The following is a 115343-nucleotide window of genomic DNA, read 5'->3' as shown; positions in this document are numbered from 1 at the left end:
CTGCGTGGCCAAGCCGGTGTCGCGGACGAGCTCGACGATGCTGGGCACGCGCTCGAAGGCGCGCACCATGGCCGAGGCGCCGAGGTCTTCGCCTAACTGAAGCGCGTTGCCGCGGTCGAACCACATCACGATGTCGTCGGTGTTCACGCCGCCGGCGCGCGACTGGAAGGCCGCGTCAGCGGCGCGGCGAATGAGCTCGTCGGCGATCGCGTGTCCGCCGACCAATTCGCCCTCGTATTCGAGCTCCATCTTGCCGGTGATGGCCGGGAGCGCGGCGTAGATATCGGTGATGCGCGGCACCACCTCGCACTCGCCCATCTCGATGGCGCGCCGTTCTGCGTTAGACACCGCGTTCTCGAGCACGGTGATCGGCATGCGCTGCGAGACGCCCGAGCGCTTGTCGATGCGCTTGTCGCTGCGCGCCTCGAACGCAACGCGCTCGATCACCTCGGCCACGAAGTCGGGGACGCGCACCGCGAGGCCACCGCGCTTGGTCCATGCTTCCTGCTTCGTGATCGCCATGCCCAGCTCGACGTCCTCGGGATAGTGCGTGAGGATCTCGCTGCCGATGCGGTCCTTGAGCGGCGTGATGATCTTGCCCCGCGCCGTGTAGTCCTCGGGGTTGGCGGTGAAGCACAACAGCACATCGAGCTGGAGGCGGACCGGATATCCTTTGATCTGGACGTCGCCTTCCTGCATGATGTTGAACAGACCGACCTGAATTTTCCCTGCGAGATCGGGCAACTCGTTGAGCGCGAAAATTCCGCGGTTGGCGCGGGGGAGCATGCCGTAGTGGATCGTGAGCTCGTCGGACAGCACGTGGCCGCCGCGCGCCGCTTTGATGGGATCGACATCGCCGATGATGTCGGCGATGGTCACGTCCGGCGTCGCGAGCTTCTCGACGAAGCGTTCGTCGCGTCCGACCCACGCGATCGGCGTGTCATCGCCCTGCTCGGCGATGAGCGCGCGCGCGTACTTGGAGATGGGCGCGAACGGATTGTCGTTCACCTCGCTGCCGGCGACGATCGGCATTTCGTCATCGAGCAAGGTGGCGAGCGACCGGAGTATGCGGGACTTCGCCTGACCGCGCAGTCCGAGCAAAATGAAGTTGTGTCGTGAGAGCAGCGCGTTGACGATTTGGGGCACGACGGTTTCGTCGTAGCCGAGTACGCCAGTGAAGATGGGTGCGTGCGATGTCAGGCGGTGGAGCAAGTTGTCGCGCACTTCTTCCTTGACGGAGCGCGCGACGGGGTGGGACGATGCATAAGTGGAGCGCTTGAGTGCGCCCAGCGTTTTGGGATGAGACGACACGACCTTCTCCATGCCTTCGGGAACGAGCGACGAGAGCGGCGCCGTGGAAGGCGGCGCTGCCATCGTGCAGCGTACACGCCGAACAGCCCCTGCCGCCAGGGGTGGGGCGTCGCGAACGTGTCAATCCGCCGGGGTCACCTCGACGAGGTTATCGTAAAACACAGGACCGTGGCCGAGGTCGGTCTCGCGCTGCGACGTCGTGTGGTTCGCGTTGCGTCCGTCGGCGGCGAACTTGCCCCACCAGATCGACGGCGCCCAGACGGCGCCTTCGCGCACGCTGTCTTCGACGCGCGCGACGGCGAGAAATTCGCCGCGATCGTTGTGCACGAGGACGCGCGAGCCGGGCACGATGGCGCGCGGCGCGGCGTCGGCGGGGTGGATGACTAACTCGGGCTCGCGCGCGGCGCGGCGCAACACGTCGATGTTCACGAACGTGCTGTTGAGGAACTGGTGCGCGGGCGACGAGATGAGCGTGAGTGGGTAGCGCCCGGCGAGCTCCGGCGCACGCTCGACGGATTCGTACGGCGGGGTGTAGGTCGGCAGCGGGTCGAGGCCCATCTCGGCGAGGCGCTCGGAGTAGAACTCGCACCGGCCGCTCGGCGTGGGGAAGCCGCCCTGCGCGAACGGCAGATACGGGCGCGGCACCGAGAGGCGCATCCATCCGCGCTCGACTAACGCATCGAAGGTCACGCCCTCGAGGTTGCGCCCGCCGCCGTCGAGCGCCTGGCGGATGAGCGTCTGGTCGTCGTCGCGAAGGACGGGATGGTCGAGTCCCATGCGCGCGGCGATGCGGCGGAAGATCTCGCTGTTAGGCTTTGCCTCTCCGACCGGCGCGATGGACGGCCGATTCAGCGCGACGTAGTGATGGCCGTACGCGAGGTGCAGGTCCCAGTGCTCGAGCTGCGTGGTGGCCGGCAGCACGATGTCGGCCCAATCCGCCGTATCGGTCTGGAAGTGCTCGAGCACGACCGTAAAGAGATCGCGTCGCGCGAGACCTTCGAGCACGGCGCTGCGATCGGGCGCCACCGCGGCCGGATTCGAGTTGTACACGACGAGGGCGCGCACGGGCGGCCCGCCCACGCCGGCATCGGGGCGCGTCAGCGCTTCGCCTAACCGGATCATGTTGATGGTGCGCACCGGCGGCGAGAGATCCGGGCGCTCGACGGCCGCGCGGTCGAACGTGAAGTTGGCGCTGGTCGAGAGCTGCACGCCGCCGCCGGGCCGGCGCCAGTGCCCGGTGATTGCCGGTAGGCACGCGATGGTGCGCACGGCCATGCCGCCGCCGCCGTGGCGCTGCAACCCGTAGTTGACGCGGATGAACGCTGCGCGCGCGCGTCCGTACCGTTGGGCGAGATCGACGATCGACGACTGCGGGATGCGCGTGATGCGCGCGACGCGATCCGGCGGGTACTCGGCGGCGCGCGCGCGGAGTTGGGCTTCGCCGAGGGTATATCGCTCCATGTAGTCGCGATCGACGCGCTCCTCGGCGAACAGCACGTGCATCATGCCGAGCGCGAGCGCCGCATCGGTGCCCGGTCGAATGGGAATCCATTCGTCGCACTGCTGGGCCGTTCGGGTGCGCAACGGATCGATGGCGATGATCGGTGTACCGTGCTGCCGCGCCTCGAGCACGAACGGCCACAGATGCGGATTCGAGGTGAGTGTGTTCGTGCCCCAGAGCAGCACCAGGTCACTTTCGGGAATCCCTTCGGCATCCGCGCCGATGTTTGCGCCGACGGTCATGCGCATGCCGACCGTTCCCGCCATGGAGCAGATCGTGCGATCCAGTTTCGACGCGCCCAGCAGATGGAAGAACCGGCGATCCATGGAGGCGCCTTGGACGAGACCCATCGTGCCGGCGTACGAGTAGGGCAGGATCGACTGCGGTCCATCGGTGGACCGCGCGATTTCCGTTAGGCGGGCGGCTATTTCGTCGAGCGCGTCATCCCACGTGATCGGCTCGAACTGTCCGCGTCCTTTCGGGCCGACCCGACGCAGCGGCTGCGTAAGGCGGTCGGGGTGATACGTACGCTCCACGTATCGGTTGACCTTGGCGCAGAGAAATCCTTGCGTGAAGGGATGTGTGGGGTCGCCGGCGACGCGCACGGCGCGTCCGTGTTCAACGGTGACGAGCATTGCGCACGTGTCCGGACAATCGTGCGGGCACGCGCCGCGCACGACGTGCGCGTCGGAAGGCAGTGTGATGGGAGCGGTCACGACATCACGCGTGGATGGTGCGCGGGTGGAATACTCTGCAACATGTCGATTGCCTGCGTCGGGAGCCAGCGTCCGGGGCGAATTGCCGTGCGCGAGACCGCGTGCCGGTCACGACGCGGGCAAGCGTTTGAGATGCTTAATGTTAAATCGGTAACGAATCGGCGCCGTGGCCCACGACGTGCAGCGATTAAGCGCCCAGTCGAGTGGCGTATCCCGCGGCTCGGCCGCGTGCGCGAAATGGGGGCGCTACGCACGCTGGACGCGGGGTGCGTCACTCGGCTAACCTTGACAGGCCGATCGCATGGAGTAGAATAACTGCCGCTCGTTCCTTGCATTGCAGCGCGCGTGCACGGACGAAGGTTGATCAGCCACTGGCCCCCACAAGGAGACTGTAAATGAAGCGCCTTGCCGTCCTCGCTGCTGCTGCGCTCGTGCTTGCAGCGTGCAAAGCGAAGGAAAACGCGCCCGCTACGTCGTCGGATACCACCGCAGCTCCTGCGATGGCACCGGCGCCAGCTCCTGCCGCGACGGATACCGGCATGAAGCATGACACGGGCTCGATGAAGATGGACACGACCAAGAAGGACACGACGAAGCACTAAGGAACGCGCGCTCGCAACGTGCGAGGATGCGCAACGAAAGCGGGGACGCGACTCATGGTCGCGTCCCCGCTTTTGCATTGCGCACGGCATCATCAATCGAGCGGGAACGGCAGCGCGAACAATTCGGCCTGCACTTCGGCGTGCGGGTCTGGAGACGCGGGCGGCGGCGACTGCACTCGCAGCGTGGCGCCCGGAGCGACTTCGCGGCGCACCATTGCTAACGCAATGGCGCCGAGCCGCGGCGACAGGGCGCTGGTGCGCACATCGCCCACTTGTTTGCCCGCCTCGTCGAGCAGCGCGGCGTGTTCGGGCGGCGGCTCGTGGTGTCCACATCGAATGCCGCGCAAGTGCCGGTTGACGTGGCCGCGAAAGTGTACGCGGGCGACGACTTCCTGCCCAACGTAGCATCCCTTGGTGTACGAGATGGCGTGGAGCTCGTCGAGGTTTGCTTCCTGCGGAATCGTGGATTCGTCGATGTCGAGGCCCCATTCGGGGCGTCCGGCCTCGACGCGCGCGATTTCCCATGCGAGCAATCCCGCGGGGATAGCGCCGGCGACCAGGGCGCGCTGCCAGAGTCCGGCGTACGCGCTTTGCGGCACGAACACCTCGTAGCCTTCGAGCTCGAGGTCCGGCACGCGCGCGACGTCGACGGACGTCTCGGCGTCGAGGAGCGCTCGCGCGTGCGCGTACGGCCCGAGCGACGCGAGGACGTCTCCCGTTAGGCCGGTGATTTCCGAGACGATGCGCCGCGATTGCAGGCCGAACACGCCGAGGTCGCGGATCCCGCTCGATTCGTCGCGGTAGGGCGCGAGGCGCGGATTGACGTACTTGCGCACGAGCGCCAACCAGCCGGCATGCGCGCGAGGCGGCGTATCGATGAGCAGGTGCTCATCGAAGCGGAAGATCCGGACGTCGGCGACGATTTTGCCTTTCGGGTTGAGCGCGGCCGCGTACTGTCCGTGGCCGGGCTGCAGCGCGATGACATCGTTCGTCACGAGCCCGGTGACGAGCTCCGGCGCTTTGTCGCCCGCGATGCGCACGCGTCCGCGCGCACTCCGGTCGACGAGCATGGCCGATGTGCGGAGAGCGGCATATTCGCCGGCGATGTGTCCGTAGTGCATGACTACGGAGTGGCCGCCGACGTCGCCGACGGAAGGGAACGTCCCTGTGACGATGGATCCTGCGGTCATGCGACGAGAACGAGTCCGCGTAGGTGGAGCGCCGTCTGCGGCGACCCGGCTCTGCGGATCCAAGCACCGGACGTGCGGGGTCCGACCTGCAACATATTGCTAACCTAACGGTCCGCCGCCGCCGCGCCATGGGCGGCGGCGTAGGATGTGTCGAGGAGCTCGACGGGGTGGACGGTGCGCGCCGGGATACCCGCGCGCATCAACCCGGCGCCGATGTGCATGATACAGCCAGGGTTGCCGGTTGCGACGAGTGACGCGTTAGTGTGTGCGATTTCCGCGAGCTTGGGCGCGAGCACGTCCTGCGCGAGCTGCGGTTGCACGAGACTGTAAATGCCGGCGCTGCCGCAGCATTGGTCGGCATTGGGGAGCGGTAAGACCTCGAGGCCAGGCACCGCGGCGAGCACGGCGAGCGGTTCGCGGGCAAGGTGTTGTCCGTGGAGCGAATGACACGGTGCATCGTAGGCGACGCGTCGCGGCAGCGCGGCGCCCGGTGCGGGGCCCGCGGCAGCGAGCAGCTCGCTCACGTCGCGAGCGCGGGCGGCAACGGCGGCGGCACGGGCGGACCATTCGCCGTCTCCGGCGAGCAGGTGACCGTACTCTTTGATCATCAGGCCGCATCCCGATGCGTTGACGGCGATGTATGCAGCGCCGGTCTGCTCGAAGGCGGCGATGTTGCGGCGGGCGAGGGTGCGCGCGCCGGCGAGGTCGCCGGCGTGCGCGTGGAGCGCGCCGCAGCATCGCTGCGCGGGAGCGGAGACGATGCGGTATCCGTTGGTCTCGAGCACGCGCGCGGTGGCGCGGTTCACGTGCGCGAAGAGGCCGCGCATGACGCAGCCTTCGAGGAGTGCGACCGTGCCACGTTCGGGCGTGGGTGGCGGGCTGTACGCTCGGCTTGGGAGCGGCGGCGTGCTGGCGGCGAGCATGGCGAAGGCGAAACCGGCGCGGCCGGGGAGGCGCGCGAGGAGCGCGGCGATTCCCGTTAGGCGGAGCGCACGGGCGCCGGCGAGCGCGGCGGCGAGCAGGCGCGGCCGGGCGAAGACGGCGAGCACGAAGCGGGCGATGGGAGGCGGCGGCTCGATGGCGTTGAGCGTCGCGCGCGCGGCCTCGAGGATGTGACCGTAGGGCACGCCGGATGGGCATGCGGTTTCGCAGCCGCGACAACCGAGGCAGCGGTCGAGGTGGGTGCGGACGTCGGGGTCGTCGAGCGGCAGGGTGCCTTCGGCGAGCGAGCGCGCGAGCAGGATGCGGCCGCGCGGGGAGTCGTTTTCGTCGCCTAACGCCAGGTACGTGGGACAGGCCTGCAGGCAGAAGCCGCAGTGGACGCAGGTCATGATGCCGGGGACGGCGGCGGCGAGGGGCGTGCCGTCGCAGGGAAGCGGCCGGGCGGCGGGCGCGGGTGCCGCGATGGTCGCACCCGGTCGGGTGGGGGCCTGATCAGGCATCGGGGGCGGCGAGGCCGGCATTGAGAATTCCCGCGGGGTCGAACGCGGCGCGGACGCGGGCCGCGAGCTCTTCGTTAGGCATCGGCGCGAGTTCGCCGGTCCACAGCGGTGCGGGCGCGCGCTCGGCGATCAGCGTGCAGCGGCCGGCGGCGGCACGGGCGATGGCTTCGGCATCGGCGGCGGGCGGCAGGATGACACGCACGATGCCGCGCGAGGGCGTGGCGTGGCGCCAGGCATCTGGCATCGAGGCGGCGCGCCAGGTTTCGCCGATGCGGTCGGGGAGGTGCGAGAGGCGGAGCACGGTGCTGCCGGGCGGTTCGACGGTGCGGAGGCGGTGCCAGATGTCGTCCGGCGCCGGGGCGGCGGCGCCGAGCGTGCGCAGCGCGTCGCGCTGCGCGCGCATCGCCGCCGCCGCGCCGGCGAGGCGCACGAGCAGGACTGCTCGTGCGCCTAACCCAAGCGCGGAGGCCAACGGGCCGTCCAGGAGCTCGAGCGCGATCGGCGCCAGCGCCGCGGTGCGCGCCGCCCGACAGGCGGCGTCGACGGCGCGATCGTCGGCGAGCGGCGCCAGCCAGGTCTCGTCGTGCTCCGGCCGCGCCCTGAGCCTCACGGTGACCTCGGTGATCACGCCGAGGGTGCCCCACGAGCCGGTAAAGAGGCGGGTGAGGTCGAAGCCGGCCACGTTCTTCACGACGCGGCCGCCGGTGCGCACGACCGCGCCGTCGCCGGTGACGACCTCCAGGCCTAACGCAGCGTCGCGCGGCGTGCCGAAGGCGTGGGCGAGCGGGCCCGCGGAGGCGGTGGCGATCGTGGCGCCGATGGTGCCGTCCTCCGTGCCGAAGGGATCGAGGGCCAACCACTGGCCGTGCTCGCCGGCGACGGCCGCGACGTCGGCCAGCGTCGTTCCGGCGCGCGCGGTGAGCGTGAGGTCGCCCGGCGTGTAGGCGACGATGCCGGCGAGCGCGTCTAACGCAAGCGGCGTCGCGGAGCGAGCCGGGGGGCCGGCATCGAGCCAGTGTCCGCGCCCAACGATGCGGAGCGGCGTCGCGCGCGCGGCGGCCTCCGTGACGGCAGCCGCGACGTCCTGCGTCGTCTGCGCACGCACGGCCTGGGCAGCCGGCGTCATACGCGCCCGCGGGCCGCCGGCGCCGCCAGCCATTCGCGACACGCGTGCACGGGCACGACCTTGCCCGGGTTCGCGCGCCGCTCGGGATCGAACACCGTGCGCAGACGACACTGCGCGTCCAGTGATGCGGGCGAGAAGATGAGCGGCATGTACTCGAGCTTGTCGAGTCCAACGCCGTGTTCGCCGGTGATCGTACCGCCGGCGTCGACGCAGGCGCGCATGATCTCGCGCATTGCGTGGTGGACGCGGTCCGTCGCGTCGGCGTCGTTCGGATCGAATGCGATGTTCGGGTGAAGGTTGCCGTCGCCGGCGTGAAAGACGTTGCACACCCGGATATTCCATCGCGCGGCGATCTCGTGGACGGTGCGCAGCACATCGGGCAGTCGCGTGCGCGGAATGACCGCGTCCTGCACGACGAGCGCCGGTGCGACGCGTCCCATTGCGCCGAAGGCTTTCTTGCGGCCCTGCCAGAGACGCGCGCGTTCGGCCTCGTCGCGTGCAATGCGTACGGTGCGCGCGCCGGCGTCCGTACACATTGCTTTCACGCGGTGGACTTCATCATCGATGCCTGCCTCGAGACCATCGAGCTCGATGAGCAGCACGGCTTCGGCGTCGGCGGGATAGCCGGCGGCGTAAATGGAGTCTTCGACGGCGCGAATCGTCGGGCCGTCCATCATTTCAATGGCGGCGGGAAGAATGCCGCTGGCGATCACGGCGGAGGTCGCGCGGGCGCCCGCTTCGATCGACATGAAGTCAGCGAGCATGGTGCGTACGGCTTGCGGGTCAGGCACGAGGCGCACGGTGACATCGAGCGCGATGCCGAAGCATCCCTCCGAGCCGACGAACGCGCCGAGGAGGTCGTAGCCGGGCGTCTCGCCCTCGGCGCTGCCTAACGTGGTGATGTCGCCGTTGGGCAGCAGCACGGTGACGGCGACGACGTGGTTCAGCGTGACGCCGTATTTGAGGCAGTGCGGACCGCCGGAGTTCTCGGCGACGTTGCCGCCGATCGTGCACGCCGACTGGCTGGACGGGTCCGGCGCGTAGTGCAGGCCGTGCGGCGCGGCGGCGCGCGTGAGCGACACGTTGACGGCGCCGGGCTCGACTACGGCGAGACGATTGACCGGGTCGACCGAGATGATGCGTGTGAGGCGATTGAGGCCAATGATCACCGCATCGTGCTGGGCGAGCGCTCCCGCGGAGAGGCCGGTGCCCGCGCCGCGCGGCACGAACGCGACCTGCTCGCGCGCGAGCAATCGCACGACATCGATGACCTGCTGCCGGGTCGACGGGAGAACGGCCAGCGACGGCGGCAAACGATACGTCGGCAGGCCGTCGGCGCTGAACGGGAGCAACTCGGACGCGCGGGAGAGCACGCCGCGCGGCCCGACGATGGCGCGGAGCGCGTCGGTGAGCTCGGCGCGCGTCATGACAGGGCGCGGACGCGGCGGGCGAAGCGCATGTGTAGACCAGCGGCGTGTCCGGAGGGCCGGGCAGTGCCGGGGCAGGTCACGATCGGCAGCGGGAGCAACGGCAGGATGCGCTCGTCCACAGGGAGAATGTAGGACGCGCGGGGGGTGAAAACCAGACGGCGCGGCCCGTGGTGGGCCGCGCCGCGTTCCGTTAGGCGGTGGTTGCGGGTGTGCTCAGGCGGCGTTCCAAAATCCCGCGAGCGCGGCGCCATCGGGCGATTCGCGGAGCTTTTCGAACGCGCGCTCGCGGATCTGGCGGATGCGCTCCCGGGTGACTCCCATGAGCGCGCCGATCTTCTCGAGCGTCATGGCTTCGGAGCCTTCCTCGAGGCCGTAGTAGAGATAGAGAATCTTCCGCTCGCGCGGCGTGAGGTATTTGCGGAACGCGCGGTCGATGAACTCGCGCATCAACTTGAAGTCGGTGGTGTCTTCGATCTCGATGCCGTCCACGCCGACGAAGCGTTCGCCTAACGTTGCTGCCTCGCGGTCGCTGCGGTCGATGGGCGCATCGAGCGACACTTCCGTGGCCGACATCTGTCGCGCGGCGCGGACCGTCTCGGGCGTCTCCTCGATCAAACGGCTGATCTCGTCGTCGGTGGGGTCGCGCTTGAGGACCTGCGCGAGCACCGTTTCGGCGCGAGCGAGCTTGATGAGCTGCGAGTTTTGATTGAGGGGAATGCGGACGGAGCGGGTTTGCTCGGCGAGGGCTTTGAGGACGGCTTGTCGGACCCACCAGACGGCGTACGAAATGAATTTCACGCCCTGGTCCGGGTCGAACTTCTTGACGGCTTTGAGCAGCCCTTCGTTGCCGATCGCCACCAGCTCGCTGAGATCCAGACCGTGCCCCTGGTATTTCTTGACGTACGAAATGACGAATCGAAGGTTGGCGGTCACGAGGCGTTCGGCGGCGTGCTCATCACCTTTTTGAGCGCGTCGTGCGAGGCGTCGTTCTTCTTCGGGTTCGGTTATGAGGGGTAGCTTCTGGATGTCCTGTAGATACTGATCGAATGCGGTGGAGGGAGAAGAGCGGAAGAACCCTTTGGACCTGCTCTCGGCCACATGCTCCATACTCGCCCCGTTCCTTTCGTAAAAGGGTGGACGAACCGGACAGCCTTGCGCGCTCGAAATCGCCAGGGGAGCGCACGATAATGTGAGCCCCCGGTTAGGTCAACAGTCACGAAAATCGCAGCGAGAGAGGTCGTTGTGTCTTTATGGGCTAATTGCATTGGGGCACAACGATTTGCGACTCCCATGCGTTTTTGCGCGACCGCGGGGACCCGATGGAACAGCGAACCTCGCGCGATGCATCGGGCCAGCGGCGCGTCACGGGTTGTCGATTCGCTGGCGGCGGGCACGTCGCCAGATCGACAATGCGGCGCGAACGACGACGAGGGCGACCGCGATGGCGATCCACAGCGGCGGGACATCGAGGAGGTACGCGGCGAAGGCGAGACCGACGATGCAAACGACGACGGCGAGCACGAAAATGCGCGGTGCCACGCTGTGACTCCTCGATCGAGGTCAGTGCGATGCGGTGCGGAGGACAGCGAGCACGTCGTCGTCGCGGACGCGCACGCCCCACTGCGTCTCGGCGCCGGCCATGGTGCCGATGGTGAGGGGGAGCGCGTATTCGACGGCGCCGCCTCGCGCTTTCTTATCCGTACGAGTGAGCGCGAGGAGACGTTCCGGCGACAGGGCGGGCGGGGGTGCGGTCGGGAGCCCTGCGCGCGCCACGACGTCGCGGATGCGCGGCGCGGTCCCGGCGGAGGCGATCCCGATCATTTCGGCGAGTGCGGCCTCGAGCACCATGCCGATGGCGATTGCTTCGCCGTGGAGCAGGCGATAGTCGCTCGCGGTCTCGATCGCGTGGCCGAGGGTGTGGCCGAAGTTGAGGATCTTGCGCATGCCGCGCTCGCGCTCGTCGCCTAACACAACGCCGGCCTTGATGGTGATGCTGCCGATGATGAGCTCGTGCATCGCGTCGCCGGCGGGGTCGTGGAGCAGCGCGGGGAGCGCGGCGGCGACGCGGTCGAAGTACGCGGCGTCGGTGATGACGCCGTGCTTGATGGCTTCGGCGGCGCCGGCGCGCCGCTGCTCCAAGGGCAGCGTTGCGAGGGCCTGCGGGTCGGCGATGACGGCGGACGGTTGATGGAAGGCGCCGACGAGGTTTTTCCCGGCGGGCGCGTCGACGCCGGTCTTGCCGCCTAACGATGCGTCGATCATCGCGAGCAGCGTCGTCGGCACCTGCACGACGGGGATGCCGCGCATGAACGTGGCGGCGACGAATCCCGCGAGATCGCCGACGACGCCGCCGCCGAGCGCGACGACGGTGGTGTCGCGGCCGCAGCCGGCGTCGAGCATCTCGTCGGTGAGACTGGCCCAGGTGGCGCGTGTCTTGTGCGCTTCGCCCGGCGGGACGCGCAGCAGCAGGGGCGACGGACCGTGGAACGAGTCGACGACGCGCGCGCCGTAGTGTCCGGCGACGGTATCGTCGGCGATGATCACGTACCGGTGCGCCGGCGCCGCCCGGGCGGCGATGGCGCCGACGTTGCCTAACAGACCGGGCTCGACGAGGATCTCGCAGTCGAGGAGGCGGAGCGCGGCGGCAGCGCGCTCGCGCGGTGCTACCACGTCACCTCCGCGGCCCCGGCGCGCCGGTTGGCGACGCGGGCAAGGACGAACAGGAGGTCGGAGAGGCGATTGAGATACACGAGCACGATGGGCGGAAGCGCCACGTCGTGGCCGAGCGAGATCACGCGCCGTTCGGCGCGCCGGCACACGGTGCGCGCCACGTGCAGCGCGGCGGACTTGGGTGTTCCGCCGGGAAGAATGAACGCGGTGAGCGGCGCGAGCTCGGCTTCGCCGTCGTCGATCGCGCGCTCGAGCGTCGCAATGCGAGCGTCGTCGATGCGTGCTTTCTCGAGCTGCTCGCGGACTTTCTCCGGGTGCGGCGTCGCGAGGAGCGCGCCCAGGCTGAACAGGTCGCGTTGAATCGGCGCGAGCACTTCATCGATGCGCGGCATCATCTCGATGGACCGCGCGAGGCCGATGACGGCGTTGAGCTCGTCGACCTCACCGTAGGCCTGGACGCGAGGATCATCCTTCGAGACGCGTCCGCCGCCGAACAATCCGGTGTCGCCTTTGTCACCTGTGCGCGTGTAGATCCGCATGCGGCAGAATCTAACGCTCGCGGGGCGCGTTGGTGAGCGCGCGACTCAGACGCGCATGCCGTGGAGCAGTCGGCCGAACCAGCCGCGCTGGTGCTCGCCGTTGCGGCGCAAGCCGCGCTTGAAATTGGAGAAGCGCGTGATTTCGCCGCCGGCGGCGCTCGGCTGATACGTGGTGGGAAACAGCGCGGCGAGATGTTCTTGCAACCGATCGGGCGTGGCGACGACCGACTGCGCCTCGCACCAGCGGTCGAGCGCTTTGCCGAACGTAGCCGCAGTCGGTCGGTGCGCCGGGTCGCGATCGAGTGCTGCCATCAATGCTTCTTCGATGGCTTTCGGAACGGCGGGCACTTTCTCGCGAATGTTGGGCAGCGGACGCCACGTCACTTCGTCGATCAACAAGTCCGTGGCATCTTCGTAGAACAGCGGCTCGAGCGTGAGCAGCTCGTAGAGCACGACGCCGATCGCAAAGACATCGCTTCGGCCGTCGACATCGAGTCCGAGGATCTGCTCGGGGCTCATGTAGTGCTTCTTGCCCATCATGAGCATCGGCGATTCGTCCATCGGATCCGCGGACGTCTTGGCTTTCGCGATGCCGAAGTCAGCCAGTTTGATGTGGCCATCCCAGGTGGACATGATGTTGTTAGGCGAGACATCGCGGTGCACGATGTCGAGGCGGCGGCCGTCCGGTCCGGCGAACGTGTGGGCGAAGTCGAGCGCGCGGCAGACGCGGCTCGTGACGTAGGCAGCGACGTGCACGGGGATGAGTCGGTCGAGCTCGCGGTGGCGCTCGATCATGTTGCGCAGCGTCGGACCCTTGATGTATTCCATCGAGATGTAGTACTGCCCTTCGACTTCGCCGAGCTGGTAGATCTGGACGATGTTGCCGTGGACGAGGTTCGCCGAGAGCTTCGCCTCGTCGATGAACAGCTGGAGCCAGGTTTTTTCCTTGGCGTAGTGCGGATGGATGACCTTGAGTGCGATGCGCTTGGCAAAGCCGGCGGGGCCTAAATGCTCGGCCTCGTAGACGGTAGCCATGCCGCCCTGCGCGATCTTGCGTACGAGGCGGAAGGAGCCGGCGTATTCCAGTATGTGCTCGTCAGAGTGCATTATTACAGACTCGCAAGCCACGGCGGTGCCGCGCCGTGATCATCAGTCATCCGACTCCATGGCGCACGACATTCGAGACATCACGATCATCGGCGGGGGGCCGACGGGCCTCTTCGCGTCCTTTTATACCGGCATGCGCAAGGCGACGGCGCGCATCGTGGACGCCTTACCGGAGCTGGGCGGCCAACTGCTCGCGCTGTATCCGGAGAAATACATCTTCGACGTCGCGGGCATTCCGCAGATTCTCGCCAAGGATCTCGTGCGCGACCTGGTACAGCAGGCCAGCCGGTTTTCGCCTTCGATCCACCTGAATCAGCGGGTGGTCTCACTGGAAGAGGACGGTGGGTGCTTCACGCTGGTCACCGAGACGGACCGCTTCCCCTCTCGGGCGATCGTGGTCGCGGCTGGGATCGGCGCATTCTCGCCGCGGCGGCTGCCGCAGGCGTCGGCGCAGGAGTGGTATGGGCGGGGGATCTACGATCGTGTGTCGGACCCCGAGCGGTTTCGTGGCCAACGGGTGCTAATCGTGGGCGGCGGCGACTCGGCGTTCGACTGGGCGCAGCAGTTGTTGGATCGGGCGGCGGAGCTGACGCTCGTCCACCGCAGCGATCGATTTCGGGCGCACGGCGCGACAGTGGCGGACGTTACCGCAGCGGCGGCGGCGGGTCGGGCGCGAGTGCTGACGTTTCACGAGCTGCATGAAGTGCGGGGCAATGGCGGTGGCGTGCGCGCGGTGACGCTCAAGGACGTGAAGGCGAAATCGCAGTTCGATCTCGAGGTCGACGTGATTCTCCCGATGCTTGGCTTCGTGAGCGACATCGGTCCGCTGGCGCAGTGGGGTTTGCGCGTGGAGAGCGACGAGATCGTCGTGAACAGCACGATGGAGACGGGCCGCACGGGGGTGTGGGCGGCGGGGGACGTGACGACCTACCCAGGCAAGCTCAAACTCATCGCGACGGGATTCAGCGAGGCGGCGATTGCGGTGAATCAGGCAGTGCACTGGATCTATCCGGACAAGAAGGTCGCTCCAGGGCATTCGTCGAACATGGGAATCTTCGGTCAGAGCGATGACTGAAGTGCGTGGGGAGCACTGGTGATATTGTTGAAGATATATAGATACGTCACCTATACCTACAACAATATCATTCGGCTGGCGCCGCCCGGCAATGCTATATATTATGCTTTATGGATGTCAGCTACACATATAGCATACACTATATCCCATGCCGATCCGCGGAAGTATCGACTTCCGGGCGTTGACGGCCGGCCTCGCCGCGAAGCGCAAAGCAAGTCGACTCTCTCAGCAACGCGTGGCGAGGATGGCGGGTGCAACGCAGGCCGCACTCTCCCGCATCGAGCGCGGGATCGCTGATCCGAGCCTCAGCACCGTGCTCGAAATCGCTCACGCGTTAGGCCTGGAGCTGCGTCTTGTGCCCAGGCAAATGGTTCCCGCGATCGACATTTTACTGCGGCCGCCGAAAAGTGGCAGCGCGGAGCCGCAGGACGAGGTGCCGCTGTATGCGCCAGAGCGGGAGGACGAGGTGTCGTGAGGGGCGATGCCCCGCAGATCTCGTCCTTGCGCATGTTGCTCTACGGCGCGCCCATTGGCGTGCTCGCACAGCTGCCAGGTGAGCAGATCGTAACGGCGTTCGATCTCGACTACGAGAACGATGTGGGCCGGGCGACACTGAGTCTGAGTCTCAAGACGGCGTCGGGCGCTTTGCGCACACCGGCCCGCACTCGTGTTCGGCTACCCCCATTCTTTTCGAATCTCCTGCCAGAAGGGCACCTTCGGCAGTATCTGGCGGCTCGTGGCGGGGTGAAACCCATTCGCGAGTTTCCCCTCATCGGTCTGCTCGGCCGGGATCTGCCGGGAGCGATCGACCTTCGCGCGACATCCGACAGGTGGACTGTCGACTCATCAGACGGGCCGTCGCAGTCGCCTAACGGCGCGGCCCAGACTCCTCTTCGGTTTTCACTGGCGGGTGTGCAACTCAAATTCTCGGCACTTGCCAAGACAGGCGGAGGTCTGACGATTCCCGTCTCGGGCGCGGGCGGCGACTGGATCGTCAAGCTTCCATCGACGCGCTTTCAATCGGTACCCGAGCACGAGCACGCGATGCTTGGACTTGCGAGAGCGGTGGGTATCAGTGTTCCGGAGAACAAGCTGCTACCGCTCAGCGCGATCGATGGTCTTCCACGCGATCTTGGGCCGCTGGATGGTCACGCGCTGGGGGTCAAGCGTTTTGATCGCGCTCCGGACGGCGCTCGCGTGCACATCGAGGATTTCGCGCAGGTGTTCAATGTCTATCCCGAGCGAAAGTACGGAACGGCGAGCAGCGAGGACATCGCGCGGGTCATATGGGCCGAGTCAGGCCTCGACGACAGTCTGGAGTTCGTGCGCCGGCTCGTGTTCACCGTCTTGACCGGAAACGCCGACATGCATCTCAAGAACTGGTCGGTGCGCTACGCGGAGCGCACCGCCGCACGCTTGGCGCCGGCGTACGATCTCGTTGGCACGATAGCATTCCTGCCTAACGCAGATCTCGCGTTGGCACTGAGCGGGCAGTCGCAGATGCATTCCGTGACGATGGATTCGTTTAGGAGGCTCGCCGCCAAGGTCGGGCTCCCGACGGCCGCGGTCGAGCAAACCGTTGAACAAACGGTTCGGAGCTTTCAAGAGGCGTGGCGCGACGACCCCGCCGTAAGGGGCCTGCCGTCCCGCCATCGATCGACGATCGCGCAACACGCGCAGGGCTTACCGTTGTGGCGCTTGGTGTCGAAGGGTACGTCCGTCACCGGCCGAATTCCACGCGGGGATCCACGGCGGCGTACGCGCCGTCGGCGATGATGTTCACAATGACGAACACGACGCTGAGGAACAGGATGCTTCCTTGAATGGCGGGCAGATCGCGTTTGCCGATCGCGTTGACCACGTAGCGGCCGAGTCCGGGCCAGCTGAAGACGGTTTCGGTGAGGATGCTGCCGGTGAGGTAGGAACCGAAGTCGAGGCCGATCACCGTGACGACGGGGATGAGCGCATTGCGCAGCGCGTGTCGGCCGAGCACGGCGAGGCGCGGAAGGCCTTTTGCGCGGGCGGTGCGGATGTAGTCGCTGCCGAGGACTTCGAGCATCGACGAGCGCGTCATGCGGGCCTGGAAGGCGATCGAGCGCGTGCCTAACGCAAAGGCCGGGAGGACGAGGAACGCGAGCCCGCCGGTGCCGGACGGCGGGAGCCAGCGGAGGATCATCGCGAACACGAGGATGAGGATCAGCCCCACCCAGTAGACGGGGAAAGAAATCCCAAGATAGGTGAAGGCGAGCGTGAGGCGATCGAGCCAGCCGCCGGGGTAGGCGGCGGTGAGGACGCCCACGGAGATGCCTAACACGACGGCGAGAAGCATTGCCGCGCACGCCAGCTCCAAGGTCTTGGGGAAGCGTTCGGCGATGTCGCGGGCGATCGGACGTCCCGTGATGAACGACGTGCCGAGGTCGCCGCGAAGCACGCCGGTCGCGTAGGCGGCGAATTGTTTGGGGCGCGGCTCGTCGAGGTGGAGCTGGCGGCGCAGTTGGGCAATGGTGGCGGAATCAGCGCGCTCGCCGACCATTTCCATCACCGGATCGCCGGGCGCAATGTAGAGCAGCGCGAACACGACCACGAGGACGCCGGCCAGCGTCGGAATCGCGAGCAGCAGGCGGCGCAGCAGGAAGGTGCCCACGGTCAGTGCGCCGCTCGTGTCACGCGAACGTCAGCGATGCGGCGCGGTGGTGTCGCGCGCGACGCTGTCGCGGGTTGGGCTCGCGATTTCGCCGGGGCCGACGATCGAGACATCGAGAAACCGTTGGCCGTTGAAGATGGCGGGCGCCTTGAATCCGCGGATCCACGGTTGCACCGCGTACAGCTCGTTGTAAAAGAAGAGATAGATCATCGGCGCGTCGCCGAAGGCAACGGAGTCCGCGCGCTGATAGAGCGCGGCGCGCTTGGCATTGTCGGCCGTGGTGCGGGCGCGCGAGACGAGTTGGTCGACGGTTGGATTCTCGTAGAACGACACGTTGCCGCCGACGCCCTTGTTCGCGCCGACGAGCAGCGGGTCGAGAAAGTCCTCGGCGTCCGGGTAGTCGGCGTACCAATCTTTGATGAAGAGGTCGGCGTCGCCGTGGCGCGACGCTTCGCGGGCCGCGGAATTGTCGCGTTGGACGAGCGCGACCCGGACGCCGACGGCGGCCAGATACGCCTGGATGGATTGCGCGATTCGCTGAAACGTCTCGTCCTGCCCAACCCACAGTTGGACGGCGAATCCCTTCGCGTAGCCCGCGGCGGCGAGCAGGGCGCGGGCTTTTGCGGGGTCGTATCCATAGGGTCGTCTCGCGGTGTCGGCGCCGTCGAGCGACGGCGGGATGACGCCGGCGGCGAGGGTGCCGCGTCCGCCGACGAGGCGCTGCAGCATGGTGCGCACATCGACGGCATAGTTGAGCGCTTGCCTAACGCGAGGATCCTTGAGCGGACCGCGGGTGCAATTGATGGCGACGTACCAGAGGCGCAGCGCGGGCGCCGACACGAGAAACGCGCTCTTCTCGTCCGTATGCTCCCAGCGTTCGGTCTCCGCCTCGGGGACGTAGAGGAGGTCGACGTTGCCGGCCTGGAACTCCGCCACCGCCGTGCTGGGTTCCGGCACGATGCGGATCTCGAGCGAGTCGATGCGAGGGGCGCCGCCCCAGTACGACGGATTCTTCGCGAGCAGGACGTAGTCGTCGTGCTTCCACTGGACGAAGCGCCACGGTCCTGTGCCGACGGGATGCTCCGCGAAATTCGCCGTGTCGCTGTCCGGTACGATGGACGCGACGGGCATCGCGAGTAACTTTGGGAAGATCGCGAGGGCCGTGTCGAGTGTGATGCGGATGGTGCTGTCGTCGGGAGCGGAGAGGCCGCTGATGGTGGACGTGCTGCCCGCGGCGAACGCGCGTGCGCCGGAGATCGGGTAGAGCGGCCAGCCTCGACCGCCTTTCGTGCGCGGATCGAGGACGCGCTCGAAGCTGTGCACGACGTCTCGTGCCAGGAGAGTGCGTCCGTCGTGAAACGTGGTGTGCGGCCGCAGGTGGAAGGTGTAGGTGCGGCCGTCGGGTGAGAGGTCCCAGCGTGCGGCGAGGGCGGGAGCGAGGTGTGCGTCGACGGTGAACTGGGTGAGGCCGTCGAACAGGTACGAGACGGCGCGCCCGGTTGGCACGTCGGTAGAGAGGGCGGGATCGAGGGAGCGCGGATCGTAGCGATCGCGCGAGTCGATGAACGTTTTGCGTTGCGGAGTGGAGCCGGCGCCACGGCAGGCGCACACGAGCGAAACTGAAGCGACGGCGAGAAGAACCGCGAGGGAGAAGCGAATCGTGCGCAGACGGCGCCTCGTTGACTTCGAGTGTGAAACGAGTGAACTTACCGGGCCTCAAGTAAAGCGTCAATCGTGAGTTACGTCCTGTGCGTCGACGATCACGAGGACATGCGCCTCATGGTGCGCGAGATCCTCGCTTCGGCGGGGCACGACGTGCATCTCGCGCCTGACGGCGCGTCGGCGCTGGCCGCGATTCAAGCGCGCGAGCCGGAGTTGATGGTGCTCGATCTCGTGATGCCGGGGATGTCGGGGATCGAGGTGTGCCGCGCAGTGAAGTTGAATCCGTTCACGGCGCGGATTCCCGTGCTGATGCTCACGGCGCGCGGCGATGTCGAACACAAAGTGGAAGCATTCGAGGCGGGCGCCGATGACTACCTGGCGAAGCCGTTCGATCCGCGCGAGCTGCGAGCGCGGATCGTGGCGTTGTTGCGGTTGGTGCGGCGCGAGGGCGATCGCAATCCGACGAGCGGACTCCCGGGTGGTCAAGCGATCGAGGATGAGATAGCGCGGCGGGCGAAGCTGCGCGAACGATTCGCGATCTGCTACATCGATCTCGACAACTTCAAGCCGTTTGCGGACACGTTCGGCTTCACGATCGCGGACGTGGTGATTCGGGACATGGGTCATGCGATTCGCAACGCGGTGGACGTGGTGGGGAGCCACGAGGATTTCGTGGGGCACATCGGTGGCGACGATTTCATCGTCGTGACGACGGAACAGCACGCCGAGGCGGTCGCGCGCGAGTGTGCGGTTCGGTTCGTCGAGGTGGCGGGTCGTGCGGTGGGCGAGGAGGCGCTCCGGCGCGGGCACTTCATGGGCATCGATCGCGAAGGACGCGCGAGAGAATTTCCAATCGCGCGGTTGTCGACGGCGATTCTCTTTGTGGATCCGGACCGGTGGATCTCGGTGAGCCACATCGGATCGCTGGCTGCCGAGATGAAGCGGCGGGCGAAGCAGCGCGGGCCGGGCACGATTCTCGTGCAGGCGGTGTAGTGAAAGCGGATCGTAAGGCAACGAGAGCGAACATGCGAGCAACGCGCGTCGGCCGCCGATCACGGCGGGCCGTTGTCGTTCAGTCGATTTTTGTCGTCGGGGCGTCTCACGCCTGATGCGGCGGCTCGTACTCGCGCTCGCGCTCGTCGTGCTCGCGCGACCACTGCCTGCGCAAGACCTCTCGTGTAGCGGCGCCGGTCCCGGGAATCTGCAGATTCGAAGCTTGTCGTTCGAAGGGAACGACCACTTCTCCGACAGCCAGCTGAGCAACGCCATCGTCACGACGCCGTCGAGCTGGTTTCGGCGGGTGCTGCACATTCCGATTGGCGCCGAGCATTGTCTGGACACGCTCGAGGTGGCGCGCGACGGGCTCCGGCTGCGGCTGCTGTACCGCCAGCACGGCTACTACCACACGCAGGCGACGCCGCACATCTCGCCTAACGGCACGAGCGCGGTGTCGGTGATGTTTCAGATCGTCGAAGGGCCGCCGGTGCTCATCGATTCGCTGACGGTGGCCGGTCTCGACTCGGTGCCCTCCCGGCTGCGCGAGCGCCTCATCCGGCCACTCGACCATCTGCGCGGGGGCATTTACGATCGCGACACGCTGCTGGCGGTGATCGACACCACCGTCACGCGGCTGCTGAACAACGGCTACGCGCACGCGACCGATCCACTGCGCGACATCGAGGTGGACGAAGCCGCCAACCGGGCGGTGGTCAATCTGACGTTCCTCCCCGGCAAAATCGCGCACATCGGGAGGATCGACATCCAGGCCGAGGCCAACAAACAAGGAGAGAAGCCAGCGATCGACACGGAGACCGTGCACGATCTGCTGTCGATCAACACGGGCGACCTCTTCCGCCAGCGCGACCTGCTGCGGTCGCAGCGCGATCTTTACGCGCTGGAGACGTACAACCACGTGGACGTCGAGCTGCTGCCGGACAGCCTGCAGCCTAACGACACGTCGCTCACGGTGCGCGTGTTCGTGGCCGAAGGACTGATGAAGACGATGCGGCTGGGCATCGGATGGGCGTCGCTCGACTGCGCGCGCACACAAGGCCGGCTCACCGACCGCAATTTCTTCGGCGGGGCGCAGTGGCTGGAGCTCAACGCCCGGCTCTCGCACATCGCGCTGTGTCCGTCGAGCGTGCGGCAGGACACGGCGTTCAGCAATCTCGTCAACTATTACGCCGGCGCGACGCTGCGGCTGCCCTCGCTGTTTGGTCCCAGAAACATTCCATCGCTCACGGTCTTCAGCGAACGGACGTCCGAGTTTCGGACGTACGTGCGATACACGCCCATCGGTGCGCTCGCGCAAGTGACGCGCGATCTGCAGCCACGCGATCTGCGGGCGGGTCTGCCGCTCACGCTCGGGTATCAGCTGGAGTACGGGCGAACGAAAGCTGACCCGGCGGTGTTCTGTCAGATCTTCAACCGGTGCAGTCTGGCCGACATCGATCGGTTGCAGCAGAACAGCAGCTTGCAGGTGTTGAGCGCGACGCTCGTGCGCGACCGGACGAACAACGTGCTCGATCCATCGCGCGGATCGATGTTGCAGCTCGTGCTGAGGAGCGGGACGACGAGTCTGGACACGGCGGGGGCGTCGCGTTTCACGCGCGCCGAGGGCGACGCGTCGTTTTACAAGAGTCTCGGCGGGAAGACGGTGCTGGCGGCGCGGGTCGAGCTGGCCGGCGTGTTCAGCGGTTTTTCGACGAACGCGGCGACGGACTTCGTGCCGCCGGAGGAGCGGCTGTATGCGGGCGGTCCGAACTCGGTGCGCGGCTACAGCCAGAACTTGTTAGGCCCGCTGGTGTACATCGTAGACTCGACGAGCGTGCGGGACACGGTGTTGGCGGGGCGGCACGTGTACACGGCCAACGACTCGGCGAGAATTCTGCAATTCTCGCCGACGGGCGGCAACACGATGTTGGTGGGCAATCTGGAGCTGCGGACGCCGTCGCCGTTCTTGCGCGACCTCGTGCAGCTGGCGGGGTTCGTGGATGCGGGCCTGGTCTGGAACCGGCCGACGGACCACGTGAGCCTGGGTGGTGTGCGCCTAACGCCAGGGATCGGGGTGCGCGTCAATTCGTTCGTCGGGCCGTTCCGGGTGGACGTGGCGTACAATCCGTATCAGTCGTCGCTGGGCTCGGTGTATTTCGTGGACCAGTCGAGCGACGCGCTGCGGTGCGTGAGTCCGCACAATCCATTCGATCGCGGCGTGGTGGTGCCCGGCGTGGACTGCCCGTCGACGTTCCGTCCGGTGCAAACCGGTTCGTTCTTCAGCCGGCTGACGTTCAACTTCAGCATCGGTCAGGCGTTCTAGCATGACGCGCCGCCGGCTGGTCGCGATCGCGAGCGCGGGTTTGCTGCTGTTCGTCGGGGTGGTGATCGCCGGCGTGCTGCTCGCGCTCACGCAGACCGACATGGGCCGCGCGTGGGTGCGCACCTACGTGCAGCAGACGCTGGCGACGGCGCTGCACGGCAACGGCTCGATGTACATCGGCCGGTTAGGCGGGAATCTCCTGAGTGGATTCACGATCGACTCGTTGTCCATCCGCGATGCCGAGGATTCGTCGTTCGTGACGTCGGGGCCGGTCAAGCTGCACTACGACCTGCGCGATCTGGTGGACAAGCGGATCCGGTTGTCGTCCGTGTATCTCGAGCGGCCCGTGATCAATCTGCGGCGGCACGCAGATCACTCCTGGAACTTCCAGCACATCTTTCCGGGCGGGCCGCCGCCCAAGCCTGGCGCGCGGCGGGTGCCCCGGCCGCAAGAGCTGCGGTTCGGCGATTACATCACGATGTCGTCGGTGACGATCCACGACGGGACGGTGATCCTCACCGAGCCGTGGGATGCGCCGGACTCGTTGCACGGCGCGCGGCGCGACAGCGCGACCCGCGTGGCGCTGCGCGATACGTCGCGCATCATCCGGCGCACGAGCGAGGGCGTCAAGCAAACGCGCCTGTTCACGCATCTCGAGTTGTCGGCGCCTAACGTGCGCCTTGCGGACCCGGACAGCAGCGGGCGGTACGTGCAGGTGGCGTCGCTCGACGTCGACATCAATGATCCGCCGTTCCGTGTGCGTCATGCGACGGGGCCGGTGACGATTCGCGGCGACTCGGTGTGGCTGTCGATGCGCCACTTCGACCTGCCCGGGTCCACGGGATCGGCCACCGCCAAAGTGTGGTGGGGCGGCGACATACCAACGCGATACGACGTGCACGTGACGGCCGATTCCGTCTCGCTGGCGGACGTGGCGTGGGTGTATCCGACGCTGCCGCACACGGGGGGCGGGCACTTGCGCCTAACGATTCACAACGAGCTCAACTTGCACGTGCTGGATTACGTGCTGAGCGACATGGACGTGCACACCACGCGGTCGCGGCTCCAGGGCACGATGACGTTTGCGGTGGGCGGGCCTGTGTTGGGAGTGAAGGACCTGGCGGTCACCGTGTCGCCGCTCGACTTCGATCTCCTGCGCCAATTCAACGGCGGCCCGTTTCCGGTGGATTGGCAGGGGCAGTTCACGGGGGCGGTGCGCGCGCGCGGCGGTCCGCTCACCCGGTTCGACGTGGACGACGCGCATCTCGAATTTCACGACGCGCACGTTCCCGGCGCGGTGACGACGCTGGATGCATCCGGCGGCGCGCTGGACATTCTCAAGCCGTCGCAGGCGACGTTTCTCGGCTTGCACGTGACGCTGGCATCGCTCGATCTGCGCACCATCCATTATCTCTTTCCGTCGTTTGCGAAGTTAGGCGGCACGATCAGCGGGACGGCGACGCTGGATTCGGTGTGGACCGACGTGCGGTTCAGCGACGCGGATCTCACGCAGCACGACGGTCCGGCGCCGCCGACACACGTGACGGGACGCGGGCGCGTCACGTACGGCACGACGACGGCGTTCGACGTCGACCTCATGGCCTCGCCGCTTTCGTTCACGACGCTCGCGCGCTCGTATCCAGGACTCAAATTCCGCGACACGTACTCGGGTCCGCTCGTGGCGCGCGGCACGACCTCGGACCTCGAGTTGCATACGGAGCTCGTCGGGCCGGCCGGCGCATTCGGCGCGGATGGGGTGTTCAACCTGGAGCCGCCGACGTACGGCGCCAAAGCCACGTTCACGGCGCACGATCTCGACGTGCCGATGCTGCTCGCGGACACCACGCTCATGCCGGCGCGCATTACCGGGACGATGACGGCCGACGTGCACGGCGATTCGGTGGCGAACCTCGTCGGCACGGCATCGGTGATGCTCGATTCGTCGCGCGTCGACTCGATCGATGTGCGACGTTCGACGGCGTCGCTCGCGTTCGGCGACGGGCGGATGCGCGTGGATTCGATGGCGGTCGCGACCGATCTGCTGCGCGCGACGGCCAAGGGCGCGATCGGGTTGCGGCCGCAGACGCCGGACTCGCTGTCGTACGTCGTGGACGTCGATTCGTTAGGCGCGCTGGCGCCGCTGCTCGGCATCTCCGTGGCCGCGACCACCGGCGATGGCCAGCCCGATACGACGGCCGATTCCACGGCGATCGAGGACGTGCTGAGCGGTACGCTGCACGGGGTGGGCGTGCTCACCGGATCCATCGACACGCTCGAAACGCACGGCACCGTGACGGGCCAGAGCATCGCCTACGGTGACAACGAGATTCATCACGTGAGCGGCTCGTACGCGGTTCACGGCCTGCCGCACGCGCCGGCGGGGATGATGGCCGGCGCCATGGACAGCGTGATGATCGCGAACATTCGGCTGGACAGCATTTTCGGCTCGGTGGTACTGGCGGATCGGTCTTCGGGATCGATCGGACTCGTGGTGGTGGCGGACTCCGAGCGCGGCGCGTATCGCGCGGGGGCGCGGGTTGCGTTCGCGCGCGATTCGAGCGCGCTCCATCTCACGGTCGACACGGCCGGCGCCACGCTCAAGGATCACGCCTGGCACCTCGAGCGGCCGGCGCACATCGTCGAGGACAGCGGCGGCCTGGCGATCGACACGGCGGTGATGCGGAGCACGGCGGGCGGCGTACTCCGCGTGCGGGGGACGATCCCGGCGCATGAAGCCATCGACGCCGAGGTGACGGGGGACAGCCTGGCGCTGGCCGACGTGGGCACGCTGCTTCAGACGACACGTCCGTTAGGCGGCACGACGACGTTCGATTTCACGATGAGCGGCGCGCGCGAGCATCCGGTGATGCACGGGACGAGCCGGTTCACCGACGCCCAGCTGGGCGACGTGCACGTGCCCTACGCGACCCTGGCCGGCGACTACGCATCGCGCAAGTTAGGCGCGAAGCTCGAGCTGTACCGCAAGGACACGGTGGTGCTCACCGCGACGGCGACTGTGCCGGTGGACCTGGCGCTCGAGCGCGTGAACCAGCGCCTGCTGCACGACTCGTTGAGCGGGCAGATCCGCGCCGACAGCGTGGACCTGTCGCTGCTCAACGCCATCTCGCCCGACTTCGCCAACGGCGCCGGGACCGCGTCGACGCTGCTCAACATCGGCGGCACGATTCTGCATCCCACCGTGGAAGGCGCGATGCGCGTCAACGCCGGATCGGTGGGACTGCCGCGCATCGGCGTGCAGCTGACCGGCATCCGCGCGAAGGTCGCGTTCACCGCCGACAGCGTTCGCGTCGACACGTTCACGGCGGAGAGTCCGGGCATCGGCGGCAGCCGCGTGAGCCTCACCGGCGGTTTCGCGGTGCCGAACTGGCGCGACGTGCAAACGCTCGGCTTCGGGTTGACGCTGAGTGCGCGGAGCTTTCAGGCGATCGACAAGCGCGGCTTTGCGCAACTGCAGGTGACGGGCGCGATGCAGCTCACGGGCACCTTCGAGCAACCTGTGCTGCAGGGCGACATGACCGTCGACAAGGGCAACCTGTACATCTCGGACATCTATCGCAAACAGGTCGTCAATCTGAACGACCCGGAAGCGTACACGATCGTCGACACCAACCTCGTGCAGAATCGGAGTCTGCTCGAGGCCAATCCGCTGCTCGATAGTTTGGTGACACGTCTCAGCATCCCGAGCTTTGCCGTGCGCGTGGGCGACGACGTCTGGCTCCGTTCCGAGGAAGCCAACATCAAGTTGTTAGGCAGCATGACGCTGGCCAAGGCGGGCACGCAGCGCTACGAGAGCGGCGTGCTGCGCGTAAGCCGCGGCACCTACCGCCTCGACCTCGGCGTCGTGCAGCGCACGTTCCAGGTGGACAGCGGATCGGTGACGTTCTACGGCGATCCGCACATTCCGCCGGAGCTGAGCATCTGGGCCACGTATACCGTTCGTCAGCCGAGCCGGCAGGTGGCGGACGACGTGAAGCTCATCGCGCACATCAGCGGCACGCCGACGAATCCGCAGCTCGACCTGACCAGCAACTCGCGATTCCAATTGTCCAACACGGAGATCCTGAGCTATCTCGTGTTCGGCCAACCATCGTTCTCGACCAACCCCGACCAGACGACGAATCCCGTATTGCAGCAAGTCGCCGCGGCGCTGCTGCCGAGCGTCGGTGCGGTGCTCGAGCGTGCGCTTGCGGATCAAATCGGATTCATCGACTACGTGCAGGTGCAGACCGGCAGCACGAACGATCCGACCACGGGCGCGACGACGGGCTTTCTTTCCGGAACGCGCATCGGCGTGGGCAAGCAGTTGGGCAACAAGACGTTCGTGACCGTGAACGCCGGCTTGTGCGGGCTCTCGGGTCAGCAGTCGGGAATCTCGTTCGGTCAGTCGTTGGGCCTGACCGTCGAACAGCGTCTCGCGGATGGGTACTCGCTGCAAGCGAGCATCGAGCCATCGTCGGCGGCGCTGCTGTGTCACCCGGGACTGACATCGATCGGCAGTCGGCCGCCACAGTACGGCATCGATCTCTTCCGCGAGTGGAGCTTCTGAGCGGAGGCTCGTTCCTCCTCATCGTGAATCCGGCCGCGCGGCGCGCCGCGCGCATTGTGTCGATCGCGCGCGGCGTGCTGCAATCGGCCGGCATTGCAGTCGAAGAAGTCTGGACGGAGCGTTCGGGTCATGCTGCAGAGATCGCCAGCGCTCGCGCGGACAGTGTGGACCGGGTGGTTGTGTTGGGCGGAGACGGGACACTCAAAGAAGTGGCGGGGGCGCTGGCGCATTCTGGACGACCCGTGGGCATTCTGCCCGGAGGAACGGGGAATCTCGTCGCCCGTTCGTTAGGGATTCCAATGGATGCGAGGGGCGCGGCGCGCGTCGTTCTCGACGGCGTGCCGACCGCAACTGACCTGGGATGTGTGCGGGGTCATGGAGCGTCGCCTCACTGGTTCGCGTTTTCGGTGAGCGTCGGCGTGGACGTCCGCATGCTCGCACGCACGTGGCCGCGTGCCAAGCGGTGGTTCGGACCGCTCGCCTATGCGGTGACGGCCTTTGGCGAGGCGATGGACTTCACGACGTTCCGGGCGCGTGTACGCGTCGACAATGAGCCGTTGGAGCGTGACGCAGCGGAGGTGATGATCGCCAATATCGGGAGCGTGTTGAGTGACACGCTCGTGCTCGGTCCCGGGATTCGCGCGAACGACGGCCGGCTCGATCTGTGTCTCTACTCACCAGCCAACACTCGAGAGGCCATTGGGGTGCTGTGGCGCATGGCACGGAAGCATTTCGATGCGCCGGACCGATTGCTGTTTCGGGCCGGATGTAGCTTTCATGTGGCGTGTGATCCGCCGCAAGATGTTCAAGCCGATGGCGAGTTGGTGGGGGCGACGCCATTCGACGTCGAGATCGATGCAGGTGCGGCGCTGTTTCTGGTTCCCACGCGGACGTGATTGACCCCGCCGCAACCCGGGCTCACATTCGTCGGAGTCGTGGAGTCCCAGGTCGCTCTCAGCTGACGGCCGTCGTATGACTAACGTTGCCGAAGGGTTCGAGCCAGCGAGGCTTTCGGGCACAGACGAGTCGCTGCTGCTCGCCGGCCTGCCGCCGGACAAAGCGGAGGCGGTGCGCGAGCTGCTCCGAGAGCGGAGCTACCTGAGCGAGCAGTCTCGCCGCGTGATCGAGACGGCGAGCGATGCGATCCTCATCACCGATCCCGAGCGGCGGATCGCGTTCGCGAACTCGGCTGCGCATCAGTTGTTCGGGTACCCGCGCGACGCGCTCATCGGCATGCGCGTCGCGGACACGCTGCCGCCGGAGATGCGCGAATCCGTGTCGGCGTTCGAAGCGGCTGCGTTGGGCGGAACGCCGCAGCGATACGAGACGGTGGTGCTGCGGAGCACGGGCGAGCTCCGCACCGTGTCGGTGAGCACGTCGCCGCTGCGCGAAGGCAATCAGGTGACGGGCGTCGTCGCGTCGCTGCGCGATGTGACGGACGAGCGTCGCGCGCGCGACGCGGTGGCGCGTTCCGAGGCGCGCTACCGCAACCTCGTCGAGACCGCGACGGACGCGATTTTCACGATGGATGCCGACGGCAGCTTCACGTCGGTGAATCGGGCCGCGTGTGAGATCGCGGGCTACGCGCGCGAAGAGCTGCTCGGGCGGCGCGCGCGATGGCTGTTGGACCCCGACGAGTTCGCGGACGTCGACCGGCATTTCCAGCATGCGTTGGACGGGCGCGCGCGCCGCTACGAGTGTCATCTCTATCGCAAAGATGGCGATCGCCGGCTGCTGTCGATGACGAACACGCCGATCTTCCAGGGCACAACGGCGATCGGGGTGCTCGGGATTGCGCGCGACATCACTGCGGATCGCGAGCGCGAGGAAGCGCTGCTGCGGTCGGAGGCGCGCTATGAGCACCTCGTAGAAACGGCGCCGGACGCGATTTTCACGCTCGACGTCGACGGGCGATTCACGTCGGTGAACCGGAGCTTCGAGCGGACCTGCGGCCGGCCGCGCGCCGAGTTGTTAGGCGTACGCTTCAGCACCATTCTCGAAGGGCGACAGGCCGAGTCGGCCGAGGCGCTCTTCCAGGCGACGCTCGCGGGACGACGCCAGCGATCCGAGCTCCGGTATCGCGACGTGGACGGCACGGTGCGCACGGGTTCGATCATCACGGCGCCGGTTTTGGAAGACGGACGCATCGCGGGCGTGCTCGGCCTGGTGCGCGACGTGACCGAGGAGAAGCTGCTGTCGGCGCAGCTGCTGCAGCGGGAGAAGCTGGCGGCCGTCGGGCAGTTGGTGAGCGGCGTCGCGCACGAGCTCAACAATCCGTTGGCCGGCATCATGGCGTTCGCACAGCTGCTCGAGAACTCGACTGCCGTCGCACCCGACGACCGTGATGCGATCGAGACCATCCACATGGAAGCGAAGCGTGCGGCGAAGATCGTGTCGAACCTGCTGCTGTTTGCGCGGCAGCGCGATCCCGAGCGGGCGAGCACGGATCTCAATCGAGTGATCCTCGACACGCTCGAGCTGCGGCGGTACGTGCTGCGCACGCAGCAGGTCGAAGTGGTGACGGAGCTCGATCCGGATCTGCCGCTCGTGTGGGCGGACTCGTTCCAGCTGCAGCAAGTGGTGCTCAACCTGTTGACGAATGCCGAGCATGCGTTGCGCAGCGTGGATGGCAATCGCCGCATCACGCTGACGACGCGCCGCGTGGAGAGCCGCGTGGTGGCGAGCGTGACGGACACGGGGGACGGCATTCCGCACGATGCGCTGGATCACATCTTCAATCCGTTCTTCACGACGAAGGCGATCGGCGAGGGGACCGGGTTAGGCCTGTCGATTTCGGATGGCATCGTGCGGCAGCACGGCGGACACATCACGGTGAAGAGCACTCCTGGACACGGCGCAACGTTTGCGATCGAGCTGCCGATCACGACGCCGCCGACCGGCGACGGCCTCGCGACCGCGGAGGAAGCATTGTCGCGGGCGGCGCCGCGGCTGCTGCTCATCGTGGACGACGAATCGTCGATCCGCCGTGCGCTGACGCGCTATCTCGAGCGCGAAGGACACACGGTGGACGCGGTGGCGACGGGAACCGAAGCACTGCAGCTGGTTCGCGACCGTCGCTATGACGGCATCCTGCTCGACCTGCGCATGCCGGATCAGTCCGGCGACGAAGTGTACGCGACGCTCCTCGAGCGCGATCCGGAGCTCGCCGAGCGCGTCGTGTTCGCGACGGGCGATGTGGAGAGCGATGCCGCGCGCGAATTCTTACAGACGGCGAAGCGGCCGTACGTGAGTAAGCCATTCGTGCTGCCCACGGTGGCGCATCTGTTGTGCAGCGTGGGGAGACGCTGATGGCGACGATACTCATCATCGATGACGATCCCGGTGTCTCGGCGGTGCTGGGCGCCTTCTTCGAGCGGCGGTCGCATCACGTGGTGCGCGCGGGCAGTTGCGAGGACGGCGTGGACACGTTCATGCGCGTCAGGCCCGATCTGGTGCTGCTCGATCTCCGTCTGCCCGACGGCACGGGGTTCGATGTGCTGACGAGGCTGGCGGGCGAGGAAGCGGTGATCATCATGATCACGGGGCACGCCGACGTTCCGTTAGCCGTGCAGGCGATGCAGGCGGGGGCGGAGCATTTCCTGCAGAAGCCGGTGGACCCGGCGCACCTGGAAGCGGCGGTGGACCGCGCGCTCGAGAAGGCGCGGCTGCGCCAGCTGGCGCAGTTGGCGCGGGAACGCCGCGGCGGCGGACGCGTGAGTGCTCTGTTAGGCACTTCGGCGGCGATGCGCGAGCTGGCGCACCAGGTGGAGCTGCTCGCGGCGACCGACCGCACCACGGTGCTGCTGGTCGGCGAGACCGGCACGGGCAAGGGCCGGCTGGCCGAGATGATCCACGCGACGAGTCCGCGCGCGGAAGCGCCGTTCCTCGATGTGAGCTGCGTCGGGATGCCGTCCGATGCGCTCGAAGAAGAATTGTTCGGCAGCGAAGTGGAGGACCGGCCGCGGCGGCGTCGTGCGGCGCTGGTGGAGATCGCCGAGCACGGGACGTTGTTCCTCGACGAAGTCGTCGGGCTCGATCCCGTGCTGCAGCCGCGCTTACTGAAGCTGCTCGAAGCGCGCACCTACCGCCGCGCCGGCGGCGTTCGCGAGACGAGTGCCGACGTGCGGGTCATTGCGTCGACGTGCCGCGATCTGGTCGAAGAAGTGAATGCAGGGCGATTGCGCGAGGAGCTGTACTATCGATTGAGCGTGATGCCGGTGCATCTGCCGCCGCTGCGCGCCCGCGCGCGCGAGGACGTGGTGGATCTCATCGAGCGGCTGATGCACGAGCTGCAGATTCAGGTGCGGTCGGCGCCGTCGGAGATCGCCGATGGCGCGTGGGAGGTACTGCTGCGGTATCCGTGGCCGGGCAACTTGCGCGAGCTGCGCAACGTGCTCGAGCGCGCATTGATCGTCGCGCGCGGCGCGCGCCGGGTGGGGGCGGAGCATCTGCCGTCGGAAGTGCGTCGCGCGAGCGGCGCGGGGTTGTCGCGGCACGTGCCGCGTTCGTTGGACGAAGTGGAACGGGCGCACATCGAGCGCACGCTGCGCGCGCACAACGGCAACCGGACGCGAGCGTCGCGCGAGCTGGGCATCTCGCGCGCGACGCTGATCAACAAGATCAAGCAGTTCAACCTGGGCGAGATGGTGATGGCGACGGAGCCGCGCGTGGCGGGCGGGGCGGGGTAGGTCCACGGGACGCAGGCGGCATGGTGCGCGTCTTCACCGAAGGACGTCTTCTCTTACATTCGACAGCATGGCCGATACGTCAGGATTGCCGACGCCGCAGGAACACGATGGAATGATGTGCCGTGCGTGCGGCCGTGAGGAGCGTGCATCGGAAGGGTATCCGTGCGCGGATTGCGGCACGTTCATCTGCCTGGTGTGCAGTTTTCGCGGCGTGCTGCGGTGTCGCGACTGCGAGGCGAAGCACGCGGCGCAGGCGGGCGGGCGCGGGTCGTGAGCGACGTGGTGGTGGTGCGCCGGCGGGTGCAGTTAGGCGAGCGCGCGTTCTCGGTGCTGGGCGACACGGCGTTCGACCGGCGCACCGGCGAATGGAGCGCGCGGTTGTTGTTCGTGCCGCTGGACCGGTCGTTGCCGCGGACTGTCGCATCGACGCCGATCAAGCGCGGGGCGAAGCGCGACGAGGTGGTGCGCAGTCTGAGCGATGTGAGCGACGCCGAGCTCGCGCGCGCATCGCGGTCGATCGAGCCGGCGTCGCGGCGCAAGCGTTAGGACGCGTCGGCGTGGGCGGGTACGTCGTGCGGGTGTCGGTGGCGCCGGTGAACGGCGAGCCGCGCGCGGGGAGCGAGCAGGTCTCGCAGGCGCTGTGGGGGCATCCGGTGGAGCGGTTGGACTCGGGTGGGCGCGAGCCATGGTTCGAGGTGCGGCTCCGCGATGGCTACCGGGGGTGGATGCACCGCGGCTACCTGTCGGAATCAGACAGGGCGGTGCCGCCTAACGGAGAGCCGGCGGGGCGCGTCTCGCTCGGCTGCGTGGTGCGCGACGCGTCCGGCGTGCGCCGCGCGCTGCCGCTCGGTGCCTGGCTCGATGCCGGGGCGGCCGTGGAGAGCGGCGAGGCCGTCGAGCGCGTCGAGGTGGTGCGGCGATTCCCTGTGAGCGCGGCGGCCGCGGCTCGCACCGCGTGCGAGCTGTTCGAGGGGACGCCGTACGAATGGGGTGGGCTCACGCCGTGGGGCGCCGACTGCTCGGGGCTCGTGCAGACCGTGTTCGGGCTCCACGGCATCGCGATGCCGCGCGATGCGCGCGACCAGGCCGAGCGGGGTCAGGCCGTGGACGCCGGCGACGTGTTGGGCGCGCTCGCGCCCGGCGATCTCGCGTTCTTTTCCGACCGCGGCGATGGCCGCATCACGCACGTCGCCATCGCGCTCGGCGATGCGAGACTGGTGCACCTGGGGTTGGGGCGCGGCGGATACGCGATCGAGACGCTCGCGGCGCCCGATGCGTACGGGCGCGCGTTGCTCTCGCGGTTCCGTTGGGCGCGGCGCGTCAGCTGACCATCTTGCCAGCGGGCACGACCGCGGTGCGCACGTGCAGCCGTACTTCGCCGTGCACCGAACCATCGATGGCGATTCGCATCGCGTAGGTGCCTGCCGCGTCGAGCGGCAGATCGACGGCGGCGATGAGCGGGAAATCGATGTCGGCGACTTCCGCGGGCGGCGTGGCGACGTTGAGCTCTCCATTGGATGACCACAGCTCCGCGCCAGACGGATTCACCCACTGCAAGGCGATGACGTGCGCGCCGGCGTCGGCGGCCGTGCCCTTGAGTCGCACGACGATGTGCGCGCGCGGGTGGACGGTGGGCAGTCCGGCCACCTGCACGGCGTCGAAGACGCCGAGGATGTTGAGTTTGCCTTCGACGGACAGGTTGGCGGCGTCGGCGAACAACGCGAAGGAGAGGTGCATGGCGGGGAAGCTACGGGCAGCGCCGACGCGGAGGAAGGCGCTGTCGCGTGCCAACGGCGTCGCCTAGCTTTGGAGCATGACCACGGTGCTCGACACGGCGATAGCGCCCGATCGCGCGGAACCAGCCGCGCGGTCGGGCGTTTCGCTCACGGATCTCTGGCTGCTGCTGACGACCACGATCTGGGGCGCGAACTACGCGGTGGTCAAGTACGGCACCGACCACATGGATGCGCTCGCGTTCAACGGCGCGCGGATCCTGATGGCGACGCTGGCGTTCGGGATGCTGGCGGTGCTGCAGCGGCGGCGGCCGGGAGCGCGGCCGATCGCGCGGCGGGATGTGCTCGCGCTGCTTGCGTTAGGCGTGCTGGGCAATTGCGTGTATCAGACGCTGTTCGCCGAGGGTGTGGCGCACACCAAAGCGGGAAATGCGGCGCTGGTGCTCGCGGCGTCGCCGGCGCTGATCGCGCTCATCGGGCGATGGCTGGGCATCGAACACGTTGGGGCGCGCGCGTACGGCGGGGTGGGGCTCTCCATGGCCGGGATCGCGCTGGTGGTGCTCGGCGGATCGATGCACGAGTCTTCGGGCGCGACGCTCACGGGAGACGCGGTCGTCGTCGCGGCAGCCGTGTGTTGGGCGTGGTACACGGTTCTGCTCAAGCCGCTCACGCATCGCGTGTCGCTCGTCGACATCTCGGCGCTGACGCTGGTGGGCGGCATGATTCCGCTGCTCTTCGTGTCGGCGCCGGCATTCGCGGCCACGGCGTGGACGAGCGTGAGCGTGCGAGTGTGGGGCGCGATGACGTTCGCCGGCATCGGCTCGCTGGTGATCGGGTATCTCGGCTGGTATCGCGGCGTGCGCGTCCTCGGCCCGACGCGCACGGCCATCTACTCGAATCTGCAACCGTTGATCGCCCTCGGAGTGGCGTGGGCAATGCTGCCGGGTGAGACGCCCACGGCGTGGCAGGTCGCCGGCGCGGTTGCGATCATCGCCGGCGTGGTGCTCACGCGCGCATGAAGCTGATCCTGTTCGACATCGACGGCACGATTTTGTGGAGCGACGGCGCGGGCCGCCGCGCGATGACGGCCGCGTTGACGCAGGTGTTCGGCGGCTCCGGCCCAACGGAGTATCACTACGACGGCAAGACGGATCCGCAGATCGTGCGCGATCTGATGCGCGCAGAAGGGCACAGCGATGCAGCGATCGACGCGCGGATGGATGACCTCGCGGCGAGGTATCTGGCGCTGCTGGAGCAGGAATTGGCGACGGGGCGGCGCGGCGTGCACGTGTTCGACGGCGTGGCGGAGCTCATTTCGGCGCTCGAGGCGCGGTCCGATGCGGTGGTCGGGCTGCTGACCGGGAATTTTTGCGATGGCGCGATGCTCAAATTGTCGGCGGCCGGTTTGGACGTGACGCGGTTTCGCGTCGGCGCGTACGGGTCAGACCACGCGCATCGTCCGGAGCTGCCGGCTGTGGCGCTGCGGCGCGCGCGGGAAGCGTTGGGCATCGACGTGCGCGGCGAGGATGTCGTCGTGATCGGCGATACGCCGGCCGACATCGAATGCGCGCGCAGCGTGGGAGCTCGCGCGGTGGCGGTGGCGACGGGGCGATTCACGGTCGAGGAGCTCTCGGCGCACGTGCCGGCGGCGGTGTTCCCGACGCTGGCCGTCACCGCCGCCGTGCTCGAGGCGATCTTCGATGCGTGAGGTGGAGCTGAAAGCAGTGCTCGACGATTGGGGGCGCCGCGCCGCACGCCTAACGCAGGCCGGCGCCGTGCTCACGTTCGCCGGGCGTCTCGAGGACCGGCGCTACGACACGCCGCGCCGCGATCTCGCGCGCCGCGACGAAGTGCTGCGGCTGCGCGTGTACCGCGATGGGTCGGGCGCCCGCGCGGAACTGGGTTGGAAGGGACCGACGGGCTACGACGCCGGCTACAAGGTGCGGGACGAGCTGCAGTGCAGGGCAGACGCTCCCGACGTTCTGGCCACGATGCTCGCCCGGTTAGGCTACGAAGTCACGCGCGCGATCGATCGGGAGATCGCGCAGTACGATCTGCAGGGCACGGCGGTGCGATTCGAGCGCTACCCGCGGATGGACGACCTGGTGGAAGTGGAAGGCGCGCCGGCCGGCATCGAGCACGCGATTGCTGCGTTAGGCATCGAGCGGTCGGCGTTCTGCACCGACCGGCTGCCGCAATTCGTGACGCGGTGGCAGCAGCGGACGGGGCAACAGCCGGCGTTGTGCGACGACGAGCTGGCCGGGCGCGTGCGCTACGCGCTCGAGGACGCCTGAGGTGGCCGACGACGCGGTGACGGTGACGGTGAGCGGCCTGCTGCGCGGCACCGATGTGGCCGGCCACGCCGTGGCGACGCTCGACGATGAGGCGCTTCGTCTCGAGCGGTCCGGCGGCGCGGTGCGTCTGCCGTACGATCGCCTCGACGGCTCGCGCTATGCGGTGGGCACGCTCGAGCTGTTCCTGACGCGCGGCGACATGATCACGTTAGGCGGGTCGCCGGGGCTGGCCGTCCTCGCCGCCGACCTCGACCGGCGCGCGATGGCCGTGCCCGAGCTCACGCGATCCCTGCGCGCCCTCGGCTCGCCGCGCGCGTCGCAGGGCGCCGACCACGATCGATACTTCGGGCCGCTGCTCGCGGCGCGCCGCGAAGCCGAGACGGCCACAAGCCCCGATCGCGCGCGCGCGGCGTTCGATGCGCCCTCGCTCCGCGCGGCGATGCTGCAGCGCATCCACGAGCTGGCCGCCGAGCGTCATCCATCCGAACCGCCGGAGCGGCGCGCGCTGGACGCCGAGCTGACGGAGGCGGCCGAGCCGCTGGTCAGTGCGTTAGGCGCGCTCGAGCGCGCGCAGGATGGCCTGGCGTCGAGCGATGATGGCGAGCGGTATGCGGGGTGGCGTCGGTGGGCCAAGGCACTGCAGCTGGTCTTTGAGATGGCTGACGACGTGTGGTTGTCACTCGTGCGCGTGCTGGCCGCCGACGTCCCGGGACGACGCGGACGCCGGCGCCGCTGGCTCGGGCGCGCCCCACGGGAGGATGTGTGATCGTAGGCGTCGGACTCGATCTGGTGGACGTGGCGCGTGTGAAGCGGCTGATTGCGTCGAAAGAGGCGCGCGCGCTCCAGCGGCTGTTCACGGCCGGCGAGGTCACCTACGCAATGGGCCGGCAGGAGCCGTACGTGCACCTTGCCGCGCGCATTGCAGCCAAGGAAGCGGCGTACAAAGCGCTCTCGGGATCGCCGGGCGCGCGCGGGATCGGGTGGCGCGAGATGGAGGTCGTGTCGGTCGACGGTGGTCTGCCGTCGCTCGTGCTGCACGGCGCCGCCGAAATCCGCTGCGCCGAGCTGCGCGTGCGCCGAGTGTGGTTGACGCTGTCGCACAGTCAAATGACCGCCGGGGCGGTGGTGGTGCTCGAGGGTCCTCAGACGACGTCGGACGGAGAGACGCAGCAGGCCGGCTAGTGCGCGACGGTGCACCGCGAGAGTGGTGCCGCGCAGATAAATCCGATAAATTCTATCGTAAATGCGATTTCGTTTCCGTTCAGTCTGCTTGACCGCATGGGCGGTGGCTGCGCTCGCCGCGCCGGCGAATGCGCAGGAGAGCCCGGCAAAGCGTCTCGGCAACATCGTCGCGGTGGCCGTCGAAGAGTATGCCAAGGGCGTCGACGCGCGCGGACGGTTGAGCGCCGTCGATGAGTATCAGGAAACGGTCGACTTTCTGGTGGATGCGCGTGTGACAGCGGCCCAGCTGAACGGGAGCAACGCGGCGGCGATTCGCGCGCGGCTCGATTCGCTGACGGCGGCGGTGCGGGACACGGTGCCGCCGGCGCGGCTCGCGGCGCTCCACCGGCAGTTCGTTGTTGCGTTAGGCGATGCCGCGTCGCTCGACCTGCCGGCGGAGCCGCTGAACCTGGCCGAGGGACGCGCCGTGTATGCGGCGCGCTGCGCATCCTGCCATGGCGACCGCGGGTTAGGCGACGGGCCCGCTGCCGCGGGGATGCGGCCGCCGCCGCCGGCGATCGGCGATTCGGCCGCGATGCGCGGCGTGTCAGCCGAAATGCTCTATCGAATCATCTCGGCGGGCGTGTCGGGCACGGCGATGCCGGCGTGGGGCGGGACGCTGACGTCGCAGCAGCGGTGGAACGTGATCGGGTACGTGCAGTCGCTGCAGGGTGTGCATCCCCGGTGCCCGAGCTGCGCGGTGCCTGTCGTGACGGTGGTGGCCGCGTCGCTCGACTCGTCGCTGGCGGCGGCGCGGGCTGGCGATCTCGGGGGGGCGCGTGCGCGCGCCGTGGATGCGTATCTGGCGTTCGAACCCTTCGAGGCTGCGGCGCGCGTGAAGAGTGCCGGTGCCGTGTCGGCCATGGAGCGCCGCTTCGCCGAGTTCCGGGCGCACATCGCGGCCGGCGACCTGGCTCGGGCGGCGCGGGCGCGCGACGCGATCGTGGCGACGCTTCCGTCGGTCGTCGCGTTGGGCAGCCGGACGTCGGGCGCGTGGGAGAGCTTCGTCCAATCGTTCGTCATCATCGTGCGCGAAGGGTTCGAGGCGATTCTGGTGATCGGCGCGATCGTCGCGTTCCTGATCAAGACCGGGCACCGCGATCAGCTGCGCAGCGTGTGGTTAGGCGCCGGCGCGGGGATCGCGGCGAGTGCGGCCACGGCGGTGGCTCTCGAGACGGTGCTGTCGGCGGTGCCGGCAAGCCAGGACCTCATCGAAGGCGTGAGCATGCTGGTGGCGATGGTGGTGCTGTTCTGGGTGAGCTATTGGCTCATTTCGAAAGTGGAAGCGGCGCACTGGCAGCGGTTCATCCGGGAGAAGGTCACCGCGGCGCTCGCATCCGGCGGCGCGACGGCGCTGGCGTTCGTGGCGTTCCTTGCCGTTTATCGCGAAGGCGCCGAGACGGCGTTGTTCTTTCAGGCGCTGCTCGGCGAGGCCGGCAGGCCGGCGGGCGCGATTGCGTTAGGAATCGCGGCCGGCGCGGTGGTGCTCGTGGCGATCTTCACCGTGTTCCATCGATACGGCGTCAAGATTCCCCTGCGGCCGTTCTTCACGCTGACGAGCGGGCTGCTCTACGCGATGGCGTTCGTGTTCGCCGGACGCGGCGTGGCGGAGCTCCAGGAAGTGAGCGCCGTTCCGATCACGCCCGTGCGCGGGATGCCGAGGATCGATGCGTTAGGCATCTATCCGACGGCCGAGAGCCTGGGGCTGCAGGCGCTGCTGGTGGCGCTGCTCGCGGCGGCGCTCGTCGTGACCTTCAGGCCGCGCCGCGTTCGGGCGTCATCCGCTTCAGCAATTTCTCCAGACGATGCACGTACTCGTCGTACTGGACGTAGAAGGCGTGGCGCTGCGACGAGAGATACCTGATGCCGCCACTCACGTCCGGCCGCGGGCCGGTGCGCTGACGGTCGAACCACGCGGCGCGTTCGGATCCGTTCCGTTGGGCGACGAGGTACGACGCGACCAGCGCCGCCTGCTTGCTCACCACCGGAAACAGTGAGCCGTCGGTCTCGAACAGGCCGATGACGTAGAGTGCGGGCTGCTCGGGAAACACGTTCAGGTAGAACTGGCGTCCGCCGCGCTCGGCCGAGAACACCTCGGCGTCGAGGCACGGAATCGCCGATCGAAAGCCCGTGGCGAAGATGATGACATCGACGTCGGCGGATGAGCCGTCGACGAACGTGACGCGGTTTCCGTCGAGCTCGCGCACATCCGGTACCGCGCGGACGTCACCGTGCGAGAGATAATGCAGGAGCTGCGAGTTCACGATCGGATGGCTTTCGAGAACCTTGTGGTCGGGTCTGGGCAGCTTGTAGCGGCGCAGGTCGCCGACGAGCACGCGGAGGAGCAGCGTGAGGAGCGGTTGCGCCAGCCGGGCCGGCAGGTGCGGTCCGCTGCGGAAGAACGCATCGGTGGGCACGCCGAACAAATGCTTTGGCAGAAAGTGATAGCCGCGGCGAAAGCTGATGAGCGTTTCGCGGGCGATTGGTGCTGCATCGCACGCGATATCGCAGCCGGAGTTGCCACCGCCGACGATGAGCAGGCGCCTGCCGGCCAGCGAGGCGGCGTACTTGTAGCGGCTCGAGTGGTACATCTCGCCGTCGAAGTGGCCGGGATACGTTGGGTCGACGGGGTGCCAGTTGTTACCGACCGCGCACACGACGCCGCGGAATTGGCGATGCTCGCCTGACGCAAATTCGACGTCCCACCCGCCGTCAACGGGCGATGCGCGTTTCACCACCGTATTGAACGCGATATGTGCGCGAATGCCATCGTGCTCCGCATATGCGCGCAGGTACTCGAGGATGCGGGCGCGCGACGGATAATCCGCGTACTCGTTGGGCATCGGGAAATCGTCGAACGCCGACTGCGTGCGTGAGGAGATGAAGTGCGCGCTGTCGTACATCGGCGTGCCGGGATTGTCCATGTCCCAGATACCGCCAACATCGCCATGCCGTTCGAACACATCGAAGGCGATGCCGGCGCGCTTGAACTCGTGCGCGGTTGCGAGGCCGGATGGGCCGGCGCCGATGATACAATAGCGGTCTTGAATGGTCGGCACGATTGGCGACGGGGATCTGGCGGATCGGGAGAATCTAGCGATCCGCGCGGCCCGCGCGAGCGCGACGCGGTCGGAGGCACAGGCCGCCAGGCGACCGCCGTTCGACGCGCAACCCGTGCGGTCGCGGCGAAATTCACACAGTGACGGCGGTCGCGGCATGCCTCCTGCCTTCATTCATGCCGTGATGCGAAGATGGCACAGCCGCAACTGCTCGTCCCGGGCATCGAGTCTCGATGATCGGCATGGGGCGCGCCGGATGGCAGCCGGCCCAGGCGGCCTCGTGTTAGGCGATGACCGCCGGCCATGCCGGATCTGACGATCGCGCATTCCGTCCAGCGGCTGGTGGTGGTGGTGCTGGATGGACTGCGTCCGGATGCGATCGAGGCGTTGCGGCTGTCGAACGTGGCGCGGCTTGCCGCGGGCGGCGCGTCGACGCTGCGCGGGACGACCGTCGCGCCGAGCGTCACGGCGGCATGCATGGCATCGCTCCTAACGGGCGTGGCGCCGGACACACACGGCGTGCGGAGCACGCGCTTTCATCTGCCGCGGAGCCGCGGGCGGATGCATCCCTTGCCGCGCGTGTTGGGCGAGGCCGGCTATCCGTCGTCTGCGTTCATGTGTCGCGTGCCGTGGCTGATGCGCGGCATCGCGCGGCGCATCGCGGGCTGGCTGGGTGTCGGCTCGGCGACGTTTCACGGCACCTGCGCGAGGGACGTGCTCGCCTGCGCGACGGATGCGCTCGCGGCGCAGGACCGCGGACTCATCCTCATGCACTGGCCGGATTGCGATGACGCGGGGCACGACCACGGGTGGATGTCCGATCCGTACCAACGGGCGGCCTACGCGTTGGACGCGTCGCTCGGCCAACTCGTCGAGCGCATCGATCTCCGGCCGTCGAGCAAGACGCTGCTGATCGCCATAGCGGATCACGGCGGCGGCGGCCAGGTGCCGACGGATCACGACAGCCCGCATCCGTTAGACCGGACCATACCGATCGTTCTTGCCGGCGGCGGGGTGTCGGGCGGCTCGCTGCGCGAGGGGGCGCAGCTACTCGACGTGCCGCCGACCGTGCTCAGTGCGCTGGGTGTGGCGGTTCCGACGAGCTACGAGGGTCGCTCGCTGGTCGACGCCGGCGAACGGGCGGCGCTGGCGGGTTGAACGCGATTTCGTTAGGCGGCTAGATGCGGATGCGGTAGCCCGCTTTCCGGACCGTGAGGATGAAGTCGGGCGCGGCCGGATTGCGCTCCAGCTTGCGGCGCAACTCGGCGATGTGCGTGTCGACCGTGCGGCTCACGACTTCCGAGGCGTAGCCCCAGACATCCTGCAGCAGCTCATCGCGCGACGCGAGCCGTCCGCGGCGGCGCAGCAGCGCGACGAGCAGCTCGTATTCCTTGGGTCGGAGCGGCACCGGCTCGCCGGCGCGAGAGACCGTGCGCGTGGTGGTGTCGATCTCGATGTCACCGAGTTGCTCGCGGGGCGCGAGCGCGCCGCGGGCGGCGCGGGCGCCGTTCGCTGCGCGGCGCAGCAGCGCGTCGACGCGCGCCAGGAGCTCCAGCAGTCCAAACGGCTTGGTGACGTAGTCGTCCGCGCCTAACCGAAAGCCCAGCACCTTGTCCGTTTCTTCGCCGCGGGCGCTGAGGATGAGCACCGGCGTCTCGCAGCCGTCGGCGCGCAGGGCGCGCAGGACGCGATAGCCATCGAGGCCGGGCAGCATGAGATCGAGGATGATCACGTCGGGCGCGCCGGCGCGCGCGCGCTCGAGGCCCGTGTTGCCGTCGCCCGCGAGCTCCACCTGGTAGCCCTCGATCTCGAGGTTGTTGCGCAGCCCCATGGCGAGGTTGCGATTGTCCTCGATCACGAGAATGCGTGTCATGGGCGAGCCGTGCCGACAGCCTCGGCGCTCGGCGTTAGGTGCTCGGGCGCGTCGACGAGCGGGAACGAGACGCCGAAGCATGCGCCGCCGGACGTGGCGTCTTCGACCCACACGTCGCCGTGTTGCATCGCGGCGAGCTCGCGCACCACGTAGAGGCCGATGCCGCTCCCGGCGGCCGCGGAGCGCACGTCGCGCTCGAGGCGCTGGAACGGCTGCCAGACGCGGTCCCGCTCGCCTAACGGGACGCCGGGCCCCTGGTCGTGCACCATGAGCCGCGCGCGGCTGCCCTGCCGGTCGACGGTGATGGTGACGGTCTGGCCCGCCGGTCCGTACTTGATGGCGTTGTCGAGCAGGTTGAGCAGCATCTGGCGCACCGCGCTCCGGTCGAGCAGCGCCACGACGTGCGCATCGAGGCGGGTGCACAGCGTGACGTCGGCCGCCACGGCGAGCGGGCGCCAGGTTTCCACGGTTTCCCGGACGCACGGAGCGAGCGCCGTCGGCTCGGGACGCAGCCGCGTCATGCGGCGCTCGCTGCGCGAGAACAGCAGCACGTTCTCGACGAGCTGCATGAGGCGCCGCGCTTCATGGACGATGACGTCGGTGGCGCCGGCGCGCTCGGCCGCGCTCCGCACGCGGCCCAACCGGAGCGTTTCGGCGAAGAGCAGGATCTGGGCGAGCGGCGTGCGCAGCTCGTGGGAGACGCTCGAGATGAAATCGGAGCGGAGCCGCCCGAGCTCCTGCTCGCGGCGGAGTTGGAGCACCGCCAACACCATCATCCCGGCCGTGAGGGCGAGGAGGCCGAGGAGAAGCGAAACCTTGGACTGCGGGATCGCGCCTAACGCGAGCCGCTCGACGGCCAGCGGCCGCAGCGTGGCGCGCGCCGTGAGGCCGCCGAACGTCTCCTGTGAGGCGTCGGCGGTGAACGGCGTGAGGCTGCGCCGGCCCGAGTCCCAGATCGTGTCGCCCGTCGGGCCGAGCACGGTGACCGAGACCAGCGAGTCGTTGGGCTCGTGCATTGCGAGCGTTCGCGGCAGCAGCGGGTGCCGGCTCATCACGCCCGCGAACACCGGAGCGCCCAGCGCATCGGCGCACGTGGAGAATCCGAAGGCTGCGATCGGCGCACCGTGCACCGCGTACTTCACCGCGTACGCGACGGCGCGCTCGGCGGAGCCCCGTCCCACGAGCAGCGTCGCATACGACCAATCGGGACGATAGACGGTGCGCGCTTGTTGGTCGACCGCCGCACGGACCAAGGAGCGTTCCTCTGCGAGTGGCGTGGCGCCGACGGTCGCGAATGAGCCGTCGCGGAAATCGAGACGGAAGTACCAGCGCGCGGCGTCGTCTCGTTGATTTGCGCAGCGGAGCGCCGCGCCGCCGGACGCGGCGAGCACGGCGGGGCCGGGGAGCGCGTCATACGGCGTCGCGGCGATGCCTGCCGTGACGGGCGCCAACGCCGCGGACAGCGTTGGGCCGACCGTGTCGGTGGCGTTGGCGAGCAGTTCCCATGCGGCGAAGGTTGCGTAATCCCGGAGCGCGCGCTCCGCGGTCACGCGGTGCGATCGCGCGGCATCGTGCGCTTCGTACGCGAGGACCGCGGCGAGAACGAACGTGAGGCCGAGCAGCGCGACGAGCAGCGATGCCCGCGAGCGCCAAATGGCTGGCTGGCGGTCGACTCCGGACTGTCGCCGAGCGAACGACAACGGCATTGGCTCCTCGCAGACGGCGCCCGATGTGAGCGCGACACGAACCAATTGCAGGATGTACGGTGCGCGGGGGTGCGGGAAGGGGAGCTCTGACTGAACTCTGACAGACGCGCTGACGCGGTGCTGACGCCCCAGACGCGGCCATGACGGGGCGGCCGCGGCGCGTCGTCATCTTCGCGCACGGCACGACCTGGGTCTGCTGCCTTCCCCTCGCGCGAGGTCATCCGACGATGAGTCTCCTGTCCAAGAAGCCGCTGTCCGACTTGATGGTCGAAGCGGAGTCGGGCACGCTCCGGCGTTCGTTAGGCGCCTTCAGTCTCACCACGCTCGGCATCGGGGCGGTGATCGGGGCCGGCATCTTCGTGATCACCGGAACCGCCGCGGCGCAGTTCGCCGGACCGGCGCTCGTGATCTCGATGCTCATCGCCGGCGTGGGCTGCGCGTTCGCGGGGCTGTGCTACGCCGAGTTCGCGAGCATGATTCCGGTGGCCGGGAGCGCGTACACGTACGCCTACGCGACGTTAGGCGAGATCTTCGCCTGGATCATCGGCTGGGACCTCATTCTCGAGTACGCGCTGGGCGCGTCGACGATCGCCGTGGGGTGGGCGGGCAACGTCCAGAGCTTTCTGCAGGACGTCGGGTTGGGCATTCCCGCGCAGTGGGCCGGGCCGCCGGGATCGGTGGTGGCGCTGTCGGGCGGCGCGACGGTGCATGGAATCTTCAATGTGCCGGCGGCGCTGGTCGTCCTGGCGATCTCCGTGCTGCTGATCATCGGCATTCGCGAATCGGCCGGACTCAACACGCTGATCGTGGTGATCAAGGTGGCCGTGCTGCTCCTGTTCATCGCGTTCGGCGCCGCGTACATCAACCGTGCGAACTGGCATCCGTTCATCCCGCCCAACGCAGGCCACTTCGGCGTGTACGGGTGGAGCGGGGTGCTGCGCGGCGCCGGCGTGATCTTCTTCGCGTTCATCGGCTTCGATGCCGTGTCGACGGCAGCGCAGGAAGCGCGGAATCCGCAGCGCGACATGCCGATCGGGATCATGGCCTCGCTCGTCATTTGTACGGTGATGTACGTGGCGGTGGCGCTGGTCCTCACCGGCATCGTCAAGTACACGCAGCTCAACGTGCCGGCGCCGATCGCGTTAGGCATCGATGCGACGGGGATCGGGTGGCTCAAGCCGATCGTCAAGCTCGGCGCGATCATGGGGCTCACCAGCACGATGCTGGTGATGCTGCTCGGGCAGCCGCGCATCTTCTATTCGATGAGCCGCGACGGGCTCCTGCCGCCGTTGTTAGGCAAAATCCATCCGCGCTTCCGCACGCCGTACGTCACCACCGCCATCACCGGCGTCGTGGTCGCGCTCGTCGCCGGCCTGTTCCCGATCGCGGTGCTCACGCAGCTCACGGCGATGGGCACGCTGCTGGCGTTCGTGATGGTGTGCATGGGTGTGCTCGTGTTGCGGCGTCGCGAACCGCATCTGCACCGGCCGTTCAAGACCCCGGGCATGCCGTGGGTTCCGATCCTCGGCGCGCTGATCTGCTTCGCACAGATGATCGGATTGCCGCTCGAGACGTGGGCGCGGCTGGTGATCTGGCTGGTGGTGGGTCTCGCGATCTATTTCTGGTACGGCCGGTACCACGCGCAGCGTATTCGCGAGGCGGGCCCAACTGCGGCAATCGCGGCCGACTGAGGCCACAAACCAATTCCGGATTGGCGCTGTCGAAGTTCGATGGCCGGCCCAGCGCCGGACATTTCAACGGTGCCAATCCGGAGGCTTGCATGCGTCGCTGCCTGTCTGCTGTTGCCGCGATGATCGCGTTCGTGTGGGCGGCGCCCGCCGTCCATGCCCAGCACCACGAGCGTAACTGGCTCGAGCGCTGCCGCGAGGCGGACACGGACCGTCCCCGCTATTGCGAGGAGCGCACGATGGGCGCGCATGCGTCCGGCGGGACGATCACCGTGGATGGCGGAGAGAACGGCGGAGCGCGCGTGGCCGGTTGGGATCGCGACAGCATCGACGTCATCGCGCACATCCAAACGCAGGCGCGCAGCGACGATGAGGCGCAGGCGATGGCCAAGCAGATCTCGATCGACATGTCGAACGGCCACATCCACGCCAACGGGCCGCGCACGCACGATGGCGCGTCCTGGTCGGTGTCGTTCGACGTGCTGGTGCCGCGCGCGTCCGACCTCTCCCTCACCGCGACCAACGGACCGGTGGCGATCCAGTCGGTGCACGGCAAGATCGAGCTGAGCGCGGTGAACGGACCGTTGGACATCGACGACGCGGGCGGCGACGTGCACGGCCGCACGACGAATGGGCCGCTCTCGGTGCGTCTCACCGGCAAAACGTGGGTTGGACGGGGGCTCGATGCGGAGACGACCAACGGTCCGGCGACCATCAGCATTCCCGACGCGTACTCGGCGCATCTCGAGACGGGGACGTCGAACGGGCCGATGTCGATCGGGATCCCTATTACGGTTCAGGGACAGATCCTGCGCCACCTCGAGACCGACCTCGGGTCCGGCGGTCCGACGGTCCGCGCCGTGACGACCAACGGTCCGTTAGTCATCGAGCGCGCCGACTGACCGCGCGTCAGCGGACAGCCGACGACGTGCCGAGCGCTTCCTGGATCTTGCCGAGCAGGGCGGCCGTGTCGAAGGGTTTCTGGAGGAGCCAGGTGTGCCGCGCGGTCACGCCGCGGCGGAGGAGCGCATCGTCGGCATAGCCCGACAGATAGAGCACGTGGATGCCCGGCCGCGCCTCGGACAGTCTATCGGCCAGCTCGCGGCCGTTCCAGCCGGGCATCACGACGTCGGTGACGAGGAGATGAATGTCACCGGCGTGTGCCGCAGCTGCGGCCAACGCTTCCTTTGCGTCGGCGGCCGCGATGACGTGATAGCCGTGTGCTTCGAGCACCCGCACGACGAGCGTTCGCACAGCGGGATCGTCCTCGACGAACAGGATCGTCTCGTGTCCGCTGGACGGAACGACCGGCGTGGAAGACGTCTCCGGCTCGTTCTCACGCTCCTTGACGCGCGGCAGGTAGACCGTGAAGGTGCTCCCGCCGCCTTCCGTGCTCGTGACCACGATATGTCCGGCGCTCTGCGACACGATGCCGTACACGGTCGAGAGCCCGAGGCCCGTGCCGCGACCCTTTTCCTTGGTGGTAAAGAACGGCTCGTACAAGTGTGCGAGCACGGCGTCGGACATGCCGTGGCCGCTATCGGTGACGCGCAGGGTGGCATAGTCGCCGGGCGGGACGACGCCGTGCGCATGGGCCAGCGGCGTCTCGAGCGTCGCGCCGCCCGTGGCCAGCGTGAGCTCGCCGCCGGATGGCATGGCGTCGCGTGCGTTGACGGCGAGGTTCATCACCACCTGGCCTAACTGCCCGGGGTCGGCGCGGACGGTTTGCGGTTCGGCGTCGTGTTTGATCGTCAGCTGAATGTCCTCGCCGATCATGCGCGCGAGCAGGCGCTGCATGTCGTCGACCACGAAGTTGAGATCGAGAATGCGCGGTTGCAGCACCTGGCGCCGGCTGAAGGCGAGGAGCTGGCCGGTGAGCGCCGCGGCGCGGCGCGCGGCTTTCTTGATCTCGAGCACATCGGTGCGGCGGTCATCGGCTTCCTCGAAGGCGCCGAGGAGGATCTCGCTGTAGCAGGTGATGGCGGTGAGCACGTTGTTGAAGTCGTGCGCGACGCCGCCGGCGAGCCGGCCGATGGCATCCATCTTCCGCGACTGATGCAGCTCCTCCTCGAGGCGCCGTTGGGCGGTGAGATCGCGCACGCAGTACGCCACCATGCCCGGCACGAAGGCGGCCGACCGGAGGTCGAGCACCTGGGTCGCGCTCTGCTGTTTGACGCGGTACTCCCCGTTAGGCAGCGTCCGGCGCGCGCGGCCGCGGCTCGATCCCGCGTCGACATCGGGAAGGCCGAGCGCTTCCTGCACGGTGAGCCCCCGCATTTCGTCTGCCGAACGTCCGGCGAGCCGGCAGGCGGCGGGATTGGCGTCGACGATCGCGCCGTCCTCCGAGGCGATGAGCAGCGCGTCGCCGACGTGCTCGAAGATCCGGCGCAGCCGCTCCTGACTCTCGTGCATGGCCGCCTCGGCGCTCTTGCGGCGCCAGCGCTCGGCGGCGCGATCGACGCTCTGCAGCAGAAACTCCGGCTGCACCGGCTTCACCAGATAGTCGTAGCTCTGTTCGCGCAGCGCACGCACGGCGCTGTCGAGCGACGCGTTGCCGGTGAGGATCACGACCTCGGTGAGCTGCGACACCAGCCGCAGATGCCCAACGAGCTCGAAGCCATCCATGTCGGGAAGCCGGAGATCGACTAACGCAACGGCCGGCGGCAGGTCCATGTGCGACGCGACTTCCAGGCCCTTGAGCGCCGTGGCCGCGCCGAAGGAACGATATCCGCGGAGCGTCAGCAGGTCGCCGATGGTCCGCAGCATCGCGTCGTCGTCGTCGACGACGAGGACGGCAAGCGAGTCAGCCAGCGAAGATCTCATCGAGCAGCTCAAACACCCGATCGGGAGGGAAGGGCTTCTGAAGAATGGCGCGAATGAACTTAGGCGGCAGACTACCGGTGGTTTGCTCGAGCGCGGCTGGATGTCCGCTGTACAAAATGAGTGCGACTGCCGGACTCACGCTCTTGATAGCCAATACGTTCTCGCGCGGCTCGAGGCCGTCCAGTCGAAGGTCCAGCATCACCGCGCCGGGCAGCTGCGCCTGGAGCAGCGCGAGCGCCTCGTCCAATGTGCCCGCCTGCAGCGTTCCGTAGCCGCGCGCAGCGACCAGATCGGCGAGCGTCCGCAGAAAGTCCGCATCATCATCGACGATGAGCACCGAGCGGGCATCGGTGATCACGGCCTCCAGCATCTCCATCAAACGTTCGAGCGCGACGGGTTTCGGAAAGACGTGCAGCGCTCCGTCGCGTTCGGCCTGGGCGAGGAGCTCGTTGGCCGCGTACGCGGTCATGAGGATGACGCGGAGATCGGGCCGCAAGGCACGCATTTCATGGAGCGCCTCGACGCCGGTCATGCCGGACATACGCACGTCCATCAAGACGACCGCGTATTCGTTGACGCGCACCGCGGCCACGGCTTCTTCGCCGCTGTGCACGCCGTCCGTTTCCCAACCTCGCAGGCCGAGGATGTCACGCAGGGTGCGCACCATCAGGCGGTCGTCGTCCACGATGAGGATGCGGCGCTTGGTCATGGGTGCGCTCCGACGATCGGCACGCGCACGGTGAACGTGCTGCCGCGGCCCTTCTCGCTTTCTACGGCCAGCTCACCGCCGTTGACGACGACCAGCGACCGCGCGACCGACAGGCCTAACCCGAGGCCGCGCGCCTTGGTCGTGAACAACGGCTCGAAAATGTGCGGCAGGTTCTCGGGCCCGATGCCGCTGCCGGTATCCTGCACCTCGAGCGTCGCCATGCGATCGCCGTTGGCCCGCGCGCGCAGCGTGAGCGTGCCCTTGCTCTCGCCGATGGCCTGCGTGCCGTTGCTGATCAGGTTGAGCAGCACCTGGCCTAACTGAATGCGGTCGACGTAGAGCGGCGGGACGTCGGCGGGCACGTCCACGTCCACGGTAATGCCCGGATGAATCGCGATGCGCTTGAGCTGGTCGCTGAACAGGTCGCGCGCGGCCACCGCCTCGCGCTGCGGCGCTTTCACGCGCGCCGAGTCCAGCAGGTCGCCCACGATGCGCTCGGCGAGGCCGATCTGCGTGCGCAGGATGCCGAGATACTCGACGACGGTTGCCGGCGCATTCTCTAGCACCAGACCAAGATAGTGTACCGCGTTGGTCATCACGCCGAGCGGGTTGCGCAGCTCGTGGCCCACGCCGCCGGCCAACTGGCCGAGGAACGCCAGCTTTTCGCTCCGCACGACCTCCTGTTGGGCAAGGTTGAGCCGCTCCAATGCGCCGCGCAGCTCGGTGGTGCGCTCGGCGACGCGCTGCTCGAGATCGCGCCGCCCATCGTCGATCTGTGCCGCCATCGAATTGAACGACGCGGCGAGTCTGCCCAACTCGTTGTCGTGCAGCACGGGAACGCGCCGCGAATAATCCCCGGCCGCGATGCCCTCCGATGCCTGGGTCAGCTCGCCCAACGGCTTGGTGACGCGGCGACTCGCCAACCAGGCAACGCCGGCGCCGATCAGGAGTATGATCGCGGCCGTCACGACGAGCTTCCCCAACAGGATGTGCACGGGCGCGAGCACCGACGCCATCGGCAACCCCACCCACACGACCCATGGCGCCGCGCGCATGCGCATGATCGCGCCGATCCTGCCGCCGCCTACGGTGTCGCGGATCAACGCTGTTCTGCCGCGCGGGTCGAAGTGCGGGCCGGCCACCGGCCGCTCGATGTTCGTCCACATCGAGTTGTCCTGGTTGCCGAGCAGAAACACGGCCGTCGGGCCGATCAGGTCTTCGAGCGCCTTCTGCGACTGCGCGGTGCCGAGGCTGGAGTACTGCACGAGCGTGCCCAACGTGTCCGTTGGGCCGGCATGCACCCGGGCGGCGACGTCGATCCAGACCGACGTGCCGGTCCAACGCAGCGCGCTGATCTCGGCCTCGCGGCCGGCCGATGGCACGAGCAGGGCACCGTTGGGCGAAAACCCGGTCGTGCCCAGGACGCGGCGGCCGGCCGCGTCGCGCAGCTCGGCACCCAGCGATTGCGGCGAGCGCGCGGACAACCGCGTGAGCTCGGCCAACGCGGCTGCCTTGTTGGCGTCGTTGGGCGAGCGGAGAAATGCGACCAACGAAGGCGCCGTCGCCTGTTGGCGCGCATCGGCGAGCGTGCGCTGCATCGACGCGTCCAGGAGCGACGCCAATTGTTGGGCGACCGCTTCGGTGCGCGATTCGGCGGCCCGGAGGCTTGCCATGCGCACCGCCTCGTACGTGATCGTCGCGAACACCGCCATGACGAGGAGCAGCAGCGCGCAGATCAGGAGCGGCAACGTCCACTCGATCGAGCGCCACCGCGCATGCGCGGCCGTCTGCGTCGTCGCGAGCGCGCCGGTTGTCGGTTGGGACATGGTCCCCAGTGTGGCGGGTGGTAGGGCATCGGCGACCGGGCTGGGCCCCCGGCCGCCATGAGAGTTTTCCAATGATCCGGCGGTCAGCGCGGGCGCGCCCAGTGTGGTCACGCCGTTAGTCCCGCCAATTCGCGAACGCGCCGTACGCCGCGGCGCGCAGGGTTCGATGCACGCTGCCCAACGGAAGGCCGTGCGCGAGCGTGCTACACTGCGATGACGACTATCGACTCGTCAAGTGGCGGTCGCGTAAATCCCGGGCGCGCGTTCGGTCACGCTGCGGCGCGCGCGCATCCAGATCACGCCGGCTATTACGGCCGCGAGCGCGATCAGTTGGGCCATCGTCAGGGTCCCGAAGAATCGATCGTCCTTCGCGCGCAAGAACTCGATGAGGAAGCGCTCGATGCCCGCGAGCACCATGTACACACCGAACAACCACCCCTCAGCGTGCTTGTGGTCGCGCAGCCGCCAGAGGATGAGGAACATGATGAAGCCGAGCGTGATCTCGAACAGCTGGGTGGGATACACGGAGAGCACGGTGGACGGCGTCACCCCGGGCGGGATGGCCAGATGAAATTGGGCGGCCATGTCGCCGGCGGTGGACGGCGGCGCCCCTTGTGGAAAGGCGACGGCGAACCGCGAGTGCCATGGGCGACCGTAGTCATCTCCCACTGCCCAACAGCCAGTTCGGCCCATCGCATACGCGGCGGCGATCGCGATGCCCGCGACGTCGGCGATCCGTTGGACGCGCAGATGTTTCAGCTTGATCACGAGCAGCACAGCCAGGATGCCGCCAGCCAAACCGCCCCAAAAGACGAACCCGCCGCGGCTGATCAGATCGCGCGGGTCGCCGGTGAGAAAGAAATAGTAGATCTTGGCGCCGGCGAGCCCGCCGAACACGGCGGCGAAGATCAGATCGGCGATCGGTTCGGGATTGTGTCCGCGACGCGCGAGCTCCCGTTGCGAGATGATCTGCGCGATCACGAATGCGAGGAGGACGGCGATGCCGAATCCCGTGAACGAGAACCAGCCGATGGAGTAGGCGAACGGGTGATGAACGATCATGTCTCGATCAATCCAGGTAGAGGCGCGGACGCGGCTGCATCGAGGTCGAGGGGTGACCAGTCGCCGCGTTCGGCGTGGAACAGGCCGGCGCGCGCGATCATGGCCGCGTTGTCGGTGGCGAGTCGCGGGCTAGGAGCATAGATGGCGGCGCCGCGCGGCGCCAGCCGGTCGCGCATCGCCGCCACGAGCGTTCTGTTGCACGCGACACCGCCGCCCAACACGACGCGGGTCCGTTCAAAGGCGGCGACCGCGCGTGAAGCCTTCTCGACAAGCGTATCGATGAGCGCGTCCTGGAATCCGCGAGCGATGTCGGCGCGATCGCGTTCGAGATCGTCGCTCGCGCGCACGGTGGTGAGCACTGCGGTCTTGAGGCCGCTGAACGAGACGTCGTAGTAGTCGGGGTCGCCGGGGCGCTGGTTGGATCGCAGCATGGGCCGTGTGAATCGAAAGCGGTTGGGGACGGTGTCCTGCCCCATTGCGAGTCGTTCGATGTGCGGGCCGCCTGGATACGGAAGGCCGAGGAGTTTGGCCACTTTGTCGAACGCCTCGCCGGCGGCGTCGTCTCGCGTGGCGCCCAGCAGGCGGTAGCGGCCCCAGTCCTCCACATCGAGCAGCATCGTGTGGCCGCCCGAGACGAGCAGCGCCGTGAACGGCGGACGTGCGTCCGGATGCTCGAGCGCGGCGGCGAACAGGTGCCCTTCCATGTGGTGTACCCCGACGGCGCCGATGCGGTTCGCCCAGGCGAGCGCCTTACCGAAGCCGAGGCCGACGAGGAGGGCGCCGACGAGTCCCGGCGCATAGGTGACGGCCACGGCATCGAGGGCGCCGGGCGAGGTGCCTGCGTCCGCCAGGGCGTGCTCGACCACGGGGACGAGCGCGGTGAGGTGCGCGCGCGACGCGATCTCGGGCACGACGCCGCCGAACACCCGGTGCGCGTCCTGCGACAGGATGACTAACGAGCGCAGCGAGACGTCGGATCCGCCACCTTCGACCACGGCCGCGGACGTCTCGTCGCACGACGTCTCGATGCCGAGGACGCGCATCAGTGCGCGCCCGTATGCGCCGCGACGACGTGGATCCGAACCTGCGGCGGCGACACGCGCATGCGTAGTCCGGCGGTGTCCACCGGGACCAGCACGTCGGTGATGGTGTCGTGCACTTCGATCTGGCGCCGTTCGGTGTACACCGCGCCGAGCTTGCGCACGGCTTCGCGCGGGCCGCGCACCTCCACGCTGTCGGGCTCGACGTTAGGCGGGCCGACGACGCGCAGGCCGCTGTCGGGCGCGAGCTCGATCGCCGACCGGATCGGAACGCGCCGCGATTCGGTGATGCGCACCCGCAGGCTCATCGCCGACGGCCGCACGTCGCGCACCCGCGCATCGACGTTGCTCGGCAGGTCGACATCGCCGGGGCGAAGCGACAGCGTAATGCGCGTGGAAGTATCGGCGTCGATGACGCGGCGCAAGACGGGCAGCGTGGTGTACAGCTTGAGCAGATCGCGGCCGCGCCCAACGACGAGCGCCTGCACCGGCGGCAGGCTGTCGACCAGGCTCACGCTCGAGTCGTGCACCAGGGCCACGCGCACGTCGACCCATTCTTCAGTCGGTTCTTCCGCGCTCACCGCCAGCCACAGGACGAGCGCGAAGAACACGGCCGCGACCTTGAGCGGCAAGCGCGCCGTGGCCATGGACGCGAGGCGCTGTTCGATGGACCGCGCGCGTGCGCCTAACTGCGTCCGCTCCGGCGACGGGACGGGCGCCGGCGGCGTGGACGACGGCGGCAAGGGCGTCATTCGGCGTGCGCCGGCTCGTCGAGCAAGGCGGACACCAGCGCGCGATTGGCGGCAGTGTTCCAGAGCGTGGCGCCGATGATCTTCTTGCGGATCACACCATCGCGTCCGATGACGAACGTCTCGGGCACGCCGGTCGTCTGGTACGTCTCGGCGATGGTGCCCTTGGGATCGTGCAACACCTGGAAGGTCAGGCCGTAATGATGCACGAAATCGCGGATCGCCTGCGTCTTGGTCGGGTCATCGATGCTCACCGCCACGATGTGCAGCCCGCGCGAGGCCATCGTCTGCTGCAGATCCTCGATGCTCGGCATCTCGACGCGGCACGGCACGCAGTACGTCGCCCAGATGTTGAGCAGCACCACCTGTCCGCGGTACTGGTCTAACGACACCGTCTTCGGTGTGGGGTCGAGCGTCACAGCGTGGAAATCCGGAGCGCGCGAGCCCGCCACGACGGCCCCTTCGCCGAACAGATGCGTGGCGCCGAAGAGCGCGGCCGCGATCACGACGAGAACCCCGCCGACCAGACTCCATTGTTGACGTACGGTCATACATGCTCCCGGCAGCGCTCTCTCAGCGCCGCGATTTCAGCTGCCGGATCCGCCGCGGCGAACACGGCGTGCCCGGCAACGAACGTATCTGCTCCGGCGCGCCACACCTCGCGCACGGTGTCGCGGCTGATCCCGCCATCCACTTCCAGCACGGCGCCGCTCCTCGAATCATCCAGCATCAATCGCGCTCGCCGCACCTTGTCCACCATGGAGGCAATGAACGACTGTCCGCCGAATCCTGGATTTACCGTCATGACGAGCAGGAGATCCAGGTCGGCCGCCGATTCCCGCACCATCTCGAGCGTTGTGGACGGATTGACGGCGACGCCCGCCAGACAGCCGAGCTCTTTGATTCGGTTGATCTGTCTATTGAGGTGCGGGGCGACCTCGGCGTGGAGCGTGAGGGAGCTGGCGCCGGCGGCGGCGAAATCGTCGAAGTAGCGCTCGGGCTCGACGACCATCAGGTGGACGTCGAGCGGGAGGTCGGTGATCCGGCGAACCGTTTCGATGACTTTGGCGCCGTACGTCAGGTTGGGCACGAAGCGGCCGTCCATGACATCGATGTGGATCCAGTCGGCGCCGCCCTGGGCGACGCGCTCGATCTCGTCGGCCAGGTGCGCGAAGTCGGCTGACAGAATGGACGGCGCGATGCGGACGCTCATGGGCGGCCGGCGAGCGTGATGTCGATGCGGGCGCCGGCGTGCGCGGGTGACCCCGCGGCCGGCGTCTGCGAGATGACCGCGTTAGGCGGCAGGTTGCTCGTGCTGTCGTACGACACGGTGCCGACGACGAAGCCGAGCTGCGTGAGCAGCGCCCGCGCGGCATTGGCGTCCTGCCCCGTGATGTCGGGGATGCTCACGGCCGCCGGTCCCGCGCTCACCGTGAAGCTCACGGGCGACGGCACCGGCACGCGCGCGCCGGCCGCCGGCGAGGTGGAGAGCACCTGGCCCAACGGAGCATCGTTGTCCGCCTTGGAGACGTCGCCCACCTCGAGGCCCGCGTTCTCGAGCGTCTGTTGGGCCTGTTGGCGCGTGAGCCCGACGAGGCGCGGCACCTCGATGAGGCGCTGGCCGCGACTCACGTCGAGCACGACCGTGAAGCCGGCGGGCTGCTTGCCCCCCGGCGGCGGATTCTGCGCGAGCACCGAACCCGACGGCGCCGTGTTGTCGTAGCGCTGCTCGCCGCGCGCTGCCTTGAGCCCGCCCTTGGCGAGCATCGCGACGGCATCGGTGTAGGGAATGCCGGTCACGTTAGGCACCGGCACATCGGTGGCGGTGAGCGTGGACGGGAACACGAACAACGCCACGATCACGTACGCGAGCAGGAATCCGGTCGTGCCGACGACGAGAAACGGGAGCGGGCGCCGCGCCGTACCCCGCCAGGTCATCCGACCCGCCGCAACCGCGCCGCGAACGCGCCGTCGACGCCGTGCTCGTGCGGGAGCACGCGCAGACGTCCGGCGTCCAGCACCGACGGCGGCACCACGCCCTCGCCCGGCGGCTCCAGACGCCACTCCGGATTCTCGCCCAGGAAGCGCTCGATCTGCGCGTCGTTCTCTTCCGGTTCAAGCGAGCACGTGCTGTAGATGAGCAGTCCGCCGGCGCGGACCACGCTCGCGGCGGCCACGAGCAGGCTGCGCTGCGTGGCTGCCATCACGGCGAGGTCGGACACCTTGAGACGCCACCGCGCATCGGGATGCCGGCGGAAGGTGCCCGTGCCGGTGCAGGGTGCGTCGATGAGCACGGCGTCGACGGGACCGATGGCGGGATGCCGGGCGTCGCCGACGAGGGGAATCACCGATCTCGCCTCGAGCCGCTGCAGATTCGTGACGAGACGTTGGACGCGGGCCTCGGATCGATCGACCGCGAGCACCTGCCGCGCGCTGCGCGCCAACTCGAGCGCCTTGCCGCCGGGGGACGCGCAAAGATCCGCCACCAGGCTTCCGGACGGCACGTCGGCGTAGCGCACCACCAGCGTCGACGCCGGATCCTGAACGAAGAACAGTCCCTTGCGGAACGCGCCTAACTCGATCAGCGACACGTTGCTCGCCAGCTGGATGCTGTCGGACACGAGCGGTGCGTCTTCGACGCGCACGCCGGCCGACTCGAGCGTGGCTTCGAGCTGCTCGTGCACGATGTTGAACGGACGGAGCACGGTCGCCGGTTCGCTGTTGTTGCACTCGAGCAGGCGCTCGGTGTCGCGCGCGCCCCAGCGTGCTACCCAGCGTGCGACGAGCCAGCGGGGATGCGAGTGTCTGAGCGCGAGCGCGTCGATGGGGTCGAGCACGTGCGGCAGCGCCAGCGAGTCGCGCTCGCGCTCGAGCCGGCGCAGCACGGCGTTCGCCAGTTTGCTGGCGCCCAGTCCGTGGCGCTGCTTGGCGAGCTCGACGGTTTGGGCAATGGCGGCGTAGGCCGGCACGCTGCCCATGTACAGCAGCTGGTCGACGCCTAACCGGAGCAAGTCGATGAGATCCGGGTCGAGCCGGGCCAGTCCGCCGCGCACGCGCGCGTCGAGGTGCGCATCGATGATCGAGCGGCGCCGGAGCATTCCGTACACGAGCTCTTGCGTCCATCGACGGTCGCGTGCGTCGAGTCGCGGCGCCCGGCGCTCGAACGCCGGATCGAGAAGCTCGCCCTGCCGCAAGTCCGCACACAGCTCCGCCGCGACACGCCGCGATTCCGTCACCGCGCCGCCTCCCACTTCGTGCAACACGTGCGTGCCCTGCGCGCGCGACTCGCTCACTCGATGAGCCCCTCCGTGGGAGACGACGGTACCGCCACTTCTCGACGCGGCATACGCCCCGCGAGATACGCGAGGCGTCCAGCGTCCACCGCACTCCGCATGGCGGCCGCCATCCGCACCGGATCCGAGGCCGACGCCAGCGCGGTGTTCATGAGAATGCCATCGACGCCTTGCTCCATCGTAAGGCAGGCGTCGGACGCCGTGCCTACGCCGGCGTCGACGACCACCGGCACGGACAACCGATGTTTGATCGTGCGGATGGAAAACTCATTGAGCAACCCCAGTCCCGATCCGATGGGCGACGCGAGCGGCATCACCGCAACGGCCCCGGCATCCTGGAGGCGCAGCGCCGTGACGAGGTCATCGTTCGAGTACGCCATGACCTTGAAACCTTCGGCCGCCAGGATGCGGGTGGCCTCGAGCAGTCCCACCGTGTCGGGGAGCAGCGTTTCCTTGTCGCCGATCACTTCGAGCTTCACCCATTCGTTGAAACCCGCGGCGCGCGCGAGCCGGGCGTATCGGACGGCATCGTCGGCGTTGTAGCAGCCGGCCGTGTTCGCCAGCAAAAAGAATTGTGACGGGTCGAGATGGTGGAGGATGCCCTCTTCCTGCCTGCGATCGAGATTCACGCGGCGGACGGCTACCGTCACTATTTCGGCGCCGCTGGCTTCGATCGCGCGGACCATGATGTCATTCGACGCGTACTTCCCGGTACCCACCATGAGTCGGGACCGGAAATCGCGTCCCGCGATGGTGAACGACGTGTCGAGCGATCCGACCGCAGATCGCCTGGGCTCGAGCAGTGTGGTCACGTCACCCTCCTCCAACAAAATGCACGATTTCGATCGTGTCGCCGGTGGCGAGGCGGAGGGCATCGTACTGCGCGCGATCCCTGAGGATCGTGCGGTTGTGCTCAACGACGACAAGCTGCGGATCGAGCGCGAGCGTACGCAGGAGGTCGCCCATCGTGGAGCCGGCGCGGATGGAGCGCGCCTCGCCATTCACCACGGGTGTGATCGTCGTGCTATCGACCGTGATGTCGCTCATAGCGGGAAAGATAGTCGGCGGCAGCGCGTTCGGCATCGGTTGCGCCCCAGATGCCGGAGATCGCCGCGACGCCATGGGCGCCGGCATCGAGCAGCGCATCGAGATGTTGCGGTTTGATGCCGCCGATGGCGATGACCGGTACCGTGAGCGCGGCCGCGGTTTGCCGCACGAGATCGAGTCCGCGCGCGGGTGCGTCCGGATGCGACGGGGTCTCGTACACGTGTCCGACGACCACCCAGTCGGCGCCATCGGCCGCCGCGCTGGTTGCTTCATCGACGGCGTGCGCGCTGGCGCCCACGGGCATGTCGCCGGCCATGCGGCGCGCGTCGGCGATGGTGAGCGATCGCGTGGTGAGTTGGACGGCTGACGCGCGCGCGGCCACCGCGGCATCGACGCGGTCGTTGATCACGACCCAGGCTCCGGTCCGCTCGCGCGCGCCGCCTAACGCAAGGGCGATCTCGTACAGGCGGGCGGCCGGCACGACGCGCGACCGCAAGTGCACCGCGCCGCGCGGCCCCAGCGCTTCCATCACCCGCCGCGCGCGGGCGACGAAGTCGGCGCGGGCCAGTACGCCGTCGCCGGTCACCGCGTGGACGCGCGGGATCACGTGCCCTGCGTTAGTCGAGCCGATCGCCCGGCGCCACGCCGCGTCCCGCGGCCCATTGGGCGCTCGTCATGCGCCGGCGGCCTGCCGGCTGTACGAAGGGGATGGACACCGCGCCTTCGCCGCACGCCACGAGCAGACCGTCATCGGTCACGGCCAGCACGTCGCCGGGACGGCGCGGTTCCGGATCGCCCTCGCATTCCCTCGCGCCGAACAGCTTCACCTCCGCGCCGCGGAGCGTCGTGTAGGCGCCGGGCTTGGGGTCGTACGCGCGGATGAGGCGCGCGATCGAGCCGCAATCGCGCTGCCATGGGACGCGCGCCATGGCGCGATCGATCTTCGCGGCGTACGTCGCCGCGCCGTGGTCCTGCGGCCGCTCGCTCGTTTGCCCAACGGCGAGCAACGTGAGCGCTTCGACTAACGCAAGCGCGCCGAGCTCGGACAGCCGGAGCTCCAGCTCGCCGAAGGTCTCGTCGGGGGCGATCGGCGTGCGCGCCTGGAGCAGGATCGGACCGGCGTCCAACTCGGGCACCATCCGCATGATCGTGATGCCGGTTTCGAGAAAGCCGTCGCGGATGGCCGCTTGAATGGGCGCCGCGCCGCGCAGCTTGGGCAAGAGCGACGCGTGCACGTTCACGGTGCCTAACTGAGGCAGCTCGATGATCCGCTGCGGCAGGATGTGGCCGTACGAGACCACCACCGACACGTCCGGCTCGAGCGCACCCAGCTCGGCCAGAAACAGGTCGCCGCGCGGCTTGTCCGGCTGCAGCAGCGGCAGGCCTTCGCCGACGGCGACTTCCTTGATCGGCGACGGAACGAGCGAGGACCGCGAACGTCCCTGCGCACGATCCGGCTGCGTCACGACACCGACCACCTCGAATCCTTCGCCCACGAGCGCGTTGAGCGATGGCACCGCGAACGTGGACGTCCCCCAGAAGAGGACGCGCACGTCAAAGCTCCTCGTCCCGCCGATGACTGCCCGCGGCTTCCTCCGGCGTCAGCTTGCGGACGTGCGAGCGGTCGCCGTCCTTCTGCCTCGCCTTCTCCCACTTCGCGAGCGCGGCGCGGCGCTTCACGAGACTCAGGTAATCGATGAACAACCGGCCGTGCAGATGGTCGATCTCGTGCTGCAGACACCGCGCGAGCAAGTCGTTGGCGTCCACCTCGAACGGTTCCCCGTTGCGATCCTGCGCCCGGACGATCACGCGCATCGCGCGCTCGACGTCTCCGTAAATGTCGGGAATCGACAAGCAGCCTTCTTCGCCTTTCTGCTTGCCTTCGGCGTGGATGATCTCGGGATTGATCACGACGAACGGATTCTCGTCGACGTCGATCACGGACAAGCGTTCGGTGCGTCCCACCTGCGGCGCCGCGAGACCAATGCCCTTGGCGGCGTACATCGTCTCGAACATGTCGTCGATCAAACGCTCGAGCTCCGGTGTGATCTCCTTCACCGGCACCGTCTCCTGTCGCAGGATCGGCGCTCCCAAGACGTAAATGTCCAGCAAGCTCACGACGCGCTGCTCCCGCTGTCGGCTGCCTTGCTCGAGACGCGCGCGATGCGCCCGCGTTCCACGATGATGCGCGATTCGGCCGACTTGATGGTGATCCGGTCGTCCATCGAGGGCGCGGCTGCGCCGTCCTTCGTGGTCACCTTCATGAAGATCACTTCGCCGACGATTCCGCCCGCAGTCACGACTTCATCTCCTTTCCTGAGAGCGCGCAGCGCTTCTTCGTGTTGCTTGCGCTGCTTCTGTTGCGGTCTCATGAAAAAGAAGTAGCCCAACACAACGAACAGCGCGAGCTCGAAGAGCAGGATCGAGCCGCCGCTGGACCGCGATGGTGCGGCCGACTGCGCGATGGCTGCGGGAACGAGCCAGAGATGTGCGATCATGGTGCCGTGGCGGATCCGGAGTGATATCGGCCGAGCCAGTCGTGACTCCAGCCGTCGAAATAACCCCCGGCGATGGCGTCCTGCGCCGCACGCATGAGGGAGACGAGGAAATGTACATTATGCAGCGAGAGAAGGCGGAGGCCGAGTACCTCGTCGGCCGCGAACAGGTGGCGGATGTATCCGCGGCTGAATCGCCGGCAGGTGGAACAGGTACAGTCCGGATCGAGCGGCCGCGGATCGATGCGCCAGCGCGCGTTGCGCACGTTCACGCGTCCCTCGTTGGTGAACGCCGTGCCGGTGCGCCCCATGCGGGTGGGCGCCACGCAGTCGAACAGGTCGACGCCGCGCCGCACGCCCTCGACCAGATCGTCGGGGAATCCGACACCCATGAGATACCGCGGACGGTCGCGCGGCAGCGCATCGTTGGCGATGTCGAGGATGGCGTGCATGTCGTCCTTGCTCTCTCCGACCGACAACCCACCGATGGCGTAGCCGGGCCAGTTGGCCATGTCGCGAATCGCACTTGCGGCCTCGCGTCGCAGCGACGGGTGAATCCCGCCCTGCACGATGGGGAACAGCGCCTGCGCGCTCGCGCCGTTCTGAGCCGCGCGCTGCGCCTCCCATGTTGCTTTGCACCGCGCGAGCCAGCGCACGCTGCGCTCACTTGCGTCGCGTGCGTCCGCGAGCTCCGCTTGGCCGGGGATGACGTGATCGAGCTGCATCACGATATCCGCGTCCAGGTCTCGCTGGATGTCCATGACGCGCTCGGGCGTGAAGAACCGGCGCGAGCCGTCCACGTGGCTGCGGAATTCGACGCCCTCTTCGCTGACGCGCCGCATCGTCTCGAGGGAGAACACCTGGAAGCCGCCCGAGTCGGTGAGGATCGGCCCGTCCCACTGCATGAACCGGTGCAGCCCGCCTAACGAACGGACCACGTCTTCGCCCGGGCGCAAGTGCAGGTGGTACGTGTTGGCGAGGATCATCGAGGCGCCCGCGGTGCGGAGCTCGGCCGGATCGAGCGTCTTGACGGTGGCCAGCGTTCCGACGGCCATGAACGCCGGTGTCGGCACCGCGCCGTGCGGCGTCGTGAAAACGCCGCTGCGCGCGGCGCCGGCAGCGGCGTGGACCGAGAACGCGAAATCGGGCGCGTCGGGCGGACCGGATGAAACCGGGGCGGGCGGCGCGGCAGCCATCTGCGTTAGACGGAGTCCGCCTCGAGGCGGATGTCCATCCCCTTCGTCGAGCACTCGTAGAGCACCGTTAGGCGTGTGGAGGGATCGTTCGCCAGCACGTGCGGCGGAGGCGGAAGCTTGAGTCGCGCCGCGAGGCCGCCGGCGAGATCGTCGAACCTGGCGTCGCCCGACCCTTTGCGGATCGACGCCTGCTCGACGCGGCCCGATGCATCCAGCGCGAGCCCAACGCTCACGCTGCCGTGACGGCGGTCGCGCGTGCCGATGATCCTCGGACACTCGACGACCATCAGTTCCATGAGGCGATCGTGCATTTCGGGCAGCGAGATGCGCGCGGCGGTCTGCGGCGGCTCGTAGACGCGGACGGTGCCCGAGGCGCAGGCGGCCACGACTCCGGCGAGCGCGATGCAGCTATACGATCGCCATCGCGTCGCCGTACGAATAAAACCGGTAGTCCGCATCTATTGCCTCACGGTACGCCCGCATGGTGAGATCGTAGCCGGCAAATGCAGCCACGAGCATCAGGAGCGTCGACCGGGGAAGATGAAAATTCGTGATGAGTTTGTCCACGCCATGAAAGATGTGCGGCGGATGGATGAAGATGCGTGTGTCGCCGTGCGCGGCGACGAACGCATCGCCCTGGCGCGGTAGGCTCTCGAGCGTGCGCGCGGCCGTGGTGCCCACGGCCCAGATCGCGCCGCCGCGTGCGCGCGTTTCCGTGAGCGCTCGTGCCGCCGCGTCCGTCACCGAGAACCATTCCTCGTGCATCACGTGCCGAGACGGCTCATCCACCTCGACCGGCTTGAACGTTCCGGCGCCCACGTGGAGAAGAATGTTCACGCGCTCGACGCCGCGCCGTGCGATGTCATCGAGCAGGCGCGGCGTGAAGTGCAGTCCCGCGGTGGGCGCGGCGACGGATCCGCGCTCGGCGGCATACACGGTTTGATAGCGGTCGGCATCGAGCGCGGTATCGGGCCGCGCAATGTATGGCGGCAAGGGCACGTGCCCGTGCCGCTCGATCGCAGATCCGACGTCTCCGTCGGCGGCGCGCAGCCGCACGATGCGCGTGCGCCGCTCGGTCTGCTCGAGGATGTCGATCTCGAAGCCGGGCGCGACGGTGAGCATCCGGCCCGGCCGCAGTTTGCCGCCCGGACTCACCATTGCTTCCCAACGGTCGGCATCGAGCTGGCGCAGCAGCAGCACTTCGCCCCGCGCACCCGAGGGCCGGGTGCCTAACAATCGGGCGCGGAACACGCGCGTCGTGTTGAGCACGAGTGCGTCGCCGGCACGCATCAGTGCAGGCAGGTCGTGAAAGATGCGGTGGGAAATGTCGCCGGTGGCTCGGTTCACCACCATCAGCTTGCAGGCGTCGCGCGGTTCGACGGGCTCCTGCGCGATGCGCGCCGGATTCAGCTCGAAGTCGTAGTCCGCGGTGCGTGCACCGTGTGTCACTCCGAGACCGTGATCGTGCTCCGGCGCGAGACACGGCGTCCGCTGTGGTCGTCGGACACGGTCACCTCGAGGTGATACAACCCGGCCGGCGCGTTGGCCATGTCGAGCGTCACGTAATCCACCGCCGCATTGGTCGCGGGAATCTGGCGCGGGAACGACAGTGCCACCGAGTCGGCACCGCTTCGCGACACGCCGATCGCGCTTGCCACGCCGCCCACGATGCGCGCCACGAACGCGCCGAACCCCGTGCCCTTGGCGCGCGACACCACGATCGACACGTTGTACGCATCCGACCCGCTGTCGGGAGCCAGTCCGTACGTCTCCCAGAGCAGCGAGAACGGTTTGCCGCGCTCGACGTGGTTGAAGTTAGGCGTAATGTCGAAGTCGCTCCACCGCTCGGGCGCGCCGCCGTTTCGCGGCGTCACCTTGGCCGCGACCAGCAGGTCGCTGAGACCGAAGCCCGACTCGTGTGGCAGCTCGAGACGGCTCGCGCCCCGCGCGCCGCGCATCGCGTCCGGCTGGAGCGCTTCCACGCGATAGAGAAACGTGCCCGGCGCGATGCGCTCGCGCCACGTGCGCACCTGATCCGAGTCGTCGCGCGCGAAGTTCACCACGTGCTGGTCCGAGCGACGGAACACCGAGTCGGCGCGCCACGTGAACCCCTCGAACACCACCTGCAGCATCCCGCGTACGAGGTCGATCCCGTCCAGCATCCGCCGCACGGGCACGTCGGCCGCCACGAACACGTCATCCGAATCGCCGGGCGCACGGAAGCGGACGGCATCGACGTTGATCGAGTCGACGAGATGCGTGTCGCCCGCGTTGCGCCACACGACCGGAATCGTGTCGCGCAGCCGCCTAACTTCGCCCTTGTCGAACGGCTCGAGCGTCACCACGCCGTAGGTGGGCAGCTGGTCGAACAGGAACGCTTCGTCCGCCGCATACCACCAGAGCACGCGGATGTCGTGCTGGTGTGTGTAGAACGGATCGGGAGGGATCGAGATCACCGCCGGCGGCGGCCCGTAGCGCACGTAGACCTCTCCCTCATCCGTGTCGGCGCCGTGGATGTCGAACTCTTCGATGCCGAAACAGAGCTCGGCGTACACCACGCGACTCAAGAACTCGAGGCGATGCGCGTTGTCCGCCTGCGACCAGAGCGGATCCGCCATCAGCCAGTACATGCGCTGCAGGTTGACCTGCTCGGCAGGCGACAGGTCGGCGGTCTCGACGGAATCTTTCGTGGTGAAGATGCGAGAGAGCCGATCGTAGCGTGCGCGTTCGTCTTGGGGCAGCAGCGCGAGTCCCCTGCGGAACGCCACCGACGATGCCTCGTCGTCGCTCAGCCGGTGCTCGGCGAGACCGGCGGCGAGCCACGCCCATGCATCCGATGAATCCTGATTAAGCCGCACGCGCGAGAGGTGTTCGAGCTCCACCCAGCGCTTTCGGTCCGCGAGCGCCATGTACGAATGGCGCAGCGCATTCTCGTTTGCCGGATTGAAGGCGAGCGCCTCGGAGAAGTCGTCCCAGGCCTTGAAGTACTCCACCTGTCCGGACCAGTCCTGGGACGCGGTGCGGATGGTCTGGTTGTCGATGAAGTAGCCGATGGTGCGCGGATCGCGCAGGACCGTGCGGTCCTTGATGTTCTTGAGGACCACGCTGTAGATGTGCCCGTTTTCTCGATCGAGATACTGGCGCCACACCGTCATGCCCACCTGATCGGCGGCGCGCGATGCGCCTAACGAATCGTGCGCCTTGCTCGCAATGGAGAGCGCCTTCTCGAACAGCGACGACGCGCGCGACCGCACGGACGCCGAATTCGACGTGAGATAGAACTTGCCGAGATCCACCAGATACTCGGGCGACGTGCTGTTGTACTTGGTGGCGAGGCGCAGTGACGAATCGGCGAGGTTGAGCAGGGAATCGTTCGCCACCCGCTTCATGTAGCCGGTGCGCTTCTCGGCGTTCGCCAAGCGCCAGGCGAGCACACCGCGTTCGTGCCAGGTGGCGCCGTCGGTGTGGTTCGTCCGCAGGACCTCGTCCATGGCATGCAGCGCCGACAAAGAATCGGCGCGCGTCGGCATCGCTGAACGCGTGTGCGACGATGCGACTGCTTCCTGCGCGCTCGCTGAACGGGCGGAGGTGGACGCAGCGCCGACACAGAGGACGACGACGACGAGAATCCGGCGCATGCCCAAGCAATACGTACCGCAGCGCTCGACTGTCAAGCGTTCCGGGACGGGTCTGTTAGAAGAACGACGCCTGCGTTGGTCCGGGCTGGGGGACGGTGTAGCCGAGGTGCCGGTAGGCGTGCGGCGTGGCCACGCGGCCGCGCGCTGTCCGTTGAAGGAAACCGTTCTGCACCAGAAACGGCTCATACACTTCCTCGATCGTCACTTCGTCTTCGCCGATCGCAGCGGCAATCGCGCCCAATCCAGCCGGACCACCGTTCCACTTCTCGATGATCGTCTTGAGGATCCGGCTGTCCATGTCGTCCAGACCGAACGCGTCGACCTCGAGCATTTCGAGCGCCGCGGCGGCCACTGCGCTCGTGATCGTTCCGTCTGCTTTCACTTGCGCGTAGTCGCGGACGCGCCGGAGCAGCCGGTTGGCCACACGGGGTGTGCCGCGCGAGCGTCGTGCCAACTCCATCGCACCTGCACGGTCGATCGGAACTTTCATCACCGACGCCGAACGGATGACGATCTCTTCGAGATCTTCCACCGGATAAAAGTCCAGCCGCTCGGTTATACCAAAGCGCGCTCGCATTGGCGGCGTCAAGAGTCCGGCGCGAGTGGTGGCTCCGATGAGGGTGAACGGCTCGATCGGCATGGTGATCGTTTGCGCTTTCGGACCTTCGGACAGCCGGATGTCGATCCGGTAGTCCTCCATTGCCGGATAGAGGAACTCTTCGATCACGGCGCGCAGGCGGTGGATTTCGTCGATGAACAGGATGTCGCCCTGCCGCAGATTGGTGAGCGGTCCGACGAGATCGCCGGGTTTTTCGAGCGCTGGACCGGAGGTCGTGCGGATATTGACGCTCAATTCGCGGGCGACGAGCTCGGCGAGCGTGGTTTTGCCGAGTCCGGGTGGGCCGGAGAACAGGATGTGATCCAGCGTCTCGCGGCGGCCGAGTGCGGCGTCGATGGCGATGCGGAGGTTGTTTTTGGTTTTGTGCTGGCCGATGAACTCGGCGAGGCGCTGGGGGCGGAGCGACAACTCGACGGCCGATTCATCGGCGATGACTTCGGGCGTGGTGATTTCGGCGCGCGCCATGGCCGAAAGAGACTCAGGAGACGGCAGCGAGGGAAGGGGGTGAGCTTGCGGGGTGGGCGATCGGGCCGTAGGTTCGCTCCCATAGAAACTCTTTGGGGCGTGGCGTCGTCATGCAACTCGATCTCTTGCGCGGCACGTTGGACATGATGGTGTTACGGGCGCTCTGGTGGCATCCGATGCACGGGTATGACGTCGCGCGGTGGCTGGAGCGGGTGAGCGACGACGCGCTGCGTGTGGAGGAAGGCTCGCTCTATCCGGCGCTGCATCGGTTGGCGGCGCGGGGATGGGTGACGGGCCAGTGGGGCGTGTCGGAGAACAACCGGCAGGCCAAGTACTACACGATTACGCCGGCGGGCCGGCGGCAGCTGCGGCAGGAGACGGAGACCTGGGCCGCGTTCATCGCGGCGGTGGCGAAGGTCCTGGCGGCTCGCCCCGCCTAACGGAGAGACGGCAGGAGGCGCTCGATGTCCTGGATCCCGGATCGGTATCGCGAGCTGCGCGCGATGGTGGGGGGCGTGACGCCCGAGCGCGACGTGTCGGACGAGATGGCGCATCACGTGGCGATGCGGACGGCGGAGAACGTGGCGCGGGGGATGTCGCCGGAGGCGGCGCGGGCGGAGGCGCTGGCGCGGTTGGGCGACGCGGCCGCGTACGAGCGGGAAGCGGAAGCCATCGATGTGCTGGCGGCGCGCGGGCAGCGGCGCATCGAGATCCGCGATGCGTTAGGCCGAGAGGTGCGGCTGGCGGTGCGCGGGCTCCGGCGGGCGCCGGGTTTTTCGCTGGTGGTGCTGGCGACGCTGGCGCTGGGCATCGGCGCGGCGACGGCGATCTTCACGCTGCTGGACTCGGTGGTGCTCCGCCCGCTGCCCTATCCGAACGAGAACCGGCTCGTGTGGATCGAGAGCGACGTGTCGGGCGCGTCGCAGGGGCCGTGGGGCGTGTCCGAGGCAGGGTATTTCTACTACAAAGCCCACGGCCACACGCTCGACGCGTTAGGCGCATTGTTCTCGTCCGACGCCATCGTCATCACGCCCGATGGCGCTCGGGCGCTGCCGGCGATGTTCGCGACGGCCAGCGTGTTCGATGTGCTTGGCCTGCGCACGATCCTCGGCCGTCCGTTCCAGGCGTCCGATGACCGGCCGGGGGCGGGCACGGGCGTCGTGCTGAGCCACAAGTACTGGATGCGCGCCTTTCACGGCGATTCGACCGTCGTGGGGCGAAGCCTCCGCCTGAAGGATGGCCTGCGGACGGTCGTCGGTGTGTTAGGCCCGGGCGAGGAGCCGCCGATGCAATCGGTCGATCTCTGGCTCACGCTCAATCTGGATCCGGCCGATCCGCCGATCAACGATCACCACTACAGCGCCATCGGGCGCCTGGCGCCGGGCGTCGATGCCGCCGCCGCCCAACGGGAGTTGGCGGCGCTCACCGCTCGGTTCCCGGAAGACCTTCCCGCGGCGTACTCGGCCGCCTTCATGCGGGCGTATCACTTCACGCCCGGCGTGCTTTCACTCCGAAGCAGGGTGGTGGGCGACGCAGCGCGCGGCATCTGGATCGTGCTCGCCGCCGCGCTGCTCCTGTTGGTCATCGCGTGTGCGAACGTCGGCAACCTGTTTCTCGTGCGGCTGGAAGCGCGCCGCCGCGACGTGACGATTCGCGTCGCCATCGGCGCCGGCACGTCGCATCTGGCGTGGCACTATCTGACCGAGAGTCTGTTGCTGTGCCTTGCCGCCGGCGGCGCCGGATTGCTCTTCGCCGATGCCGCCATCCGCGCGCTGCTCGCGCTCGCGCCGTCCACGTTGCCGCGCCTAACGGAGGTGCATCTGGGCTGGCAGAGCGCGGCGTGCGCGTTGGCGCTCGCGGCAGCCGCCGGTCTGGTGTTCGGGTGCTTGCCGCTCGTCGGGCGGACGGTGGATGTGGACACGCTGCGCGATGGGTCGCGCGGCCTCACCGCGTCACCCGTCCGGCGCGTGGCGCGCGGCGCCCTGGTGGTCGTGCAGACGGCGCTCGCGCTCGTGCTCCTCGCGGCATCGGGTCTCATGGTGCGGAGCCTGCTCCATCTCCGGGATGTCAGTCCGGGGTTCGATCCGCACGGCGTGATCACGCTCAATGCCGCACCGTCCTCGGCGCACGGCGGGAGCTACGACCAGGCCGCGGCATTCTGGCATGCGGTCATCGAGCGGGTCCGCGCTCTCCCCGAGGTCCAATCGGCGGGCGCCATTTCATCGCTGCCCATTGGCGGAGGCGGCATCTGCGCCACGCTGTTCATCGAGGCGCATCCGCTCGCTCCGGGCGAAGATGCGCCTTGCATCGCGCGGCCGCTGGTGACGCCGGGGTACTTCGAGACGATGCGCATCCCGCTGCGCGGCCGCGCGCCCACGTGGGACGAGGTCCAAGGGCACGACGCCGGCGTCGTGGTGAGCGGCCCGCTGGCGACCCGGCGCTGGCCTAACGAAGAGGCGATCGGCCAGGGGCTTGGCGCGGGCAACCGCCCGCCGTTCTTTCACGTGGTGGGCATCGCCGGCCCGGTCCGCACCGAAGGGCTCGACCATCCGCCCACCGAAGTCGTGTACTATCCGATCGTCCCGATTCCGGGGACCGGGGTGTGGGGGGCGGGCGGGTCGTTCACGCTCGTCGCGCGCGCACGGACGGGAGATGCGGCGGCGCTCGTGCCGCAGATCCGTCGTGTGCTGCGCGATGTGGATCCGGAGGCGCCGGTGGCCGACGTGGAGACGATGGACGCGATCGTTGCCCACTCGATGGCGCGGACCACGTTCATGATGCTCTTGTTGGGCGTTGCTGCCGCGATGGCACTGGTGTTGAGCGTCGTCGGGATGTACGGCGTGGTGTCGTACCTGGTTGGCCAGCGTCGAGGCGAGATGGGCATTCGCGTGGCGCTCGGCGCGAGCGGCCGGCAGGTGACGCGGCTGGTCGTATGGGAATCGGCGCGCCTGGCGGCCGCGGGCGTCCTCATCGGTCTCGCCGGCGCGGTGGCGACCACGCACGTCATGCGCTCGCTGCTGTTCGACATCAGCCCGACGGACCCGGTTACGTTCGGCGCGGTGACGGCGGTGCTGCTGGCGATGGCGGTGGCCGCCGCCTGGCTGCCGGCGCGGCGCGCGTCGCGGGTCGATCCGGTGGAGGCGCTGCGCGCCGGCTGACGTTCCGTTAGACCCGCGCCGCCAGCTGCGCCAGCCGCTCGGCCACCGCCTCGAGCGTCGCGCGCTTCTTGCAGAACGCGAAGCGCACCACCGACCGGCCTAACGCCGGGTCGTGGTAGAAACTCGATCCCGGCACCGTGGCCACACCCACCTCGCGCGTCATCCACTTGGCGAACGCGTCATCGGGCTGGTCGGACAGCGACGAGAAATCGGCCAGCACGTAGTACGCGCCCTCGGGCGCCGTGTAGGTGAACCCCGCCTCGGTCAGCGCCGCGCACACGACGTCGCGCCGCTCGCGATAGTCGCGCGCGAGGTGATTGTAGTAGTCGGCGTCGAACGCCATGCCCACCGCCGCCGCGGCCTGCAGCGGCGCCGGCGCGCCCACCGTGAGAAAGTCGTGCACCTTGCGGATGGCGGTCGCCGCCGCCGCCGGCGCGATCGCGTAGCCTAACCGCCAGCCCGTGCAGCTGAACGTCTTCGACAATCCGGAGATGGTCACGGTGCGCTCGCGCATCCCCGGCCACGTCGCGAGCGCGTGGTGCGCGCCCGCGTAGCGGATGTGCTCGTAGATCTCGTCGGTGAACGCCCACGCATCGTGCTCCTGACACAACTCCGCGATCAGCGACAACTCGTCGCGCGACAGCACACGCCCCGACGGATTGTGCGGCGTGTTGACGATGATCGCCTTGGTGCGCGCGCTGAACGCGCGGCGCAGCCGATCGGGATCGAGCCTCCACTTCGGCGCCTCGAGCGGCACGAACACCGGCTTCGCGTCGGCCAGGATCGCATCCGGTCCGTAATTCTCGTAGAACGGCTCCAGCACGATCACTTCGTCGCCCGGATTGACTAACGCAAGAAACGTCGCCGCCATCGCCTCGGTGGCGCCGCACGTCACCGTGATCTCGCGGTCCGGATCGACCTCCAACCCATACCACCGCCGATACTTCTCCGCGATTGCGAGCCGCAGCGCCGGCGCCCCCCACGTGATGGCGTATTGATTGATGTCGCCCTGGATTGCCGCGCACGCCGCGTCCTTCATCGGCGCCGGCATCGGGAAATCGGGGAATCCCTGCGCGAGATTGATCGCGCCGTGCTGCTGCGCAATCCGCGTCATCTCGCGAATCACGGACTCCGTGAACGTCATGGCTCGTTGGGCGATCATGCGATCCCGAACTCCAGTGCGATGTATCCGCTCATCTTAGAGCGCGGCGGTCCGTCCTGCCAGCCCGCGGCGACTATGGGCTCCACAGCGGTACCCATCCCAGGTAGGCACGATTGCACTCACGCGGTGAGCATGGCGGCGCAGGTGCGCGTTCGGCCTCTGATACGCGTGTCCAGTGTCCGGATAACCGTTGCATCCAGTCCGGCATCCATTGCTGCGTCTGCCGCCGATTCGACTGCGGTCGGCATTTGAGCGACAACGTCGCGCACGATGTCGAGAACGTCTTTCGTGCCTAACCCAGACGCTTTTGCGAGAGTCTCCCAGCAGCGGCGATTAACGCGACGAACAAGATACTGGCTGCCAATACGCATGGCGAGTTTCACGTCGTGAAGTGCCCCGTCGTACGGTAAGAAGCTGAGGATGTCATAAAACGGAGCGAGCCGGAGCGCGCCGCCAGCTGCGTGCAGCAGAGCGTAGTTTTTGGCGTGTGCATCTGTTGCGGCGATGACCCAGTTCAAGGCGGTGGCGCGGAGGAAGCGCAGAATGTCGTCTTGCGGATTCGCCGAAGCGTCGCGCAAGAGCTGAATCACTCTGGCAATACCAGGTCCCCCCTCATTTTCATATTTCCGCGTTGGCATCACGCCGAGAGCCTGACAGACATCCTCTTGGTGAATGCGGGTGTACAACGGACCCCGTTTGGCGCGGTCGAATCGTTCGACGACGATTGCCGTCTCGTTGCCGAATTGAACTACGCGTGAAGAGACAGCGCCGATGCTCAGGAACCTTGCGACCGTGAGACAGAAGTGCTCGTTCTCTACAAAACCGTGGAACTCGCCGGTCGGTGGCTTGAGAATGCATGTACTCGGCGTTCGGCCACTCGGTCTGCCCCACCGTCCGCGTTCCTCGAGTAGCGCAAGTTTCGGCTGGGAACCGGCAAGGCTGAATTGCCCGCCCATGCGCGCGGACATGCCGGGTATTCCGGTTTGCCGAACGCTGCGGAGCTCAGCGGCGACCTCCTCTTCGCTGAGCCATTGTACGTGCTCGGCAGAACGGGTGGCAGTGAGGCGCTCGACATCGTCCGGACTCGCGAATTGGACTGCGCCGGCGCAGTCGGCACCCAGGCGCGAAAGCAGCCCAATCGGATTCCGCGGCGAGACACCGAACAGGCGGCCATAGTGGTCCAACGTTCGATCATTGTCGGGCAGGAGCCCCCACAGAAACGCGTTCGTCGGGTCATGGCTATGTTCTGCCGCGCTTAACGGGAGGGCGAGCGAGAGCGGGTACGCTCTCGCGTCTCCACGCCACGCGTCGTCATAGATGAAGCGCAGGCGCCCGTGTCCATCTCGCTCGATCGAGCCGACACGCGCTCCGTCGAGTAAGGCGATGAGCACTCGATCCCGCTTCATCTTTGAGTCCGACGGCGGTTCAACGGCGTGACTTTGCGCGCTCGATGATCGCGTTCAGATCGATCGAGTTGCGCTCGCGCAGAGCCTCCTGCGGTCGCAGGTCGATGCGGATCCCAAGCGCCGTGAGCGTCCGAAGCACGAGTGAGAGTGCAGCGGTCGGCTTTCCGCGTTCGATATCAACGACCCACTGGCGGCTCACGCCGATGCGCCTAGCCAGTTGGTCCTGCGTCATGTTGGCCGTGCGGCGGCGGTCGCGAATGAAATGCCCGAGCTCGTGAGCGGTGCGGATCAGCATGGTGTAAGGATCGGAGACAATAGACAATTGTAAACGATCGCTTACATTTGTCAAATGTCACCGATCGTTTACTTCCGTCAAATGTCGCCGATCGATTACATCAGGGCTGACTCAACCCGGGCCCGTCATCCGCGCCAATGCCGCCCGAATGAGCTCTGACGCCGTGCGGCCGGGCCCTTGGGCTTCGACCACGCGTCGCACCGCCTTTTCCGCGTCGCTCGCGCTATAGCCGAGCGACACCAGCGCCCGCATCGCATCATCCGCTGCCGCGCTCGCGGGTCTCGCCGCGCCGTCCCCGGCGATCATCACGTCGTCCAGCTTGTCGGCCAGGTCGAGCACCAGCCGCTCCGCTTTCTTACGACCCACGCGCGGCACCCCCTGCAGCGTCGCGAGATCCTTTTCCTGAATCGCACGCACCAGCCGCTCGGCCGAAAGCGCCGAGAGCATCCCGATCGCCAGCGCCGGCCCGACGCCATTCGCGGTGAGCAGCCGCTGAAACACGCGCTTCTCGTGCACGGTCGTGAACCCGAACAGCATCCACGCATCATCGCGCACGACAACGTGCGTCTGCAGCGTCACCGGGTCGCCCAGCCGCGGCAACTGCTCGTACGCGCCTAACGGGATGGTGAGCTCGTACGCGACGCCGCCTGCCGTCATCACTTCCACGCGGTCCAGGTCCTTGGCCACCAGCGTACCATTGACCTGCGCGATCATCGCACGCGCTCCAGGCGCGGGATGCGCGCCGTGAGCAGATGCGCCAGCGCCGCCGCCACGCCGTCGGCCGCGTCATACGGCTGCGGCGCGCTCTTGAGGCGCAACAAGCGCGCAACCATGAATTGCACCTGCGCCTTGGTCGCCGCGCCCGCGCCCACAACGGTCTTCTTGATCTCGGCCGGCGGATACTCGAAGATCGCCATCCCGCTCTGCTGCGCAGCCAACAACACGACGCCGCGCGCGTGGCCGAGCACCACCGTCGTGCGTACGTTCTTGGCATAGAACACGTCTTCGATCGACAACGCCTCGGGCCGGTGGCGCACGATGAGCCCGCGCACTTCGTCGTACAGTCCCGAGAGCCGCACGCTCAGCGCATCGCGCGGCGCCGTGCGTATCACGCCGCACTCGATAAGCGAAAGGGAGCCGCGCGGCTCCCCCGAATGATCCGTCACCACGCCATAGCCGGTGGCAGCGGTGCCCGGATCGATGCCTAAAACAATCACGCCGCCGGCTCAGGCCTTCGCCATCTCGGCGAGGTCGATGTCGAAGTTCGCTTCCACTTTCTGCACGTCGTCCAGATCGTCCAACTCTTCCATCAGCTTGAGCAGCGTCTCGGCCGTCCTGCCTTCGACATGCACCGTGGTCTTGGGAATCATGGCGATCTCGGCGCCATCGGTCGCGATGTTCTTCGCGTCCAACGCAGCCTTGACGGCATGCAACGACGCCGGGTCCGTCGAGATCACGTACCGATCATCCTCTCGCACGAGATCTTCAGCACCGGCCTCGAGCGCGGCCTCCAGCGCCGCCTCTTCGTCCACACCCTGCGCGGGGACGAAGATCTGCCCCTTCCGCTCGAACATCCACGACACCGAATTCGTCGCCCCCAGATTTCCGCCGCCGCGCGAGAGCTTGTGTCGAATGTCGGCCACTGTTCGCGTGGCGTTGTCGGTGAGCGTGTGAATCAGCAGCGCCACGCCGCCGGGCCCGAACGCCTCGTACGTGATCTCCTGGTACTCGACACCCTCGAGCTCGCCGGTGCCTTTCTTGATCGCGCGTTCGATGTTGTCCTTTGGCATCGACGCCGCCCGCGCCGCCTCGATGGCCGTACGCAGCCGCGGATTACCGCCCGGGTCGCCGCCACCGGTCCGCGCCGCAACCGTGATCTCGCGAATGAGCTTCGTGAACACAGCGCCGCGCTTCGCGTCCGCCGCCGCCTTGTAGTGCTTGATTTGCTTCCACTTACTGTGACCAGCCATCGGAGTCTCGTGAACGTAGCCAAGAGAAAAGTAAGCGATGAGGGAGGGCCGCGCTCCCGCCTCACTCGACCATGTCTTCGAACCGCAACCACTGCTTGTAATAAAACAGGTCCACGTAGCTCGTCGGTCCGCTTCGATTCTTGAGCACCGCCAGCTCGGTCGCGCCCTCGTGTCCGGGCGACGGCTGATACAGCTCTTCACGGAACAAGCCGAGGACGACGTCGGCCAGCTGCTTCACCGCGCCGCGTGCACCGAAATCGTCCAGCGCCGGACGAAGATCAGCGCGGTTGCGATCGAGCGACGGCACGTGCGCGGTGACCAGCACGGCCACTTTCGCATCCAGCGCATGTGCCTTGAGCGCGCGAACGGCGAGTGCAAGCTCGTCGTCCAGCGTTCCGTGTGCCGTGCCGACCATTGCTTGCAGCGAGTCGACCACCAGAAGCGCCGGATGGTGCGAAGCCGCCAGCGCGACAACCTCTGCCACTCCGCCGGCGGGCAATCGCGAAATGCCGGGCGTGGCGTCACGCAACCTGAATGCAGCAGCGCCAAGCGCGGCTCGAGTGATGTCGTCCAACGTTCCCTGGCGGATCTGGTCGACTGAGGCTTTCCCCTCGATGGCCAGCACGCGCTCGAGAACTCGCGACACGTCCATTTCGCCCGACATGAATTCGACAGCCGTGCCCGCGCTTCGGGCGCGCAAGGCAATCGCGAGCGCGAGCGCCGACTTTCCCACGCCGACGTCACCGCCGAGCACGATCAGATCTCCGCGGCGCAGTCCCCCGCCAAGCAGTTTGTCGAGACTCGGGAATCCGGTCGCAATTCCATCGGCGGTGGCGGTTCCATCGGCCACCGCGTCCACGCGCATCATGAGCTGCGAGAGCGGTGAAATGTCGGTGTGCGCGGACGGTGCCATGGGGTCTACGATATCCCGGCTTTGCAAAAGCGGATAGTGACGTTACTCCGCGCGCAGCGACGCGATCGCGCGATCGAGTTCATCGACGCCCGCACTGTCCAGCTGTCGGCGTGCGGCGCTGAGCACGGCCGCGAGTGCCGCGCCAACTTCCAGCGCGTCGGCGGCGACCGTCGCATCGATGAGTCGCATGCATGCCGTGCGAACCGCCGGCGGGATGGCGAGCGATGCAAACCAGCTCCGTGCGCTGTGCGTGCGGTCGGTGTGCGCCCGCTTGTTCAACTCGGCGGCCGCGCACCGCGCGTTCAGGGCGAGACGCGCGGCCATGAGACACGCCAGGGCCACTTCTCGTGTGCCCCCTAACGGTGCCCGTCCGGCCTGCGCAGCGAGTGCAGGAAACGGAAAGTGAATCGGCGCGGGCATGGATTGGTAGCTACCAGGCACCTGCCGGCAATACTACATTGCGCCAGCATGGCGCAACCCCCCAAGTCGGTGTTGTGGATCGACGACGAGGCAGATCTTCTCGAGTCTCATCGCATCTTCCTGCGTGAGAAGGGGTTCGAGGTGGACGCCGCGTCCAACGCCGACGACGCGGTCGAAATGCTGCGCCGGCGCCAGTACGGCATCGTGCTGTTGGACGAGCAGATGCCGGGCAAACGCGGCCTCGACGCCTACCGCGAAATTCGCGAGCTCGACCCGTTCCTGCCCATCGTGATGGTCACCAAGAGCGAGGAAGACGCGACGCTGCGTGAAGCAATCGGCGTCGACGTGCGCGACTACCTCGTCAAGCCGATCAATCCGCGGCAGGTGTTGAGCGTCATCACGCGCGTCCTCGAGGGGCCGCGCATCCGCCAGCAGGCCATTGCGCGATCGTTCGTCGAGCGGTTCCGCGCCATGGAGATGGAGCGCCAGCGCGACTTGCAATGGCGAGACTGGGTGGCGCGCTACGCCGAAATGGTGGAGTGGGACATCGAGCTGGCGCAGGCGCGCGAACAGAGTCTCTACGACTCGCTGCAAGCGCTGTATCCCGATTTGCGCCGCGAATTTGCCGCGTACTTTCGCGACGCGTACCCCAAGTGGTTGCGCGATCTCGAAGGCGACCGTCCGCCGCTCTCGATCGACATCGTGGGCGAGTTTCTGCTGCCGATCCTCGAGCGCTCCCGGGCCACGTTGTTCGTGGTCATCGACTGCTTGCGGCTGGATCAGTGGCGGGTGCTGCAGCCGCTGCTCGCACCGTATTTCGACGTCGAGACGACGCACTATTTCTCGATCGTGCCGACGGCGACGCCGTACTCGCGCAACGCGCTCTTCAGCGGACTGTTTCCAGGCGAGATCGCGGCGCGGTTTCCCGATTGGTGGGGCGAGCGCGAGGACGAATCGCTGAATGCGCACGAGCGCGAGCTGCTCGAGGCGCACCTGGACGAGCTCAAGACCCGCGTGCCGGTTCGCTACGACAAGATTTCCACGTCGGGCGACTCGGCGGAGCTCGAGCGGCGCCTAACGAGCGCGATCGCGTCCGAAGGAGTGAGCGCGTTCGTGTTCAATTTCGTGGATCTGTTGACGCATGGGCGCAGCGAGTCGGCGATCCTGTACGAGGTGGCCAAGGACGAGATCGCGCTGCGCCAGATCACGCGCCAGTGGTTCGAGCGATCGACGCTGTTCGGTCTGCTCAAGGAAGCGGCGCGGCGCGGGATTCCGGCGCTCGTGACGAGCGACCACGGTTCCATCCATTGTCAGACGCCGGCCACGGTATTCGCGAAGCGCGACGCGACCGCCAACCTGCGCTACAAATTCGGCGAAGACCTCCGCGCGGAGCGTGCCGAGCACGCGCTGTTGTTCTCGAACTTCGACGACCTGCGGCTGCCGCGGCGCGGACTGGGCGGCAACACGCTGTTGGCCGTGGGCGACACGTTCTTCGTCTATCCAACCAAGCTGCGCGAGTATCAGACGCGCTACCGCGGATCGTTCCTGCACGGCGGGGTGACGCCGGAGGAAGTGATCCTGCCGGTGGCGCTGCTCACGCCGCGCCGTTAGGCCCGTGCACCTGTATCGCCGGCTGTTCACGTTCCTGCGGCCGCACGTGTGGCGCATGGCCGGGAACATCGTCGCCAACTTCATCGGCGCGGCGCTCGACGGCTACTCGTTCGCGCTCCTCATTCCGTTCCTCGACGAGCTGTTCAAGCAGCCGCCCATCCCGTTAGGCAAAGGATGGGTCAACACGTTCCTGCACGCCACGATCGGCCGCCTGCTCGACCCGGCGCAGCCCATGCAGTCGCTGCGCAACGTGATCCTCGTCCTGCTGGCGACGGTCGCGCTCAAGAATCTCTTCATCTGGATCGCCGGCACGCTCGGCGCGGAGCTCCAGGAGTACGTGACCCGCGATCTGCGCGACGCGGTGTACCGCCACCTGCAGCGGCTGCCGATCGGCTACTTCACCACCACCAAGACGGGCCAGATCCTGTCGCGCGTCCTTGCCGACACCGAGCAGACGCGCACGCTGGTCACGCAGATCGTCACGCAGGCGCTGTCGGCATCCGCGCTGGTCATCATCTACGTGGCGTATCTCTTCGGCATCTCGTGGCAGTTGACGCTCATCGCGCTCATCGTCGCGCCGCTGCTGACGCTCGGACTCCAGCCGCTCCTGCGCCGGCTGCGCCGCGGCTATCGCCGCCTGCGCAACGACCACGGCGAGATGATGAGCGTGTTGCAGGAGAGCGTGAGCGGCATCCGGTTGGTCAAAGCTTTCGGCGCCGAGCCGTACGAGGAGCAGCGGTTCATCGGCGCCAGCCACACGTATTCATCCGGTCTCGTGCGCATGGCCCGCGTGGCGCTCATCGCGCAGCCGATCACCGAGACGTTAGGCGCGGGGATCACCGTTCTGCTGCTCTGGATCGGCGCCCGATACGTGCTCGTTGACCAGTCGCTGCAGGCGTCGCAGTTCCTGGTCTTTCTCACGTTCGTGATGCGCTTGCTGCAGCCGCTCAAGCAATTGTCGCAGATCCCGGCGGTGGCGCAGAACGCGTTCGCGGCATCGGAACGATTGTTCGACGTCATCGACCGCCCAACGGAAAAAGCGCTCGACCGCGGCACGCGGGTGGTGCGAGACTTCCGCGACGCGCTGGCCTTCGAGGAAGTGACCTTCGCGTACGAGGCCGGGCAGCGCCCGGTGCTGTCCGACATCACGTTCACGGCCACCAAGGGAGACGTGCTGGCGATCGTCGGCGCGAGCGGCGCCGGCAAAACGACGCTCGTCGATCTCATCCCCCGGTTCTACGAGCCGACCGCGGGCCGCATCGTGCTCGACGGCGTCGACACGCGCGCGATCACGCTCGACTCGCTGCGCGCGCTCACCGGAATCGTGAGCCAGGAGACGGTGATCTTCAACGACACGGTGCGCAGCAACATCGCCTACGGCCGATCGGGCCAGTACACCGATGCGCAGATCGAGGCGGCGGCGCGGGCGGCGAATGCACACGAGTTCATCGCCGAGCTCCCGCGGGGCTACGACACGCCGTTAGGCGAGCGCGGCACCCGGCTGTCGGGCGGCCAGCGCCAGCGCATCGCGATCGCCCGTGCGCTGCTCGTCGACCCGCCCATCCTCATCCTCGATGAGGCGACGTCGGCGCTCGACACCGAGTCCGAGCGTCTGGTGCAGGAGGCCATCGATCGGCTCCTCGCGGGACGCACCGTGTTCGTGATCGCGCACCGGTTGTCCACCATCCAGCACGCGACCGAGATCCTGGTGCTCGACGACGGTTGCATCGTCGAACGCGGAACGCACCACGAGTTGCTCGCGCGGCGCGGCGCCTACTGGCGGTTGTACTGTCTGCAGTTCGGCGAGCGCGGCGAGGAGCTGCTGCAGGACTAACGTGCGCATCCTGTTCTATCTGTCGGCGCCGGCGTGGACCGGAAGCGCCCGCGCCGCGGCGGCGCTCGCGCGCGGGTTGAGCGAGCGCGGCCACGCCGTGACCGTCGCCTGTCCGCCCGAAAGCGCCGTGGAGCAGCGGCTCGAGTTCGGGTCGTACGAAGTGCTGCCCGCGGCCGTCGATGTCCCGCTGCTCACTGCCGTTCGGCGGCTGCGCCAGGCGTTGCAGGAGCGGTTCATCCAGGTGGTGTGCGTACAGACCGATCAGGAGCAAACGGTGGCGGCGGGCGCCGCGCGGATGGCGGCGCGCGCGGCGGTGCTGCGCCGGGCGGCGGCGGGCGAGCCGCTCCGGATGTCGGTGCGCGCGCGGCTGGCGCTGCGCGCCGCCGCCACGGGGATCGTGTACGCGGCCGACGAGGATGCCCAGCGCGCGCCGCCGACGCCGCACGCCCGTCTGGCGCCGGCGGTCGTTCCGTTAGGCGTCCGCCCGCACCTCTACGAAAACATCCGACCGGCTGCGCCCGCGTCGCTCGGCCTCGCGGACGGACAGCACCGGCTGCTCGTGTGCCGCTACGACGAGCGCTCGCGCGCCCGCGCCGGCCACGTGCTGCGCGTGATCGCGCTCCTCGGCCCCCGGCATCCCGAGCTGCGCCTGGTGATGCTCGGCGCCGGCGCGCCCACCGATGACCTGCGCATGCACGCCGCTGCGCTCCGCGTCTCGCGCAGCGTGATCTTCCTCGATGAGCGCCACGACGACCTCGGCATCCTGGCGCTCGCCGATCTCGGCTGGGTCGTCGCCGGCGGCGATGACGGAGCGTTTGCGGCGCTCGATCTGCTCGCGTCGCGCGTCCCGGTGATCGCCGAGCGCGACACGGTGGCGGCGCTGTACGTGCCGGACGGTATCACCGGCATCGTGCTGCCGGCGAGCGACGCGCACGATGCCGCTGCGTCCATCGCGCGGCTCCTGGCGCACGAGGACCAGCGGGCCGCGATGGGCGGCGCCGGCCGGGTGCGCGTGGCGCGCGACTACACCGAGACGCTCATGGTCGACGCGTTCGAGCGCGCCGCGCTCGCCGCCAGCGACCGGAGCTCGTGGTGACCGCGCCGCCCAAGCCGCGCGCGCCGTCGCTCGCCCACCGCGTCGAATACGGCGCGCTCCGCTCCTTCATCGGCGCGTTGGGCGTGCTGGGCCGCGACCGCGCCCTCCGCGCCGGCGCATCGCTCGCGTCGCTCGGCTGGCGTCCGTTAGGCATCAGGAGCCGGGTGGTCGAGGGGCAGATTGCCGCCGCGTTCCCGGCGCTCGACCGGGCCGCCGTGCGCGACATCGCCGCGCGGGCGTACCGCCACCTGGGCACGGTGGCGGTCGAAACGGCGCTCCTCTCGCGCATGGGCGGCCAGGACGTGCTGGATCTCTTCGAGCGGGTCGACAACTGGGAGCTCGTCGAGCGCAAGCTTGCGTTGGGCAAGGGCCTCATCGCCGCCTCGGGCCACCTCGGCAACTGGGAGCTCTGCGCCGCGTACGTCGCCGCGCGCGGCATCCACGTCGATGCGGTGATCCGGCGCATGGGGAATCCGCTCTTCGATGCGTACGTGAGCCGCGTCCGCTCCCGGCTCGGCCTAACGGTAGTGCGCGATCGCGAATCGGTGCGGCGCACCCCCCGCACCCTGCGCGACAACGGCATGGTCGGCATCCTCGTCGATCAGGCCGGACTCAACATCGCGTCCACGTACGTCGACTTCTTCGGGCGCCCGGCCAAGACGCCGCGCGGCGCCGCGGTGTTCGCCCTGCGCTTCGATGCGCCGCTCGTGTTCGGGACGGCGCTGCGCCAGCCCAACGGCCGGTATCACCTGCTGATCGAGGACATCCCGGTCAGCCAGACCGGGCACCTCGAGCAGGATGTGGATGCGGCGGTTGCCGCGTACACGGCCGTGCTCGAGCGGCACATCCGTCTCGCGCCCGAGCAGTACTTCTGGCATCACCGGCGCTGGAAGCAGCAGCCGCCGGATACGCCGGCGGCGCTCCGAGATCCGGTGGGTTAGGAGCGCGGCGCGATGGCATCGACAGAATCCCGAGCGACGCCGTTCTTCGGTATGGCATAGTACGCGGCCCACGACGTAGGTTACGACACCGTGCTCCTTCTGTTGTGGCGCCGGCTGCGTGCGGATCCGCGCGCCATGCTCGGCCTGGTCACCGTGATCGTGCTGGTGCTGCTCGCGGCGCTGGCGCCGTTGGTCGCGCGGTACGATCCCACGGCCATCGACCTCGCCGGCCAGCTCCAGCGCCCTTCGTTCGCGCACTGGATGGGCACCGACTTTCAAGGTCGCGACGTGTGGGCGCGCATCGTCTTCGGTGCGCGGATCTCGCTCACCGTCGGCATCGTGTCCCAGGCGATCGCGCTCACGCTGGGCGTCACGCTCGGTTTGGTGAGCGGCTTCTACGGCCGCTGGGTCGACGAGGCGATCATGCGCCTCGCGGACATCACCCTGGCGTTCCCGACGCTGCTCCTGCTCATCGCGATGGCGGCGGCGCTCGAGCCGTCGCTGACGACGGTCTTCGTCACCATTGGCGTCGTGGGTTGGGCGGGCATGGCGCGCATCGTGCGCGGCCAGGTGCTGGTGACGCGGCAGCTCGAGTTCGTCCACGCGGCGCGTGCGTTAGGCGCGACCGACCGGCGCATCATCGTGCAGCACCTGCTGCCCAACTGCATCGCGCCGGTGATCATCGCCGGTACGTTGGGCATCGCCGGCGCGATCATGGCCGAAGCCGCGCTCTCGTTCCTCGGGTTGGGCGTGCAGCCGCCGACGCCGAGCTGGGGCTCGATGATCGCCGACGCGCGCGACCTGCTGCAGCTCCGCACCGCGCCGTGGACATCGGTGTTCCCCGGTCTCGCCATCGGCGCGGCCGTCCTCGGCTTCAACCTGGTGGGTGACGCGCTGCGCGACGCCCTCGACCCTCGATTCCTCGCCGCACGCGAGCGCGTGCCGGCCAAGGCCCAACTGGTATGACCTTCGATGTCGCGCGCCTCCGTGCGCAGGAATTCCCGTGGACCGAACGCGGGTCCACCATCTATCTCAACAATGCCTCCACCGGACCGCTGCCCGATCGCACCGTGCGCGCGATGGCCGCGTTCAACGCCCTCCGCGCCGAACCCTACCGCCTGACGGACAAGGACGAGTTCGATACCGTCGCCCACACCCGCGCGCTCGTGGCGAAACTCATCAATGCGTCGCCGTCGGAAATCGCCTGCATGGTGAACACGTCGTACGGAATCAACGTCGCGGCGCGCGCGCTGCCGCTCGAAGCGGGCGACATCGTCGTCGGCTTCGATCGCGAGTTTCCCGCGAACGTCTATCCGTGGATGGCGCTCGAGCGTCGCGGCATCCGCACCATGCGCCTCGCCACCGATGCCAACGGCGTGCCCGATGAGCGCGCGCTCATCGCGGCGCTCGACCACCCGCACGTCAAAGTCGTGGCGGCGTCGTGGGTGCAGTTCTCGACGGGCTTCCGCACCGATCTCGCAACCATCGGACGCCTCTGCCGCGAGCGCGGCATCTGGTTCGTGGTGGACGCGATTCAAGGGTTAGGCGCGGCCACGCTGGACGTGACCGCGTGTCACATCGACCTGCTGGCGTGCGGTGGACAGAAGTGGCTGCTGTCGCCGTGGGGATCCGGATTCCTCTATGTGCGCGACGAGCTGGCGCGCACGCTCGAACCGGGCGACGTGGGCTGGCTCGCGATGCGCGCGTCGTTGGATTTCGCGCACCTCGTGGACTACGAATTCGGCTACCTCGACGATGCGCGCCGTTTCGAGGTGATCACGCTGCCGTTCCAGGATTTCGCCGGCTTCAACGCGAGCCTCGAGCTGCTGCACGAGCTCGGGCCCGCGGACGTCGAGCGCACGGTGAATGTGCTCGTCGATGCCGCCATCGAATGGGCGGACGGGCGCAACGATGTGCGCCTGGTGACGCCCGCCGATCGCGCGCACCGCGCCGGCATCATCGCGCTCGCGCCGGCCGACCTCGTCGCCGCAACGGAGCGCCTCACGCGCGCGCACGTGACGCACGCGGTCCGCGAGGGCTGCATTCGCCTCTCACCGCACTGCTACAACACACGCCAGGAAGTGCTGCACGCGCTGTCGGTGATGGTGGGAGAGGACGACTGATGCGGGCGGCCCTGGTCCTCGCGGCGCTTGCGTTAGGCGCATCGGCCGCGCCGGCACAGCGCGATTCCACGTGGCGGGATCACGACCGCGCTGCGCACAAAGCGTACACCACCGGCGACTTCGCGACCTTCCGCGCCCAGTTGCTCGCGATGCGGCGCGAAATCGGCCCGCTGCCGGCGATCGACTATGATCTGGCCGTGGCCGAGGCGCGCCTCGGCAACGGCGAGCGCGCGCTCGAGTGGCTGCAGACCTTCGCCGACATGGGCCTGTTTCAGGATGCGGAACGCGACGCCGACCTGGCGTCGGTTCGATCGCTGCCCGGATATCCGCGGGTGATGCGGCGCGTCACGGCCAACCTCGAGCCGGTGACGCGCGGCGCCGTCGCCTTCACCCTCGCCGACGCCGACCTCGTCGCCGAAGACATCGCGTACGATTCCGTTAGGCACCGGTTTCTCGTGTCGAGCGTGCACCGGCGCAAGATCATCGCCGTCGACAGCGCCGGCCGCGCATCGGATTTCACCCGCGCCGGCAGCGATTCGACGTGGGGAATCTTCGCCGTGCACGTCGATGCGGCACGCCAGCTCCTGTGGGCCACGACCGCGGCGACGCCCGCCGCACAGGGATACGCCCGCGCCGACTCCGGCCGCTCGGCGCTGCTGGCGTACGACCTGGCGACGGGTGTGCTCCGCGCGCGGCTCGATCCGCCCGACCCGCGCCGGGCCCATGTGTTAGGCGACATCACCGTCGGCGCCGACGGCACCGTGTATATCTCCGACGCCGCCTCGGGCGCCGTGTATGTGGCGACCCCGGGCGCGCGCGCTCTGGCGGTGCTCGTCCCGCCCGGCACCTTCACGTCGCCCCAGACGCCGGCGCTCTCGGCCGACGAGAAGCGATTGTTCGTGGCCGACTACGCGCGCGGCGTCGCGGTGATCGACCTCTCGTCGCGCGGCGTGAGCTGGCTCGGACATCCCGGAAACGTGGCGCTCGCCGGCACGGACGGATTGTATCGCGTGGGCAACACGCTCCTCGCGGTGCAAAACGGCACCACGCCGAACCGTGTCGTGCGCGCCCTCCTGGACACGGCGATGACTCGCGTGCTGGATGCGCAGGTGCTCGAGCGCGCCAAGCCGGCGGTCAGCGACCCGACGCACGGCGTGATCGTCGGCGACACCTTCTACTTCATCGCACGGAGCGGGTGGGATCGCGTGCACGAAGACGGCACGATCACACCCGCGGGCGCGGACGACGCGCCGCAGATCCGGCGCCTGACGCTGCTCGCGTATCCGTGACCGCCGTCAATCTTCCATGCGAAGCAGCGCGTAGTTTCGCGCGCCTTTCTTGAGCAGCACGTAGGACCCGTGCAGGCACTGCGCCGGCACCACAGGTGCGTCGCCCGATGCGCGCACGCCGTTCACGCTGACGCCGCCCTGCTGGATGGTCCGCCGGGCGTCGCTCTTGGACGACGCGAGCCCCGCCGCCACCAGCGCGTCCTGCAGGCCTAACGAACGGCCGTCCGCGGACGCGTCGGCGCGCGTCCACCTCGCGCGCGCAAACGGAATTTCCGCCGCGAGTGCATCCAGCGCCTGCGGCGACAGCCTGGTGGGATCGCCGCCGCCGAACAGCAGCGCCGACACCTCGCCCGCCGTCCGGAGCGCCTCGGCCCCGTGCACGCGCGACGTCATGTCCTCGGCCAGCGTCCGTTGGGCGGCACGGCGCTCGGGGTGCTCCCGCGTTTCGTGCTCGAGCGCTTCGATGCTCGCGCGATCGAGCAGCGTGAAAAAGCGGAGCCAGGGCGACACGTCGCGGTCATCGGCGTTGATCCAGAACTGATAGAACTTGTAGGGCGATGTCATCGCCGGATCGAGATACACCGCGCCCGCTTCGGTCTTGCCGAACTTGGTACCCGCCGCCGTCGTGACTAACGGAAGCGTCAACGCGTGCGATTCGTGGCCGGTGACGCGGCGGATGAGCTCGATGCCGGCGGTGATGTTGCCCCACTGGTCGCTGCCGCCGATCTGCAGCGTCGCCCCGTGCCGCTGATGCAGTTGGAGATAGTCGTACGCCTGCAGGAGCATGTAGCTGAATTCGGTGAACGAGATGCCTCCCTCGAGGCGCGCCTTTACCGACTCCTTGGCCAGCATGTAGTTCACGGTGAAGTGCTTGCCGACGTCGCGCAGCATCTCCACCGCGCCTAACGGAAGCAGCCAGTCGGCGTTGTCGCCCATGATCGCGGCCGTCGCGCCCGAAAAGTCGAGGAACCGCGCCAGCTGCGCCCCGATCGCGCGGCTGTTCACCTCGATCGTCTCGCGCGTCTGCAGCTGCCGCTCCGTGCTCTTGCCGCTCGGATCGCCGATCATCCCCGTCCCGCCGCCCACGAGCGCGATCGGCATGTTCCCGGTCCGCTGCAGATGCACGAGCCCCATCACCGGCACGAGACTCCCGACATGCAAGCTCGGCGCGGTCGGATCGAATCCGCAGTAGGCGACGAGGCCGCCGGCCGACAGCGCGGCCTCGAGTCCCTCGGTGTGCTGGTACAACAGGCCGCGCCACGAGAGCTCGGCGAGCAGGGCAGTGGTGGTCATGCGGCAAAGGTACGCACCCGACGCCCGGGTGTCATGGGCGCCGGGCCATCGCTGCGCTCCGCGGTCCGGCGGTGTCTACGATTCGGCGCGCAACGCCTGCATCGGGTCGGCGCGCGTGGCGCGCAACGCGGGCGCGAGACTCGCCGCCAATGCCGTGAGCATCACGATCAGGATGACGCCGACGAACGTGACCGGGTCGGTCGTGCTCACCCCGAACACCATCGAGCGCAGGAGGCGGGATCCCGCGTACGCCGCGCCCATGCCTAACGCTACGCCGAGGGCGGCCAGCCCGACACCCGTGCCGGCGACCAGGCGTATCACATTCCAGCGGTTCGCCCCCAGCGCCATTCGGACGCCCAACTCCGGCATGCGCTCCGTCACCGTGTAACTCAATACGCCGTACACGCCGATCACGGCGAGTAGAATGGCCACGGCACCGAACGCCGCCAACAGCACGGCATCGAATCGCGGCTTGGCGATGCTCGACCGGACGCTCAACGCGAGTGGTTCGACGCCGAACAGAGCGACTTGCGGATCGAGCGCGCGCACCTCCGCTCGAATGTCCGGCGCCAGCGCCATGGCATCGCCGCGCGAGGCGCGCACGAGAATCGTCGCCTGCTGCAGCGGCGCCTGCGCGATCGGCGCGTACACGGCCGGATCGCTCGGCGCGTCGACGCCGCGGAACTTCTCGTCGCCGATGATGCCGACAATGCGACGGGCAGCGCCCCAGAAGGCGATCGATTGGCCGATCGGATCGGTCGTCGCGAAATACCGGCGCGCCGCCGCCCGGTTGATCACGATTACGTTAGGCGAGTGCGCATCGTCGCTTTCCGCGATGGCGCGGCCGCCGAGCAGCGGCACGCCCAGCGTCTCGAGGTACCCGGGCGACACGAAGCGCGTTCGAATCTCGGGAAAGTGCGCCGACTCGGCCTCGCGCCCAACGATCGTGAACGAGTTGGTGAAGCCCGGATCGAGCGGCGGATTGGCGGCCAGCGCGGCTGCCGCGACACCCGGAATCGCCCGAACGGCCGAGAGCATCCGCGCATGAAATGCGTTGATCGCGGGAATGTCGGGAAAGCGCTTGAAGTCGATCGGATAGCGCGTCGATGGCAATTGATATTGGGCCTCGAGCACACGCGTCGTGTCGAACCCCGGGTCGACGCGTGAGAGGCGCCACAAACTGCGGAGGAGAAGTCCGGCGCCGGCCACGAGCATGACGGTGAGGGCGACTTCGGCGACGATCACGCATGCCTGGAATCGGCGCGCGGAGCGGCCAAGCGATATCAGCCGCCCGCCGTGCGACTTGAGCGCGTGATGAAGATCGAGCCGTCGCATTTGGAGCGCCGGTAGCGCCGCGAAGAGGATGCCGATCACGAGTGTCGTGCCCGCGGTATACGCCGCGACACGGCCGTCGATCGACGCGGTGTCCACCCGCGGCACATCGCTCGGCGCGAGCGATACCAGCCCGTGAAGAGCGGCGAACGCGAGCACCACGCCGGCCACGCCGCCGAGAACGACGTAGACCAACGACTCGACGAGAAATTGTCGGGCGATTCGAGCCCGTGCGGCGCCCAGCGCCATGCGCACCGCAACTTCTCGCGTGCGCGCCGCCGTGCGGGCAAGCAGCAGGTTCGCGACGTTCGCACACGTCACCAGGAGGAGCAGCGTCACGGCGCCGAAGAGCAGCAGGAGCGCCGGACGCACAGCGCCGAACACGACGCTGCCATAGGACTCGATGTTCACGCCGCGGTGCGCGTTCACCGGATATTCGCGCTCGAGCGCCGCCGCGATCGTCGACAGCTCGCGCTGGGCCGCCGCGGGGGTGGCGCCCGGCGCAAGCCGGCCTACCGTTAGGAACGGGTGCGTCTCGCGCGGAAACGAGTCCACGCTCGGCTGGAGCGCCAGCCAGACATCCACGTGGGCGCTGCTGAACGTCTCGGCGTAGTCCGCGCGCTCGTGGATCTGACGTACGCCGAGGTCGGCTGCCTCGGGCAGGATCCCCGCAACGAGCGCCGGCCGTTCGTCCACCAGAATCGTGTGCCCGACGATCGCGGGATCGGCGGAAAACCGGGTACGCCAGAACTGCTCGCCTAACAAAACGACATTCTGGCCGCCGGGTCGACCCTCGTCGGCGGCGAACGGCCGGCCGGCGATCACGTGCACGCCGAGCACCGCCAGGACGCTCGGCGTGATCGCGAGGCCGGTCACGCGTTCGGGCTCGCTCGCGCCACGTCGCGCGAGCGTGACGTCGCGTCCGGTCATTGCCCCGATGGCCTGCAGCGTCCGACTCCGTTCGGCGAAGTCGACGACATCGGGCCACGATGCGGGCTCGTGCCGCGTGCCGCTCTTGCGATCCGTTTCCCAGATCATCACCAGCCGATCGGGGCGGGGGAACGGCGATGGTCTGAGCAGGACGGCGTTGACGATGCCGAAGATGGCGGTGTTCGCGCCAACGCCGATGCCTAACGTAAACACCAGGGCGGCCGAAAATCCCGGCCGGGACAGCACCAGCCGCCACGCGTGGGCGAGATCGGCGCGCGCGTCGTCGAGCCAGCGCGGCCGGTCAGCGTCGCGCGTCTCCTCGCGGAAGCGCTCGATGCCGCCGAAGGTGAGCAGGGCTCGTCGCCGCGCTTCGTCGGGGGCGAGACCGCGTGCGCGGCCGGCCTCGGTTTCCATCGCCACGTGGAAACGCAGCTCATCGTCCAGATCGCGCTCGGCTGCCTCGCGCTTCCACAGCGACCGGAAGCGAACGAGCAGTCCGCGAAAGCGGTCCATGGTGCCTCCAGTCGCTCAGTCGACGGCGAGCACGAGCTCGATGGCCGCGGAGAAGCGGCGCCACGTCGCGACCTCCGCGTGCAGCTGCTTGCGCCCGGTGGCCGTTAGGCGGTAGAACTTGGCGCGGCGGTTGTTGTCGCTCGCGCCCCACGACGCGGCAATCCAGCCGCGGTGTTCGAGGCGGTGCAGGGCCGGATAGAGCGAGCCCTGGTTCACCTGCAGCACGTCGCGCGAGATCTGTTGGATGCGCTGCGCAACGCCCCAGCCGTGCATGGGCTCGACCGACAGCGCTTTGAGGATGAGCAGATCCAGCGTTCCTTGCAGGACATCGGCGTTGGCGTGCGACACGTCGGCTTCCCCCCCCTAGACGTTCGACAAGGGCAGCATACCGGCTCTCTTGTAGGATGTCAAGGGGAAGCGCGCGGCCGCCTGCCGCCGGGCCCGCGGCGCGAACCGCCGCTCGGCGGCGGGTAAAGGTGCAGGTTGGTTGTCAGTGCTCTGTCCGTTGTGTCCTGCCTGTCCGCGTCTTCATGAACGTAGATGCAAGCCATGAGGGAACGGCGCCCCAAACTGAACCGGTACACAGCGGCGCGCTGCGTTGCCCGCTTGGCGGCCGACGGTTAGGTTGCCGTTCTCACCCTCATCATTCGCATTGTCTCATTCTGCTTCCGGCGTGAGTCGCGTTTTCGCGCTCGCTCGTCCCCGTCCCGATGGCTGCCCGCAAGCCGGCTGGGCGTAAGCCGGCGCGTCTGCGGCGGCAGCTGCTGCTCGTCGCCACGTTCGCGGCGACCTTCCTCGCCGGCTTTGCATACGCGTCGTGGACGCTCGTGTGCCGCGGCAGCGCGTGCCCCGACCCGCGCCAGCTCGACGCGTTCACGCCGCACCAGACGTCGAAGCTGTACGCCGATGACGGCCGCTTCATCGCCGAGCTCGGACTCGAGCGCCGCACGCTCGTCCCGTTAGCCGAGATTCCCAAAACCGTACAGGAAGCGTTCGTCATCACCGAAGACAAACGCTTCTACGAGCACCATGGCATCGACTGGATCCGCGTGTTCGGTGCCGCCGTGCACAACGTCGGCGCCGGCGCCTATGCGCAAGGCTTCTCCACGCTGACGATGCAGCTCGCGCGGAATATTTTCACCGAAAAGATCAGCCGCGAGAAAACGCTCACGCGCAAGATCAAAGAAGCCAAAGTCGCGCGCGAAATCGAGCGACTGTATCCGAAGAGCAAGATCCTCGAGCTGTATCTCAATCAGATTTATCTGGGCAACGGCGCCTACGGCGTCGAGACCGCGTCGCAGCGGTACTTCGGCAAATCCGTGCGCGACCTCAACCTTGCCGAAGCCGCCACGCTCGCGGGTCTGCCCAAGGCGCCGGAGCGGTACAATCCGCGCCGCTTTCCCGAACGCGCCATCCAGCGGCGCAACACGATCATCGAGCTCATGCACCGCGCCGGCGTCGTGAGCGCGGAAGATGCCCAACTGGCGCGCGCCTACCCGTTGCGCCTCGCCCGCAAGGAAGAGGCAGGCGAGCTTGCGCCGTATTTCGTCGAATGGGTGCGGCGCCAACTCGAGGATCAGTTCGGTGAGAAGGTCTACACCGACGGGCTCAAGGTCTACACCACCCTCGACGTCGATCTCCAGTCGGCGGCCGAGCGCAATCTCGAGAAGCAGTTGCGCGCGATCGAAGCCGGCAAGTACGGCGCGTTCAAGCACACCACGTTCGAGCAGTATGCCGCGCGGTCGTCGGCCAATCAGAGCGATGCGCCCAACTCGCCCTACCTTCAGGGCGCCTTCGTCGCGGTCGATCCGCGCACCGGCGCGGTGCGCGCACTGGTGGGCGGGCGCGACTTCGACGACTCCAAGTTCGATCGCGCCACCCAGGCGCTCAGACAACCCGGGTCCACGTTCAAGCCCGTGGTGTACGCGACCGCGATCCACAACGGCCTGCCGCCCAGCTATCTGCTCGACGACTCGCCGCTCGTCGTGCCGGAGCCCAACGGAACCGAGTGGACGCCGCAGAACTACGACCTCAAGTTCGAAGGCATCATGCCCATGCGGCGCGCGCTGTACCGCTCGCGCAACCTGGCCACGATTCGGTTAGGCATGCAGTTGGGCGAGCAGAACGTGATCGCGATGGCCAGACAGCTGGGCCTCACCACGCCGATTCCGCCGTATCCATCCATCCACATCGGCTCGGCCGACGTGTACCCGCTGGAGATGATCAGCGCGTACACGACGTTCGCGACGCTGGGCGTGCGCGCCACGCCGTTCGGCATCACGCGCGTCGAAGACGCCAACGGCCACGTGATCTTCCAGGCCAATCCGCAGCGCTACGTCGTGCTGTCGCCTGAAGAAGCGTGGCTCATGGTCGACATGATGAAGGACGTGGTGCGCCGCGGAACGGCCGCTTCGATCTGGGCCTCGGGCTTTCACATCCCGGCGGGCGGCAAAACGGGAACAACGAACGATTACTCCGATGTCTGGTTCATCGGCTTCACGCCGGACCTCGTGGCCGGCGTCTGGATGGGATTCGATCGCCCGCAACGCATCATGTCGGACGCGCAGGGCGGCCGGCTGGCGGCACCGGCGTGGTTAGGCTTCATGAACGAGGTCTACGCGCGGCGCCCCGAGCCGGCCGACTGGGCGCGGCCCGAGGACATCATCTCCCGCGACATCGACTGGACCACCGGCTTGTTGCGCAATCCGTTCTGCCCCGACAGCGACGTCACCACCGAGTACTTCATCCCCGGCACCGAGCCGACGCGCGAGTGCGACGTGCACTCGCCGATCACGGCGCAGCCCACCCCGATGTCGCACCCGTGACCTGGCAGCCGCTCGACTGTCACGCCCACACAACGATGTCCGACGGCGCGCTCGATGCCGCCGAGCTCGTCGCCGCCGTCCGCGCCCGCGGCGTGAGGCCGAGCGTCGCCGACCACATTTCGCGCGACGTGAAGGGGGCGATCGCGAGCGTCGACGCGGCCCGCGCGTACCTGGACACGCTGGATGACTATCCCGTTGGGCGCGGCGGCGAGTTCTGCTGGCACGACACGCTGTGGCGCGAGATTCCGCCCGACCTCGCCGCGCGCTTCACACACCACATCGGGTCGTTGCACGCGGTGGTCGTGCCCGGCCTCGAGCGGCCGCTCAACATGTTCTCCCGCCGGTTCCCCGAAGGTCTCGAGCCCCAAGCGTACATGGACGCGCACCTCGCATCGCTCGAGCAGTTCGCGCGCGAGATGCCGGTGGACATCCTGGCGCACCCCACGCTCGTGCCGCTCTCGCTGCGCGACCATCCGATCGAGGAACTGTGGACCGAACCGCGCGAGGAACGGGCCGTGGAGGCGCTCTACCACGCCGGGATCGCGTTCGAGGTCTCATCGCGATACCGGCCGCACGTGCGCTTCGTGCGACGCGCGTTCGAGCGCGGCGTGCGCCTGTCGCTCGGCTCCGACGGACACCGGCCCGACCAGGTGGGCGACATCTCGTTCTCGCTCGCGCTCACGCGGTCGATCGGCGCGCCCGATGATGCGCTCTACGATCCGGCGGTGCACGGCTCGCGTCCATGGCGCGTCTAGCGATGGCGGCACCACCGGTTCGGCGGCGCCGGCCGTTGCCTAACGCAATCCGGTGAAGCGCTACCACGCGCGGTGGGTGGTGCCGATCACGGCGCCGTCCATCCACGACGGCACGGTCGCCGTCGACGGGGCGCGCATTGCGTACGTCGGGCCGCGCGGATCGGCGCCGCCGGGCGGCGACGTCGACCTCGAAGACGCGGTCCTGCTGCCGGGGCTCGTCAACGCCCACACGCACCTCGAGCTCACGGCGTTCCGTGGCCTCATGCCCGACGTCCCGTTCCGCGACTGGATCGTGCGGCTGCAGTCCGCGAAAGTCTCGGTGATGACGCCGGAACGCTACCTCGACTCGGCGCGGTTAGGCATCGCGGAAGGGCTGCGGGCGGGCGTCACCACGTACGCCGATACGTGCGACTCGGGCGCCGCGCTCCCGGCGATGTGCGAGATGGGCGTGCGCGGCATCGTGTACCAGGAAGTGTTCTCGCCGTCGCCGGATGCGTCGCGCGTCGCCGGCGCCATCGCCGCGCTGCGCCTGCGCCTAACGGATCTCGAGCCCCGGCAGACGCTCCTCGTGCGGCTCGGCATCTCGCCCCACGCGCCGTACACGGTGAGCGATCCGCTGTTCATCGCGGCCGCCGGCGCCGGCTACCCGCTGGCCGTGCACATCGCCGAAAGCGACGCGGAAACGCGCCTCGTGCGCGACGGCGACGGACCGTTCGCCGATGGCCTGCGCCGCCGCGGCATCACCATCGCGCCGCGCGCGCGATCCCCCATCGCGCTCCTCGAATCGCTCGGCGTGCTGCGCGCGCGCCCGCTGCTCATCCACGCCGTGCACATCGACGACGCCGACATTGCCGCCATCGCCGCGGCGCACGCCGCCGTGGCGCACTGCCCGGTGTCCAACGCCAAGCTCGGCCACGGCATCGCACCGCTCGAGCGATTGCTGGCCGCCGGCGTCGCGGTCGGACTCGGCTCCGACTCGATGGCCGCCAACGACCGGATGGATCTGCTCGAGGAAGCCCGCGCCGCCGCGCTCGCCCAACGCGTGCGCACGGGCCGCCCCGAGGCGCTCCCGCCGCACGACGCGCTGGCGCTGGCCACGTTAGGCGGTGCGCGCGCGCTCGGACTCGACGACCGCGTGGGATCGCTGGAGCCCGGCAAGGATGCCGATCTCGCCGCGTTCCCGCTGCCGGCCGGCTTCGGCGATGCCAACCCCGAGGCCGCGGCGGTGTTTGCGCTAGGAGGCACGCCGGCCCGGCTGGTCACCGTCGCCGGCGTGCTGCACGCGGTGGACGGCCGCGTGCTCAGCGGCGACCGCGAGGTGCCCCATCGCGTACGCGATACCGCGTCGCGCCTCGCCGCGCACCTGGCGGACGGTTAGGCGTTAGGAGCCGGCGCGCTTCGTCCAGATCACCACGACGCCGCACGCCGACGACGCCGATGCGTACGCGGGCGGCACGTTCGCGGCCCCGTCGTACACCTCTACCGCCGCGATCTCGCCCGGCTTGAAGTAGGCATCCGGGCTGTTCTCCATCTGGAACGGGACGCCGTCCACGTAATACTCGATCGGACAGATGCCCGCGTGCATCAAGTCGGAGAAGCGCGAGCGCGTCATCTGCACCAGCGGCGGCCCGCCCGAGTCCGGATACACCAGCTGCACGCCGCGCGCCCGCCGCAAAATGTCGGTGATCTGCGTCGGATGCAGCGAGTCGATGGCGGCGCTGTTGAAGAACGTCGCGCCGGGATACTGCCGCGCCTTCTGCTGCAACGCGTACGCGTCATGCCGCCGCGCCTGCACGCGAACCGTGTCCAGCACTGTCGTCGCAACACGCAGCGCGAACGACCGCGTCGTCGTTCGATTCGGATGCAGCACGACGATGACTCGACTCGGCAGGAAGCCGATGCGCTGGACCTGCACGTCCCAGCTGCCGGCCGGAAGCGACGGCAGCCGAAAATGACCTTGCTCGTCCGCTCGGGCCGCGCCCGGAACGCCGGCCAGCTCGAGCTGGGCGCCGGCGAGCGGATGACCAGCGGTGTCAGTCACGACTCCATCCAGCGATGCCGTGCGCGCCGTCTCGTCGGGTGCCACGGGGTCCGCACCCGGTGCAACGGACACGTCCTGCCTAACGAGCCGTCGGGCCGGGATGGTCACCGACAGCATGCCGCTCGCGCGCCGGCCGGCAACCGCCCGCATTGTCACGACGGCGTCCCCCGGAATTCCGCATACCGCGTATGACCCGTCCGCTGTCGCCGTGACAGGCACCACGTGATTCGTCTGGACGACGCCTTTTTTCTCTACGACGAGGTCCGACCACGACAGCGTCAGCGTCGCGGACGCGACCGGCACCCCGGTGTCTGCATCGTGCACGCTGCCGATGAGAATGCTCTGTCCGCCCGCGGCCTTGCTCGCCGGACACATCGCGTCGAGCAGCGTCGACACGGAGGGGACGAAGAGCACGACCGTATCGACGACGCCGGCGCGCACCGCCACCGACTGCGGGTTAGGCGTGACGCCGATGGCGTCGAGATCCCGGGATTCGAAGGCGACGCGATACGAACCCGCCGGCACCGACTCGAAGACGAAGTGTCCGTCGGCATTCGTCGTCGCCGACAACGACGTCCCGACGAGAAACACCGATGCGTCGCCCAATGGCTCGTCATCGAGGCTGTCGAACACGACCCCTGTGATTTCGCCGGCCGACGCCGGCGCTTGCTGCGCAACGGCGCGCCTGCCGGCCGCCGCGATTGCGACGCCCGCCAGGAGAAGGATCCATTGCGACCAGCGTTCCGGCCCCGTGCTCATTGTGGTGCCTCGCACCCTGTCAGAGCTCAATCCCGTGCGCACGCTGCGGGTGCAAGATCTCGCGTGGGCGGCGGCCGAGCTGCGCGCGTTCATACCATCGGACGCGCCGGCTATTCCCCGGCCACGGGCCAGCGCGTTATCATAGAGTATTATTGACTTTCCCTCACCAGACCTGCAATGGCCGAAAGCAGCATCAACGGACGCACGACCAAGATATGGCGGGACGGGCAGTTAGTCCCCTGGGATGACGCCACGATTCACGTGATGAGCCACGTAGTCCACTACGGGTCGTGCGTGTTCGAGGGCATCCGCTGTTACGACACGCCGGCCGGCCCTGCGGTGTTCCGTCTGCCGGATCACATCCGGCGTCTGCACGACTCGTGTCGCATCTATCGAATGCCGATGCGGCACAGCATCGACGCGCTCGCGCAGGCCTGTCTCGATACAGTGGCGGCCAACGACGTGCGCGCCTGCTACCTGAGGCCGGTGGTGATTCGCACCGGCGAGCAGATGGGCGTGTACCCAGTCGATGTACCGGTCGAGACGTTCGTCATCGCGTGGCGATGGGGGAGTTATCTGGGCGACGACGCCTTGGCTAACGGAGTCGACGTGTGCGTCTCGAGCTGGCGCCGTGCCGCGCCCGACACGTTCCCGGCCCTGGCCAAAGCGGGCGGCAACTATCTGAACTCGCAGTTGTCCAAGACGGAAGCGCGGCTGGACAAGTACTCGGAGGGCATCATGCTCGACTCCTTCGGCTTCGTGGCCGAAGGGAGCGGCGAGAACTTGTTCTTGATCCGTGATGGTGTCGTGTACACGTCGGGATTGTCGTCGGGGATCCTGAGCGGAATCACGCGCGATTCGGTGATGCGCATCGCGCAGGATCTCGGGCATGAGGTGCGCGAGCAGACCCTGCCGCGGGAAATGCTCTACATTGCGGACGAGCTCTTTTTCTCGGGCACGGCTGCCGAGCTCACGCCTATCCGCTCGGTCGATCGCATTCAGGTCGGCAGCGGCAAGCCGGGCCCGATCACGCGCGCGATTCAGGAGCAGTTCATGGGGATTGCCACCGGTCGGATTGAAGATCGGTATGGATGGTTGACACCGTTGCCGGTGGCTGCGGAGGCCGAGCGTTAGTGCGGCGCCGCGCCCGAACGGTACAGCTGTCGGCAAAACGGTTGGGGTTTGCCGAGTTACAGCACTTTGTCGGTCTCGTCAGTGTAACAGAGGGCGTATGCGCCGCGACATCGCGGCGCCATGCTACTCGCGGCGTGTCACGCTAGAGGACCCGCTCCCGCCCTGACGACCGTGGCGGGAGTTTTCGTAGGTAGAATCGGAGGGTTCCGTGGTCGTCGGTTGTCTGGCGCTGAATGCTTCGTTCGAGCCGCTCACGATGGTTCCAATGCGGCGCGCCTTACGGCTGGTCCTCGATGGCAAGGCTGAGATCATCGAGGCCGATGCCGGTCGCTTCGTGCACTCGGAGCGTCTGACCCTGCCGCGCCCGGCGGTCATCCGATTGGTGCGGTTCATCCATGTGCCCCGCCGGTTCCGCCGCCAGGTGACCAACACGTTCCTGTTCGCGCGCGACCGCTATCGCTGTCAGTACTGCGGCCGCACGGCGGCCGAGCTGCGTCCCCGGGAATCGCTCACGCGCGATCACCTGATTCCGATGTCGCGCGGCGGCACGAACGATTGGACGAACGTCGTCACGGCGTGCTCGCCGTGCAACACGCGCAAGGGCAACCGTATGCCGGAGGAGATCGGCATGCACCCGCTCACCGCGCCGGTTGAGCCGCACTTCGTGCACCTGAGCTGGGCGGTGCGCCGTCTCACCCCGACGCAGTCGAAGTACATCAAGTTGTTTTACGGGGAGGACACGCTGCACCAGCTGGAGCTGCTGGAGTCGGGCCACACGATCCGCCGGTCGCGGACCCTCATGGCCTGACTAGGGGCGGACCGGAGGGCGGACGACGCTGGCCTGTCCGCCTTCACTCCCGGTACTCCCTCGTCCGCGCTTCGTAGTGCCGCTGCTTACCGCCTAACACACGGGTGATGAGCGTCGTCACCCCTCGGCCTAACGCAGTGCCCGGATTCTTCTCGCCGTGCACCGCCGGCGTCAACTCGCCCCGCAGCCACCGCTCCACTTCGTCGAGATCGTTCACCGACAGCATCTCGACATCCAGCGTGCCCGTCCAGTAATAGCGACCATGCCCCGTCGGCGGTGCGATCTTCGGCACGAACGGCTTCGCCAACGCCGAGTCCACCCGGGCCATCCCGGTCGAGGAGCCGAGCGATGTCACGCGGTCGCCTTCGATGCGGGTCGCGCTGTAGCGCCGCTCGAGCGGATTGTAGCGAACGATGACGTCCCACTCGGTGTGCCGCTGCAGGTTGTCGAACAAGCCGCCCGACGCCCACAACTCGAGGCGATAGTGCAGACGCGCGGGGAAGCCGCTGTGCAGAAGGTCGGTGAGACTCCTGTCGTCGAGCACCCGCGTGGCGCTCACCGACGGCACCGCACCTTCGGCCGCTGTCTGTGGCAGCGCGATCTGCAGGCGCGCATCGCGCTGCGCCGCAATCGGCGCCGCAATGCACAGCGCCAGGCACGCCACGAATGCGAGCCGCACGGCTCAGAAGCGATGCCGGAGTCGGACGACCACGTTGACCGGATGCTTCCAGTCGGTCACCGACTTTGCGACGAACACCCCGAGCACTTCCGCATCGAGTCCGATGCCGACGTCGGCCTTGTAATCGCGCAGGGGAAATGCGCTGGCATCTTCGATTCCGCCCGTGGGCGAGAGCTGATGCAGCAGCCAGCCGCGCCCCGCATCGCTGAACAGCACCCATTGCAGCGGATGATAGAACGTCCAGCTCCAGCCGCCGCTGCCGCTCTGCGCGCCCCAGTCGCCGAACAGGTGCAGGTGCAGATCGCCGCGGTATTCCACCTGTGCCAGCAGCACGCGGTCGCACTGCGCCGGCGTTCCCGGAATGGCCTGGCCGGCGCTGCACGACAACACGTCGGATTCGCCCGCCAGCGGCTGCCGGAAGTCGTAGCCGGGCAGGGAGCCCGAGCCGCCTAACGAGAAACGGCGTTCGAGCGGCAGCGGATCGCCGCCTAACCAGCCGCCCGTGAACAGCCGGACGTTGAGCTGCGACTCGGGCGACAGGCGGTTGTATCGGCGCAGGTCGAGCACGCCGCGCGTGTAGGCCACCGGCACCGGCTGCCCATCCGGCGAGGGCGCACGCACGACCGTCGACGCCGGGCCGAGGACCACGTGATTGCTGAATCCGTGCTCGAGCTCCGCCGTGATGAGCCACCCGGTCCACGGATTGTCGCGGTCGTTCCGTGTGTCGTAGCGCACCTCGGCCGTCGCGAGCGTGAAGGTGCCGGCATCCATCACCGGGTTGGGCCGCCAGGTCCCGTCCGTGCGGAACAACGTCCACGGATCGCGTGTGGCCCGCGGCTGCCACCGCTCCTCGCCCAAGCCTAACGTGAGCGAGAGCGTCGTGCCATCGCGCAGCGCGAGGTAGCCCCGCGCGCCCTTGCGATTGTAGTAGTCGCGGTAGTCGCGCTTGAGGAAAAACGATGCCAGCCCGATCTCGCTGTCCCGCAGCTGCCACGTCTCCACCGGCTCGACTTCGTCGAACGCCTCGGCGCCGAAGGCCACGCCGCGCGCGTAGCCGAGCTGCAGCTCCGCCTGTGCATCGTAGCCGAGGTTGTCCGCCTTCCAGGCGAAGTGATCGGCCGACCGGTAGATGCCTAACGCCTGGATGCTGAAGGGGCCGAGCGAGGAATTCTGCCGGATCTGCGGGCCCAGGATCACCGGCAGCCCTTCGACGCGGTTGTACGTCCCGCTGCGGAGCACCACGCGGTTGTGGGTGCGCAGGTGACGCCGCTTCCATTGACGGAACCAGCTGGCGACACCCTGCGACTCGTCGCGCAGCGCGACGACCTCGTCGCCCTCGACCCGGTACGCCAGGCGCGGCGCGTAGATCTTGATCGCGCCGCCCACGCTCGTGCTGTCCGCGCCATCGACCGTGCCGCCGGTGACCACGAGCTCGCTGTCCACGCGCGCTCCGTGCAGCAGCGTCACGTCGCCGTTGATCACCACCACCCGGCCCGTGACGTGGCCGCCGATCACCAGCGGCGCGTCCAGCACGGCCACGTTCCCCTCGACCGTCTGGTCCTGCGCGATGGTCGTGGCCTTGGTCACCCGCAGCGCCGCCGGCTGGTTGTAGAGATAGGCCACCGCCGACGCATCGTCGTAGCTCAGCGAATCGATGCGCTGCGCCGTGTCGGCGGCTTGCGCGCCGACGCGCGCGCCGGCGAGCGCGCCCGCGACGGCGCATGTCGCGGCGATCCACGCGCCGCGCCTCACGAGCCGCCGCCCCAGTCCACGCCTAACCGCCGCATGCGGCGATAGAGATTCGGCCGGTCCGTTTGCAGGCGCCGCGCCGCGTCGGTCACGTTCCCATTGGTCATCGACAGCGCGCGCAGGATGAGCAGCCGCTCGTATTCGTCCAGCGCATCGTTGAGCGGCCGATCGAGCTGCGCCGCGTCCGGCGGCGCGTCAGGCGACGCCTCCGTGCCCGGCTCGATCCGCAGCACCTGGCCGACGTCCGCCGCGCGCACATCCTCCCCGGCGTGAAAGATCGCCAGCCGCTCCACGATGTTTGCCAGCTCGCGCACGTTGCCCGGCCACCGGTGCCGCTGCAGCAGCGCCAGCGCGTCCTCGTTCCACCGCGGCGCCGGTCGTCCGCTGCGCGCGCGATAGACCGCCGAAAAGTGCAGCACCAGGGGCGTGATATCCGCCGGACGCTCGCGCAGGGGCGGCAGCGCCAGCGGAATCACGTTGAGCCGGAAGTACAGATCCTCCCGGAACGTGCCGTCGCGCGATGCGCGTTCGAGATCCCGATTGGTCGCGGCGACGATGCGCACGTCCACCGGAATCGGTTTCGCTCCGCCCACGCGCTCGATCTCCTTTGCCTCCATCGCGCGGAGCAGCTTGGCCTGCGCTTCTGCGCCCAGGTCTCCGACCTCGTCGAGAAACAGCGTGCCGGTGTCGGCCAGCTCGAAGCGGCCGATACGCTTCTCCAGCGCGCCGGTGAACGCGCCGCGCTCGTGGCCGAACATCTCGCTTTCGATGAGATCGCGCGGGATCGCCGCGCTGTTCACGCGGATGAACGGCCGCGCATGCCGCGCGCTCAACCGATGGATCGCCGCCGCAACCAGTTCCTTCCCGGTGCCCGATTCGCCGGTGATCAAGACGCGAGAATCGGTCGGCGCCACGCGCTCGATGAGGGCCCGCACCCGCGCCATCGCCGGGCTCGTGCCCACCATCTCGCTCGTTAGGCCAATGTCCTCGCGCAGCGCCCGCGCCTCGCGCCGGGCGTGGCGCAGCTCGAGCGCCGACCCCAGCGTGAGCAGCACGCTCTCGGGCGTCAACGGCTTCTCGAGAAAGTGAAAGGCGCCGAGCTTCGTCGCCTTGACCGCGTCGGCCAGTCCGGCGCGCCCGCTCATCATCACCACGGGTACGTCGGGGAGCTGCTCGCGCAGACGAGTGAGCGTCGCCATCCCGTCGAGCTCGCCGGGCATCATGAGATCGAGCAGCACCGCGTCGGGCTCGCGCTCTTGTGCTAACGTCGCCCCGGCCGTCCCGGAGCTCGCGTCCCGCGTCGTGTAGCCCTCGGCGACGAGCAGCGCCGACACCATCCGGCGCAGGTTGGGCTCATCGTCGATGATGAGAATCTCGCCCTTGGGCGTCATCTAGGGCGCGTTAGCGCGCGTCGCTGCTGCCCGGCACGCGCGGCGCCGCCGTCCCGGGCACGCCGCGCTGCGCGTTCGCCGGCAGCGAGTCCGGCGCACGCTCCGACAACAGCCTGGTCGTGAACCGCTGTCCCTCCGAAATGCGCTCGATCTCAACCGCCATCGAATCGATGGCCTGTTCCATCCGCGTCAAGCGCTCCGTTAGGTCGTTAGGCAGCGCCTTGGGATCGATGCCGCGCTCCATGCGCTTGGCGTGCGCCCGGGCCAACGGAAATCCGACCACGATGGCGATGATCATGAGCATGCCGCTGATAGGAACCAGGACATCAGGACCCACGTATCGTTTCCTCCAGCGCCGGCGCCGCCGGCGTCTCGTTGATGGGAAGCACCAACCGGATCTCCGTGCCCTCGCCGGGACGGCTCGTCGCATCCACAGTTCCGCCGTGCGCCAACACCGTCTGCCGAGCGATCGCCAACCCCAAGCCCGTGCCTCCGGGTTTTTGCGTCACGTACGGATCCCAGATCCGTGCGAGCGCGTCCGGCGCGATCCCTAACCCCGTATCTCGCACGCACAATTCGACCGCATCCCCAACCACGCCATTCCCGTTCGCATGCGCGCGCGCCACCCGCACAGCCACATCGCCGCCGTCGCGGCACGCGTCCACCGCATTCATCAAGACATTGGACAGCGCGCGGGCCAGCGCATCGTAGTGGCCCGTCACTAACGGAACGTCCTCCTCGACCGACACGCGCACCGGCACGCGGTCCGTCGCGATGGCGCGCGCCGCATACCGCGCCAGCTCGCCCACGTCGACCGCCGCCGGCGGTCCCTCCGGCAGCCGGCCGAATTGCGCAAAGTTCCGCGCCATCTCTTCCAACCGCCGGGACTCCGTCTCCAATACATCCACTACGTCGACAAGACGCGGATCGGAGTCACGTTTGAGCCGCGCCACCGCCAATCGAATCGGCGTGAGCGGATTCTTGAGCTCGTGTGCCACCCGGCGCGCCGTCTCCCGAAACGCTTCCAGCCGGCTCGCCTCACGATCGCGCGTGCGCGCCGCCTCGAGATCCGCGGCCATCGCGCGCATCCGTTGTCGCAACAACTCGAACTCCGGAGCGCCGCGCCGCGGCGGACCGGCTGGTAACGGCTCGCCCCGCGCGATGTGATCCGCCCACGCCACGATCTCGCCGAGTGGTCGGCTCAGCTGCCGGCTCAAATGACCCGCAACGCGCGATGCCAGCAGCGCGACCAACAGCGATCCGAGCAGCGCAGTGACAATGACGAGCACCACAATGCGCGACGTCAAGTACCCGACGCGCTTTGCCTGCACGAGCGACGCGGCCAGCTCCCGTTCGTGCGCGTCTACCGCTGCGCGCTGCGCGCTCGTCAGCGGCGCCTGCCGCGCCGCATCGATCGCTCGACGCCCCGTGTTCGCTACGTTGTCCCACGCTTTGCTCGCGCTCAACACCGGTAGCGTGCTGCTGACGACGACGGCCCCGCCCACCATCAAAAGGGTGGACGGGATCACCGCGAACAGCACCAGATACAGGAGTACGCGCGTACGAAAAGTGAAGCGACTCACATGTCCTCTCTCGAGCCGCGAATGCGGGCAGCGTGGTGATCGAGAGGAAATTAACTGAAAAGAGGCTCGTCGCTCGATGCTGAAAACCAGGATGCATCTCGGCCGCGACCCCGGGCACCGTCTACCCGCGTCGCGTAACTAGCTATAGATTAACGCAATCGTGATCCGCCCCTTAGTCCGAGACTGATGTCGACCTCGTGGACCCTCGCACGCACGTTTGGCGCGCGCGCAGAGGAACACCCCGATCGTGCCATGCTGGTCGCGGGGGGACGCACGTGGTCCTATGGACAGGTGGATGCGAAGGCCTCTGCGCTCGCCGCCGCGTTGGGCGAGCTGGGCATCGAAGCGGACGATCGCATCGCCATCGTCATGCCCAACTGGCCCGAGTGGGTGATCACCCTGCTCGCCGCCGCCAAACTCGGCGCCACCATCGTACCGCTCAATGCTCGGCTCAGCTACCACGAGCTCAAGTACCAGCTGCGGCACGCCGAGGTGTCCGCGGTGTTTGCGGCGGAACGACACGGCGGCATCGACTACCTCCAGATTTTCGAGGACATTATCGCCGAGCTGCCGGACCTGTTGTACCTCGTCACCGTTGGCGACGAGGAGTTGTGGTACGATGACAGGATCTTCCGCTTCGAGGATCTGTTGTCGAGCGGGGAAGGGCGCGCGCTTCCGTCGCACTCCGAGGTCGATGACGACTCCGATCTCGCCCTGCTGTACACGTCGGGCACGATGGGTAAACCGAAAGGCGTGCGACTGTCGCACCGGACCATTGTCGAAACGGCACTGCGCACCGGTGAAGCACTCGAGGTGGAACCCGCCGATCGCGTGCTCGTCTCGGTGCCGCTATTCACGATCTTCGGCTTCAGCATCGTGGTCGGTACGCTTGCCGCAGGCGCAACGGTGGTGTTGCTCGACACCTTCGACGCCGAGCGCGCCATCGACTTGCTGCGACGCGAAAATGTGACCGTGATGCACGGTGTGCCCACGATCTACCACCTCATCATGCGGTCGCCCGGATTCGATCCCGGCGCGTTCCCGCATCTCCGCACCGGTGTTGTTGCCGGCGGTCCGGTCCACGAAGATCTCGTGCGCCGCATCCGCCGGTGGTGCGATGTGCAGGTGGCATATGGCCTCACCGAGACGGGGCCGACGGTGACGATCACTCGCTTCAACGACTCCGACGAGAAGCGCCTCACGACGGTGGGTCGCCCGCTGCCGGGTGTCGAGATCAAAGCGGTGGACTTCGTGACTGGTGCACTGCACGGCCCCGAAGCAGTCGGCGAAATCGCCGTGCGGGGCCCGAACGTGATGCAAGGCTACGCCCGCATGCCCGCGGAGACCGCCCGGTCGTTCTCCCCGGAAGGCTTCTTCCTGACTGGTGATCTCGGCATCATCGACGAGGAAGGCTATTTGCGGATTGTTGGGCGCACCAAGGAAACGATCGTGCGCGGCGGATATCAGATCTATCCGCGCGAGGTCGAAGACCTTCTGCGCGCTCACCCTGCAGTCGACGACGTCTGCGTGATCGGTGTTCCCCATGATGTCATGGGCGAGCTGGTCTGCGCGTGCGTCGTGCCAGTGGAAGGCGCGGTCATCACCGGCGACGAATTGAAAGATTTCGCCCGCGATACGATGGCCGACTACAAACTCCCTGATCTCGTCCGCTTCTTCGACACTTTCCCCATGACCGGGAGCGGGAAGGTGAAGCGGCGGGAGCTCGAGCGCACGGTGTCGCTCGAATACACTGCTACGATAGGAAGCACATGAACTCACGCAACATGCGACCGGCGCCGTCCCGGATTCCGGTCACTCCCGTGCATCGAGGTCCGCAAGCCATGGCGGCGCAGTCGTTCGGCGCGCCGCCGTTCGTGCATGCGCCCAATGCCGCGCTCCTCATCGATTTCGACAACGTCACGATGGGGATCCGTTCCGACCTGGGACACGAACTTCGTAATCTGCTCTCGTCGGACATCATCAAAGGCAAAGTCGCGGTGCAGCGCGCGTACGCCGACTGGCGGCGCTATCCGCAGTACATCGTGCCGCTGACCGAAGCGTCGATCGACCTCATTTTCGCGCCGGCGTACGGCTCCTCCAAGAAGAACGCGACCGACATTCGGTTGGCGATCGATGCGCTGGAGCTCGTGTTCACGCGCTCGGAGATCGGCACATTCATCTTGCTGTCGGGCGACTCCGATTTCTCGAGTCTCGTCGTCAAGCTCAAGGAGTACGGGAAGTACGTGATCGGCGTCGGCATTCGCGAATCGTCGAGCGATTTGCTCGTCATGAATTGCGACGAGTACTACAGCTACAACGCGCTTGCCGGCTTGGTGAAGTCCGGCGAGGACGAACACGTTTCGCGCGATCCGTGGGAATTGGTGGTGGAAGCGGTGTCCCGCATGAAGCGGAACGGCGATGTGATGCGCGCCGACCGCCTGAAGCAGGTGATGCAGGACATCGACAATTCGTTCGACGAGAAGAACCTCGGTATGGCGAAGTTCTCGCGGTTCGTCACCGAGGCGGCCCAGCGCGGGCTGCTCAAGCTGACGAAGCTCGAGAATGGGCAGATGGAGGTGGACGCGGCGGGCGAGGGTGCGGCCGCGGCGGCGCCTGCGGCGCCGCGCGCGTCCGCGCCTAACGGACTAACGGAGGAGCGCGCGAACGGCACCGAGGAGACGGCGCGCCGCGGCCGCCGCGGCCGCGGTCGCGGACGCGACCGCAACCGCGGCGCCCCGGCGCCCGCAGCGGCGCGCGACGCCCACCTCGCGCCGCCCATGGCCGAGCCCGTCGCCGCTCCGCCCACGGCCGAGATGACGGGCGAGCGCCTCACCCGCGAGGAAGCCCTCGACCTGGTCCAGCGCGCCGTCGCCCAGGTCGGCGCCACGTCCGCCGAACCCGTGCCCGCGTCCGTCGTTAGGCGTGCGGCCCGCGAGCTCCTCGGCCGCGACTCGGAGTCGCTCAACGAGCGGTTCTTCCACCGCATCCTGCGCGATGCGCACGATGCGGAACGGATCGACCTCCGCCTCCACGGCGAGGACTACGAGGTGGCGCCCGCCGCGGCCCGCGCGGCTGCCGCCGCGCCGGCCGCGCCGGCCGCCGATGCAGCAACCGACGCGAGCCAGGCCCAACGGAGCGTCGCCAACGCCGCATCCCTGCGCCGCGGCATGCGCCACCGCGGACTTCGCACCAGCCGCGCCGGCGAGCTGCCGCCGGATCTCTTCTCGGTCGGCGTCGTTGGCCTAACGCCAGCCGAACCGGAAGCCGCGCCCGAGCCGGCCGCCGAGGCCGTTCCGGAGGCCGGCACAGAGGCCGTCGCCGACACCGCGCCGGCGCGGCGCCCGCGCGGCCGTCGCGCCGGCAAATCCGGCGCCCGCACACGCGGCAAGACAGCCACCGCTGCCGCCGCCCCCGCCCAGACCGAGGCGCCCGCCAAACCGCGCCGATCCGGCGGCGGACGGGCCCGAAAGAAAACGGCCGAGCCGACAGCCCCGCCCGCCGGAGGCGAGGGATGACCGAGAACGCCGCGCGCACCGCGCGGCGTTCTCGCATCGCGGCGCTCGGGCGCCCGTTGCCGCGGTCGTTCTACGACCGCGACACGGAGCTCGTCGCCCGCGGTTTGTTAGGCGCCGTGCTGCGCTCCGTCACCCCGGATGGCATCACCGCCGGCCGCATCGTGGAGACCGAAGCCTACCTCGGCGAGCACGACGGCGCGTGCCACGCCGCCGCAGGCCTAACGCAACGCACCCGGTGGCTCTACGGCCCGCCCGGCATCGCGTACGTCTACTTCATCTACGGCGTCCACTGGTGCTTCAACGCGGTCACACGGCGCGAAGGCTTGCCGAGCGCCGTGCTCGTCCGAGCGCTCGAACCGGTCGATGGACTCGAGCTCATGCGCCGCCGCCGCGGTGCCGCGATGGCCGATCGCGACCTGACCAACGGACCGGGCAAGTTGTGCGCGGCGCTCGCGATCACCGGCGCCGCCAGCGGTGCTCGCCTCGACCGTCCGCCGCTCTCGATTCTGCGCGGAAAGCCGGTGCCCGATGCGAACGTCGCCGTGTCACCGCGCATCGGCATCAGCCGCGCCGCCGACTGGCCGCTCCGCTGGTACATCAAGGACAACCCGTTCGTCTCGCGCGCACCGAGCCCCAGGCCGCGCCACCCGCGGCGTGCGCATGCGCGCTGAAGAGACACCGGGAATTTCCGAGCGCGCCGCGCGCCTCTACCGCGATGCCATCGTCATCGACACGCACAACGACCTCGCCACGAAGATGCTCGACGAGGGATATGACCCGGCTGTGCGCCACTCGCCGTCCGAGGGCCACACCGATGTGCCGCGGCTGATTGAATCGGGCATTACCGCCCAGGTGCTGGCCGCGTGGGTCGACGCGCCCTATGCCCAACGCGGCGCCGGCGCCGCATTCGAGCGCGCGCTGGCCGGCACGGACGCGATTCACGCGCTCATCGACGCCAGACCGGACGCGCTCCGCTTTGCTGCCACCGGCGCCGACATCCGGCGCGCCAAGGCCGACGGCGTCGTCGCGATCCTGATCGGCGTCGAAGGCGGACACGCGATCGAAGACTCGCTCGACCATCTTCGCGAGCTCAAGCGCCGCGGCGCCTGCTACCTCACGCTCACGTGGAACAATGGAAACCACTGGGCGGGATCGTCGATCGGCTCCGGATCCACCCGCACCGCCGGCCTCACGCCGTTCGGCCGCCAGGTGATCGCCGAGCTCAATCGGTTAGGCATGCTCGTCGACGTGTCCCACACGTCGAGCGAAACGCTCATCGATGTCCTCGCCGCGTCGCAGGCGCCGGTCATCGCGTCCCACTCGAGCGCCCGGGCGCTCGCCGACCATCCGCGGAATCTCAGCGACGAGGAGCTGCGCGCCATCGCCGCGCGCGGCGGCGTGATCTGCGTCAACTTCTACTCGCGCTTCATTGAGGTGCGCATGCGCGCCGCGATGGATGCTGCCGAAGCCAGAGCCGAAGCCGAGCCGGCCGGCACGGCCGCGCAACGATCCGCCCGGCTCGAGGATCTGCTGGCGCGCATTCCGCCCACGCCGCTCTCCATCCTCATCGACCACATCGACCACGTGGCCCGCGTTGCCGGCATCGACCACGTCGGACTCGGCAGCGACTTCGACGGTATCCGCCTAACGCCAGCCGGCCTCGACGACGTCACGGCCTACCCGCGCATCGCGCAGGCGCTCCTCGATCGCGGCTACAGCGACGACGATGTCCGCAAAGTCCTCGGCGCCAACGTCCTTCGTCTCATCGACACCGTGGTGACCGCGATCCCGCGCTGATGCACGTCCGTCGCCCGTCTTGTCTGTGTCCGCCTGTTGTCCGCCTTAACTCTCCGGCTTTTACTCCGGTCTATCGATCGACGACCCGAAGTTGTACCGGATTCCGCCTTCCAACATGTACGTCGACCGGCCATTCAACAGGAAGTTCGCTGCCGATGGCATGTAGGTCACCTGGCCAAACAACGAATACCGGCGATACGACGCCTGCAGTCCGGCGAGCGCCATGAAGGAAATCCTGTCGCGGTTGTTCTGCAGCTGATCCTGGATCTGCGGCTCGACCAGCGGATCCGCGGGCTGATCGATCTGTCCAACCTGCTGGATCAGATTCATCGAAAACCCGACGCCGCCATACGGACGGAAGCTCCCCCATGCCACTGGAAACGCCAAGGCCGCCGCGCTGTACCGCCGCATGTCCTTCATCGCGACGCGATAGCTATTCCCCTGGTTGTCTGTCACCGCCGACGTGGTATTGAAGAAATCCTGCTCGCCGGAGATGTAGAGACCGCCCTTGCTGCGCGTGACGATCATGTCGAACCCGATCGACGGAGCAACATGGTTCGATACCGTCGTCGTCGAGAACGTCATGAGGCCGGCCTTCGCTCCCCAGAACCACGAGTCCTGGAAGGGTCGGTTCGACTGGGCCGCACCGACCGCCGGTAGCAGCGCCACGAGGGCGAGCCCGGAAGTCATCCACCGGACCGTGCGCATGGTGAAACTCCTCATGTGTGAAAAAGGAGAGGGCTGAGTAGTTGGACTTGGAAGAACTGGGGACGTGCGTGCGGGTCTTGCCTTGGAAAACAGTCCTGTTATGGCGCTTAAGGTCATGTCAGAGACGAGAGTGACGCAGAGTGGTCACGCAGGCCGGACGGCTCCGTCATCCTGACATCCCCCGATCGACTGCTTGCCGTCGCTCGTCCGGGCGAACCCATCTGCTTGACCGCGAGCGTCGCGTCCGCCAGCTTGGCGAAAGACGCGTGATCGGGCGGGGCGGAATCCCAGAGGGAGTGAACAGCATGAAAGAGCACGCCGCCGCCATGTATCCGCCGGTCGAGCAGTTTCACAGCGCGGTGTACGGCACCGTGTTCGGCCGGCGTATGGAAACCGTGCACCGGCTCCGCGCGGGCGATGCGCTGATTCTCGTCCCGGATCCGCCGGGCACGGACAACCCCGCGGTGTGGGTGCATGCCGCCGGCGGCGACGTCGTTGGGCACCTGCCGTTTGCAGTGTCGGGCTGGCTCGTGCCGTGGATGCTGGACGGCGGCCGGTGTCAGGCGCGTGTGCAGCGGGTCGAGGCGGACGACGTCGCCAGCTGGAAGCGCGTCATCGTCCACCTCACCCTGGGCGCCCTCTAACTGAGTTAGACGAGTCCCAGCGCCTGGCCGACCCGCCGGAACGCACGCACGGCGGTGTCGAGATCGTCGCGGGTGTGCGCCGCGGACAACTGGCAGCGGATGCGCGCGTGGCCCTGCGGCACCACCGGATAGCCGAAGCCGGTCACGAAGATTCCTTCATCCAGCATCATCTCGCTCATCTTGATGGCTAACGCCGTTTCACCGACGATGATCGGGACGATCGGCGTCTCGCCCGGGATCGGCTTGAACCCCGCTTCCGTGATCGCGCCGCGAAAGTACGCGGTGTTCTCGCGCAGCCGCTCGACGCGATCGGGATGCTGCTCGATGAACGTCACGGCGGCCAGCGCACTGCCGGCGACCGTCGGCGGCAGCGCGTTCGAGAAGAGCTGCGGACGCGAGCGCTGCGTGAGATAATCGGTGAGCGCCGCCGCGCCCGCCGTGAATCCGCCGGCCGCGCCGCCCACTGCCTTACCGAGCGTCGACGTGATCACGTCGACCTCGCCCAACACACCGTGATACTCGGCCGTGCCGCGGCCGCGCGTGCCCAACACTCCGGTGCCGTGCGAATCATCCATCACCACGATCGCATCGTGCTTGCGCGCGAGCTCCAGAATGTCCGGCAGTTTCGCGATGTCTCCTTCCATCGAGAACACGCCATCGGTCCAGATGATCCGCCGCCGCGCGCCGCCGGCCGCGGCGAGCTTCGCTTCGAGGTCGCCCATGTCCGAGTGCTTGTACACCGCGGTCGTCACCTTCGTGATCGCTTTCGCCAAGCGGATCGAATCGATGATCGACGCGTGGTTGAGCGCGTCGGAAATCACGAAGTCGCCTTCCTCGACCACGGTCGCGGTGAACCCCTCGTTCGCATTCCACGCCGACACGTACGTGAGCGACGACTCCGTGCCGACGAACCGGGCCAGCGCGCGTTCGAGGTCGCGGTGGATCGTGAACGTGCCGCAGATGAATCGGACGCTGCCCGTGCCGGCGCCGAAGCGCTCGAGCGCATCCTCGCCGCCCTTGATCACCGCCGGCTCCGCCGACAAGCCCAGATAGTTGTTGGATGACAGGATGAGCACGTCGCCGCGTCCTTCCATGCGCACGTGCGCGGCTTGCGGCGACTCGAGATAGTTGAGCCGCTTGTAGACACCGTCTTGCTTGAACGCGTCGAGGGCGCCGTTCAGTTGCGTCGCAAAGTTCGGATTCACGGCAGGTTCGAGAAAGAGAAGGGTGCGCGCGTTAGGCGATCTCGAAGATCACCTTGCCGGCCTCGCCGCTCTTGATGGCGTGGATCGCCTCGTCGGCGCACTCGAGCGGGAAGCGGTGCGTGATCACCGGCGTCGGATCGAACTCGCGCGATCGCAAGAATCGGGTGATCTGGATCCACGTCTCGTACATCCGCCGTCCCGTTACGCCGTAGACCGTCACACCCTTGAAGATCAGCTCGGTCGCAAAATCGAATTGCATGGGCTTGGCCGGCACACCGAGCATCTGGACGCGACCCGCCGGGCGCACGAGTGCGAACGCTTGATGAATGGCCGACGGAACGCCCGACATCTCCAACACGACGTCCACACCGAGACCATCGGTGTAACGCTTCACCGTGCGCTCGAGCTCGTCCGGATGCACCACGTCGTCCGCACCCATCTGCTTCGCGAGCGCCAGTCGCGTCTCGTTCACATCCGAGGCAATGATTCGCGACGCGCCCGCTGCATGGCAGATCCCGACCGCGAAGATGCCGATGGGCCCGCACCCCGTAATCAACACCGTCGCGCCGGGAATCTCCGCCGTGAGCGCCGTGTGGAACGCGTTGCCCATCGGGTCGTGAATGCCGCCGATGTCGTACGAGATGTCATCGTCGAGATGCCACACGTTGGTCGCGGGCATGGCGATGTATTCCGCGAAACAGCCATCGCGGTCGACGCCGATCACTTTCGTGTACGGACACGCGTGCGCATTGCCCGTCCGGCACAGTAGACATCGCCCATCGACGATGTGCCCCTCGGCCGTCACCCGATCGCCGACGTGAACGTCCACCACCAGCGAGCCGACGCGGGCGACATCGCCGGCGAACTCATGCCCAACGACGAACGGCGGATGACATCGGCCGCGCGCCCAGTCATCCCACTCGTAGATGTGCACGTCCGTCCCGCAGACACCCGCGCGACGTACACGAATCAGCACCTCGTCGTCGCGAATCGTTGGTTCGGGAACATCCTTCAACGTGAAACCGGGGGCTGCAGTCTCTTTGACGAGCGCTCTCACGCGATCTATGGCTCCAATCGATGGTCAACATCCGCGTTCACACGGCACCCACATCACACCGGCGCGCGGGAAAGCTGTTGCTGGACCGCCGATGATGCCAGGGGAACTCGGCACGACGGCCCGTTGGTCGCTCGCCGTTCAGAACACCGTGCCGATCTGACCGCCATCGACGGCAATGGCCGTTCCGGTCACGAAGCTCGCCCGCTCCGACGCGAGAAACGCCACGACTGATGCGAGCTCGCCCGGATGACCCGAACGGCCAATGGGTATCCCGCGCCGCCGTTCGGCGAGCACTTCGTCGAGCGAACGATTTTCACGGCGCGCGCGGCCGGCGGCCAACGACATCGAGCGATCCGTGTCGAAGTGTCCTGTGAGAATCGTGTTCACGAGCACATTGTCTTTCGCGCAGTCGGTGGCCAGCGTCTTGGCGAACGCCGCCAATCCCGCGCGCGCCGTGTTCGAGAGCACCAGCGATTGCATCGGTTGCTTCGCCGCGGTCGACGTCAAAAAGATGATGCGTCCCCATTGGCGGCGACGCATGCCGGCAACCACTTGATACGAGAGACGGATCGATGCGAACAGGTTGAGCTCGATCGCCGCGCGATACTGCGCTTCGGTCGTGTCTTCGATGTCGGTGGCGGGCGGACCACCCGCATTTGCCACGAGAATGTCGATCGGCCCGAGCGTTTGCTTTGCTTCCTTCACCGCCGCGATGATCGCTGGACCATCCGTGACATCTGCCGTCAACGGCAGCACACGTCGTCGTGATTCTGCAGAGATCTCGCTCGCCGCTCGATTCAACGGTTCGCTGTGCCGCCCAACGATGGCTACCGATGCGCCTTCGATCGCCAGTTCCCGCGCAACCGCCCGGCCGAGTCCGCTCGATGCACCCGTGACCAACGCGACCCTTCCCTCTAACTCGAGATCCACTCAACCCTCTCCCGCGTACGCGTGCGACATCGCTCGAGAATCGTCAGCCATGCTCTCTAATACTACAAAATCGCGCGCACCGAAACCGATGCGCGCAGCGGCCCGGATTAACCGAGTCCGACGATCTGCGCGATGCGCGCGGCAGCCTGCTCGCCGCTCGCAACCGCACCTTCGATGAGCGGTGTCGTCAGATAGTCGCCTGCAAGCGCCACCGGGAGCGCAATCGCATTCGCCAACGCGCGTCCATGCACTCGATCGCTCACGTATCCAACGAACGGTGCCGGCGATCCGGGTTCGAAGCGGTAGACGCGCGCGCGAGTGATGTGATCGCGTACCTCAGGAACGAGTGCTTCGACCTCGGGCAGCATGTGCGACACGATCGACTCGGACGACGCGTCGTGCAGCGTGTCGTACGCCGATGGCGTCAACCAGGCGAGCACGGCATCGCGGGTTTCGTGCGCGGCGTGCTTCGCGCCGGGCACGACGCATGCGCTCACGATCTTTGCCGCGCGCACATCCTGGAACACGCCAAACGCATCGTGAGGGGGCGTCGAATCGAGCGCCAGCGCTAACGTGAGTGTGCCGCGAACCGGAATCGAGCGGAGCCAGCGAGCGAGGGCCGCGTCGGGCGGCAGGTGCGGTGCGAGCAGCGCGTGCGCGGCGCGCGGATCCGTCGCGATCACCGCTGCCTCCGCATCCCACGCACGCCCCGATGCATCTCGTACCGACACGGACGTGCGGCCACTGGTGCTGTGCTCGACGTCGATCTCGGCTGCTTTCGTGTCGCGCACGACCTCGACGCCGCCCAGCGCGGCGCCCAACGCGGCGGACCAGCCCTGCCGCGGTGCGAGCGTATCGCCGTCACTACCGTAGCGGCCGAGCGTGAGAAAAAACGCTAACGACACGTTGGACGCCGCGAGGTTATAGAACCCATTGCAAGGCGGCTCGGCGAGCGTGTCGGCGGCGGCTGGTCCGATACGCGCATCGACGAACGCGCGGACGCTTTCCGTGTCCAACGTTGCCGGCGTGCGCGCGCCGGATGCATCGAGCGCGTCGTGGTGACGCGCGAGCACCGGCAACAGCTGCGTGCCGAGTCGGATCTTGTCCATCGCGCTCAGTCCGCCGAACGCGAGCAAACTGCGCAGCGATCCGAATCGCAGCGGGAGTCGAGCGCCGTCGCGCACGACAATGTCGTGCGCCGCTCCACGCTCCAGTTGCGCGCCGAGCAGTTGGACCGTGCGAGTGAATCCGCTGGTGATGAGCTGCGCCCCGATGTCGATCGGTACGTCGTCCAACACATCGCTGCGAGCGCGACCGCCGAGTGTCGCGCGTGCTTCGATGATCGTGACTCGCGCGCCGCGCGCGCGAAGCGACACCGCGGCTGCAACGCCGGCGAACCCGCCGCCGATGACGACGATGTGCGCGTCGTTCATCGATGTTGGCCATCCGTGCGCGATGCACGAATTGTGCGACGAATTGCGTTCATGCTATTGCGTGCGTTTTTCATCGTTCCTATATTCGCGCAAGGGCCGCGGGCCGCACGTCGTGATCTCTTGGTCGAGGTTCGTGAGTGGCGCGAATAATACTTCGATTCCGCAGTCACAGATCAGAGAAGCCGGTCGCCAACCTCTTCGTGAGCGGCGCACCGACACGGTCCCCGTCTCACTCAACGCTTCATTCCCGCCTCATCGTCACTCGTCGCCGCGCCGGCGTCCGTCGGCACGGCGTTGTTGCATCGGATACATCCCCACTGTCGATCGTGCGCAATGCACATGCATCTCGTACACCAACGTGCATCGGTAACACCGCGGGCATCACGATCGTCGATGGACCGCGCGCCGTCCTAACGCGGCAAATCGGATGTGCGAACGCCGCTGCGCGAGCGATCGCGCGCCATCGGAGTCGATGATTGTTCGCGGTTCGTGCTGATGTGTCGTGCGATGTCGAATTCCATCGACCTCATCATCGAGGTCGGCTAGACGTGCGGCGGGCGCTCATGGTGCTTGCCCACATCGCCGCCGGTCCACCGGGGGATCGGTCGGCACTAACACTCCTTCAGTGGAGATGAACCCATGGCAACACGGAAAAAAGGCGCGAGAAAGAAGTCCGCTCGCAAGGGTGGTCGGAAGAAGACCGCTCGGAAGGCCGCGAAGAAGCGGAAGTAGCCAGTTAGTCGTAGCAGTTGAGAACAACAAAAGAGGCCGGCGCGAACCGCCGGCCTTCTTTTCTTACCACCAGAGCTGCGTCGACTCGATCGAGGAGCCCGGGTCCTCAGGCTGCCCGTGGTGTCTTGCCCGCCGATTCCTGCTCGGGCGCTGGTCCCCACATGTACGCCCAGAACGCAGGGGTCGGCTCATCGCGCTTGCCGTTCGAGATGACGATGCCGACCGGCTCGACACTCATCTTATTATCGTGGTTGTGTCCGTCATTCTTTGCGGCCATCGATCACCCCTCGTTGATTGACCTCGCGCTGGTGCGCGGAGCACTGTGCCGCAAAGCACCGCACGTGCCACCTTCGGCGTGCGCTGTCAACACGCGATCAGACAACGAGTTGCACAAAAAAAGGCTCCCCAGACCGGGAGCCCAGCGACGCGGAATGACACGCTTCGTCGATCGTTCGTCGTGTCCAAATGCTACGCGACCTCTTTACGGGCGAAGAAGGTCTCGCCCGTGCTGCCTAAACCAACGCTGCCGCGCTCAACCGTGATGTGCCAGCCGCGGTAGCGGTCGCGAAGCTCATCAATTGGAAGCGCTTCGCCTCCAACCGCGCCCTCCACCACGTGAACACCGCCTGCTGTGGTTGCTTGCTGAAGCAGCTCGATGGCGCGCGCGCGTTCGACGCTCGACAGTCCACTCAATGCGGCCGCGGCGACGACTACTGCGTTGAGCGGTCGGTCAGGCGACCAGTTGGCGAGGTCCTCTCCAACGCAGCGAACACGACTGGTGAGGCCGACTTCGGCTGCGGCGTTCAACACGCGCTCGAGCACATCCTCGGTGGTATCTACGGCGGTCACCGCGCATCCGTTCGCCGCTAAATAGATGGCGGTGCCCTCGGCGCTCACGCCGGCAACGAGCACATGACCCTCGGATGTCGAGAGCGCGGCGCGCGCAAGCGCGGAATCAGCCCGGAATCCCCAGCGCTCGGGGCGACTGAACTCCTTGAGCGCCTTGAGCCTTCGCTTTCGCCAGGTCGCAAACGATGGGAGACGCAGCCGACCTTGAATGATGCGGTCGACTTCCGCGCATAGCAGGATTTCGGTGAGCGCCAATTGGGCTTCGGACTGCAAGGCAGCCACCGCATCGTCGCCGATCTTGAGGATCGCGCTGCGGGGAATCGATTCCTTATAGTTCTCGA

102 protein-coding genes (2 of these 102 cut by a window edge) are annotated in these 115343 nt (G+C 67.8%); 40 read left to right on the top strand and 62 right to left on the bottom strand.

The features are described 5' to 3' along the window. Together VFW04_05305 and VFW04_05300 are read right to left on the bottom strand one after the other, a co-directional pair. A protein-coding gene (locus VFW04_05305) for a magnesium chelatase (GenBank protein HEX5178722.1) crosses the window boundary here: on the bottom strand, window positions 1-1374 show its 5' portion. Its footprint begins 162 nt before the window's first position; the window shows 1374 of its 1536 coding nt (coding positions 1-1374); its start codon is at window positions 1372-1374; its stop codon lies beyond the left edge, outside the window. 57 nt (window positions 1375-1431) lie between these two features. Beyond that, complete coding sequence (locus tag VFW04_05300) at window positions 1432-3528, bottom strand: molybdopterin oxidoreductase family protein (GenBank protein HEX5178721.1); 2097 nt, start codon at window positions 3526-3528, stop codon at window positions 1432-1434. Between the two features lie 395 nt (window positions 3529-3923). Between VFW04_05300 and VFW04_05295 the strand changes: the two genes are divergently transcribed. Further along, window positions 3924-4130: a hypothetical protein gene (locus VFW04_05295; protein ID HEX5178720.1), complete on the top strand. Its 207-nt coding sequence runs from the start codon at window positions 3924-3926 to the stop codon at window positions 4128-4130. A gap of 92 nt (window positions 4131-4222) precedes the next feature. On the opposite strand, the gene VFW04_05290 is transcribed toward VFW04_05295, so the two are convergent. The 9 genes from VFW04_05290 to VFW04_05250 form a co-directional block, all read right to left on the bottom strand. Then, entirely contained in the window at window positions 4223-5320 is a 1098-nt protein-coding gene (locus VFW04_05290; GenBank protein ID HEX5178719.1) for a glycine cleavage T C-terminal barrel domain-containing protein, read from the bottom strand. Window positions 5321-5424: 104 nt separating this feature from the next. Continuing rightward, entirely contained in the window at window positions 5425-6762 is a 1338-nt protein-coding gene (locus VFW04_05285) for a heterodisulfide reductase-related iron-sulfur binding cluster (protein ID HEX5178718.1), read from the bottom strand. Further along, window positions 6755-7921, bottom strand: a complete 1167-nt coding sequence (locus VFW04_05280) for an FAD-binding oxidoreductase (GenBank protein ID HEX5178717.1) — start codon at window positions 7919-7921, stop codon at window positions 6755-6757. Before VFW04_05280 ends, VFW04_05285 begins: the two co-directional genes overlap by 8 nt. Then, window positions 7885-9315: an FAD-linked oxidase C-terminal domain-containing protein gene (locus VFW04_05275; GenBank protein ID HEX5178716.1), complete on the bottom strand. Its 1431-nt coding sequence runs from the start codon at window positions 9313-9315 to the stop codon at window positions 7885-7887. Before VFW04_05275 ends, VFW04_05280 begins: the two co-directional genes overlap by 37 nt. A 216-nt stretch (window positions 9316-9531) precedes the next feature. Beyond that, window positions 9532-10425, bottom strand: coding sequence for an RNA polymerase sigma factor RpoD/SigA (locus VFW04_05270; GenBank protein ID HEX5178715.1), 894 nt, complete (start codon window positions 10423-10425; stop codon window positions 9532-9534). A 255-nt stretch (window positions 10426-10680) separates the two neighbouring features. Then, window positions 10681-10857: a hypothetical protein gene (locus VFW04_05265; protein ID HEX5178714.1), complete on the bottom strand. Its 177-nt coding sequence runs from the start codon at window positions 10855-10857 to the stop codon at window positions 10681-10683. Window positions 10858-10878: 21 nt separating this feature from the next. Beyond that, window positions 10879-11988 (bottom strand): 3-dehydroquinate synthase, encoded by a 1110-nt coding sequence (gene aroB / locus VFW04_05260; GenBank protein ID HEX5178713.1) that lies wholly within the window; start codon window positions 11986-11988, stop codon window positions 10879-10881. Continuing rightward, window positions 11982-12527 carry a cob(I)yrinic acid a,c-diamide adenosyltransferase gene (locus tag VFW04_05255; GenBank protein ID HEX5178712.1) on the bottom strand — a complete coding sequence of 182 codons (546 nt, stop codon included), beginning with the start codon at window positions 12525-12527 and terminating at the stop codon, window positions 11982-11984. The genes aroB and VFW04_05255 overlap by 7 nt, the downstream gene beginning before the upstream one ends. Before the next feature lie 45 nt (window positions 12528-12572). Next, window positions 12573-13634, bottom strand: a complete 1062-nt coding sequence (locus VFW04_05250) for a serine/threonine-protein kinase (GenBank protein HEX5178711.1) — start codon at window positions 13632-13634, stop codon at window positions 12573-12575. A gap of 25 nt (window positions 13635-13659) precedes the next feature. Here VFW04_05250 and VFW04_05245 point away from each other — a divergent pair, with 25 nt between their 5' ends. The 3 genes from VFW04_05245 (at window position 13660) to VFW04_05235 (ending at window position 16485) form a co-directional block, all read left to right on the top strand. Then, a complete protein-coding gene (locus VFW04_05245) occupies window positions 13660-14709 on the top strand; it encodes an NAD(P)/FAD-dependent oxidoreductase (protein ID HEX5178710.1) in 1050 nt (349 codons plus the stop codon). Between the two features lie 181 nt (window positions 14710-14890). Further along, window positions 14891-15184: a helix-turn-helix transcriptional regulator gene (locus tag VFW04_05240; GenBank protein ID HEX5178709.1), complete on the top strand. Its 294-nt coding sequence runs from the start codon at window positions 14891-14893 to the stop codon at window positions 15182-15184. Further along, window positions 15181-16485, top strand: coding sequence for a type II toxin-antitoxin system HipA family toxin (locus VFW04_05235; protein HEX5178708.1), 1305 nt, complete (start codon window positions 15181-15183; stop codon window positions 16483-16485). Before VFW04_05240 ends, VFW04_05235 begins: the two co-directional genes overlap by 4 nt. Here VFW04_05235 and VFW04_05230 read toward each other — a convergent pair. Next, entirely contained in the window at window positions 16430-17353 is a 924-nt protein-coding gene (locus VFW04_05230) for an ABC transporter permease (GenBank protein ID HEX5178707.1), read from the bottom strand. The two genes, VFW04_05235 and VFW04_05230, sit on opposite strands and share 56 nt — an antisense overlap. Window positions 17354-17383: 30 nt before the next feature. After that, window positions 17384-18964 (bottom strand): ABC transporter substrate-binding protein, encoded by a 1581-nt coding sequence (locus tag VFW04_05225; protein HEX5178706.1) that lies wholly within the window; start codon window positions 18962-18964, stop codon window positions 17384-17386. A gap of 123 nt (window positions 18965-19087) precedes the next feature. Here VFW04_05225 and VFW04_05220 point away from each other — a divergent pair, with 123 nt between their 5' ends. The 8 genes from VFW04_05220 (at window position 19088) to VFW04_05185 (ending at window position 32914) form a co-directional block, all read left to right on the top strand. Further along, window positions 19088-20008 (top strand): response regulator, encoded by a 921-nt coding sequence (locus VFW04_05220; GenBank protein HEX5178705.1) that lies wholly within the window; start codon window positions 19088-19090, stop codon window positions 20006-20008. Between the two features lie 115 nt (window positions 20009-20123). Continuing rightward, window positions 20124-22331 (top strand): BamA/TamA family outer membrane protein, encoded by a 2208-nt coding sequence (locus VFW04_05215; protein HEX5178704.1) that lies wholly within the window; start codon window positions 20124-20126, stop codon window positions 22329-22331. 1 nt (window position 22332) lies between these two features. Further along, a complete protein-coding gene (locus VFW04_05210; GenBank protein HEX5178703.1) occupies window positions 22333-26898 on the top strand; it encodes a translocation/assembly module TamB domain-containing protein in 4566 nt (1521 codons plus the stop codon). Beyond that, a complete protein-coding gene (locus VFW04_05205; GenBank protein HEX5178702.1) occupies window positions 26886-27794 on the top strand; it encodes a diacylglycerol kinase family protein in 909 nt (302 codons plus the stop codon). The genes VFW04_05210 and VFW04_05205 overlap by 13 nt, the downstream gene beginning before the upstream one ends. 76 nt (window positions 27795-27870) lie before the next feature. Then, entirely contained in the window at window positions 27871-30207 is a 2337-nt protein-coding gene (locus VFW04_05200) for a PAS domain S-box protein (GenBank protein ID HEX5178701.1), read from the top strand. Continuing rightward, window positions 30207-31586, top strand: coding sequence for a sigma-54 dependent transcriptional regulator (locus VFW04_05195; GenBank protein ID HEX5178700.1), 1380 nt, complete (start codon window positions 30207-30209; stop codon window positions 31584-31586). The genes VFW04_05200 and VFW04_05195 overlap by 1 nt, the downstream gene beginning before the upstream one ends. A 219-nt stretch (window positions 31587-31805) precedes the next feature. Then, a complete protein-coding gene (locus VFW04_05190; GenBank protein HEX5178699.1) occupies window positions 31806-32132 on the top strand; it encodes a hypothetical protein in 327 nt (108 codons plus the stop codon). Between the two features lie 11 nt (window positions 32133-32143). Continuing rightward, the gene (locus VFW04_05185; GenBank protein HEX5178698.1) at window positions 32144-32914 is read left to right on the top strand and encodes a C40 family peptidase; all 771 of its coding nucleotides are present in this window, start codon (window positions 32144-32146) and stop codon (window positions 32912-32914) included. Here the strand turns inward: VFW04_05185 and VFW04_05180 are convergent. After that, complete coding sequence (locus tag VFW04_05180) at window positions 32907-33323, bottom strand: hypothetical protein (GenBank protein HEX5178697.1); 417 nt, start codon at window positions 33321-33323, stop codon at window positions 32907-32909. The two genes, VFW04_05185 and VFW04_05180, sit on opposite strands and share 8 nt — an antisense overlap. Window positions 33324-33399: 76 nt before the next feature. Between VFW04_05180 and VFW04_05175 the strand changes: the two genes are divergently transcribed. The 6 genes from VFW04_05175 to VFW04_05150 all read left to right on the top strand — a co-directional run bounded on the left by VFW04_05175 (window position 33400) and on the right by VFW04_05150 (window position 38698). Beyond that, a complete protein-coding gene (locus VFW04_05175) occupies window positions 33400-34338 on the top strand; it encodes a DMT family transporter (GenBank protein ID HEX5178696.1) in 939 nt (312 codons plus the stop codon). Next, window positions 34335-35027 (top strand): HAD family hydrolase, encoded by a 693-nt coding sequence (locus VFW04_05170; protein HEX5178695.1) that lies wholly within the window; start codon window positions 34335-34337, stop codon window positions 35025-35027. Before VFW04_05175 ends, VFW04_05170 begins: the two co-directional genes overlap by 4 nt. Next, a complete protein-coding gene (locus tag VFW04_05165; protein HEX5178694.1) occupies window positions 35020-35613 on the top strand; it encodes a class IV adenylate cyclase in 594 nt (197 codons plus the stop codon). Before VFW04_05170 ends, VFW04_05165 begins: the two co-directional genes overlap by 8 nt. 1 nt (window position 35614) lies before the next feature. Beyond that, window positions 35615-36379, top strand: a complete 765-nt coding sequence (locus VFW04_05160; GenBank protein HEX5178693.1) for a hypothetical protein — start codon at window positions 35615-35617, stop codon at window positions 36377-36379. Then, entirely contained in the window at window positions 36376-36795 is a 420-nt protein-coding gene (gene acpS / locus VFW04_05155; protein ID HEX5178692.1) for a holo-ACP synthase, read from the top strand. Before VFW04_05160 ends, acpS begins: the two co-directional genes overlap by 4 nt. Before the next feature lie 103 nt (window positions 36796-36898). Beyond that, window positions 36899-38698, top strand: a complete 1800-nt coding sequence (locus tag VFW04_05150; protein ID HEX5178691.1) for an FTR1 family protein — start codon at window positions 36899-36901, stop codon at window positions 38696-38698. Here VFW04_05150 and VFW04_05145 read toward each other — a convergent pair. After that, complete coding sequence (locus VFW04_05145) at window positions 38589-39893, bottom strand: NAD(P)-binding domain-containing protein (protein ID HEX5178690.1); 1305 nt, start codon at window positions 39891-39893, stop codon at window positions 38589-38591. The two genes, VFW04_05150 and VFW04_05145, sit on opposite strands and share 110 nt — an antisense overlap. Window positions 39894-40196: 303 nt before the next feature. Here VFW04_05145 and VFW04_05140 point away from each other — a divergent pair, with 303 nt between their 5' ends. After that, a complete protein-coding gene (locus VFW04_05140; GenBank protein HEX5178689.1) occupies window positions 40197-41051 on the top strand; it encodes an alkaline phosphatase family protein in 855 nt (284 codons plus the stop codon). A gap of 19 nt (window positions 41052-41070) precedes the next feature. On the opposite strand, the gene VFW04_05135 is transcribed toward VFW04_05140, so the two are convergent. Together VFW04_05135 and VFW04_05130 are read right to left on the bottom strand one after the other, a co-directional pair. Next, complete coding sequence (locus VFW04_05135) at window positions 41071-41766, bottom strand: response regulator transcription factor (protein ID HEX5178688.1); 696 nt, start codon at window positions 41764-41766, stop codon at window positions 41071-41073. Next, window positions 41763-43472, bottom strand: a complete 1710-nt coding sequence (locus tag VFW04_05130) for a HAMP domain-containing sensor histidine kinase (GenBank protein ID HEX5178687.1) — start codon at window positions 43470-43472, stop codon at window positions 41763-41765. Before VFW04_05130 ends, VFW04_05135 begins: the two co-directional genes overlap by 4 nt. A 140-nt stretch (window positions 43473-43612) precedes the next feature. Between VFW04_05130 and VFW04_05125 the strand changes: the two genes are divergently transcribed. Beyond that, window positions 43613-45163 (top strand): amino acid permease, encoded by a 1551-nt coding sequence (locus VFW04_05125; GenBank protein ID HEX5178686.1) that lies wholly within the window; start codon window positions 43613-43615, stop codon window positions 45161-45163. Between the two features lie 89 nt (window positions 45164-45252). Beyond that, window positions 45253-46062: a DUF4097 family beta strand repeat-containing protein gene (locus VFW04_05120; protein ID HEX5178685.1), complete on the top strand. Its 810-nt coding sequence runs from the start codon at window positions 45253-45255 to the stop codon at window positions 46060-46062. A 7-nt stretch (window positions 46063-46069) separates the two neighbouring features. On the opposite strand, the gene VFW04_05115 is transcribed toward VFW04_05120, so the two are convergent. From VFW04_05115 to ruvB, 21 genes are all read right to left on the bottom strand, one after another. Further along, complete coding sequence (locus VFW04_05115; protein HEX5178684.1) at window positions 46070-47983, bottom strand: response regulator; 1914 nt, start codon at window positions 47981-47983, stop codon at window positions 46070-46072. Then, window positions 47964-48692 carry a response regulator gene (locus VFW04_05110; protein ID HEX5178683.1) on the bottom strand — a complete coding sequence of 243 codons (729 nt, stop codon included), beginning with the start codon at window positions 48690-48692 and terminating at the stop codon, window positions 47964-47966. Before VFW04_05110 ends, VFW04_05115 begins: the two co-directional genes overlap by 20 nt. After that, window positions 48689-50518 (bottom strand): ATP-binding protein, encoded by a 1830-nt coding sequence (locus VFW04_05105; GenBank protein ID HEX5178682.1) that lies wholly within the window; start codon window positions 50516-50518, stop codon window positions 48689-48691. Before VFW04_05105 ends, VFW04_05110 begins: the two co-directional genes overlap by 4 nt. Window positions 50519-50749: 231 nt before the next feature. After that, the gene (locus tag VFW04_05100) at window positions 50750-51580 is read right to left on the bottom strand and encodes a prolipoprotein diacylglyceryl transferase family protein (protein ID HEX5178681.1); all 831 of its coding nucleotides are present in this window, start codon (window positions 51578-51580) and stop codon (window positions 50750-50752) included. After that, the gene (gene tsaD, locus VFW04_05095; GenBank protein ID HEX5178680.1) at window positions 51577-52623 is read right to left on the bottom strand and encodes a tRNA (adenosine(37)-N6)-threonylcarbamoyltransferase complex transferase subunit TsaD; all 1047 of its coding nucleotides are present in this window, start codon (window positions 52621-52623) and stop codon (window positions 51577-51579) included. The genes VFW04_05100 and tsaD overlap by 4 nt, the downstream gene beginning before the upstream one ends. Next, window positions 52623-53372 carry a YbbR-like domain-containing protein gene (locus VFW04_05090; protein ID HEX5178679.1) on the bottom strand — a complete coding sequence of 250 codons (750 nt, stop codon included), beginning with the start codon at window positions 53370-53372 and terminating at the stop codon, window positions 52623-52625. Before VFW04_05090 ends, tsaD begins: the two co-directional genes overlap by 1 nt. Then, window positions 53369-53920: a TlpA disulfide reductase family protein gene (locus VFW04_05085; protein ID HEX5178678.1), complete on the bottom strand. Its 552-nt coding sequence runs from the start codon at window positions 53918-53920 to the stop codon at window positions 53369-53371. The genes VFW04_05090 and VFW04_05085 overlap by 4 nt, the downstream gene beginning before the upstream one ends. Next, the gene (gene rpe / locus VFW04_05080) at window positions 53917-54582 is read right to left on the bottom strand and encodes a ribulose-phosphate 3-epimerase (GenBank protein ID HEX5178677.1); all 666 of its coding nucleotides are present in this window, start codon (window positions 54580-54582) and stop codon (window positions 53917-53919) included. Before rpe ends, VFW04_05085 begins: the two co-directional genes overlap by 4 nt. Then, window positions 54579-55307 carry a PASTA domain-containing protein gene (locus VFW04_05075; protein HEX5178676.1) on the bottom strand — a complete coding sequence of 243 codons (729 nt, stop codon included), beginning with the start codon at window positions 55305-55307 and terminating at the stop codon, window positions 54579-54581. The genes rpe and VFW04_05075 overlap by 4 nt, the downstream gene beginning before the upstream one ends. Beyond that, complete coding sequence (gene rsmB, locus VFW04_05070) at window positions 55304-56662, bottom strand: 16S rRNA (cytosine(967)-C(5))-methyltransferase RsmB (protein ID HEX5178675.1); 1359 nt, start codon at window positions 56660-56662, stop codon at window positions 55304-55306. The genes VFW04_05075 and rsmB overlap by 4 nt, the downstream gene beginning before the upstream one ends. Next, a complete protein-coding gene (locus tag VFW04_05065) occupies window positions 56659-57474 on the bottom strand; it encodes a thiazole synthase (GenBank protein HEX5178674.1) in 816 nt (271 codons plus the stop codon). The genes rsmB and VFW04_05065 overlap by 4 nt, the downstream gene beginning before the upstream one ends. 1 nt (window position 57475) lies before the next feature. Continuing rightward, the gene (gene thiS / locus VFW04_05060) at window positions 57476-57709 is read right to left on the bottom strand and encodes a sulfur carrier protein ThiS (GenBank protein ID HEX5178673.1); all 234 of its coding nucleotides are present in this window, start codon (window positions 57707-57709) and stop codon (window positions 57476-57478) included. Then, on the bottom strand, window positions 57687-58316 hold the full coding sequence (locus VFW04_05055; protein ID HEX5178672.1) for a thiamine phosphate synthase: 630 nt from the start codon (window positions 58314-58316) through the stop codon (window positions 57687-57689). Before VFW04_05055 ends, thiS begins: the two co-directional genes overlap by 23 nt. Window positions 58317-58326: 10 nt before the next feature. Beyond that, on the bottom strand, window positions 58327-59262 hold the full coding sequence (fmt, locus tag VFW04_05050) for a methionyl-tRNA formyltransferase (protein HEX5178671.1): 936 nt from the start codon (window positions 59260-59262) through the stop codon (window positions 58327-58329). A 1-nt stretch (window position 59263) separates the two neighbouring features. After that, window positions 59264-59827 carry a peptide deformylase gene (gene def, locus VFW04_05045; GenBank protein HEX5178670.1) on the bottom strand — a complete coding sequence of 188 codons (564 nt, stop codon included), beginning with the start codon at window positions 59825-59827 and terminating at the stop codon, window positions 59264-59266. After that, window positions 59824-60207 carry a preprotein translocase subunit YajC gene (gene yajC / locus VFW04_05040; protein ID HEX5178669.1) on the bottom strand — a complete coding sequence of 128 codons (384 nt, stop codon included), beginning with the start codon at window positions 60205-60207 and terminating at the stop codon, window positions 59824-59826. The genes def and yajC overlap by 4 nt, the downstream gene beginning before the upstream one ends. Beyond that, window positions 60204-61400, bottom strand: a complete 1197-nt coding sequence (tgt, locus tag VFW04_05035; GenBank protein HEX5178668.1) for a tRNA guanosine(34) transglycosylase Tgt — start codon at window positions 61398-61400, stop codon at window positions 60204-60206. The genes yajC and tgt overlap by 4 nt, the downstream gene beginning before the upstream one ends. 5 nt (window positions 61401-61405) lie before the next feature. Continuing rightward, entirely contained in the window at window positions 61406-61786 is a 381-nt protein-coding gene (locus tag VFW04_05030; protein HEX5178667.1) for an energy transducer TonB, read from the bottom strand. Between the two features lie 22 nt (window positions 61787-61808). Next, entirely contained in the window at window positions 61809-62849 is a 1041-nt protein-coding gene (queA, locus tag VFW04_05025) for a tRNA preQ1(34) S-adenosylmethionine ribosyltransferase-isomerase QueA (protein HEX5178666.1), read from the bottom strand. Further along, on the bottom strand, window positions 62846-64930 hold the full coding sequence (locus VFW04_05020; GenBank protein ID HEX5178665.1) for a GWxTD domain-containing protein: 2085 nt from the start codon (window positions 64928-64930) through the stop codon (window positions 62846-62848). Before VFW04_05020 ends, queA begins: the two co-directional genes overlap by 4 nt. 163 nt (window positions 64931-65093) lie before the next feature. Then, a complete protein-coding gene (ruvB, locus tag VFW04_05015; protein HEX5178664.1) occupies window positions 65094-66122 on the bottom strand; it encodes a Holliday junction branch migration DNA helicase RuvB in 1029 nt (342 codons plus the stop codon). Between the two features lie 110 nt (window positions 66123-66232). Between ruvB and VFW04_05010 the strand changes: the two genes are divergently transcribed. Together VFW04_05010 and VFW04_05005 are read left to right on the top strand one after the other, a co-directional pair. Beyond that, window positions 66233-66562, top strand: a complete 330-nt coding sequence (locus VFW04_05010) for a PadR family transcriptional regulator (GenBank protein HEX5178663.1) — start codon at window positions 66233-66235, stop codon at window positions 66560-66562. 24 nt (window positions 66563-66586) lie between these two features. Beyond that, window positions 66587-69280 (top strand): ABC transporter permease, encoded by a 2694-nt coding sequence (locus tag VFW04_05005; GenBank protein HEX5178662.1) that lies wholly within the window; start codon window positions 66587-66589, stop codon window positions 69278-69280. A 7-nt stretch (window positions 69281-69287) separates the two neighbouring features. Here VFW04_05005 and VFW04_05000 read toward each other — a convergent pair whose 3' ends face one another. From VFW04_05000 to VFW04_04965, 8 genes are all read right to left on the bottom strand, one after another. Beyond that, window positions 69288-70442, bottom strand: a complete 1155-nt coding sequence (locus VFW04_05000; GenBank protein ID HEX5178661.1) for an aminotransferase class I/II-fold pyridoxal phosphate-dependent enzyme — start codon at window positions 70440-70442, stop codon at window positions 69288-69290. Between the two features lie 119 nt (window positions 70443-70561). Beyond that, window positions 70562-71848: a type II toxin-antitoxin system HipA family toxin gene (locus VFW04_04995; GenBank protein ID HEX5178660.1), complete on the bottom strand. Its 1287-nt coding sequence runs from the start codon at window positions 71846-71848 to the stop codon at window positions 70562-70564. 19 nt (window positions 71849-71867) lie between these two features. Further along, on the bottom strand, window positions 71868-72197 hold the full coding sequence (locus tag VFW04_04990) for a helix-turn-helix domain-containing protein (protein ID HEX5178659.1): 330 nt from the start codon (window positions 72195-72197) through the stop codon (window positions 71868-71870). Window positions 72198-72254: 57 nt separating this feature from the next. Beyond that, window positions 72255-72857: a Holliday junction branch migration protein RuvA gene (gene ruvA / locus VFW04_04985; GenBank protein ID HEX5178658.1), complete on the bottom strand. Its 603-nt coding sequence runs from the start codon at window positions 72855-72857 to the stop codon at window positions 72255-72257. Beyond that, a complete protein-coding gene (gene ruvC / locus VFW04_04980) occupies window positions 72854-73360 on the bottom strand; it encodes a crossover junction endodeoxyribonuclease RuvC (protein ID HEX5178657.1) in 507 nt (168 codons plus the stop codon). The genes ruvA and ruvC overlap by 4 nt, the downstream gene beginning before the upstream one ends. Before the next feature lie 9 nt (window positions 73361-73369). After that, entirely contained in the window at window positions 73370-74113 is a 744-nt protein-coding gene (locus tag VFW04_04975) for a YebC/PmpR family DNA-binding transcriptional regulator (protein HEX5178656.1), read from the bottom strand. 61 nt (window positions 74114-74174) lie between these two features. Continuing rightward, window positions 74175-75026: a DnaB-like helicase C-terminal domain-containing protein gene (locus tag VFW04_04970; protein HEX5178655.1), complete on the bottom strand. Its 852-nt coding sequence runs from the start codon at window positions 75024-75026 to the stop codon at window positions 74175-74177. A 42-nt stretch (window positions 75027-75068) separates the two neighbouring features. Continuing rightward, complete coding sequence (locus VFW04_04965) at window positions 75069-75446, bottom strand: hypothetical protein (GenBank protein HEX5178654.1); 378 nt, start codon at window positions 75444-75446, stop codon at window positions 75069-75071. Window positions 75447-75494: 48 nt separating this feature from the next. On the opposite strand from VFW04_04965, the gene VFW04_04960 reads away from it, so the two are divergent. The 7 genes from VFW04_04960 (at window position 75495) to VFW04_04930 (ending at window position 84340) form a co-directional block, all read left to right on the top strand. Next, entirely contained in the window at window positions 75495-77057 is a 1563-nt protein-coding gene (locus VFW04_04960; GenBank protein ID HEX5178653.1) for a response regulator, read from the top strand. 4 nt (window positions 77058-77061) lie between these two features. Further along, complete coding sequence (locus tag VFW04_04955) at window positions 77062-78891, top strand: ABC transporter transmembrane domain-containing protein (protein HEX5178652.1); 1830 nt, start codon at window positions 77062-77064, stop codon at window positions 78889-78891. A 1-nt stretch (window position 78892) separates the two neighbouring features. After that, complete coding sequence (locus VFW04_04950) at window positions 78893-79987, top strand: glycosyltransferase (protein ID HEX5178651.1); 1095 nt, start codon at window positions 78893-78895, stop codon at window positions 79985-79987. Beyond that, window positions 79984-80928, top strand: a complete 945-nt coding sequence (locus VFW04_04945) for a lysophospholipid acyltransferase family protein (protein HEX5178650.1) — start codon at window positions 79984-79986, stop codon at window positions 80926-80928. Before VFW04_04950 ends, VFW04_04945 begins: the two co-directional genes overlap by 4 nt. Before the next feature lie 90 nt (window positions 80929-81018). Continuing rightward, window positions 81019-81894 carry an ABC transporter permease gene (locus tag VFW04_04940; protein ID HEX5178649.1) on the top strand — a complete coding sequence of 292 codons (876 nt, stop codon included), beginning with the start codon at window positions 81019-81021 and terminating at the stop codon, window positions 81892-81894. Then, window positions 81891-83051: an aminotransferase class V-fold PLP-dependent enzyme gene (locus tag VFW04_04935; protein HEX5178648.1), complete on the top strand. Its 1161-nt coding sequence runs from the start codon at window positions 81891-81893 to the stop codon at window positions 83049-83051. Before VFW04_04940 ends, VFW04_04935 begins: the two co-directional genes overlap by 4 nt. After that, window positions 83051-84340, top strand: coding sequence for a hypothetical protein (locus VFW04_04930; protein HEX5178647.1), 1290 nt, complete (start codon window positions 83051-83053; stop codon window positions 84338-84340). Before VFW04_04935 ends, VFW04_04930 begins: the two co-directional genes overlap by 1 nt. 6 nt (window positions 84341-84346) lie before the next feature. Here the strand turns inward: VFW04_04930 and tyrS are convergent, their stop codons facing one another. The 3 genes from tyrS to VFW04_04915 all read right to left on the bottom strand — a co-directional run bounded on the left by tyrS (window position 84347) and on the right by VFW04_04915 (window position 88756). Continuing rightward, a complete protein-coding gene (tyrS, locus tag VFW04_04925; protein HEX5178646.1) occupies window positions 84347-85633 on the bottom strand; it encodes a tyrosine--tRNA ligase in 1287 nt (428 codons plus the stop codon). A 75-nt stretch (window positions 85634-85708) separates the two neighbouring features. Further along, complete coding sequence (locus tag VFW04_04920; protein ID HEX5178645.1) at window positions 85709-88408, bottom strand: ABC transporter permease; 2700 nt, start codon at window positions 88406-88408, stop codon at window positions 85709-85711. A gap of 15 nt (window positions 88409-88423) precedes the next feature. Continuing rightward, window positions 88424-88756 carry a PadR family transcriptional regulator gene (locus VFW04_04915; protein ID HEX5178644.1) on the bottom strand — a complete coding sequence of 111 codons (333 nt, stop codon included), beginning with the start codon at window positions 88754-88756 and terminating at the stop codon, window positions 88424-88426. 362 nt (window positions 88757-89118) lie between these two features. Between VFW04_04915 and VFW04_04910 the strand changes: the two genes are divergently transcribed. Genes VFW04_04910 through VFW04_04900 form a run of 3 tightly spaced genes read left to right on the top strand, consistent with a single transcriptional unit; the run spans window position 89119 to window position 93366 of the window. Beyond that, on the top strand, window positions 89119-91233 hold the full coding sequence (locus tag VFW04_04910) for a PBP1A family penicillin-binding protein (protein HEX5178643.1): 2115 nt from the start codon (window positions 89119-89121) through the stop codon (window positions 91231-91233). A 35-nt stretch (window positions 91234-91268) separates the two neighbouring features. Continuing rightward, window positions 91269-91988, top strand: a complete 720-nt coding sequence (locus VFW04_04905; protein HEX5178642.1) for a hypothetical protein — start codon at window positions 91269-91271, stop codon at window positions 91986-91988. Between the two features lie 52 nt (window positions 91989-92040). Beyond that, entirely contained in the window at window positions 92041-93366 is a 1326-nt protein-coding gene (locus VFW04_04900) for an amidohydrolase family protein (GenBank protein ID HEX5178641.1), read from the top strand. A gap of 3 nt (window positions 93367-93369) precedes the next feature. On the opposite strand, the gene VFW04_04895 is transcribed toward VFW04_04900, so the two are convergent. After that, window positions 93370-94788 (bottom strand): carboxypeptidase regulatory-like domain-containing protein, encoded by a 1419-nt coding sequence (locus tag VFW04_04895; protein ID HEX5178640.1) that lies wholly within the window; start codon window positions 94786-94788, stop codon window positions 93370-93372. Between the two features lie 177 nt (window positions 94789-94965). Between VFW04_04895 and VFW04_04890 the strand changes: the two genes are divergently transcribed. Further along, complete coding sequence (locus VFW04_04890) at window positions 94966-95922, top strand: branched-chain amino acid transaminase (protein HEX5178639.1); 957 nt, start codon at window positions 94966-94968, stop codon at window positions 95920-95922. A gap of 208 nt (window positions 95923-96130) precedes the next feature. After that, entirely contained in the window at window positions 96131-96730 is a 600-nt protein-coding gene (locus VFW04_04885; protein HEX5178638.1) for an HNH endonuclease, read from the top strand. 43 nt (window positions 96731-96773) lie between these two features. On the opposite strand, the gene VFW04_04880 is transcribed toward VFW04_04885, so the two are convergent. Genes VFW04_04880 through VFW04_04860 form a run of 5 tightly spaced genes read right to left on the bottom strand, consistent with a single transcriptional unit; the run spans window position 96774 to window position 102132 of the window. Continuing rightward, a complete protein-coding gene (locus VFW04_04880) occupies window positions 96774-97409 on the bottom strand; it encodes a hypothetical protein (GenBank protein HEX5178637.1) in 636 nt (211 codons plus the stop codon). A 3-nt stretch (window positions 97410-97412) separates the two neighbouring features. Then, window positions 97413-99161: a hypothetical protein gene (locus tag VFW04_04875; GenBank protein ID HEX5178636.1), complete on the bottom strand. Its 1749-nt coding sequence runs from the start codon at window positions 99159-99161 to the stop codon at window positions 97413-97415. Beyond that, window positions 99158-100549 carry a sigma-54 dependent transcriptional regulator gene (locus VFW04_04870; GenBank protein HEX5178635.1) on the bottom strand — a complete coding sequence of 464 codons (1392 nt, stop codon included), beginning with the start codon at window positions 100547-100549 and terminating at the stop codon, window positions 99158-99160. The genes VFW04_04875 and VFW04_04870 overlap by 4 nt, the downstream gene beginning before the upstream one ends. 10 nt (window positions 100550-100559) lie before the next feature. Further along, window positions 100560-100886, bottom strand: coding sequence for a hypothetical protein (locus tag VFW04_04865; GenBank protein HEX5178634.1), 327 nt, complete (start codon window positions 100884-100886; stop codon window positions 100560-100562). Further along, complete coding sequence (locus VFW04_04860; protein ID HEX5178633.1) at window positions 100876-102132, bottom strand: HAMP domain-containing sensor histidine kinase; 1257 nt, start codon at window positions 102130-102132, stop codon at window positions 100876-100878. Before VFW04_04860 ends, VFW04_04865 begins: the two co-directional genes overlap by 11 nt. Window positions 102133-102318: 186 nt before the next feature. Between VFW04_04860 and VFW04_04855 the strand changes: the two genes are divergently transcribed. The 4 genes from VFW04_04855 to VFW04_04840 all read left to right on the top strand — a co-directional run bounded on the left by VFW04_04855 (window position 102319) and on the right by VFW04_04840 (window position 107444). After that, window positions 102319-103905 (top strand): class I adenylate-forming enzyme family protein, encoded by a 1587-nt coding sequence (locus tag VFW04_04855; GenBank protein HEX5178632.1) that lies wholly within the window; start codon window positions 102319-102321, stop codon window positions 103903-103905. 68 nt (window positions 103906-103973) lie between these two features. Continuing rightward, window positions 103974-105647: an NYN domain-containing protein gene (locus VFW04_04850; protein ID HEX5178631.1), complete on the top strand. Its 1674-nt coding sequence runs from the start codon at window positions 103974-103976 to the stop codon at window positions 105645-105647. Next, entirely contained in the window at window positions 105644-106318 is a 675-nt protein-coding gene (locus VFW04_04845; protein HEX5178630.1) for a DNA-3-methyladenine glycosylase, read from the top strand. Before VFW04_04850 ends, VFW04_04845 begins: the two co-directional genes overlap by 4 nt. Further along, the gene (locus VFW04_04840) at window positions 106308-107444 is read left to right on the top strand and encodes a dipeptidase (GenBank protein ID HEX5178629.1); all 1137 of its coding nucleotides are present in this window, start codon (window positions 106308-106310) and stop codon (window positions 107442-107444) included. The genes VFW04_04845 and VFW04_04840 overlap by 11 nt, the downstream gene beginning before the upstream one ends. A gap of 60 nt (window positions 107445-107504) precedes the next feature. On the opposite strand, the gene VFW04_04835 is transcribed toward VFW04_04840, so the two are convergent. After that, entirely contained in the window at window positions 107505-108152 is a 648-nt protein-coding gene (locus VFW04_04835) for a hypothetical protein (protein ID HEX5178628.1), read from the bottom strand. 305 nt (window positions 108153-108457) lie between these two features. Between VFW04_04835 and VFW04_04830 the strand changes: the two genes are divergently transcribed. Next, on the top strand, window positions 108458-108796 hold the full coding sequence (locus VFW04_04830) for a hypothetical protein (protein HEX5178627.1): 339 nt from the start codon (window positions 108458-108460) through the stop codon (window positions 108794-108796). A 5-nt stretch (window positions 108797-108801) separates the two neighbouring features. Here VFW04_04830 and VFW04_04825 read toward each other — a convergent pair whose 3' ends face one another. From VFW04_04825 to VFW04_04800, 6 genes are all read right to left on the bottom strand, one after another. Next, window positions 108802-110001, bottom strand: coding sequence for a glycine C-acetyltransferase (locus VFW04_04825; GenBank protein HEX5178626.1), 1200 nt, complete (start codon window positions 109999-110001; stop codon window positions 108802-108804). 31 nt (window positions 110002-110032) lie between these two features. Beyond that, complete coding sequence (gene tdh / locus VFW04_04820) at window positions 110033-111058, bottom strand: L-threonine 3-dehydrogenase (protein ID HEX5178625.1); 1026 nt, start codon at window positions 111056-111058, stop codon at window positions 110033-110035. 138 nt (window positions 111059-111196) lie between these two features. Then, complete coding sequence (locus VFW04_04815) at window positions 111197-111988, bottom strand: SDR family oxidoreductase (protein HEX5178624.1); 792 nt, start codon at window positions 111986-111988, stop codon at window positions 111197-111199. Between the two features lie 107 nt (window positions 111989-112095). Further along, window positions 112096-113421, bottom strand: coding sequence for an FAD-dependent oxidoreductase (locus tag VFW04_04810; GenBank protein HEX5178623.1), 1326 nt, complete (start codon window positions 113419-113421; stop codon window positions 112096-112098). Between the two features lie 838 nt (window positions 113422-114259). Further along, window positions 114260-114430, bottom strand: coding sequence for a hypothetical protein (locus VFW04_04805; GenBank protein HEX5178622.1), 171 nt, complete (start codon window positions 114428-114430; stop codon window positions 114260-114262). Between the two features lie 191 nt (window positions 114431-114621). Then, a protein-coding gene (locus tag VFW04_04800; GenBank protein HEX5178621.1) for a hypothetical protein crosses the window boundary here: on the bottom strand, window positions 114622-115343 show its 3' portion. Its footprint extends 58 nt past the window's final position; the window shows 722 of its 780 coding nt (coding positions 59-780); the start codon falls outside the window, past its right edge; the stop codon is at window positions 114622-114624.

Source organism: Gemmatimonadaceae bacterium (genome assembly GCA_036273715.1).
Classification (GTDB): Bacteria; Gemmatimonadota; Gemmatimonadetes; order Gemmatimonadales; family Gemmatimonadaceae; genus JADGGM01.
The sequence above is the reverse complement of the archived record's forward strand: the minus strand, read 5'-3'. Positions and strand labels throughout refer to the sequence as shown.

What these genes read in the sequence shown, in the direction of transcription:
- VFW04_04935 (HEX5178648.1), top strand. Translation starts at nt 81,891, where the DNA reads ATGACCTTCGATGTCGCGCGCCTCCGTGCGCAGGAATTCCCGTGGACC.
- VFW04_04850 (HEX5178631.1), top strand. Translation starts at nt 103,974, where the DNA reads ATGGCGGCGCAGTCGTTCGGCGCGCCGCCGTTCGTGCATGCGCCCAAT.
- VFW04_05200 (HEX5178701.1), top strand. Translation starts at nt 27,871, where the DNA reads ATGACTAACGTTGCCGAAGGGTTCGAGCCAGCGAGGCTTTCGGGCACA.
- VFW04_05075 (HEX5178676.1), bottom strand. Translation starts at nt 55,307, where the DNA reads ATGACCTGGCGGGGTACGGCGCGGCGCCCGCTCCCGTTTCTCGTCGTC.
- VFW04_05000 (HEX5178661.1), bottom strand. Translation starts at nt 70,442, where the DNA reads ATGATCGCCCAACGAGCCATGACGTTCACGGAGTCCGTGATTCGCGAG.
- VFW04_04845 (HEX5178630.1), top strand. Translation starts at nt 105,644, where the DNA reads ATGACCGAGAACGCCGCGCGCACCGCGCGGCGTTCTCGCATCGCGGCG.
- VFW04_04840 (HEX5178629.1), top strand. Translation starts at nt 106,308, where the DNA reads ATGCGCGCTGAAGAGACACCGGGAATTTCCGAGCGCGCCGCGCGCCTC.
- VFW04_04855 (HEX5178632.1), top strand. Translation starts at nt 102,319, where the DNA reads ATGTCGACCTCGTGGACCCTCGCACGCACGTTTGGCGCGCGCGCAGAG.
- tyrS (HEX5178646.1), bottom strand. Translation starts at nt 85,633, where the DNA reads ATGACCACCACTGCCCTGCTCGCCGAGCTCTCGTGGCGCGGCCTGTTG.
- VFW04_04960 (HEX5178653.1), top strand. Translation starts at nt 75,495, where the DNA reads ATGGCGCAACCCCCCAAGTCGGTGTTGTGGATCGACGACGAGGCAGAT.
- VFW04_05210 (HEX5178703.1), top strand. Translation starts at nt 22,333, where the DNA reads ATGACGCGCCGCCGGCTGGTCGCGATCGCGAGCGCGGGTTTGCTGCTG.
- VFW04_05010 (HEX5178663.1), top strand. Translation starts at nt 66,233, where the DNA reads ATGCAACTCGATCTCTTGCGCGGCACGTTGGACATGATGGTGTTACGG.
- VFW04_05090 (HEX5178679.1), bottom strand. Translation starts at nt 53,372, where the DNA reads ATGACGCCCTTGCCGCCGTCGTCCACGCCGCCGGCGCCCGTCCCGTCG.
- VFW04_04910 (HEX5178643.1), top strand. Translation starts at nt 89,119, where the DNA reads ATGGCTGCCCGCAAGCCGGCTGGGCGTAAGCCGGCGCGTCTGCGGCGG.
- VFW04_05140 (HEX5178689.1), top strand. Translation starts at nt 40,197, where the DNA reads ATGCCGGATCTGACGATCGCGCATTCCGTCCAGCGGCTGGTGGTGGTG.
- VFW04_04835 (HEX5178628.1), bottom strand. Translation starts at nt 108,152, where the DNA reads ATGCGCACGGTCCGGTGGATGACTTCCGGGCTCGCCCTCGTGGCGCTG.
- VFW04_04890 (HEX5178639.1), top strand. Translation starts at nt 94,966, where the DNA reads ATGGCCGAAAGCAGCATCAACGGACGCACGACCAAGATATGGCGGGAC.
- thiS (HEX5178673.1), bottom strand. Translation starts at nt 57,709, where the DNA reads ATGAGCGACATCACGGTCGATAGCACGACGATCACACCCGTGGTGAAT.
- VFW04_05020 (HEX5178665.1), bottom strand. Translation starts at nt 64,930, where the DNA reads ATGCCGACGCGCGCCGATTCTTTGTCGGCGCTGCATGCCATGGACGAG.
- VFW04_05170 (HEX5178695.1), top strand. Translation starts at nt 34,335, where the DNA reads ATGAAGCTGATCCTGTTCGACATCGACGGCACGATTTTGTGGAGCGAC.
- VFW04_05180 (HEX5178697.1), bottom strand. Translation starts at nt 33,323, where the DNA reads ATGCACCTCTCCTTCGCGTTGTTCGCCGACGCCGCCAACCTGTCCGTC.
- VFW04_05135 (HEX5178688.1), bottom strand. Translation starts at nt 41,766, where the DNA reads ATGACACGCATTCTCGTGATCGAGGACAATCGCAACCTCGCCATGGGG.
- VFW04_04870 (HEX5178635.1), bottom strand. Translation starts at nt 100,549, where the DNA reads ATGACGCCCAAGGGCGAGATTCTCATCATCGACGATGAGCCCAACCTG.
- VFW04_04965 (HEX5178654.1), bottom strand. Translation starts at nt 75,446, where the DNA reads ATGCCCGCGCCGATTCACTTTCCGTTTCCTGCACTCGCTGCGCAGGCC.
- VFW04_05215 (HEX5178704.1), top strand. Translation starts at nt 20,124, where the DNA reads ATGCGGCGGCTCGTACTCGCGCTCGCGCTCGTCGTGCTCGCGCGACCA.
- VFW04_04905 (HEX5178642.1), top strand. Translation starts at nt 91,269, where the DNA reads ATGTCCGACGGCGCGCTCGATGCCGCCGAGCTCGTCGCCGCCGTCCGC.
- VFW04_05125 (HEX5178686.1), top strand. Translation starts at nt 43,613, where the DNA reads ATGACGGGGCGGCCGCGGCGCGTCGTCATCTTCGCGCACGGCACGACC.
- VFW04_05175 (HEX5178696.1), top strand. Translation starts at nt 33,400, where the DNA reads ATGACCACGGTGCTCGACACGGCGATAGCGCCCGATCGCGCGGAACCA.
- VFW04_04830 (HEX5178627.1), top strand. Translation starts at nt 108,458, where the DNA reads ATGAAAGAGCACGCCGCCGCCATGTATCCGCCGGTCGAGCAGTTTCAC.
- VFW04_05285 (HEX5178718.1), bottom strand. Translation starts at nt 6,762, where the DNA reads ATGCCTGATCAGGCCCCCACCCGACCGGGTGCGACCATCGCGGCACCC.
- VFW04_04995 (HEX5178660.1), bottom strand. Translation starts at nt 71,848, where the DNA reads ATGAAGCGGGATCGAGTGCTCATCGCCTTACTCGACGGAGCGCGTGTC.
- VFW04_04930 (HEX5178647.1), top strand. Translation starts at nt 83,051, where the DNA reads ATGCGGGCGGCCCTGGTCCTCGCGGCGCTTGCGTTAGGCGCATCGGCC.
- VFW04_05295 (HEX5178720.1), top strand. Translation starts at nt 3,924, where the DNA reads ATGAAGCGCCTTGCCGTCCTCGCTGCTGCTGCGCTCGTGCTTGCAGCG.
- VFW04_05250 (HEX5178711.1), bottom strand. Translation starts at nt 13,634, where the DNA reads ATGCACTCTGACGAGCACATACTGGAATACGCCGGCTCCTTCCGCCTC.
- VFW04_05005 (HEX5178662.1), top strand. Translation starts at nt 66,587, where the DNA reads ATGTCCTGGATCCCGGATCGGTATCGCGAGCTGCGCGCGATGGTGGGG.
- VFW04_04810 (HEX5178623.1), bottom strand. Translation starts at nt 113,421, where the DNA reads ATGAACGACGCGCACATCGTCGTCATCGGCGGCGGGTTCGCCGGCGTT.
- VFW04_05120 (HEX5178685.1), top strand. Translation starts at nt 45,253, where the DNA reads ATGCGTCGCTGCCTGTCTGCTGTTGCCGCGATGATCGCGTTCGTGTGG.
- VFW04_04920 (HEX5178645.1), bottom strand. Translation starts at nt 88,408, where the DNA reads ATGGACCGCTTTCGCGGACTGCTCGTTCGCTTCCGGTCGCTGTGGAAG.
- ruvA (HEX5178658.1), bottom strand. Translation starts at nt 72,857, where the DNA reads ATGATCGCGCAGGTCAATGGTACGCTGGTGGCCAAGGACCTGGACCGC.
- VFW04_05115 (HEX5178684.1), bottom strand. Translation starts at nt 47,983, where the DNA reads ATGAGATCTTCGCTGGCTGACTCGCTTGCCGTCCTCGTCGTCGACGAC.
- VFW04_05110 (HEX5178683.1), bottom strand. Translation starts at nt 48,692, where the DNA reads ATGACCAAGCGCCGCATCCTCATCGTGGACGACGACCGCCTGATGGTG.
- VFW04_05100 (HEX5178681.1), bottom strand. Translation starts at nt 51,580, where the DNA reads ATGATCGTTCATCACCCGTTCGCCTACTCCATCGGCTGGTTCTCGTTC.
- ruvB (HEX5178664.1), bottom strand. Translation starts at nt 66,122, where the DNA reads ATGGCGCGCGCCGAAATCACCACGCCCGAAGTCATCGCCGATGAATCG.
- VFW04_05130 (HEX5178687.1), bottom strand. Translation starts at nt 43,472, where the DNA reads ATGCCGTTGTCGTTCGCTCGGCGACAGTCCGGAGTCGACCGCCAGCCA.
- VFW04_04975 (HEX5178656.1), bottom strand. Translation starts at nt 74,113, where the DNA reads ATGGCTGGTCACAGTAAGTGGAAGCAAATCAAGCACTACAAGGCGGCG.
- VFW04_05105 (HEX5178682.1), bottom strand. Translation starts at nt 50,518, where the DNA reads ATGTCCCAACCGACAACCGGCGCGCTCGCGACGACGCAGACGGCCGCG.
- VFW04_05085 (HEX5178678.1), bottom strand. Translation starts at nt 53,920, where the DNA reads ATGACCGTACGTCAACAATGGAGTCTGGTCGGCGGGGTTCTCGTCGTG.
- VFW04_05290 (HEX5178719.1), bottom strand. Translation starts at nt 5,320, where the DNA reads ATGACCGCAGGATCCATCGTCACAGGGACGTTCCCTTCCGTCGGCGAC.
- VFW04_04970 (HEX5178655.1), bottom strand. Translation starts at nt 75,026, where the DNA reads ATGGCACCGTCCGCGCACACCGACATTTCACCGCTCTCGCAGCTCATG.
- VFW04_04805 (HEX5178622.1), bottom strand. Translation starts at nt 114,430, where the DNA reads ATGGCCGCAAAGAATGACGGACACAACCACGATAATAAGATGAGTGTC.
- yajC (HEX5178669.1), bottom strand. Translation starts at nt 60,207, where the DNA reads ATGATCGCACATCTCTGGCTCGTTCCCGCAGCCATCGCGCAGTCGGCC.
- VFW04_05195 (HEX5178700.1), top strand. Translation starts at nt 30,207, where the DNA reads ATGGCGACGATACTCATCATCGATGACGATCCCGGTGTCTCGGCGGTG.
- rpe (HEX5178677.1), bottom strand. Translation starts at nt 54,582, where the DNA reads ATGAGCGTCCGCATCGCGCCGTCCATTCTGTCAGCCGACTTCGCGCAC.
- tgt (HEX5178668.1), bottom strand. Translation starts at nt 61,400, where the DNA reads ATGGCTGCCGCGCCGCCCGCCCCGGTTTCATCCGGTCCGCCCGACGCG.
- VFW04_04895 (HEX5178640.1), bottom strand. Translation starts at nt 94,788, where the DNA reads ATGAGCACGGGGCCGGAACGCTGGTCGCAATGGATCCTTCTCCTGGCG.
- VFW04_05270 (HEX5178715.1), bottom strand. Translation starts at nt 10,425, where the DNA reads ATGGAGCATGTGGCCGAGAGCAGGTCCAAAGGGTTCTTCCGCTCTTCT.
- VFW04_05165 (HEX5178694.1), top strand. Translation starts at nt 35,020, where the DNA reads ATGCGTGAGGTGGAGCTGAAAGCAGTGCTCGACGATTGGGGGCGCCGC.
- VFW04_05280 (HEX5178717.1), bottom strand. Translation starts at nt 7,921, where the DNA reads ATGGCTGGCGGCGCCGGCGGCCCGCGGGCGCGTATGACGCCGGCTGCC.
- tsaD (HEX5178680.1), bottom strand. Translation starts at nt 52,623, where the DNA reads ATGCGCGTCCTCGGCATCGAGACGTCGTGCGACGAGACGTCCGCGGCC.
- VFW04_05275 (HEX5178716.1), bottom strand. Translation starts at nt 9,315, where the DNA reads ATGACGCGCGCCGAGCTCACCGACGCGCTCCGCGCCATCGTCGGGCCG.
- VFW04_05255 (HEX5178712.1), bottom strand. Translation starts at nt 12,527, where the DNA reads ATGCGGATCTACACGCGCACAGGTGACAAAGGCGACACCGGATTGTTC.